At 70.8% G+C, this 95,176-nt stretch carries 88 protein-coding genes and 1 tRNA gene (1 of these 89 only partly in view); 57 read left to right on the top strand and 32 right to left on the bottom strand.

What is annotated here, in order from left to right:
• Positions 1–134: 134 nt before the first annotated feature.
• Positions 135–1,199 (top strand): glycosyltransferase, encoded by a 1,065-nt coding sequence (locus R4P08_RS05245; protein ID WP_317812695.1) that lies wholly within the window; start codon positions 135–137, stop codon positions 1,197–1,199.
• A 20-nt stretch (positions 1,200–1,219) separates the two neighbouring features.
• On the opposite strand, the gene R4P08_RS05240 is transcribed toward R4P08_RS05245, so the two are convergent.
• On the bottom strand, positions 1,220–1,414 hold the full coding sequence (locus R4P08_RS05240) for a hypothetical protein (RefSeq protein ID WP_317812694.1): 195 nt from the start codon (positions 1,412–1,414) through the stop codon (positions 1,220–1,222).
• 7 nt (positions 1,415–1,421) lie between these two features.
• Here R4P08_RS05240 and R4P08_RS05235 point away from each other — a divergent pair, with 7 nt between their 5' ends.
• Both R4P08_RS05235 and ilvD read left to right on the top strand, forming a co-directional pair.
• On the top strand, positions 1,422–1,829 hold the full coding sequence (locus R4P08_RS05235; protein WP_317812693.1) for a hypothetical protein: 408 nt from the start codon (positions 1,422–1,424) through the stop codon (positions 1,827–1,829).
• Positions 1,830–1,839: 10 nt separating this feature from the next.
• Positions 1,840–3,579, top strand: a complete 1,740-nt coding sequence (ilvD, locus tag R4P08_RS05230; protein WP_317812692.1) for a dihydroxy-acid dehydratase — start codon at positions 1,840–1,842, stop codon at positions 3,577–3,579.
• Between the two features lie 165 nt (positions 3,580–3,744).
• Here the strand turns inward: ilvD and R4P08_RS05225 are convergent, their stop codons facing one another.
• Positions 3,745–4,431 carry a phosphate signaling complex PhoU family protein gene (locus R4P08_RS05225; protein ID WP_317812691.1) on the bottom strand — a complete coding sequence of 229 codons (687 nt, stop codon included), beginning with the start codon at positions 4,429–4,431 and terminating at the stop codon, positions 3,745–3,747.
• A gap of 160 nt (positions 4,432–4,591) precedes the next feature.
• Here R4P08_RS05225 and R4P08_RS05220 point away from each other — a divergent pair, with 160 nt between their 5' ends.
• The 5 genes from R4P08_RS05220 (at position 4,592) to R4P08_RS05200 (ending at position 9,066) form a co-directional block, all read left to right on the top strand.
• A complete protein-coding gene (locus R4P08_RS05220) occupies positions 4,592–5,134 on the top strand; it encodes a DUF4242 domain-containing protein (RefSeq protein WP_317812690.1) in 543 nt (180 codons plus the stop codon).
• Entirely contained in the window at positions 5,131–6,249 is a 1,119-nt protein-coding gene (locus R4P08_RS05215; RefSeq protein ID WP_317812689.1) for an acyl-CoA dehydrogenase family protein, read from the top strand. Before R4P08_RS05220 ends, R4P08_RS05215 begins: the two co-directional genes overlap by 4 nt.
• A gap of 74 nt (positions 6,250–6,323) precedes the next feature.
• On the top strand, positions 6,324–6,995 hold the full coding sequence (locus R4P08_RS05210; RefSeq protein ID WP_411741166.1) for an ABC transporter ATP-binding protein: 672 nt from the start codon (positions 6,324–6,326) through the stop codon (positions 6,993–6,995).
• A 10-nt stretch (positions 6,996–7,005) separates the two neighbouring features.
• A complete protein-coding gene (locus R4P08_RS05205) occupies positions 7,006–8,193 on the top strand; it encodes an ABC transporter substrate-binding protein (protein ID WP_317812687.1) in 1,188 nt (395 codons plus the stop codon).
• Positions 8,194–9,066, top strand: coding sequence for an ABC transporter permease (locus tag R4P08_RS05200; protein WP_317812686.1), 873 nt, complete (start codon positions 8,194–8,196; stop codon positions 9,064–9,066).
• A 48-nt stretch (positions 9,067–9,114) separates the two neighbouring features.
• On the opposite strand, the gene R4P08_RS05195 is transcribed toward R4P08_RS05200, so the two are convergent.
• From R4P08_RS05195 to R4P08_RS05175, 5 genes are all read right to left on the bottom strand, one after another.
• Positions 9,115–9,390: a Rho termination factor N-terminal domain-containing protein gene (locus R4P08_RS05195; RefSeq protein WP_317812685.1), complete on the bottom strand. Its 276-nt coding sequence runs from the start codon at positions 9,388–9,390 to the stop codon at positions 9,115–9,117.
• A 77-nt stretch (positions 9,391–9,467) separates the two neighbouring features.
• Positions 9,468–9,980, bottom strand: coding sequence for an FABP family protein (locus R4P08_RS05190; protein ID WP_317812684.1), 513 nt, complete (start codon positions 9,978–9,980; stop codon positions 9,468–9,470).
• 10 nt (positions 9,981–9,990) lie between these two features.
• Positions 9,991–10,527: a DUF488 domain-containing protein gene (locus R4P08_RS05185; RefSeq protein ID WP_317812683.1), complete on the bottom strand. Its 537-nt coding sequence runs from the start codon at positions 10,525–10,527 to the stop codon at positions 9,991–9,993.
• A gap of 17 nt (positions 10,528–10,544) precedes the next feature.
• Positions 10,545–11,609 (bottom strand): DUF808 domain-containing protein, encoded by a 1,065-nt coding sequence (locus tag R4P08_RS05180; RefSeq protein WP_317812682.1) that lies wholly within the window; start codon positions 11,607–11,609, stop codon positions 10,545–10,547.
• An 86-nt stretch (positions 11,610–11,695) separates the two neighbouring features.
• The gene (locus R4P08_RS05175; RefSeq protein ID WP_317812681.1) at positions 11,696–12,577 is read right to left on the bottom strand and encodes an oxygenase MpaB family protein; all 882 of its coding nucleotides are present in this window, start codon (positions 12,575–12,577) and stop codon (positions 11,696–11,698) included.
• Between the two features lie 27 nt (positions 12,578–12,604).
• Between R4P08_RS05175 and R4P08_RS05170 the strand changes: the two genes are divergently transcribed.
• Positions 12,605–13,393 (top strand): CPBP family intramembrane glutamic endopeptidase, encoded by a 789-nt coding sequence (locus R4P08_RS05170; RefSeq protein ID WP_317812680.1) that lies wholly within the window; start codon positions 12,605–12,607, stop codon positions 13,391–13,393.
• Here R4P08_RS05170 and R4P08_RS05165 read toward each other — a convergent pair.
• Genes R4P08_RS05165 through R4P08_RS05155 form a run of 3 tightly spaced genes read right to left on the bottom strand, consistent with a single transcriptional unit; the run spans position 13,368 to position 16,844 of the window.
• Positions 13,368–14,687 carry a multidrug effflux MFS transporter gene (locus R4P08_RS05165; protein WP_317812679.1) on the bottom strand — a complete coding sequence of 440 codons (1,320 nt, stop codon included), beginning with the start codon at positions 14,685–14,687 and terminating at the stop codon, positions 13,368–13,370. The two genes, R4P08_RS05170 and R4P08_RS05165, sit on opposite strands and share 26 nt — an antisense overlap.
• Complete coding sequence (locus R4P08_RS05160) at positions 14,684–16,267, bottom strand: cation:proton antiporter family protein (RefSeq protein ID WP_317812678.1); 1,584 nt, start codon at positions 16,265–16,267, stop codon at positions 14,684–14,686. The genes R4P08_RS05165 and R4P08_RS05160 overlap by 4 nt, the downstream gene beginning before the upstream one ends.
• A 25-nt stretch (positions 16,268–16,292) precedes the next feature.
• Positions 16,293–16,844 (bottom strand): hypothetical protein, encoded by a 552-nt coding sequence (locus R4P08_RS05155; protein WP_317812677.1) that lies wholly within the window; start codon positions 16,842–16,844, stop codon positions 16,293–16,295.
• A 133-nt stretch (positions 16,845–16,977) separates the two neighbouring features.
• Here R4P08_RS05155 and R4P08_RS05150 point away from each other — a divergent pair, with 133 nt between their 5' ends.
• Positions 16,978–17,457, top strand: coding sequence for a VOC family protein (locus R4P08_RS05150; RefSeq protein WP_317812676.1), 480 nt, complete (start codon positions 16,978–16,980; stop codon positions 17,455–17,457).
• 107 nt (positions 17,458–17,564) lie between these two features.
• On the opposite strand, the gene R4P08_RS05145 is transcribed toward R4P08_RS05150, so the two are convergent.
• The 3 genes from R4P08_RS05145 to R4P08_RS05135 form a co-directional block, all read right to left on the bottom strand.
• Entirely contained in the window at positions 17,565–19,262 is a 1,698-nt protein-coding gene (locus R4P08_RS05145; RefSeq protein WP_317812675.1) for a fumarate hydratase, read from the bottom strand.
• 65 nt (positions 19,263–19,327) lie between these two features.
• On the bottom strand, positions 19,328–19,894 hold the full coding sequence (locus R4P08_RS05140; protein WP_317812674.1) for a protein-L-isoaspartate O-methyltransferase: 567 nt from the start codon (positions 19,892–19,894) through the stop codon (positions 19,328–19,330).
• A gap of 69 nt (positions 19,895–19,963) precedes the next feature.
• Entirely contained in the window at positions 19,964–20,329 is a 366-nt protein-coding gene (locus tag R4P08_RS05135) for a hypothetical protein (protein ID WP_317812673.1), read from the bottom strand.
• Between the two features lie 87 nt (positions 20,330–20,416).
• Here R4P08_RS05135 and R4P08_RS05130 point away from each other — a divergent pair, with 87 nt between their 5' ends.
• The 8 genes from R4P08_RS05130 to R4P08_RS05095 all read left to right on the top strand — a co-directional run bounded on the left by R4P08_RS05130 (position 20,417) and on the right by R4P08_RS05095 (position 28,835).
• On the top strand, positions 20,417–21,328 hold the full coding sequence (locus tag R4P08_RS05130) for a siderophore ABC transporter substrate-binding protein (RefSeq protein ID WP_317812672.1): 912 nt from the start codon (positions 20,417–20,419) through the stop codon (positions 21,326–21,328).
• 19 nt (positions 21,329–21,347) lie between these two features.
• Entirely contained in the window at positions 21,348–22,370 is a 1,023-nt protein-coding gene (locus tag R4P08_RS05125; protein WP_317812671.1) for an ABC transporter permease, read from the top strand.
• On the top strand, positions 22,363–23,412 hold the full coding sequence (locus R4P08_RS05120) for an iron chelate uptake ABC transporter family permease subunit (protein ID WP_317812670.1): 1,050 nt from the start codon (positions 22,363–22,365) through the stop codon (positions 23,410–23,412). Before R4P08_RS05125 ends, R4P08_RS05120 begins: the two co-directional genes overlap by 8 nt.
• 14 nt (positions 23,413–23,426) lie before the next feature.
• Entirely contained in the window at positions 23,427–24,314 is an 888-nt protein-coding gene (locus R4P08_RS05115) for an ABC transporter ATP-binding protein (protein ID WP_317812669.1), read from the top strand.
• A 22-nt stretch (positions 24,315–24,336) separates the two neighbouring features.
• Entirely contained in the window at positions 24,337–25,575 is a 1,239-nt protein-coding gene (locus tag R4P08_RS05110) for a glucose-1-phosphate adenylyltransferase family protein (protein WP_317812668.1), read from the top strand.
• Between the two features lie 90 nt (positions 25,576–25,665).
• Complete coding sequence (locus R4P08_RS05105; protein ID WP_317812667.1) at positions 25,666–26,658, top strand: LLM class F420-dependent oxidoreductase; 993 nt, start codon at positions 25,666–25,668, stop codon at positions 26,656–26,658.
• Positions 26,659–26,663: 5 nt separating this feature from the next.
• A complete protein-coding gene (locus R4P08_RS05100; RefSeq protein ID WP_317812666.1) occupies positions 26,664–27,953 on the top strand; it encodes an acetyl-CoA hydrolase/transferase family protein in 1,290 nt (429 codons plus the stop codon).
• A 111-nt stretch (positions 27,954–28,064) separates the two neighbouring features.
• Positions 28,065–28,835 (top strand): hypothetical protein, encoded by a 771-nt coding sequence (locus tag R4P08_RS05095; RefSeq protein ID WP_317812665.1) that lies wholly within the window; start codon positions 28,065–28,067, stop codon positions 28,833–28,835.
• Positions 28,836–28,904: 69 nt separating this feature from the next.
• Here R4P08_RS05095 and aqpZ read toward each other — a convergent pair whose 3' ends face one another.
• The 3 genes from aqpZ to R4P08_RS05080 form a co-directional block, all read right to left on the bottom strand.
• Positions 28,905–29,726 carry an aquaporin Z gene (aqpZ, locus tag R4P08_RS05090; RefSeq protein ID WP_317812664.1) on the bottom strand — a complete coding sequence of 274 codons (822 nt, stop codon included), beginning with the start codon at positions 29,724–29,726 and terminating at the stop codon, positions 28,905–28,907.
• Between the two features lie 138 nt (positions 29,727–29,864).
• Positions 29,865–30,593 carry an NAD-dependent protein deacylase gene (locus R4P08_RS05085; protein WP_317812663.1) on the bottom strand — a complete coding sequence of 243 codons (729 nt, stop codon included), beginning with the start codon at positions 30,591–30,593 and terminating at the stop codon, positions 29,865–29,867.
• A gap of 38 nt (positions 30,594–30,631) precedes the next feature.
• On the bottom strand, positions 30,632–31,312 hold the full coding sequence (locus R4P08_RS05080; protein WP_317812730.1) for a hypothetical protein: 681 nt from the start codon (positions 31,310–31,312) through the stop codon (positions 30,632–30,634).
• A gap of 351 nt (positions 31,313–31,663) precedes the next feature.
• On the opposite strand from R4P08_RS05080, the gene typA reads away from it, so the two are divergent.
• From typA to R4P08_RS05060, 4 genes are read left to right on the top strand one after another with little or no spacing between them, the layout of a single operon-like run.
• Positions 31,664–33,586: a translational GTPase TypA gene (gene typA, locus R4P08_RS05075; RefSeq protein ID WP_317812662.1), complete on the top strand. Its 1,923-nt coding sequence runs from the start codon at positions 31,664–31,666 to the stop codon at positions 33,584–33,586.
• A gap of 11 nt (positions 33,587–33,597) precedes the next feature.
• On the top strand, positions 33,598–35,466 hold the full coding sequence (locus R4P08_RS05070; RefSeq protein ID WP_317812661.1) for an ABC transporter family substrate-binding protein: 1,869 nt from the start codon (positions 33,598–33,600) through the stop codon (positions 35,464–35,466).
• Positions 35,463–36,359 (top strand): N-acetyl-1-D-myo-inositol-2-amino-2-deoxy-alpha-D-glucopyranoside deacetylase, encoded by an 897-nt coding sequence (gene mshB / locus R4P08_RS05065; protein ID WP_317812660.1) that lies wholly within the window; start codon positions 35,463–35,465, stop codon positions 36,357–36,359. Before R4P08_RS05070 ends, mshB begins: the two co-directional genes overlap by 4 nt.
• Positions 36,356–36,787, top strand: a complete 432-nt coding sequence (locus R4P08_RS05060) for a hypothetical protein (RefSeq protein WP_317812659.1) — start codon at positions 36,356–36,358, stop codon at positions 36,785–36,787. Before mshB ends, R4P08_RS05060 begins: the two co-directional genes overlap by 4 nt.
• Here R4P08_RS05060 and R4P08_RS05055 read toward each other — a convergent pair.
• Both R4P08_RS05055 and R4P08_RS05050 read right to left on the bottom strand, forming a co-directional pair.
• Positions 36,758–38,506 (bottom strand): PH domain-containing protein, encoded by a 1,749-nt coding sequence (locus R4P08_RS05055; RefSeq protein WP_317812658.1) that lies wholly within the window; start codon positions 38,504–38,506, stop codon positions 36,758–36,760. The two genes, R4P08_RS05060 and R4P08_RS05055, sit on opposite strands and share 30 nt — an antisense overlap.
• The gene (locus R4P08_RS05050) at positions 38,503–39,147 is read right to left on the bottom strand and encodes a PH domain-containing protein (protein WP_317812657.1); all 645 of its coding nucleotides are present in this window, start codon (positions 39,145–39,147) and stop codon (positions 38,503–38,505) included. Before R4P08_RS05050 ends, R4P08_RS05055 begins: the two co-directional genes overlap by 4 nt.
• 99 nt (positions 39,148–39,246) lie before the next feature.
• Here R4P08_RS05050 and R4P08_RS05045 point away from each other — a divergent pair, with 99 nt between their 5' ends.
• The 3 genes from R4P08_RS05045 to dapC all read left to right on the top strand — a co-directional run bounded on the left by R4P08_RS05045 (position 39,247) and on the right by dapC (position 43,352).
• Entirely contained in the window at positions 39,247–41,826 is a 2,580-nt protein-coding gene (locus tag R4P08_RS05045; RefSeq protein WP_317812656.1) for a bifunctional FO biosynthesis protein CofGH, read from the top strand.
• 84 nt (positions 41,827–41,910) lie between these two features.
• Positions 41,911–42,234: a ferredoxin gene (fdxA, locus tag R4P08_RS05040; protein ID WP_317812655.1), complete on the top strand. Its 324-nt coding sequence runs from the start codon at positions 41,911–41,913 to the stop codon at positions 42,232–42,234.
• A gap of 5 nt (positions 42,235–42,239) precedes the next feature.
• Positions 42,240–43,352 (top strand): succinyldiaminopimelate transaminase, encoded by a 1,113-nt coding sequence (gene dapC / locus R4P08_RS05035; RefSeq protein ID WP_317812654.1) that lies wholly within the window; start codon positions 42,240–42,242, stop codon positions 43,350–43,352.
• A 123-nt stretch (positions 43,353–43,475) separates the two neighbouring features.
• Here the strand turns inward: dapC and dapD are convergent, their stop codons facing one another.
• Entirely contained in the window at positions 43,476–44,453 is a 978-nt protein-coding gene (gene dapD, locus R4P08_RS05030; protein ID WP_317812653.1) for a 2,3,4,5-tetrahydropyridine-2,6-dicarboxylate N-succinyltransferase, read from the bottom strand.
• 69 nt (positions 44,454–44,522) lie between these two features.
• Here dapD and dapE point away from each other — a divergent pair, with 69 nt between their 5' ends.
• The 8 genes from dapE (at position 44,523) to R4P08_RS04990 (ending at position 51,118) form a co-directional block, all read left to right on the top strand.
• Entirely contained in the window at positions 44,523–45,692 is a 1,170-nt protein-coding gene (gene dapE / locus R4P08_RS05025) for a succinyl-diaminopimelate desuccinylase (protein ID WP_317812729.1), read from the top strand.
• 38 nt (positions 45,693–45,730) lie between these two features.
• Positions 45,731–46,531 (top strand): TIGR00730 family Rossman fold protein, encoded by an 801-nt coding sequence (locus tag R4P08_RS05020; protein ID WP_317812652.1) that lies wholly within the window; start codon positions 45,731–45,733, stop codon positions 46,529–46,531.
• Entirely contained in the window at positions 46,531–47,085 is a 555-nt protein-coding gene (locus R4P08_RS05015) for a TIGR00730 family Rossman fold protein (RefSeq protein ID WP_317812651.1), read from the top strand. The genes R4P08_RS05020 and R4P08_RS05015 overlap by 1 nt, the downstream gene beginning before the upstream one ends.
• Positions 47,082–47,969, top strand: coding sequence for a dihydropteroate synthase (folP, locus tag R4P08_RS05010; protein ID WP_317812650.1), 888 nt, complete (start codon positions 47,082–47,084; stop codon positions 47,967–47,969). The genes R4P08_RS05015 and folP overlap by 4 nt, the downstream gene beginning before the upstream one ends.
• 78 nt (positions 47,970–48,047) lie before the next feature.
• The gene (locus tag R4P08_RS05005) at positions 48,048–48,359 is read left to right on the top strand and encodes a DivIVA domain-containing protein (RefSeq protein ID WP_317812649.1); all 312 of its coding nucleotides are present in this window, start codon (positions 48,048–48,050) and stop codon (positions 48,357–48,359) included.
• 130 nt (positions 48,360–48,489) lie between these two features.
• Entirely contained in the window at positions 48,490–48,657 is a 168-nt protein-coding gene (locus R4P08_RS05000; protein ID WP_317812648.1) for a DUF3117 domain-containing protein, read from the top strand.
• A gap of 77 nt (positions 48,658–48,734) precedes the next feature.
• Positions 48,735–50,258 carry a M17 family metallopeptidase gene (locus tag R4P08_RS04995; RefSeq protein WP_317812647.1) on the top strand — a complete coding sequence of 508 codons (1,524 nt, stop codon included), beginning with the start codon at positions 48,735–48,737 and terminating at the stop codon, positions 50,256–50,258.
• Complete coding sequence (locus R4P08_RS04990) at positions 50,255–51,118, top strand: putative RNA methyltransferase (protein WP_317812646.1); 864 nt, start codon at positions 50,255–50,257, stop codon at positions 51,116–51,118. Before R4P08_RS04995 ends, R4P08_RS04990 begins: the two co-directional genes overlap by 4 nt.
• 48 nt (positions 51,119–51,166) lie before the next feature.
• Here R4P08_RS04990 and glgA read toward each other — a convergent pair whose 3' ends face one another.
• Complete coding sequence (gene glgA / locus R4P08_RS04985; RefSeq protein ID WP_317812645.1) at positions 51,167–52,333, bottom strand: glycogen synthase; 1,167 nt, start codon at positions 52,331–52,333, stop codon at positions 51,167–51,169.
• A 143-nt stretch (positions 52,334–52,476) separates the two neighbouring features.
• On the opposite strand from glgA, the gene glgC reads away from it, so the two are divergent.
• Positions 52,477–53,703, top strand: a complete 1,227-nt coding sequence (glgC, locus tag R4P08_RS04980) for a glucose-1-phosphate adenylyltransferase (protein ID WP_317812644.1) — start codon at positions 52,477–52,479, stop codon at positions 53,701–53,703.
• 40 nt (positions 53,704–53,743) lie between these two features.
• On the opposite strand, the gene R4P08_RS04975 is transcribed toward glgC, so the two are convergent.
• Positions 53,744–54,349 carry a hypothetical protein gene (locus R4P08_RS04975; RefSeq protein WP_317812643.1) on the bottom strand — a complete coding sequence of 202 codons (606 nt, stop codon included), beginning with the start codon at positions 54,347–54,349 and terminating at the stop codon, positions 53,744–53,746.
• A gap of 206 nt (positions 54,350–54,555) precedes the next feature.
• Here R4P08_RS04975 and sigE point away from each other — a divergent pair, with 206 nt between their 5' ends.
• The 4 genes from sigE (at position 54,556) to tatB (ending at position 57,777) form a co-directional block, all read left to right on the top strand.
• A complete protein-coding gene (sigE, locus tag R4P08_RS04970; RefSeq protein ID WP_317812642.1) occupies positions 54,556–55,179 on the top strand; it encodes an RNA polymerase sigma factor SigE in 624 nt (207 codons plus the stop codon).
• A gap of 126 nt (positions 55,180–55,305) precedes the next feature.
• Positions 55,306–55,725, top strand: coding sequence for an anti-sigma factor family protein (locus R4P08_RS04965; RefSeq protein WP_317812641.1), 420 nt, complete (start codon positions 55,306–55,308; stop codon positions 55,723–55,725).
• Between the two features lie 10 nt (positions 55,726–55,735).
• Positions 55,736–57,256 carry a S1C family serine protease gene (locus R4P08_RS04960; protein ID WP_317812640.1) on the top strand — a complete coding sequence of 507 codons (1,521 nt, stop codon included), beginning with the start codon at positions 55,736–55,738 and terminating at the stop codon, positions 57,254–57,256.
• A 62-nt stretch (positions 57,257–57,318) separates the two neighbouring features.
• Positions 57,319–57,777, top strand: a complete 459-nt coding sequence (gene tatB / locus R4P08_RS04955; protein WP_317812639.1) for a Sec-independent protein translocase protein TatB — start codon at positions 57,319–57,321, stop codon at positions 57,775–57,777.
• Positions 57,778–57,798: 21 nt separating this feature from the next.
• Here the strand turns inward: tatB and R4P08_RS04950 are convergent, their stop codons facing one another.
• The 5 genes from R4P08_RS04950 to R4P08_RS04930 all read right to left on the bottom strand — a co-directional run bounded on the left by R4P08_RS04950 (position 57,799) and on the right by R4P08_RS04930 (position 62,620).
• On the bottom strand, positions 57,799–58,368 hold the full coding sequence (locus R4P08_RS04950; protein ID WP_411741159.1) for a VanZ family protein: 570 nt from the start codon (positions 58,366–58,368) through the stop codon (positions 57,799–57,801).
• Positions 58,369–58,381: 13 nt separating this feature from the next.
• On the bottom strand, positions 58,382–59,521 hold the full coding sequence (locus R4P08_RS04945; RefSeq protein ID WP_317812638.1) for an Mrp/NBP35 family ATP-binding protein: 1,140 nt from the start codon (positions 59,519–59,521) through the stop codon (positions 58,382–58,384).
• A 39-nt stretch (positions 59,522–59,560) separates the two neighbouring features.
• The gene (locus R4P08_RS04940; RefSeq protein ID WP_317812637.1) at positions 59,561–60,685 is read right to left on the bottom strand and encodes a hypothetical protein; all 1,125 of its coding nucleotides are present in this window, start codon (positions 60,683–60,685) and stop codon (positions 59,561–59,563) included.
• Positions 60,686–60,773: 88 nt separating this feature from the next.
• Positions 60,774–61,310, bottom strand: a complete 537-nt coding sequence (locus R4P08_RS04935) for a DUF1003 domain-containing protein (protein ID WP_411741158.1) — start codon at positions 61,308–61,310, stop codon at positions 60,774–60,776.
• Entirely contained in the window at positions 61,307–62,620 is a 1,314-nt protein-coding gene (locus R4P08_RS04930; RefSeq protein ID WP_317812636.1) for a magnesium transporter MgtE N-terminal domain-containing protein, read from the bottom strand. The genes R4P08_RS04935 and R4P08_RS04930 overlap by 4 nt, the downstream gene beginning before the upstream one ends.
• Before the next feature lie 68 nt (positions 62,621–62,688).
• Between R4P08_RS04930 and R4P08_RS04925 the strand changes: the two genes are divergently transcribed.
• From R4P08_RS04925 to R4P08_RS04915, 3 genes are read left to right on the top strand one after another with little or no spacing between them, the layout of a single operon-like run.
• The gene (locus tag R4P08_RS04925; protein WP_317812635.1) at positions 62,689–63,702 is read left to right on the top strand and encodes a CoA ester lyase; all 1,014 of its coding nucleotides are present in this window, start codon (positions 62,689–62,691) and stop codon (positions 63,700–63,702) included.
• On the top strand, positions 63,699–64,205 hold the full coding sequence (locus R4P08_RS04920) for a general stress protein (protein ID WP_317812634.1): 507 nt from the start codon (positions 63,699–63,701) through the stop codon (positions 64,203–64,205). The genes R4P08_RS04925 and R4P08_RS04920 overlap by 4 nt, the downstream gene beginning before the upstream one ends.
• A complete protein-coding gene (locus R4P08_RS04915) occupies positions 64,205–64,810 on the top strand; it encodes a suppressor of fused domain protein (protein WP_317812726.1) in 606 nt (201 codons plus the stop codon). The genes R4P08_RS04920 and R4P08_RS04915 overlap by 1 nt, the downstream gene beginning before the upstream one ends.
• Here R4P08_RS04915 and R4P08_RS04910 read toward each other — a convergent pair whose 3' ends face one another.
• Positions 64,811–65,884 (bottom strand): magnesium and cobalt transport protein CorA, encoded by a 1,074-nt coding sequence (locus R4P08_RS04910; RefSeq protein WP_411741157.1) that lies wholly within the window; start codon positions 65,882–65,884, stop codon positions 64,811–64,813. It abuts the gene before it with no gap.
• 163 nt (positions 65,885–66,047) lie between these two features.
• Here R4P08_RS04910 and R4P08_RS04905 point away from each other — a divergent pair, with 163 nt between their 5' ends.
• Entirely contained in the window at positions 66,048–66,947 is a 900-nt protein-coding gene (locus tag R4P08_RS04905) for a glycine betaine ABC transporter substrate-binding protein (RefSeq protein WP_317812632.1), read from the top strand.
• Positions 66,948–67,081: 134 nt separating this feature from the next.
• Here R4P08_RS04905 and R4P08_RS04900 read toward each other — a convergent pair whose 3' ends face one another.
• From R4P08_RS04900 to R4P08_RS04890, 3 genes are all read right to left on the bottom strand, one after another.
• On the bottom strand, positions 67,082–70,951 hold the full coding sequence (locus tag R4P08_RS04900) for a multifunctional oxoglutarate decarboxylase/oxoglutarate dehydrogenase thiamine pyrophosphate-binding subunit/dihydrolipoyllysine-residue succinyltransferase subunit (protein ID WP_317812631.1): 3,870 nt from the start codon (positions 70,949–70,951) through the stop codon (positions 67,082–67,084).
• A 130-nt stretch (positions 70,952–71,081) separates the two neighbouring features.
• Positions 71,082–71,777: a hypothetical protein gene (locus tag R4P08_RS04895; protein WP_317812630.1), complete on the bottom strand. Its 696-nt coding sequence runs from the start codon at positions 71,775–71,777 to the stop codon at positions 71,082–71,084.
• Positions 71,778–71,870: 93 nt separating this feature from the next.
• The gene (locus tag R4P08_RS04890) at positions 71,871–73,205 is read right to left on the bottom strand and encodes a D-arabinono-1,4-lactone oxidase (RefSeq protein ID WP_317812629.1); all 1,335 of its coding nucleotides are present in this window, start codon (positions 73,203–73,205) and stop codon (positions 71,871–71,873) included.
• Positions 73,206–73,348: 143 nt separating this feature from the next.
• Between R4P08_RS04890 and R4P08_RS04885 the strand changes: the two genes are divergently transcribed.
• From R4P08_RS04885 to R4P08_RS04865, 5 genes are read left to right on the top strand one after another with little or no spacing between them, the layout of a single operon-like run.
• Positions 73,349–73,987 carry a TetR/AcrR family transcriptional regulator gene (locus tag R4P08_RS04885; protein WP_317812628.1) on the top strand — a complete coding sequence of 213 codons (639 nt, stop codon included), beginning with the start codon at positions 73,349–73,351 and terminating at the stop codon, positions 73,985–73,987.
• A gap of 16 nt (positions 73,988–74,003) precedes the next feature.
• Positions 74,004–75,176 (top strand): amino acid deaminase/aldolase, encoded by a 1,173-nt coding sequence (locus R4P08_RS04880; RefSeq protein WP_317812627.1) that lies wholly within the window; start codon positions 74,004–74,006, stop codon positions 75,174–75,176.
• Positions 75,173–76,507 carry a M20/M25/M40 family metallo-hydrolase gene (locus tag R4P08_RS04875; protein WP_317812626.1) on the top strand — a complete coding sequence of 445 codons (1,335 nt, stop codon included), beginning with the start codon at positions 75,173–75,175 and terminating at the stop codon, positions 76,505–76,507. Before R4P08_RS04880 ends, R4P08_RS04875 begins: the two co-directional genes overlap by 4 nt.
• Positions 76,504–77,739, top strand: coding sequence for an MFS transporter (locus R4P08_RS04870; protein ID WP_317812625.1), 1,236 nt, complete (start codon positions 76,504–76,506; stop codon positions 77,737–77,739). Before R4P08_RS04875 ends, R4P08_RS04870 begins: the two co-directional genes overlap by 4 nt.
• Before the next feature lie 54 nt (positions 77,740–77,793).
• Positions 77,794–79,932, top strand: a complete 2,139-nt coding sequence (locus R4P08_RS04865; RefSeq protein ID WP_411741156.1) for a DEAD/DEAH box helicase — start codon at positions 77,794–77,796, stop codon at positions 79,930–79,932.
• A gap of 40 nt (positions 79,933–79,972) precedes the next feature.
• Here the strand turns inward: R4P08_RS04865 and R4P08_RS04860 are convergent, their stop codons facing one another.
• Positions 79,973–80,734: an HNH endonuclease family protein gene (locus R4P08_RS04860; protein ID WP_317812624.1), complete on the bottom strand. Its 762-nt coding sequence runs from the start codon at positions 80,732–80,734 to the stop codon at positions 79,973–79,975.
• A gap of 156 nt (positions 80,735–80,890) precedes the next feature.
• Between R4P08_RS04860 and R4P08_RS04855 the strand changes: the two genes are divergently transcribed.
• The 5 genes from R4P08_RS04855 to R4P08_RS04835 all read left to right on the top strand — a co-directional run bounded on the left by R4P08_RS04855 (position 80,891) and on the right by R4P08_RS04835 (position 89,006).
• Positions 80,891–83,794 carry a DEAD/DEAH box helicase gene (locus R4P08_RS04855; protein WP_317812623.1) on the top strand — a complete coding sequence of 968 codons (2,904 nt, stop codon included), beginning with the start codon at positions 80,891–80,893 and terminating at the stop codon, positions 83,792–83,794.
• Positions 83,791–84,552, top strand: a complete 762-nt coding sequence (locus tag R4P08_RS04850) for a hypothetical protein (RefSeq protein ID WP_317812622.1) — start codon at positions 83,791–83,793, stop codon at positions 84,550–84,552. The genes R4P08_RS04855 and R4P08_RS04850 overlap by 4 nt, the downstream gene beginning before the upstream one ends.
• A 61-nt stretch (positions 84,553–84,613) precedes the next feature.
• Positions 84,614–85,801, top strand: a complete 1,188-nt coding sequence (locus tag R4P08_RS04845) for an exonuclease SbcCD subunit D (protein WP_317812621.1) — start codon at positions 84,614–84,616, stop codon at positions 85,799–85,801.
• A complete protein-coding gene (locus R4P08_RS04840; protein WP_317812620.1) occupies positions 85,798–88,452 on the top strand; it encodes an AAA family ATPase in 2,655 nt (884 codons plus the stop codon). Before R4P08_RS04845 ends, R4P08_RS04840 begins: the two co-directional genes overlap by 4 nt.
• Before the next feature lie 74 nt (positions 88,453–88,526).
• On the top strand, positions 88,527–89,006 hold the full coding sequence (locus R4P08_RS04835) for a MarR family winged helix-turn-helix transcriptional regulator (protein WP_317812619.1): 480 nt from the start codon (positions 88,527–88,529) through the stop codon (positions 89,004–89,006).
• Between the two features lie 89 nt (positions 89,007–89,095).
• On the opposite strand, the gene R4P08_RS04830 is transcribed toward R4P08_RS04835, so the two are convergent.
• Positions 89,096–89,171, bottom strand: a tRNA-Arg gene (locus R4P08_RS04830).
• Between the two features lie 194 nt (positions 89,172–89,365).
• Here R4P08_RS04830 and argS point away from each other — a divergent pair.
• The 5 genes in view from argS to thrB are tightly spaced (each overlapping or abutting the next) and all read left to right on the top strand, a layout consistent with a single transcriptional unit that may run on beyond the window.
• On the top strand, positions 89,366–91,018 hold the full coding sequence (gene argS / locus R4P08_RS04825) for an arginine--tRNA ligase (RefSeq protein WP_317812618.1): 1,653 nt from the start codon (positions 89,366–89,368) through the stop codon (positions 91,016–91,018).
• Positions 91,015–92,433, top strand: coding sequence for a diaminopimelate decarboxylase (lysA, locus tag R4P08_RS04820; RefSeq protein WP_317812617.1), 1,419 nt, complete (start codon positions 91,015–91,017; stop codon positions 92,431–92,433). The genes argS and lysA overlap by 4 nt, the downstream gene beginning before the upstream one ends.
• Positions 92,430–93,782 (top strand): homoserine dehydrogenase, encoded by a 1,353-nt coding sequence (locus R4P08_RS04815; protein ID WP_317812616.1) that lies wholly within the window; start codon positions 92,430–92,432, stop codon positions 93,780–93,782. The genes lysA and R4P08_RS04815 overlap by 4 nt, the downstream gene beginning before the upstream one ends.
• Positions 93,779–94,861, top strand: a complete 1,083-nt coding sequence (thrC, locus tag R4P08_RS04810; protein WP_317812615.1) for a threonine synthase — start codon at positions 93,779–93,781, stop codon at positions 94,859–94,861. The genes R4P08_RS04815 and thrC overlap by 4 nt, the downstream gene beginning before the upstream one ends.
• On the top strand, positions 94,858–95,176 hold the start of the coding sequence (thrB, locus tag R4P08_RS04805) for a homoserine kinase (protein WP_317812614.1). It continues 644 nt past the right edge of the window; the window shows 319 of its 963 coding nt (coding positions 1–319); the start codon lies at positions 94,858–94,860; its stop codon lies off the right edge, out of view. The genes thrC and thrB overlap by 4 nt, the downstream gene beginning before the upstream one ends.

The following is a 95,176-nucleotide window of genomic DNA, read 5'->3' as shown; positions in this document are numbered from 1 at the left end:
ACGATCAATCACGACTCGTTGATCACTGCGCCTGACCAGACGCCGATCCGAATCCCACCACCCCACGGGGCACTATCCCGGAGGAGCGTCCGTGGGTCGACCGCTCCGCAGCCCGGCCCTGAAAGGAGCCCCCGATGGTTGACCATCCGCCTCCGGCCCCGGTTCGCTCCCGATCCCGGGTCTCGATAGTCATTCCGTGCTTCAACTACGCGCGGTATCTCGATGCGGCGATCAACAGCGCCCTGGCGCAGCCCGATGTCGACCTGGAGGTCATCGTGGCGGACAACTGCTCGACGGACGGCAGCCTCGACCTCGCCCGGCGGCGCGCCGCGGCAGACTCCCGTATCCGCGTGACCACCCAGCCCTACAACAAGCCGTACCTGGAGAACTACAACGAGGCGTTGGCAGCGGCCACCAGCGAATTCGTCACCGTTCTCGACGCGGACGACCTGCTCACACCGGGCTCGATCACCCGGTCCGTCGCCCTCCTGCAAGCACACCCGGACGTCGCTTTCACCTACGGATACTGCAGACCGTTCGAGGATTCGCCACCCGAGCCGAAGATCGGCCGGACCCGCTGGGTCGTCTGGAACGGACCGGAATGGCTGGACCGCTTCATGCGGATGGGGCGCAACGTCATCCTCAGCCCGGAGGTCCTGGTGCGTCGATCCGTCCTCGAGGCCGCGGGGTGGTTCGACACCGACTTCCCGTCGGGAGCCGACATGCTGCTGTGGCTGCGCTGCGCGACGCTCGGCGGGGTGGGTCGAGTCGACGGTCCGGACCAGGCGTTATACCGAATCCATGGTTCGAACATGCACTACGAGGAGAGCACGGGCCAACTCCTCGAGGACCTGCGGTCGCGTGCTCGGGTGTTCGAACACTTCCTCGACCACGATGCTCCGCGCCTGCCCGAGATCGACAGGTGGCGTAGTGAGTACCGACGTGCCGTCGCTGACTACGCGATCCGCAATGCATTCGTCGCATTCGATTCCGGATCCGAACAAGGGAGAACTGTCGGCACGGGGTCGGCCGCCCTCGCGGAGGAACTCCTGCCGGAGATAGTGGGGGAGCGGAGGTGGAAGCAACTCATGAGACGACGTGACGGCGCGTATCCGCTATGGCGGCGGCGCCTGGACGTCGCGGCTCGAGTGGTCCGCCACCGAAGCGCGACACTGCTGCGGAGACGACTGGAGCGATAGACGGCCAGCCCGCCTGCCAGTCAGTCCTCGCCGAGCCGGAACTCGTAGAACCGGTCGATCCCCAGTGCCGCGGCGGCCGACGTGCCGTCCGACTCGATGTAGCCGACGTACTCGGCGTAGGCCTGCCACTGCCCCCTCGAGTTGGGCGACCTTGCGCGGGTGGGCTGCATCACGCCCATCCCGGCCTGGTGGTTGTCGCAGCCGGAGAGCAACATCGCCCGCGTGGGCGCGCACAGGGAGCTGGTTTGGAAACCGCAGGCGGCGGCTCGGTGGATTCTGGGCGCGGACGGCATCGGTTGCGCCGTCGCGGGAGTCGCCCCGGCGATCCGCACTCCGGTCGGCGCGGTGGTCGAGTCCGAAGTGGGGTCGAAATGGCCGATCGTCTGTGCACTGGCCGCGACCAGCGTGCTCCTGGGAACCGGGGCGCAGGAGCACGTTCCGTCGGAACGGGCCCTGAGGCGGGCCGCGCTGGTCAACGCCGGATGGGTGGCGATGTGTGTGGCAGCTCGCGCGCAGAGGCCGCGCCGTGCCGCCGTCGCGGTGTTCGCGGCCACTGCCGTCTCGGACGCCGTCGTGGGCGCGGCCCAGTGGACCCTGGGGTCAGGACGCCCGGCCCACGTCGTCGCCTAGGCTGGTAGGCATGACCGAACGCACCGGATCCACTGACCCTGCCGGCCCCACCTCAGTCGAGGGGGTCGACATCAAGCCCCGTAGCCGCGACGTGACCGACGGCCTGGAGAAGACGGCTGCGCGCGGGATGCTGCGTGCGGTGGGGATGGGCGACGACGACTGGGTCAAGCCCCAGATCGGCGTGGCCTCGTCGTGGAACGAGATCACCCCCTGCAACCTGTCGCTCGACCGTCTGGCCAAGGTGGTCAAGGAGGGCGTCCACTCCGGCGGCGGTTTCCCGATGGAGTTCGGCACCATCTCCGTCTCCGACGGCATCTCCATGGGCCACGAGGGGATGCACTTCTCGCTGGTGTCCCGCGAGGTGATCGCCGACAGCGTCGAGACGGTGATGAGCGCCGAGCGTCTGGACGGCTCGGTCCTGCTCGCCGGCTGTGACAAGTCGCTCCCGGGCATGCTCATGGCCGCGGCACGCCTCGACCTGGCCAGCGTGTTCCTCTACGCCGGATCCACCCTGCCGGGCTTTGCCAAGCTCTCCGACGGCACGGAGAAGCAGGTCACCATCATCGACGCGTTCGAAGCGGTCGGCGCGTGCTCCCGCGGGCTCATGAGTCGTGAGGACGTCGACACGATCGAGCGGGCCATCTGCCCCGGCGAGGGCGCGTGCGGGGGCATGTACACCGCCAACACGATGGCCAGCGCCGCGGAGGCACTGGGGATGTCGCTCCCCGGTAGCGCGTCCCCGCCGGCTCCGGACCGTCGGCGCGACGACTACGCCAAGGCGAGCGGCGAGGCCGTGGTCGAGCTGCTGCGCCGCGGGATCACCGCACGCGACATCATGACCAAGGAGGCGTTCGAGAACGCGATCGCCGTGGTCATGGCCTTCGGTGGCTCGACCAACGCGGTGCTGCACCTGCTGGCCATCGCCAGCGAGGCCGAGGTCGACCTGAGCCTGGACGACTTCGCCCGGATCGGCGCCAAGGTGCCGCACCTGGCGGACGTCAAGCCGTTCGGCGCGCACGTGATGACGGACGTCGACCGGATCGGTGGGGTGCCCGTGGTCATGAGGGCCCTGCTCGACGCGGGACTGCTGCACGGGGACTGCCTCACCGTCACCGGCCGGACCGTCGCGGAGAACCTCGCCGACATCAACCCGCCGGACCCGGACGGGCTGGTGCTGCGGGCGATGAGCGAGCCGATCCACCCGACCGGCGGCATCACGATCCTGCACGGATCGCTGGCACCGGAGGGCGCCGTGGTCAAGTCCGCCGGCTTCGACTCCGACGTCTTCGAGGGCACCGCACGCGTCTTCGAGCGGGAGCGCTCCGCGATGGACGCGCTGGAGGACGGCACGATCACCGCGGGCGACGTCGTGGTGATCCGCTACGAGGGTCCCAAGGGTGGCCCGGGGATGCGGGAGATGCTCGCGATCACCGGTGCCATCAAGGGCGCGGGCCTGGGCAAGGACGTTCTCCTGATGACCGACGGGCGGTTCTCCGGCGGCACCACCGGCCTATGTGTCGGCCACATCGCCCCCGAGGCGGTGGACGGTGGCCCCATCGCCGTCGTCCGCGACGGTGACCGCATCCGGCTGGACGTCTCCACCGGGACCCTGGATCTCCTGGTCGACGAGGCGGAACTGGACTCCCGGCGTGCCGAGTGGGAGCCGCTCCCGGCCCGCTACACCCGCGGAGTCCTGGCCAAGTACGCCAAGCTCGTGCAGTCCGCCTCGGGCGGCGCGATCTGCCGGTGACGGCCTGAGGGGCTCAGCGCCCCAGGGTCGGGTGAAACCAGAACAGCCGGGCTCCTCGCGTACTCAGCGAGGGGCCCGGCTGTCTCATGGGACCCGACCGCCGTGATCGACGACGGCACGGTGTCGGTCGAGAACCGTGCCGTCGTCGATCACGGCGGGACAGGATCAGTCGACGACGGTGCCGTCGTCCATGTGGGACAGCGAGCCACCCTCGGGCTTCGCGCCGGTGGCGAGGTAGATCACGCGGTTGGCGATGCTGACGGTGTGGTCGGCGAATCGTTCGTAGTAGCGGGCCAGCAGAGCCAGGTCCACCGCGGCGACGGATCCGTGGGGCCAGTCCACCGCGGAGATCTCCCTCATCAGGCCGGCATGGAGAGCGTCGACCGCGTCATCCTCCGAATCGAGGGATAACGCCAGCTCGACGTCCTTGGTGGTGAGCAACTCGTGCAGACGCGTGGCCATCGCCGCGTCCCGCCGGGCGAGTTCGCGGATCACCGGGATGACGGGCTCCGGGACGACGGGCTCCGGGTGGCGGCGGCGAGCGACCCTGGCGATGTGTCCGGCCAGTGCGGCCATCCGGGTGAAGTGCTCGACGATGTAGATCCCCGAGACCACCTGGCGGAGATCGCGGGCGACCGGGGACTGGAGCAGCAGGAGATCGAACGCGTGCTGCTCGCTGACCTCGCGCAGCTCCTCGAGCTCGGCCGCGCCGTCGATCACCTCGGTGGCGGCGACCTCGTCTCCGTCGAGCAGCGCGACGGTGGCGCGATCGAGCAGTCGGGTGTTGGTCTCGCAGAACCGGATGAGCTGATCCGAGAATTCGTCGAGCTTGGAGTGGAAGACGGTGCGCATGACCCGACTGTAGTGAGGCGCCGCGCACATCGCGCTCCCGTTTCCCCAGTGTTCACCGGTGAGTGCCCGGAAAGGGGGTGACGGCGGCGGGAATTATTAGACAGACCGGTCTGTTCTGACCTACCGTACGCACATCGACACGTCCCGGAAAGGACCCTCCATGACCCTCTTCCTGTATGAGATCACCCCGTCACCCGAGCAGCAGGCCGATCCCGCCGACCTCGTCGACGCCATCGCCGCCTCCCTCACCGCGTCCGGCGCGGAGGTCATCGAGACCCAGGTCACCAAGGGCGCGGCGCGCCTCTTCACCATCGTCGAGCTCCCCGACGGGCCGGACGGCGCCTGTTCCATCGAGACCCCCGCCCTGGACGCGGCCGCGATCGGTGCGGTCGACGTCACCGAGCCCGCACAGGTCCGCCTGGTGGGTACCGACCTCGAGACCATCAAGGCCGCCCGCCCCGAGGCCGGGTACCTGGTCGAGTGGGACATCCCCGCCGAGGTCGACATGGAGACCTACCTCTCGCGCAAGAAGGAGAAGTCCCCCAAGTACGCCGAGATCCCGGAGGTGTCGTTCCTGCGCACCTACGTCCGTGAGGACACGGACAAGTGCCTGTGCTTCTACAACGCCCCGGACACGGACGCCGTCGTCAGGGCGCGGGAGATCGTCTCCACCCCCATCTCGCGTCTGCACGAGCTGGCATGAGCTCGTCCACGGCCACCACTCTCACCCCTGACCTCGGAGCCCCGCGGGCCCGGCTCACCGCCGGAGACCTCGGCGGCGTCGATGCCGCGGACCTGATCGCGGTGATCGACTCGGTCGCCGCTCGGGCGTCCGCCCTGGACCGCGGAGACGCGGACCTTCGGCAGGACATCTCCGCGCTCGCCGGTCTCGGTCTCTTCGATGTCGACCGCACTCCGGTCGCCGTCGCCGCCACGATCATCGAAGCCGTGGCGACCGAGAGTCTGGCCGTGGCCTTCGGGGCGTGGGCACAGCGCATGACCGCCGCCTACCTCCGGCACGCAGCAGATCGGTCGGATGCGGCCGAGCGCACCTACCGAGCCGTGGCCGACGGCAGCAACCCCGGCGTCACGGGCATGGCCGCCGCACAGCGACAGGCGGTCGGTCTGGGCAAGGTCCCGATCACGGCGACGCCGGTCGACGGCGGCTTCCGGATCGACGGCCCCATCGCGTGGGCGTCCAACGTCTATGCGGACAGCACGATCGTGCTCGCGGCCAACACCGAGGACGGGCGCAGCCTCGTCCTGACCTTCGAGGCGTCGGCGCCCGGCGTGGAGATCCGGAACGCACCGGAACTGCTGGCGCTCAACGCCACCGCCTCCACCATGATCGGGTTGGACGGCGTCTTCGTCCCCGACGAGCAGGTGCTGGGTGAGGATCTACTGGACTTCCTGTCCGGCGTGCGTCCGCAGTTCCTCCTGCTGCAGGCCGCCTTCTGCTCGGGTGTCGCGGCGCGCTCCGTCACCGACGCCGTGGGCCGCCTCGAGGGACTGGGCGCCTTCTACGCCGACGAGCACTCCGCCCTGGCGGTCCGCCACGAGCACATGCACTCGGAGCTCCACCGTCTCGCCGCGTCGCCGGGAGACGCGGCGCTCGCCGACCTCCTCCTGCTGCGACTGGACGGGGCCGAGATCGCTCCCGCCGCGACCCGGCTCGAGGCCATCCTCTGCGGTGGCATGGGATACGCGCACGGTGCCCCCGCCAATCGCCGTATGCGTGAGGCCGCGTTCCTCCCCGTTCAGTCCCCGTCGCAGTCCCAGCTGCGGTGGGAGCTCGAGCGGCTCGGGATCGTCGCGTGACCGCCGGCGTGCTCGAGCAGCCCGTCGCCGTCAGCGTCACCGGCCTGCACTACAGACTTCCCGGTGGGAGGGCCCTGTTCGACGACCTCGAACTCTCGGTCCTCGCCGGAGAGTCCCTGGTCCTGCTCGGCCCGTCCGGGGTGGGCAAGTCCACGCTCCTGCGGCTCCTCGCGGGACTGGAGGAGCCGGCCGGTGGCGAGCTCCGTGTCGGGTCGAAGTCCGGCACCGGCGCTCACGGGCACTCCTACGGGGTCGTCTTCCAGAAGCCGCTGCTCTTCCCGTGGCTCTCGGTGCGCGAGAACGTCGCGCTGGGCGGAAGGTTCCGCGCTCTGCGCGGCCGGGTCGACACCGCCCACGTGGACGAATTGCTCGAGCACTTCGGTATCGCGGAACTCGCGGACTCCCGGCCGGATCAGATCTCCGGCGGCCAGGCGCAGCGGGTCGCGGTGGTCCGTGCGGCCGCGACCCGTCCGGAGATCCTGCTGCTCGACGAGCCGTTCAGTGCCCTCGATCCCGTCACCCGTGCGGATTCGCAGCGCTGGCTCGTCGGTGTGACCGCCGACCTCGGCGTGACCACGGTGATGGTGACTCACGACGTCGACGAGGCGCTCGTCGTCGGGTCCCGTATCGCGTTGCTAGGCTCCACCGGACGGGTCCAGGACCAGTGGGTCAACCCGTCGCACGGCAGCACCGACTCCGATCCGGACCTGCGCGCGAGCATCCTCGCCGCCTACCGGACAGCCTGACCCGCCGGCGATGGCAGACCACTCCGGAGCGGCAGGCCTCAGCCTCGACCGGCGTTCGCTCCTGCGCGCCGGAGGCGCCCTCGCCGTCGGAGCCGGGGCGCTGGGCGGTGCCGCGGCGCTCGGTTCCCTGGTGACGGCCGCGACCGCAACGCGCGGCGCGGTCACCGACGAGCTGCGGATCGGGTACCTGCCCATCACCGACGCGGCGCCCTTGCTCGTGGCGCACGGTGACGGGCTCTACGAACAGCAGAAACTGCTCGTGGGCCGCCCCGTGCTGTTCCGCTCCTGGTCCTCGCTCATGGAGGCGTTCCTCACCCGTCAGGTGGACCTCATCCACCTGCTCATGCCGTCGGCGGTTCAGCTGCGGCACGTCATCGGGGCGGACGTCAGAGTGGTGAGCTGGAACCACACCGGGGGCGGCGCGATCACGGTCGCCCCGCACATCACGGAGGTCGGCCAACTCGCCGGCACCCAGGTGGCGATCCCCGGCTGGTGGTCCATCCACAACATCCTCCTGCAGCGGGTCCTGCGCGCCAACGGGCTCACCCCGGTCGCCCGGACCTCTCCGAGCCGATCCGCCCGGACCGTCGAGCTGGTGGTCATGGGGCCCTCCGACATGATCCCCGCGCTGGCCACGGGTTCGATCTCGGCGTTCACCGTCGCTGACCCCTTCAACGCGGGAGCGGTGGCCCAGGGCGTCGGAAAACTCCACATGCTGCTCGATCAGGTGTGGCGCGACCACGCCTGCTGCGTCACCGTGGTGCACCAGGACCTGATCGACACGCGGCCCGACACGGTCCAGGCGTTGATCGACGCCGCCGTGGCAGCGCAGTTGGGTATCCGCGCCGACCGCTCGGCCGCGGCGGCGATCCTGTCCGGGAAGGGTTATCTGCCGCAGCCACCCAAGGCCGTCGAGGTGGCCATGACCGGCACGGTCCCGGACCCCGAGGGCGGACCCGACAGACCGCGGATCGACTTCCACCCGTACCCGTTCCCCAGCTTCACCTCCGAACTGGTCCGCCAGATGCGGCAGACGGTCGTCGACGGCGAGACCCGCTTCCTCGACGGACTGGACCCCTCCGGAGTGCATGCCGACCTCGTGGACGACCGGTTCGTCCGTGCGGCCATCGCCCGGCACGGTGGCCCGGCCGCCCTCGGCCTGCCAGCATCACTCACCCGACACGAACGGCTGATCTAGATGACGCGCACCCACCAGACCCCCGACCCGGAGACGGGTTCGACGACCACTGACGGCGTGGTCGCGATCCACCCGGACGCCAGTCGTCGCAGGTCGCCCCGGGCTCAGCGCGCTGGCGGGTCGGGTCTGCTCGCCCGATGGGGCGCCGGACTGGTCGGGCTCCTGCTCGGCCTGGCGGTCTGGGCCCTCCTCACGTCGGGGCTGGTCACCGACGACCCGGTGATCGGCGGCATGTCGCCCGCCCAGACCTGGTCCGGGTTCGGCGAACTCCTCGATCGCGGTGTCCTTCTCGACGACGCCGCGGTGAGCCTCTACCGGCTGGTCGCCGGGCTCGCGGTGGCCGCGCTCCTCGGTGTCCCACTCGGGCTCTGGCTGGGGCTGCGACGTCGGGCCGAGGCGGTCGCAGGGCCGCTCGTGCAGTTCCTGCGGATGATCTCGCCGCTGTCGTGGGCGCCCGTCGCGATCGCGGTCTTCGGTATCGGTCATGAGCCGGTGATCTTCCTGGTGGCCGCCGCCGCGATCTGGCCGATCATGCTCTCCACCTCGGCCGGCGTGCACGCCATGGACCCCGGATACCTGGACGTCGCGCGGACCATGGGCGCCAGCGGGTGGGAGCGGCTGACCCGGGTCGTCATCCCCGCGGTGCGCCCGTCCATCCTGGGGGGCATCCGTCTCGCGCTGGGGACCGCGTGGATCGTGCTCGTCCCCGCCGAGATGCTCGGCGTCCGTTCGGGGCTGGGGTACCAGATCCTCAACGCCCGCGACCAGCTCGCTTACGACCAGGTGATGGCGGTGATCCTGGTGATCGGCGTCCTGGGCTTCGCGCTCGATTCGATCTCCCGGCTGGTGTTCCGGAGCGGGGCCGCGCGCTGAGGGTTCCGGTACGAGGCCAGTACGCGACGAGCCGGCCTCGCGACGAGTTCAGTGCTCGCGCAGCGCCGTGATGAGCTCGTCCTTGTTCATGGACGAGCGTCCCTCGATCCCGATCTCACGGGCGCGCTCCTTCAGCTCATCGACGGTCCAGTCCTCGTACGAACCGGCTTTACCGCCCTTGTGGCCGACCTCGGACCGGGACTTCTTGGCGGACGCGTTCGCGATCCGGGCGGCCTTCTCCTTGCTGGCCCCGTCCTCGCGTAGCGCCGTGTAGACCTTCTCGTCCTTGATGTTCGCCGACTGCTGGCTCTTCCTCTCGGCCACCGTGACCTCCTCGGGTGTCGTCTGTGGGCAGGCGTGCGACCCATGGTGGAGGTCATCGTCCGACCGGGCCACCGGTCTCACACCCGATGCATCTCCGAGCTCAGGTGGTGGGTCATCGGTTGCCCGACAGCCGCCATGGCGAACCTGCTGGTCAACCTGTCTCCGGTGAGCTCGTACCGGCGCCTGGTGGAGGCGACGTCCTTGGCACTGGCGCTGCTCGCGACGCGGGCCTCGAATTCCAGGACGATCGTGTCCGCCTCGGCGGTGATGGTGCCCTCGGCCAGTTCGGTCTGTCCCATCGGCTGGGCCAGGATCAGCTCGGCGACCCCGGGGGCCGGGAGGCGCAGGTACCCGGTCTCGGTGTGCATGGGGGCCCCGGCCGGGCTCCACGACCGCTGGACGTAGTGCAGGAACGGCTTGCCGACGTCGGTGAAGACCACCTCGTCGGTGTACGAGAAGTCCTCGATGGTGGGATACGACCCCGCGCCGTCGCCCCTCCAGGTACCGATCAGGGCAGCGACGGGGGAGAGGGCGGGGGCGAGAGCGGGTGCGGGAGCCGTGCGGTCGGGGCCCGGGTTGTCGAGATCCATGCCCCCGAGACTAGGCGACGTCCCGGTCCCACACCGGATGGCCGTCGTCGCCTATCCGCAGGCCGTCGCTCGGGGAGTGCTCGGTGATCTTCCCGGTGTGCATGAGGTGCCCCACTGCGAGCCCGTGGACGGCCACGGTCACGTCGGCCACGACTCGGCGGTGGCAGCGCCACCACACGGATTCCGAACACATCACCGCGGTTCGACGGACACGCGCGTCCTCGACGACCCTGTCCAGCGCGGACTGGAACTCCGGAGTGCGGGTCCATGCGCTGTAGGCGCGGAACGCCTCGACCCGCCACCACGTGTCGGGAGAGTCACGTCGTTCGTCCGCGGACAGGGAGCGGCGGCCGCCGAGCTGCTCCTCCCAGCGGTAGTCGATCCCCACCTCGCGAGTGAGGTCGGGGACGGCGCCCCTGGCCGCGGCGGAGTTGGCGCGGCTGCCGGGGAAGCGACGGATGTCCACCAGGAGTTCGACCCCGGCGGACGTGAGCAGCGTGCCGAGCTCGTCCCGCTCGAGCCGCCCGTGCCCCACGGTGAGCAGCATCGGTTCCCTCAGTTCGCTCAGTGCTCCGGGCGGCGCCCGGAGCCGGCAGCATCCGCGGTCCCGGTCCCGGTCCCGGTGCCGGTGGCGCCGGCGGTCGGAGCTCCGGAACCCGCCCCGTCCGACCCCGCCCCGTCCAACCCCGCCGTGTCCGATCCCCGCTTGCCGTGACCGCGCGGGATCACGTGGGCGATGGCCACCACGACGGCGCCCACGGTGAGCCCGAAGATCAGCGAGCACCCGGTGTTGACCAGCCAGCCGAGCACGGTTCCGACGCCGGCCACCGCCGCGGCGGGCTCCTCCAGAAGGTGCACCAGGTGGTACGGGGCGGTCACGCCGAGTTCGTCCAGTCCCACCAGCAGGATGTGTCCGCCGACCCACAGCATCGCGAGCATGCCGACGAACGAGATGACCTCGAGCACGGTAGGCATGGCTTTGACCATGCCGAGGCCGAAGCGCTGGGCGCGGGGGGAGTCCTTCCCGGCCAGGTGCAGACCGACGTCGTCCATCTTGACGATCACCGCGACCACGCCGTAGACGAGCGCGGTGATGAGCAACCCCACCACCACGAGGATCGCCGCCCGCGACCAGAACGGCTCGTCGGCCACCTCGTTTAGCGCGATCACCATGATCTCGGCACTGAGGATGAAGTCGGTGGTCACCGCGCCGCGGACCATCCGCTTCTCCGCGTCCGGGCCCTTCTCCACGACGGGGGCTGCCTCCTCGTGGTGGCCGGAGACCCGCTCCCACACCTTCTCCGCGCCCTCGTAACAGAGGTAGAGGCCGCCGCACATGAGGATCGGGGTGAGGATCCACGGCAGGAACTGACTGAGCAGCAACGCGGCGACGATGATGACGGCTTTGTTGCCCAACGACCCCATGGCGATCTTGCGGATGATGGGCAGTTCCCGCGACGGGTCGGCGTCCCGGACGTACTGGGGTGTCACTGCGGTGTCGTCGACCACCACGCCGGCGGCCTTGACGCTGGCCCGACCCGCGGCGGCCGCGATGTCGTCCGTGCTGGCAGCGGCCATCCGGGCGAGAACGGCGACGTCGTCGAGCAGGGCGGCGAGACCACCGGCCATGTGCACCTCATCGGGGGAAGGCGGGAGGGGCCCGCGTGGGGATGACCTACCCGTGTCGGGTCGGATTTCTAACAGCGTAGCGTCGCTCAGCCCTCGACCGCGTCGAGGACCCACCGCAGGGTCGCCACCCCGGTCCGCCCCAGGTGCTCGGCGAGCAACCGTGAGCCCAGGGGCCCGTCGGGAAGCTCCAGTGTGTGCCGCGCCCAGGCTGGTAGCGCCGCCACGGCGCCTTCGCGGAGCAGGGAGTACGCGGGTTTGTCGGTCCATTCGAGCGGCGGTCCGCCCAGTAGGAAGCGGCGGGCGTCGAGCGCGGCCGGGGAGGCCTCCAGTTCGGGTCGGTACGCCTCGAGGGCCTCGCGGAGTTCGGCCACGGTCACCGGCACGTCCTTCGCTCCCAGCATGAGGCCGGTCCGTGACGCCTGCCGTACGTACTCGTCCCGCCGCTCCGGTGACAACGTCGTGCGCCCGTAGAGGCGGTGGCACTCCAGGAAGCTCCAGATCTCGGCGACGTGCACCCACCGCAGCAGGTGCGGGTCGCGGGCGTCATACGGCCGACCGCGGTGGTCGTGACCCACGACGGTGCGGTGCACCCCGTTGATGGCGCGGATGAGTTCGGAGGCGTCGGCGACGGTCCCGAACGTGGTGGTGGCGATGAACTGCGAGGTCCGCTGCAGCCGGCCCCACGGGTCGCTGCGGTAGTCGCTGTGGTCGGCCACGCCGGCCATGGCCAGCGGGTGCAGGGACTGCAGGAGCAGGGCGGTCAGACCGGCGGCGAACATCGATGCGTCGCCGTGGACCACGCAGATCGCGCTGTCGGGGGCGTTCCAGCGCTGCCCTGGCGAGTGCCAGATCTGCTGGTGGCGCTCGGCGGCGTCGTCACCCGCGATCCGGGATCGCACGAGGAGACCCGCTCGGCGCCGGGCGCCGGTCAGCGCGCGGGACGCGGTCGTCGTCAACACCTGGGTCATCGGCGGACACCACCTAGGGTCGGTCGTGTGCGTCACGATACCCGCGGCGGGGCCGACCTGGCCGGTATCGTCGGGCTGATGTCGTCGCAGTCGCCCCTGCAGTCCGGCGGCCACCGGATCCGCGGGATGGTGGGGGTCGTCGGGGTCCTGGCCGTGCTGGTGGGGATCAACCTCACCGCCAATCTCGCGGGCCTTCCCCATCGCGAATGGATCGTGCCGCTGGCGGTGGTCGCGCTGGTCGTGGTGGTCAAGCTGCGCGGGATGCGGTGGTCGGAACTGGGACTCTCCGCCTGCGACATGCCCCGCGGGCTGGCGTACGGCCTCGCCGCGACGGTCACGGTGGCCACCGTGGTGACCGCCGGGTGCCTGATCCCCGCGACCAGCCCGTTCTTCCTCTCCGACCGTTACTCCGACCTCCGCCTGACGCTGTTTTCGGCGCTGGTGCTGATCCCGCTGATGACCGTGCTCCCCGAGGAGCTCGCGTTCCGCGGGGTCCTGCAGGGGGCGCTCGAGCGGGTCGTCGGCCCCACCGGCGTCTTCTGGGTGGGGTCGCTCGCGTTCGGGCTGTGGCACGTCACCTCCTCGTTCGGGCTGACGGCCGGCAACGCCGGTCTGGCGGACCTGCTGGGCACGGGAACCCGCGGTCAGCTCGCCGGGATCGCCCTGGCCGTCGCGGCGACCTCGGTGGCGGGCGCCGGGTTCATCTGGATCCGCCGCCACAGCCGCAGCCTGCTGGCGCCGATCGGACTGCACTGGGCGTTCAACGCTGTCGGTGCGCTGGCCGCCGCTCTCACGTGGCGCGCCCTGGCCGGCTGACCACTCGCTCCCTGGTGACGGGCCGGCTGAACACCGCCCACACCGCCACCACGACCAGCGTGGCGCTGACGCTCATCACCACGAGCATCGGCACGGCGGACCGGGGGCCGGCGAGTCCGGTCAGCGGAGAGACCAGCGCGGCCAGGCTGAACTGCGCGGCGCCGAGCAGCGCCGAGCCGGACCCCGAATGGCCCCGGGTCGCCTGCATGGACAACGCCGCCGCGCATGGCAGGACCAGACCGATTGACAGGGTCAACAGGATGAACCCGACGGTGACCGGCGCCAGGCTCAGGGTGCCGGTGGGGGACAGGACCACGACGACGACGAGGTAGCCGATCGCGGTGACCATTCCCGCGACCCCGGTGCGCAGGATCTTCTCCGGGGCGAACCTGCCCACCAGGCGGGCGCCGGCGAGATTCGAGACGAGGATGCCGAGGGCGTTGACGGTGAACGCCACCGAGAACGCGGTGGGCGAGAGCCCGATCATGTCCTGGTAGATGAACGGGCTGGCCGAGATGTAGGCGAAGAGCACCCCGAAGGTGAACACGAACGCCGAGACCCGGGCGACAAACGGTCCGTGGGTGGCCACGACCCGCATGTCGGCCAGGCTCGACAGGATCCCGCCGGTCCGACGGGAGTCGGTCTGCAGTGACTCGGGCACCGCGGCGACGATCCCGATGGCGGTGAGCACCGACAGTCCGGCCAGCAGCCAGAACACGCCGCGCCACCCGCCGAACGGAACCACGGCGCCGCCGATGAGCGGGGCGAGCACCGGCGCCACGGACTGGATGGCCATGAGGGTCGCGAACGCCTTGGCGACCCCGGCCCCGCGGCCGACGTCCACCACCACCGCCTTGCTGATCACGATCCCGGCGGCCCCGAAGAACCCCTGGGCCACCCGGCCGATCACGAGGACCCAGATCGACGGGGCCAGCGCGCACACCACGGCCGCGAGCGCGGTCCCGACCGAGCCGAGGATGAGCAGGGTGCGCCGACCCATCCGGTCCGAGAGGGGACCGATCACGAGCTGACCCGCCGCCAGCGCCACCATGAACGCGGTCAGCGTGAGCTGGGCGGCCGAGGCGGAGACCCCGAACTCGCCGGTGATCAGCGGGAGCGCCGGCAGGTAGGTGTCGGTGGCGAACGGCCCGATCGCCCCGGCGAGGGCCAGGGCCGTGAGCATGGTCGCGGGCACAGTGCCCGTCGGGTGCCCGGGATCCGGTGCGCGCCCGGTGCCCGTCGGGTGCCCCGTGCCCTCGACGTCGCGGTGCAACGGCTCGCCCGGTCCGGTCACCGCCCGACCCCGGCGGCCTCGGCGGCGCTGTCCGCCAGTCCGACCCCGGTGCCCTCATAGATGTGGAACGCCACGTCCGCGCCCAGGCGGATGAGTTCGTCCCGCTCGTCGTCGTACTGGGCGACCACCGCGATCGTCCCCTCGAAGTCGCGCTCGTCCACCTGTTCGAGTGCGATCAGGTTCGAGCCGTGGAACGGCATGGCCAGCACGATGATCTCCACCTCGTCGTCGTTGGTGCAGCGGTCCCAGAAGTCGGCATCGGTCGCGTCGCCCTCGAGCACCCGGACCCCCTGCGCGCGGAGAGCGCTGACCTTGAGCGGATCGTTCTCCACCCCGATGACCGACAAACCGTACTCGTCGACCAGGCGATCGCGCACCGCCCGGCCCACCCTCCCCACCCCCAGCACCAACACCCGGGCGTGCTCGAGGTCGATCGGGGCGTCCTCGGGATGGGTCCGTCTCTCGCCCAGGGTCGGGACGAATCCCGACAGTCGCGTGACGAGCCCGGACCCGCGGCGGTTGACCAGGGTCGACACCACGAAACTCGCGGCCACCGCGACGGAGACCACCACCAGCCAGTCCTCGCTGACTAGGTCCGCCTCGACTCCGGCCGCGATCACGATCAACCCGAACTCGGAGAAGTTGGCCAACGCCAGGCCCGCGAGGATCGACGTGCGTTTGCGGAGCCCGAACGCCGCCAGGGCCAGCGTGAACAGCGCACCCTCGAGGGGGAGCAGCGCCACCAGGAGCAGGCCGAGCAGGACGGTCTCGAAGGTCGGGGTGACGTGCAGACCGATCGAGACGAAGAACCCCACCAGGAGCAGTTCCCGGAGCCCGAACAGGGTGCGGGAGAGCTCGACCGCACGCGGGTGGGAGGCGAGGAGGATCCCCACCACCATCGCCCCGAAGTCACCCTTGATCCCCACCGCCTCGAACAGCCAGTACCCGGGCACGAGGGCCATCATGATCCCGAAGAGGGTCTGCAGTTCGCCGTGTCCCAGCCGGTGCCACAACCGGCGTATCAGCCACACGCCGGGCAGGAGCAGGGGCAGGGCCAGCGCCCACGGGCTGGGGGGAACCCCCTTGATCGCGGTGAGGAACGCCACCGCCACGACGTCCTGCAGCACCAGGACGCCGATCGCCACCCGGCCGTAGAGGGTGCTGGCGTCCGACCGCTCGTCGAGCACCTGGATGACGAAGACGGTGCTGGAGAACGAGAGCGCGAATCCCAGGAGGGCCAGGACCTGCCAGTCCGCGTCGGCGAGCAACCGCACCCCGACGGTTGCGAGCACACCGAGGAAACCGGCGGTCAGACCCACCAGCGCGACCAGGTTGGCCGCCGTGGTCACCAGGACCTCGCGGCGGAGGAGCATCCGGAGGTCGAGCTTGAGCCCGATGGTGAACAACAGGATGGTCACGCCGAGGTCGGCGAGCGTGTCGACCACGGGTAGGGACTCGATACCGGGGGTGTGCAGGATGAACCCGGCGGTGAGGTACCCGATCAGGGTGGGCAGGCGCAGCAGGCGGGCCATGAACCCGCAGGCGAACACCACGACGAGGTAGATGGCGACGGTATCCATCAGATCTCCCGGTCGGCGCGGCGGGTCAGCCGACCTCGACGACCGGGCGACCGTCGAGGAACGTGATGGTCCCGCCCTCGAAGGTGGAGATCCAGCCCCCGTCGGTGGTGGCCTCGTCCGCGGTGGGGAAGCCCAGCTCACCCGCTGGTCCGCCGGCCTCCCGGTACGCCGCGAGGATCTCGCCCTGCACCACCAGGGCCCGCCCCGCCGGGGTGAGGACGATCGACCCGCGCTCGAAATCGGTGATCGAGCCGCCCGCTACCTCCCGGGCGGGGCCCGTCGCCCGGCCGATTTCACCCTCCTCGCCTCCGAGTTCGGCCCAGCGGTCGGCGACCGGCGCCGGGATGTCGACCGAGGTGTCGGCCGGCCCGGGGACGGGTGCCGACCTCGTCGTCGTCATCATCTCGGACGTCATCATCTCGGACGTCATCACCTCCGACGTCGGGGCCTGCGCCGCGCCGCCGCCGTCGGTGTCCTCGCCACCCGGGGAACAGGCGGTGAGGCCGATGCCGACGACGGCGGTGACGGCGACGACAGTGACCGGGGCGGCGGAGCGCAGACGTGAGATCGGGTGCATGATCCCGGATCCTAGTCGCGGACGACGTCGGCATAACCTGTCGCCGAATCGCAACATACGACCCCTTCCTGACCTGCTGCCGCGGGTGAACACTGGATCCAGGCGCCGACAGGCGGCCAGAGGAGGCAGCACCGTGTCCAGATTCGTCACCTGCCTGTGGTTCAACCGGGAGGCGGAGGAGGCCGCCGAGTTCTACTGCTCGGTGTTCCCCGACTCCCGCGTCCTCTCCGTCGACACCACCCCGGTCGACACCCCGGGCCCCAAGGCGGGCGACGTGGTGACCGTGGAGTTCGAACTCGACGGGCGGACGTTCATCGCCCTCAACGGCGGGTCGGATCCCGAGTACACCGACGCTCTCTCGCTGGAGATCCGGTGCAGGGACCAGGCCGAGATCGACCACTACTGGAACGGCCTGCTGGCGGGCGGGGGACAGGAGGTCCAGTGCGGCTGGTTGATCGACCGGTACGGGGTGCGCTGGCAGGTCGCGCCGGAGTCACTGTACGAGCTGTGGCGGGGCGACGACGAGGAGGCGGCCGCCCGGTCGTTCGCCGCGATGATGGACATGGTCAAGCTCGACATCGCGGCGCTGGAAGCGGCCGCCCGGGGAGACTGAGGCCCCCGGCCCCCGGCCGCCGCCCGGACCCCCGACCCCCGCCCAAACCCCCGACCCCCGGCGGCGACCGGTGGCGCCGGCTACGGGCCGGGTTCACAGCCAGCGGTCTACAGGCCGGGGCGCTTGCCGATCGTCAGCGTGACCTCGCTGGTGTGGGCGAAGAAGTCCTCGCCCTTGTCGTCGACGACGATGAACGCAGGGAAGTCCTCGACGTCGATCTTCCAGACCGCCTCCATGCCGAGTTCCTCGTACTCGATCACCTCGACGTGCTTGATGCAGTCCTGGGCCAGGCGCGCCGCCGGGCCGCCGATGGAGCCCAGGTAGAAACCACCGTGGGTGGCGCAGGCGTCGGTGACCTGCTTGGAGCGGTTGCCCTTGGCGAGCATCACCATGGAGCCGCCCGCCGCCTGGAACTGCTCGACGTAGGAGTCCATGCGGCCGGCGGTGGTGGGGCCGAAGGAACCCGACGGCATGCCCTCGGGGGTCTTGGCCGGGCCGGCGTAGTAGACGGGGTGGTCCTTGAGGTACTGCGGCATCTCCTCGCCGGCGTCGAGCCGCTCCTTGATCTTGGAGTGCGCGATGTCTCGGGCCACGACCAGCGGCCCGGTCAGCGACAGGCGGGTCTTGACCGGGTGCCTGCCCAGCTCGGCCAGGATCTCCGGCATCGGCTTGTTGAGGTCGATCTTCACCGCGGCGCCCTTCCCGGTCCCGGACACGCCGTGGGTCGCGGCGTCGAGCTCGGCGTCGGTGGTGGCGGGCAGGAACCGGCCCGGGTTGAACTCGAGCTGCTCGAGGAACACCCCCTCCGGGGTGATCTTGGCCTTGGCCTGGCGGTCGGCCGAGCAGGAGACGGCGATGGCCACGGGCAGCGAGGCGCCGTGGCGGGGCAGGCGCACCACGCGGACGTCGTGGCAGAAGTACTTGCCGCCGAACTGGGCGCCGATCCCGATCTTCTGGGTCAGCTCGAAGACCTTCTCCTCCAGCTCCACGTCGCGGAAGCCGCGGCCCGTCATGGCCCCCTCGCGGGGGAGTTCATCGAGGTAGTGCGCCGAGGCGAGCTTGGCGGTCTTGACCGCGAACTCGGCTGAGGTGCCGCCCACGACGATCGCCAGGTGGTACGGCGGGCACGCGGCGGTGCCGATGGAGCGGATCTTCTCCTCGATGAACTGCATCATCCGATCGGGATTGAGGATCGCCTTGGTCTCCTGGTACAGGAAGGACTTGTTGGCGGACCCGCCGCCCTTGGCCATGAAGAGGAACTTGTAGGTGTTCTCGTGGCCGGGGGTGGTGTCCGCCCCGATCTCGATCTGCGCCGGGAGGTTGTTCCCGGTGTTGCGCTCGTCCCACATGGTGAGGGGAGCGTTCTGGGAGTAACGCAGGTTGAGGCGCGTGAAAGCGTCATAGACGCCGTGGGCGACGGCCTCCTCGTCGGGCCCGGGGGTCAGGACGTGCTGGCCGCGCTCGCCCTTGACGATGGCCGTACCCGTGTCCTGGCACATCGGCAGTACCCCGCCGGCGGCGATGTTGGCGTTCTTGAGCAGATCCAGCGCCACGAACTTGTCGTTGTCGCTGGCCTCGAGGTCGTCGAGGATCTTGGCGACCTGCGCGAGGTGGTCACTACGGAGGTAGTGGGAGATGTCGTGCATCGCGGTCTCGGTGAGCAGGCGGATCGCATGGGGCTCCACCCGCAGGAAGGACGTGCCGTCCGGCCCCTCGACCGTGGAGACGCCCTCGGTGGTCAGCAGACGGTACTGGGTGGTGTCCGCACCGACCGGGAGGAGATCCTCATAGACGAACTCGGGCATGGAACGCTCCTGGATCGAGAAGGCGGGCAAAACTTCCGTCCAGGATAATCGCCTGATTGCGCAGGTCAGAATCGGGTGTCGCGTAGGGGGACAAAGCGGTAGCCCCCGTGTTCGGTGATCTCCATCGCCCCGTCGGTGATCCGGACCCGGTGCATCACGTCCCGCCAGGGCGCGACCATCACCCCGCCGTCGCCGAGCTGGTCGATGAGGTCTCCTGGCAACTCGCGGGCCATCGCCGAGACGAGGATCCGGTCGAAGGGCCCGAGCTCGGGCAGTCCGAGCACGCCGGGTCGAGCGTGGTGGACCTGCACCCAGGGCTGGGTGAGGGCGGCTCGTGCTCGCTCCACCAGCTCCGGCACCAACTCGACCGCATGGACGCTCGACTCCGGTCCGCCGAGTTCGCCGAGGAGGGCCGACGTCCAGCCGCTCCCGGAACCCACGTCGAGGACCCGCATCCCGGGGAAGGTCTCCAGGAGGGTCAGCATCGCCGCGACCGTGGAGGGTTGGGAGTTGGTCTGCCCGAATCCGATGGGCAGGGGCGCATCCCTGTGGTGCTCGCCGGCGACCTCGGGCGGGAGGAAGCGGCGACGATCCTGCGCGCGCATCGCGGCGAGGACGGTGGCGGCGAACATCGGCACCCCTCCTCTCGCCGTCCGCTCCCGCCGCGCGAGGAACCTCTCCCGCCGGGTGGGAGGGTTTCGCTAGGCCTCGCCCAGGACGCGGGTCCCGCCCTCCGGGTCGAGATCGTCGATCTGATCATGGCGCTCGACGCGCTCGTCGCCGGGCTCCAGCACGCCCTCGGCTCCGGTGTCCGGTCGCTCGGCGTCGAGTTTGGAGTCGAGGGAATGGTGTTCCTCGGCCGACTTCCAGCTCTCGGGTGGGTCGACGGTGAGATCCTCCCCGTCGGTGGAGATGACGTCGGCGTCGAGCCCCTCGCTGCCGTCGAGGGTGTTCTCGTCGTAGTCGCCGACGGTGTCCTGGTCGTATTCGCGCTCGGAGTCCATGCCCTCGAGTGTGTGCCGGATGCGATCGTGCCGCATCCGGTCGGCGGGTGTGGGTCCGGCCATGTGAGCCCGGTCGCACCCCGATTTTGCTCGAGGGCATTCTCTGCCGTTAAGGTGAGGCTTACCTACCGACCAAGCTCTGGAGAGATTGTGAACCGATTCCCCAAGATCGTCGCCGCGGCAGCCGCCCTGGCTCTGGCCGGCGGCGCGCTCACGGCGTGCGGCAGCTCCGACGCGGAGTCCACCGGCGCGGCGGCGGAAGGCCCCACCCGGGTCGTCCTCACGAGCCACGCGGCAGCCGACACGCTCGACGAACTTGATCTCGAGGACCGGGTCGTGGGCCTGCCCAAGACGGGGACGTTCCCGGACGCGCTCGACACCTACGCGGGCGACCAGTACACCGACGTCGGCAGCCTCAAGGAGCCGAAGATGGACGTCATCGCCGAGCTCGGGCCCGACCTCATCCTGTTCGGCGGCCGCACGCGGGCGATGGAGCCGGAGTTCGCCAAGGTCTCCGACCAGGTGATCGCCGGTGACCCCGACACCGCTGACACGGTCGCCTCCAACCGCGCCAAGGTCGAGGAGATCGCCGCGCTGTTCGGTGCGCAGGACAAGGCGACGGAAGAGCTCGCCGAGATCGACGAGAAGGTGGCCGCGACCCGCGCCAAGGCCGAGGGTGCCGGTACGGCCCTCGTCCTGATGACCTCCGGTGGCAAGGTCACCGCCTACGGCCCCGGCACCCGTTTCGACATCATCTTCAACGAGCTCGGCATGAAGTCCGCCGGCGACGTCGAGGCAGAGGGCAGCCACGGCGCGCCGCTGAGCTGGGAGCAGATCGCCGAGCTCAACCCCGATCACGTCTTCGTGATCGACCGCGACGCCGCGATCGGCGCCGAGGGCGAGGCGGCCACCGCGCTGCTGGACAACCCCGTCTTCAACCGCACCGCCGCCGCCACCAACGGCAAGGTCCACCTGCTCAACGGGCAGAACTGGTACCTGATCGGCGGCGGCCTCGGGGTCCTGGACTCCATGATCGACGAGATCGACTCAGCCGTCTCCTGACGGCTACGGGTATCCGGTCATGGTGACCACCACGTTGGACAGCCGGCCACGGCGCATCGCGCCCTGGCCGGCTTTCGGCGTGGCCGCGCTCGTGGTGGCGCTGTTCGCGAGCGTCTTCGTGGGAGCTGCCGACATCACGGTGTGGGACGTCGTGACGGGCGGCCTCACCGAGGCGCACCGCGTCTACCTCGTCGAGGTGCGCCTGCCCCGGACCGCGGCGGCCGCGCTCGCCGGGGCCTCCCTGGCGATCGCGGGTCTGCTCATGCAGTTGCTCACCCGCAACCGCTTCGTCGAACCCTCCACCGCCGGAACGGTCGAGTCCGCGGGGCTGGGCCTGGTGGTGGTGGCGATCCTCGCGCCGGGAGCGCCGATCGTCATGAAGATGCTCGTCGCGATGGCGTTCGCCCTCGCCGGCACGGCGCTGTTCCTCGCGTGCATCCGGCGTGTGGCGGTGTCGGACTCCTTCGTCGTCCCGCTCATCGGGATCATGCTCGGCTCCGTGGTGGGGGCGGTGGCGACGTTCCTGGCGTTGTCCCGCGACCTGCTCCAGATGCTCAACACGTGGATGCTCGCCGACTTCTCGGCGGTCCTCGCCGGGCGGTACGAGATGCTCTGGTTGGTCGCCGTGCTCGGGGTGCTCGCCTACATCACGGCGGACCGGTTCACCGTGGCCGGGCTGGGGGAGGACGTGGCCACCGGGCTCGGACTGGATCACCGCACGGTGGTCGCCCTGGGCATGACCATCGTGGCCGCTGTGGCGGCCGTCGTCGTCGTCACCGTGGGCGCACTCCCGCTGCTCGGGCTCGTGGTCCCCAACGTGGTCTCCCGGCTGGTCGGCGACGACGCGCGGCGCGGCCTGCCCCTGGTGGCGCTCCTCGGCGCGGTCACCGTCCTGGTCTGCGACATGATCGGGCGGTCCCTGCCGAGCCTCCTGGCCGGCGGCTCGCCGGGCGCGGGGGAGATCCCCGTGGGAACCCTGGTGGGGATCATCGGCGGCGCCGTCTTCCTGGCCATGATGCTGCGGGGGGTGCGCAATGGGTGAGACCGCGATTCTCGTCGCCCCGCCGAAGAGGCTCTCGCGGGCTCGGACCCGCGTGGAATCCGACCGCAGACGCCGCTGGTTGGTGACCCTGGTGTGCGCGGCTGTCGCGGTCGCGTCGCTGGCCGCACTCGTACTGGCAGGTCTTCCCGATACCGTCGGCTCCAAGGCGTGGGCCTACTCGCTCGACCGGCTGTCCCGGCATGCCGTCGCGATCGTCGTGGTGTCGGTGGCGGTGGGCGTGTCGACGGTCCTGTTCCAGACCGTCACCGGGAACCGGATCCTCACGCCGGCGCTCATGGGCTTCGATTCCCTGTACCTGCTCATCCAGACGATGCTCGTGTTCTTCATGGTCCCCCGACCCGACGCGATCGCTGGTGGCCTCATCAGCGGCGGGCTCTCCGGGTTCCTCGGGCAGACCGCGATCATGGTGGTGGCGTCGACCGCCCTCTACCTCTGGCTGCTCGGTGGACGCCGGACGGACATCCACCTGCTGCTGCTGGTGGGCGTGGTGTTCGGCGTGTTCTTCCGCTCGATCTCGTCGTTCTTCCAACGGCTCCTCGACCCGGCTGCCTACCTGCGGGTCCAGGACGCCATGTTCGCCAGCTTCCGAGGTGTCCAGCTGGACGTGCTCGTGGCGTGCGGGCTGATCGTGGCCGTCTGTCTGGGCGTGGTCGTGATGCTCGGTCGCAGGCTGGACGTGATGCTGCTGGGCCGTGACCCGGCGGTCGCACTGGGCGTGAACCACCGGCGGGTGACGATCGTCGTCCTGGTGGTGGTCTCGTTCCTCGTCTCGGCCTCGACGGCCCTGATCGGGCCGGTGATGTTCTTCGGGCTGATCGTCGCGAACGCGGCGTATGCGCTGCTCGGCACCACCCTCCACCGCTTCACGCTGCCCGTCGCCTCACTGCTGGGCGTGATCGCCCTCGCCGGTGGAGAGATGGTCCTCGGCGCCCTCGGCGTCGAGTCCGCGCTGAGTATCGTCATCGAGTTCGTCGGTGGCCTGCTGTTCCTGTTCCTGCTCCTGACCAACCGCGCTCGCTGAAGAAAGAGGCACTCATGTCCCTTCTCCCGTTCCGCCGCCGTGGCGACCGAACCAGCGCGCTCGAATGGTCGACCGGGTGCGGTATCGAGGCGGAGGCCGTGTGCTCGTCCTACGGAGACACCCGCGTCCTCCACGACGTCACGGCGTGCTTCGCCCAGGGCGGCGTGACGTCCCTGATCGGTCCCAACGGCGCCGGGAAGTCGACGCTCCTCGGGGTGATGAGCCGACTCCAGCAGGCGGATTCGGGTCAGGTCCGGGTGGACGGGGTCGACGTGTCCGTCAATGGTGGTCGCGAGTTGGCCCGACGGCTCGCCGTTCTCCGGCAGGAGAACGCGGTCTCCATCCGGTTGACGGTTCGCGAGCTCGTGGCGTTCGGCAGGTTCCCGCACAACGGCGGGCGACCGACCGCCGGGGACGCCGAGCACATCGACTACGCGATGGCGGCGATGGAGCTGGAGGGCTTTGCCGACCGGTATCTCGACGAGCTCTCCGGCGGTCAGCGCCAGCGCGCGCACATCGCCATGGTCCTGGCGCAGGACACGGACTACGTCCTGCTCGACGAGCCGCTCAACAACCTCGACCTCCGGCACGCCACCTCGATCATGCGGCTGCTGCGCCGGACCGCCGCGGAGCGGGGCAAGACCATCGTGCTGGTGATCCACGACATCAACATCGCCGCCGCCTACTCCGACCGGATCATCGCCATGAAGGACGGCGTGATCGTGGCCGACGGCACCCCGGGCGAGATCATGCGGACCGAGGTCCTGCGGCTGGTCTACGACATGGAGATGCAGGTCGCTGAGGTCGCCGGCCGGTACGTGGCGCTGTACTTTGACGGCGAGGACGAGTTGACCGACCACCAGACGGTCAGCGACCGCCGGACGGTCCTCTTCACGGCCTGACCCCGAGGGGAGTCTGAAGGAGATGGCACCACTCTCCGTCGTCACGGTGGTCCTGGCGGGCGGCGCGGGCTCGAGACTCAGCGCCCTGACCCGCGAGCGCGCGAAGCCGGCCGTCCCGTACGGGGCGGGATACAAGCTGATCGACTTCGTGTTGAGCAACGCCGCCAACTCCGGTCTGCGGGACGTCTGGGTGGTCCAGCAGTTCCACCCGGTCTCGCTGGGGGCCCATCTGCGGAGCGGCCGACCCTGGGATCTGGACCGACTGGACGGCGGGCTGCTGGTCCTCCACCCCTCGCAGGGGACCGACCGGGACGGGTTCCACACGGGCACCGCCGACGCACTGTGGAAGCAGGTCGAGTCCCTCCGGGAGGCCGCGCCGCAGGTCACCGTGGTGCTGAGCGCCGACGCCGTCTACCGGCTCGACTACGACGAGGTGATCCGCGACCACCTGGCGTCATTCGCCGAGGTCACGATGGTCACCACCCGGGTCGCCCCGGAGGACGCCGGCCGCTACGGGGTGGTCCGCGTGGCGGAGGACGGCTCGGTCGTCGACTACCGGTACAAGCCGGACGAGCCGGAGAGCGACCTGATCTGCGCGGAGATCTTCGTGTTCAACACCGCCGCGCTCATCCGTCACCTGGAGGCGGCCGCGGACGACGTGGCGTCCGCCGGCGGGCCCGGCGACCTCGGCGACATCGGGGACAACATCCTGCCCGCGATGGTCGGCGCCGGGCACGCCCGGGAGTGGCGGCACGAGGGGTACTGGCGCGACGTCGGGACCATCGCCTCGTTCTGGGCCGGACACATGGATCTCCTCGGTGACGATCCGGTCCATCGCCTCGACGTGGACGGATGGCCACTACGCACCGCATCGTCCTACACCGGGCCGGCCAGAACCGGCTCCGCGGCCGTCGTGTCCGGCTCGCTGGTCGGGCGCGGCGCAGTGATCCACGGGGAGATCCGGCACTCCGTGGTCGGCCCCGGCGCCGTGATCGAACAGGGGGCACTGGTCCGGGACAGCGTGATACTGCCCGGCGCGGTGGTGCGGTCGGGGGCGAGGGTCGAGACCGCTGTCGTCGACTCCGGAGTCGTCGTCCCGGCCGAGGCCAGTATCGGCGAGCCCCGGGCCGGCGCCACGGAGACCACCGCGCGGGTGGCGCTGTTGGGGCGGGACGAGGAGTCGTCGGGGGAACGACCGTCGGGCTTCACCCTGGCCGCGGGAGAGATCCACCCGGGCGACGACGAGGACCCGCGCGTCTGAGCCGCGCACGTCCGAACAGCCCGCGGGGCCGCGGTAACGCAGCGCTGGCACCGTCCTCACACCGGGCGGGACGGCGCTAGGCTCGGCCCCATGCGCTTCGGACTCTTCCTGCCCCAGGGATGGCGACTCGATCTGGTCGACGTCCCCCCAGCCCGCCACTGGCCGGTCATCTCCGACCTGGCCACCCGCGCCGACGCCGGGCCCTGGGAGTCGGTGTGGGTGTACGACCACATGCACACCTCGCCGCTCACCACGACCGAGGCCACCCACGAGGCATGGAGCCTGATGTCCGCGCTCGGCGCGGTGACCTCCCGCGTCCGCCTGGGTCAGATGTGCACCTGCCTGGGCTACCGCAACCCCGCCCTGCTGGCCAAGATGGCCTCGACCATCGACCACATCTCGGGCGGCCGCGTGGAGATGGGGATCGGCGCCGGCTGGTACGAGCACGAGTGGCGCGCCTACGGCTACGGGTTCCCCCCGGCGGGCGACCGGCTGGCCATGCTCGACGAGGGCGTGCGGATCATGCTCGAGGCGTGGGCGGACGGCATCGTCTCGCTGAAGGGTGAGCACTACGACGTGGACGGCGCGATCGCCCAGCCGCGCCCGTTGCAGGAGGGGGGCATCCCGCTGTGGATCGCCGGGGGCGGGGAACGCAAGACCCTGAGGATCGCCGCCCGCCATGCCGACTACACCAACTTCGACGGCAGCCCCGAGGGCTTTGCCCACAAGTCCGAGGTCCTCGCCGGTCACTGCGCCGACGTGGGCCGGGACCCGTCCGAGATCACCCGGACGGCGAACTACAACGTGGCGATCGGGGAGAACCAGAAGGAGGTCGCCGACCGGCTGGCGTTCCTCCGGGACCGTATGGCCCGCCATGTCGGGGCGGACGAGGCCGACCGCCAGCTCGGCGCGTACCGCGGGCTGCCCGCGGTGGGCACGCCCGAGCAGATCGTGGAGAAGCTCACCGAGCTCGAGGGGCTGGGCATGGGGTACGGGATCTTCTACTTCCCCGAGATCGCCACCGACACCTCCGGGCTCGACCTCTTCGAGCGCGAGGTCATCCCCGCACTGGCAGGGGCGTAGGCGCGATGAGGAACACCGAGTACCGGGAACTGCCCGCGGAGGCGGTCCTCGAGCACATCACCCCGGGGATGCACGTCATCTCGCCCATCCAGAATGCCGCGCCCCCGGCGCTACTGCGAGCACTGGACGCCGGGGCCGAGGGACTCCACGATGTCACGATCCACCACATGGACCCCTGGGAGTCGCTGCCCTTCATGGAGGGCGCGTACCCGGGCAAGCTGCGGCACGTCGACTACTTCCTGGGCCCCGGCTCGCGCAAGAACTTCCACGACGGCCACTGCGACCTCGTCCCCGTCGACTTCGCCCAGGTCCCGGCGACCCTGCGTGAGTTCACCCCGCCCGGTCTGGCGATCACGACGGTGTCGGAGATCGACGAGCACGGGTTCTTCTCGATGGGCACCAACGCCGACTACGTTGCGTCCTTCATCGGACAGGTGCCGTTCTTCGTGGAGGTCAACGCACACATGCCGCGGACCTTCGGGCGTAACCACATCCACATCTCCCAGGTGGCCGGCGTGACCCGGAATGACACCCCGATGATCACGGTCGACCCGCCGGTGCCGGGGGCGACCGAGAACGCGATCGCCGACGTCATCGCCGAGCGGATCCCCGACGGCGCCTGCCTGCAACTGGGCGTGGGCAAGCTCCCCGATGCCTTCCTCTCGCGTCTGACCGGTCACAAGAACCTCGGGATCCACACCGAAGCACTGTCGGACGGGGTGATGAACCTGGTCGATGCGGGCGTCATCGACGGCTCACGCAAGACCGGCCGGCCGTTCAAGCACGTGACCACCTTCGCGGTGGGGTCGCAGAAGCTCATGGACTGGCTGCACAACAACCCGTCGGTCGCCATGCTCCCGGTGGACATCGTCAACGACCCCAGGGTGATCGGCCAGGAGCACAACCTCTATTCCGTCAACGCGACCAGCGAGGTCGATCTCTACGGCCAGGCCGCCTCGGAGACCATCGCGGGCAGATACTGGTCGGGAGCCGGTGGCCAGGCGGACTTCGCGCGGGGCTGCACCTTCTCGCCCGGTGGCCACGGCTTCATCGTCACGCCATCCCAGACGTCCAAGGGCATCAGCCGGATCACGCTCTCGCTGACGCCCGGCAGCCCCGTGACCACGCACAAGAACATCATCGAGAACGTGGTCACCGAGTTCGGCATCGCCGCCCTCAGGGGCAGGTCGGTCTCCCAGCGGGCCGCGGCCCTCATCGACGTCGCCCACCCCGACCACCGCGAGCGCCTGAGCAGGCAGGCCCGCGACGCGGGCCTGTTGAAGCGGTCCGTATAGCGGGGCCGGGGCGGCGTGACTGCGCCCTCGATCCGTCGCCGACCGGTGGCAGGGTGTGAACAGGGGGGTTACGTTCCCGGTGGTATGTGAACCCCGACCTTGGAGGCAGCTGTGGACCCCATCATCTGGATCATCATCGGGGTGATCGCGGTGATCGTGATCATCGCACTCATCGCGCTGGCCGCCAGGAACAGCAACAGGAAGAAGCTGACCGCGGCATCCGAGCTCCGGCGCGACGCCCGTGAGCGGGAGCAGCAGTTGGAGAAGCAGCACTCCGTCGCCCGCGAGCAGGAACACCGCGCCGGTGCTGCCGAGCACGAGGCCAAGGCCAAGGCCGCGGAGGCCGAGCGGATGCGCGCCGAGGCGGACCAGCACCGCGCAGCGGTCGACGAGCAGCGCCGCGACGTACGGGAGATGGAGCAGCACGCGGAGAAGCTCGACCCCAAGCACCGGGCTGACGACCTCGGCCGCGACGACCATCGCGGCGCGTCCGCGGATGACCACCGGGTTGAGGGGCGCGGTGGCGCGGGGCGCGGTGGCGCGGGGCACGAAGGCGCGGGGCGCGGCGGCAGCGCTGTGGCCGGCGGCGTGGGTGGCCGCCATTCGGTCCCCGAGGGAGGTCGCGAGGCGGGTGCAGGCGCGGTCGGGGATCACGCGGGCCACGACCGTTCCGCGGGCGACGACCGGCGCACGTCCGGCGGCGGCCTCACCGGTGACCAGAGCCACTCGGGCCCGGACCGCGGGATCGGCGGCTCGACAGTGGGAGACAGCCCGACGGGGCGTCATGCTGATGACGCCGGGTCGGCCGGGCACCCGGACGGCGAGCCGGGCATCGTCGACAAGATGCTGGGCCGAGAGCACCGCGACGAGCCCCGGCAGTAGAAACGACGGTTCAACACCGGCGGGCCCGTGGGAGATGATCCCACGGGCCCGCCGTCTTCCCACGGGGCGTCACGCGGCTGTGGCCCTGGTTCGCTCGCCGAACAGGGGGCCGTACAGAGCGCCGGCGATGAGCGCACCGACGATCGGCGCCACCCAGAACAGCCACAGCTGGCCGGGTGCCCCGGCGCCGTTGAAGAACGCCACGGCGGTCGACCGGGCCGGGTTCACCGAGGTGTTGGTGATCGGGATGGAGATGAGGTGGATGAGCGTCAGGGTGAGGCCGATGGCGGCGGGTGCGAAACCGGCCGGCGCTCGGTGGTCGGTGGCCCCGAGGATCACCCAGACGAATATCGCGGTGAGGACCACCTCGATGATCAGCGCCGACAGCAGTCCGTACCCGTCGGGGGAGTTGGCCCCGAATCCGTTCGCGGCCATCCCGCCGGTGGCCTCGAAGCCGTCCTTACCGCTGGCCACGACGAGGATGAGGGCGCCCGCGACCAGCCCGCCGACCACCTGACTGACGATGTACACGGGCGCCTTGGCCCAGGGGAGGCGGCCGGCGATCGCCGCGCCGACGGTGACGGCGGGGTTGAAGTGCCCACCGGAGATGTGGCCGAACGCGTACGCACCCGTGAGCACGGTCAGGCCGAAGGCCAGGGAGACTCCGAGGTACCCGACGCCCACCGCGACGTCGCCGGTATCGGCGGTGGCCACCTGGACCGCGGCGAACACGGCCGTGCCGCAACCGCCGAGGACCAGCCAGAACGTGCCGATGACCTCGGCGGCGACGACCGCCGTCCAGGACGGTGCGCGGGAGGACGGAGTGGCGGCAGTCTGTGTGGCGGAGGTCGGTGTACTGGTGGGTGGTGTGCTGGTGGGTGGTTCGGACATGGGACGGCCTCCCGGTGGTGAACTCCCCGGAGCGGGGAGGTGGGGACGTCCCGGTGACGGCCCGGTGCCCAGGACGCTAGTACCCCGGTCGGCCGCCTGCACCGGATTGGCGACCTCGCCGGCAGCACGAGTCGAGCGTCAGGGCGCGAGGAGTGCCGGGAGCGCCTGCGCCGCGGTCGCGCGGAGGTGGAGGGTCACCTCTGACCCGAGGCCGGACGGGCCCGGGTTGACCTCGATCACGGGGGTGCCGCAGTCGGCCGCGAGGGCGGGGAGTGAGGCGGCGGGATAGACCAGACCGGAGGTCCCGACGACGAGGACCGCGGATGCCGCGGAGATCGCGTCAACGGCGGATTCCCACGGCTGCACGGGGAGCGACTCCCCGAACCAGACGACCCCGGGCCTGGCCCGACCCGGGCACCGGGGGCACTCCGGCGGGGCGAGCCGACTCACGGGTTCCGCGGCGGGCTCCTCCACCTCGATCGGGGTCCCGCACGCGTCGCACCGGTGGTCGAAGAGGCTTCCGTGGAGGTGGTGGACCTGCTCGGACCCCGCCCGTTCGTGGAGGTCGTCGACGTTCTGGGTCACCACCACCACGGGGCGCCCGGCGGCGGCCCGGGCGATCGCGAGGTGGCCGGCGTTGGGTCGGGCGGCGCCGACCAGGTGCTCCCGCCAGCGGTACCAGGCCCACACGGTGTCGCGGTCCCGCTCCCAGGCCTCCGGGGTAGCCAGGGCGGTGGGGTCGTAGCGCTCCCACAGGCCCGTCCGGGCGTCCCGGAACGTGGGCACTCCGCTCTCGGCGCTCATGCCGGCACCGGTGAGAACGACGAGAGGCCCGCCGCCGGTGAGGGCGAGACGGGCCTTGCTCATGTCGGGGTGGGGCCGATCGCGCCCCGCACCGCCGGCGGTCACGGGACGAACGCGGTCCCCACGGTCGGGAACGCGACGCAGTTGGAGGTCCCGCCGTCGGCGAGGTTGGTGGTGACGCCGCCCTGGAGGAGCATCAACACCTGGCCCGGACCGGTCTGGGCGGTGCCGTTCACGGTGGCCGGGCCGCCCTCGTTGATCCCGTTGTAGCTCAGGACGGTGGTGCCGCGGCGACCGTTGTTGACGTTCACCCAGTCGACCGTCATGGGCTGGGCCTGCGCGGCGGCCACACCCTCGGTGCCGAGCGCGGTGAAGATGAAGCCGAGCTCGCCGGCGGGGATGCCGGGGAGGGGCAGGTCGGCCTTGCCCGGCACCGCGGTGGCGGCGCCGACGGCGGTCTGCTCCCCGTCGATGCAGCCCTGCATGATCGTCGGGTACGCGAACTGCGCGATGCGCGGGCCGTTCTCGGGGAGCGGGGTACCGGGCTCGCCGGTGCCGCGGAAGAAGCCGACCGCGCGCGCGATGGTGCCGCGGGTGGACTCGGGGATCCACTGCTGCTCGGAGAGGTTCTCGATGGCCTGGAGGACCGGCTCGGTGGGGCGGCCCAGCGCGTCGAGCGACTGAGCGCTGGCGGTGGCGGGTACGGCCAAGGAGACAGCCACGGCGGCTGTAGCACCAACGGCTAGGGTCCTGAACGAGGTCCTGAGCGAGTCGCGGATCACTGGCGAGTCCATTCTTCGGATGAGGCGGGCGGACCGGGCGGCGGGCCGACCAGTCGACCGCTAGATGTTCTCACAGCGCTCAGAGGTGCGGGCGCCCGAGGTGCGTAAACGGTTCTATATGGGTCGAGTGTTACAGATGTTGCTAGTGATGTAAACAACACCGGGCGCTCCGAGTGTGACCTTGATTGCTCGCGATAACGACTCAGCGGCCGTTGCGGGTAATGTGGGTACGCACGCGCGCTCCACCGGACGCGCATGTGGATCACGCGGACCATCCGCAGATTCCCACCACGCGCCCGGCGGTAGAGAGCCGCCCCCGGCGCAGAACGCCCCCGAGGGAGAACCCACCGTATGGCCCTGACCGAGTTCCGCAACGTCGCAATCGTCGCCCACGTCGACCACGGAAAGACGACGCTCGTCGACGCTATGCTGCGCCAGTCCGGCGCGTTCGACGAACGCGCGGAACTCGTGGATCGGGTCATGGACTCGGGCGACCTCGAGCGCGAGAAGGGCATCACGATCCTCGCCAAGAACACGTCCGTGCGGCGGCTCGGCGCGGGGTCGAACGGCGCCGACCTGGTCTTCAACATCATCGACACCCCGGGTCACGCGGACTTCGGCGGAGAGGTCGAGCGCGGCCTCAACATGGTCGACGGCGTCGTGCTGCTCATCGACTCCTCGGAGGGCCCGCTGCCGCAGACCCGCTTCGTCCTGCGCAAGGCGCTCGCGGCGTCGCTTCCGGTCATCATCGTGGTCAACAAGACCGACCGCCCGGACGCCCGCATCGACGAGGTCGTCGAGGACGCCCAGGACCTCCTGATCGGCCTCGCCTCCGACCTCGAGGACCCGGCCGCCCAGGCCGCGGCCGAGCACGCACTCGAGCTGCCCGTCGTCTTCGCCTCCGGGCGGGCCGGCAAGGCGTCCACCACCCAGCCGGAGAACGGCCAGGAGCCGGAGGGGGAGAACCTCGACGAGCTCTTCACCCTCCTCTACAACGTCATCCCCGCCCCGCGTGGAGACGCCGACGCCCCGCTGCAGGCGCACGTGACCAACCTGGACGCGTCCAATTTCCTCGGTCGCATCGGGCTCGTCCGCATCCACAACGGCCGTCTCCGCAAGGGGCAGACGGTCGCGTGGATCCACAACCTGCCGGATGGCCAGCAGGAGACCAAGTCGGTCCGGATCTCCGAACTCCTCGCGACCAAGGGTGTCACCCGGGTGCCCACCGAGGAGGCCGTCGCCGGCGACATCGTCGCGGTGGCCGGCATCGGCGACATCATGATCGGTGACACCCTCGCCGACCCGGAGAACCCGGTCGCGCTTCCCGCGATCACCGTCGACCAGCCGGCGATCTCCATGACCATCGGTGTCAACACCTCCCCGCTCGCCGGCCGCAACGGCGGCAAGAAGCTCACCGCGCGGATGGTCAAGGCCCGCCTCGACCAGGAGCTCGTCGGCAACGTCTCGCTCAAGGTCCTCGACACCGAGCGACCCGACGACTGGGAGGTCCAGGGCCGAGGCGAGATGGCGCTGTCGATCCTCGTCGAGACCATGCGCCGCGAGGGCTTCGAGCTCACCGTGGGCAAGCCGCAGGTCGTCACCAAGGTCGTTGACGGCAAGGTCCACGAGCCGATGGAGCACATGACCATCGACGTGCCCGAGGAGTACCTCGGCGCCGTCACCCAGCTCATGGCCGCGCGCAAGGGCCGCATGGAGCAGATGGGCAACCACGGTTCGGGCTGGGTCCGGATGGAGTTCACCGTCCCGGCCCGCGGCCTCATCGGCTTCCGGACCACCTTCATGACCGAGACGCGCGGCGCCGGGATCGCCAACTCCGAGTCCGCCGGGTACGAGCCCTGGGTCGGGGAGATCCGCTCGCGGCACACCGGTTCGCTGGTGGCCGACCGGGCCGGCAAGGCCACCGCGTTCGCGCTGCTCAGCCTGGCCGACCGCGGCGACTTCTTCATCGAGCCCACCTCCGAGGTGTACGAGGGCGTGGTGGTGGGTGAGAACCCCCGCTCGGAGGACATGGACGTCAACATCACCAAGGAGAAGAAGCTCACCAACATGCGTGCGGCGGCCTCTGACACGACCGAGACCCTGCAGCGGGCCCGCAACCTCACGCTGGAGGAGGCCATGGAGTTCTGTGCCGGCGACGAGTGCGTCGAGGTCGGCCCGGACGCGATCCGCGTGCGCAAGGTCCTGCTGACGGCCAACGAGCGGGCCAAGAACCGCAGCAAGGGCAAGTCCCGCGAGCAGCAGTCGGCCAACTGACGAGACACCTGGTGACCACGATCGGGGCGCCGGGGCGGCGGCGGGGTACTGCCGTACTCGCCGCCGCGCTCGCCCTCGTCGTCGTCACCGGGTGTGTGGCCGATCCTCCCCCACCCACGGTGGTGGGGGAGGAGCGCTCCGACGGCGAGGCGGTCAGCCTCTCCGCCGGGGGCGTCCTGTTGGCGCTCGACCGCGTCGACGGGGGTTTCAACCCCCACCTCCTCGCGGACCAGGGAGTCGACACCGACCTGGTGGCCTCCCTGCTCCTGCCCAGCGCGTTCGGACCCGGGCCCGGCGGAGCCCCCGTTATCAACCGCGACCTCCTGGTGTCCGCGGAGCCGCTGGGCGGTGACGGGCGGATCGTGCGCTACACCATCGACCACCAGGCCCAGTGGTCGGACGGCGTCCCCGTTGCCGCTGAGGACTTCGAGTACCTGTGGCGCCAGATGACCACGCAGCCCGGGGTGGTCGACCCGGCCGGGTACGAGCGGATCGTGGCGGTCCGCGCGGGCGCCGGGGGCAAGGTCGTCGACGTGGAGTTCGACTCCCCGCCGGAACACTGGCAGACCCTGTTCTCCCACCTGCTCCCGGGCCACATCCTCAAGGACGCACCCGACGGATTCCAGGGCGCGATGGCCAGTCTGCCGGTGATGAGCGCCGGGCCGTTCATGATCCGCGTCGCCGACATCGGCCGGGGCGAGATCGAGTTCGTCCGCAACGACCGGTACTGGGCGGGGGTGCCCGGGCCGGACCAGATCATCGTCAGACGCGCGACGGGCACCGGGCAACTCGGTGCGGCGTTGCGGGGCCCGGGATCGCTCTCGATGGTCGCCGCCACCCCCGTGGCGGGCGACGTCGCCCGCACCGTCCCCGGGGTCCGGTCCCTCTCCGTCGACGCCGCGATCCAGCTCGAGCTGGGGTTCAACACGGTCGCGCCCGCCGTCGACGACCCGGCGGTCCGCCGAGGAGTCGCCGCGGCGGTGGACCCCGAGGTGGTCGCCCGGATCGTCACCGGGGAGGCGGACCCGTCCGTCACCCCGTTCCCGTTCCCGCAGGCGTCCGAGACCACCACGACCGGCGACGCCGCCGCCGTCCAACGCGCGCTCACCGGCGCCGGGTTCACCCGCGTCGGCACCCGGTGGGAGCGCGACGGCACCCCCCTGAGCGTGACCCTCGGGGTGGAGGCCGAGGACGATCGCGCACTCAACGCCGCGTACACCGTGGCCGACCAGCTACGCGGCGCCGGGATCGGCGCCAGGGTCTGGGAACTCGACCCGCTCGCCCTGTACGGCGACGCCCTCCCGCACGGGCTGGTCGACGCGGTCGTGGGGTGGCAGCGGGTCGACGGACGGGCCGCGGTCGCGGCGGTGTCCCGGTTCGCCTGCGCGCCGGCCACGAGCGCCGACGAGAGCACCGACGCGCGCGACCGCACCACGCCGAGCCGCTCGCCCACCACGGTGACCACCCTCGCCCCGCCCGAGCCCGACACCGGTGTCACCACCACACCGGAGTCGACGGGGACCACGAGCCCCACCACCACCACCAGCGCGCCGCCCCGGACGATCGGGACCTCCGCTCCGGCCCGGGCCAGCGGGGTGTCCGGAGTGTGCGATCCGGCGCTGGACCGTGCACTGGGCAGCTCAGCCGACAGTGCGATCCGGCCGGGCGACAGTCCCGCCGAGCCCGACCTGACCGCCGCCGGTGACCTGGTCGCGAACCTGGCACTCCGGGTCCCGCTCGTCCGACCCGGGCTGCTCTTCTCCGGCGTCGGAGTCGACGGGATCGGCACGGGGGGACCGCGTCCCGGGGGGATCGACCCCGCACCGCCGATGGTCACCGAGGTGTTCGACACCGCACCCAACTGGAGGAGGACCGGATGACCCAGTCCGCTGCCTCGCCGTCGGCCGACGGCGTACGGGCGCTGTTCGTGCACGCCCACCCCGACGACGAGGCGATCACCACCGGTGGCTCCATCGCCGCCCTCGTCGCGGCCGGAGTCGAGGTGCGCGTGGTGACGTGCACCCTCGGGGAGGAGGGGGAGGTCCTGGGTGAGGAGTACGCGGAGCTCGTGGCCGACCGGGCCGACCAGCTCGGCGGGTACCGGATCGGGGAGCTGAAGACCGCACTCCGGGCGCTCGGCGTGGACCGCCCACGGTTCCTCGGCGGCGCCGGCCGGTGGCGGGACTCGGGGATGGCCGGGACACCCTCCGCAGAGCACCCGCGCGCGTTCGTCGGCTCCGGGCGTGCGGCGGTCGACCAGATGGTGGCGCTCCTCGACGGGTGGCAGCCCCACCTCGTCGTCACCTACGACCCACAGGGGGGGTACGGACACCCGGACCACATCCGTGCCCACGAGGTGGTCCACGCCGCGGTCGATCAGGCCACCCACCGACCCCGGCGGGTGGCGTGGACCGTCACCGCGCAGTCCGACATCACCCGGCGGCACCCCGCCCCGCCCGACCGGCTGCGGCACGCGGAGCCGGACGAGCTGCCGTCGGTGTCCGACTCCCGGCTCACCCACCGCGTCCCGCTCGACGACACGACCTACGCGGCGAAGCTGGAGGCGCTCACCCGCCACCGCACCCAACTCGAGCTGGCCCCGGGAGGCGAGGGCGAACCGTGGTTCCTGGCGTTGACCAACGGCGTGCTCCAACCGGTACCGCAGGTCGAGTGGTACATCGCGCGGGATATCGGGGTCACCGACGGCCCCTATGTCAGGTGCGAACCCGGCACGACGCATCTGCTCGACGGGCTGGGGGAGGAGCGCTCGTGAACAGGACCCTCGCGACCAGCACGCTGGTGAAGAGCACCGGGACGACGCCGCGAACGACCTCCCCGGGCGAGTTGGGCGTGGCGTTGGTCCTGCTCGCGGCGGGAGCGGCCACCAGCTGCGTGCTCGCGGCGGCCTGGCTGACCATGTACGTGGGGCTGGTCCCGTTCCCCGTCAGCATCCTCGCGGCGGGTGCGTGGTCGCTGTTCCTGGTCCGCGTGGCGTCCACCTGGTCGGAACGCCGAGCCGTGGCGGCGTTCCCGGCACTGGTCTGGATCCTCACGCTCGTGGCGCTGGACCTGGGACCGGGCGGCGACATGCCGGTCCCGGTCGGGCTGCGGGGTCTGGCGTTGCTGGTGGTCGGCGGCCTCATCCCGCTGTGGGTGGCCACCTTCGGCCGATCACCGTCGCCGGACGCCCATCGAGGGTGAGGCCGGAGTGTCGGTGTCGGGGTCCCCGTCGTGGTTCCACACGTCCGTGATCCCGGGGGTCAGCGCCTCGGCCAGCGCCCACGCCTCGTCGGCGGCCATGTCCATGACCGAGTAGACGCCGTTGCCGGCCGGGGTGGCGGCCGAGACGGTGGCGACGCGGGCGGAACGCTGGAAGACGGACTGCGTGACGGTCCAGCCGATGATCCCGTCCGCCTCGAGCACCGTCCGCTTGGCGGACCACGAACCGTGCGAGCTCACCAGCATGCCGGGTAGGAGCGCGTGCCCCAACATCCGGATCCGGTCGACGGACAGGGCCAGGAAGATCACCAGGGCGGCCGGGATGCCCCACCGGACCCAGATGTCCGCGGACGGCCCGGAGTCGATCCGGACCAGGACGATGAGCCCGGCGACGATCCAGAACGGCAACAGGCCGCGGGTGATCCGCCGGCGGGCGGCCTTCCAGGGGTGACGCCTCAGGGGCACGGTCACCGGGGTCTCATCCCCGAGGATCCGGATCGCGACCCGGCGGACATCCTTGATGGGTGCCTGGGGGAGCAGGGTCGACGCGGCGGCCCCCTTCTTGGTCCCGGTCATGATGGGTTCGAGCCGGCCACCGCCGAGCATCCGGAGATAGACGGGGAGCCGGATCTCCACGCCGCGGAGCCTGGCCTTGTCCAGGGCCTGGTGCTTGCGGCGCAGGATGCCGTTCTGGACGTACAGCAGCGAGCCGTGGTCGGTGAGCGCGTACTTGCCGTAGCGGATGGCGTAGGTGATCACGGCGAGCACGCCGGCCACCAGCCAGATCCCGATGCCCTTGCCCACGAACGCCCAGGGCTGCCCGAGCGAGTCGAGCCACGAGGTCGTCGCGTCGACCATCCGGAGGTCCATGATCCGGCCGTGCATGTCGCCCATCTGCCAGGTGATGAGCCACAGGGAGAAGAGCACGCCGAACCCGATGAAGGAGAACGGGGCGAACCGCGCCCACGTGATACGCCAGCGGGCGATGTCCTCGCCGTACTTCGATCCCCACTGCTCCTCGTCCTCCTCGCTGAGCGACGGGTCGAGTGCGCGGCGGTGCGCCAGCAGTTCATCGCGGAGCGGCTCCACCTTGGTGGTGTCGATGGCGTTGAGGCGGAAACGCTCGGCGTCGGACTTCCCGGCGTCGGAGCGGCCGGTCCCCACCTCCACGATCGACACGCGCATGACCCGGTGGAACAGGTCGGACTCGGTGTCCACGCTCCGGATGCGCCTGCGGGCGACCGTCACGACCTGCCGGCTGAAGAAGCCCTTCTTGAGGATGATGTGGGTGCGACCCACCTGGTAGCTGGTCGAGACCCAGCGCAGGAACCCGCCGACCACCACGAGCGAGATGACGATGATCTCGAACCAGTAGTTGCTGCGATTGGATCCCAACCACAGCGAGATGAGGAACAGGGGCAGGAGCCGGGTGAGGGAGCCGAGCGGGTCGACGAGCAGCATCCGCCACGACAGGCGTTCCCAGGGGGCTTCCGGGTCGACCGCCTCCTCGATCGTCTCCTCGACCTCGTCGACAGTCTCGTCAACCGTCTCGTCAGCAGTCTCGTCAAGCGTTGAGTCGGCGACGAGGATCTCCTCCGCCCCGTCCGCACCCGGGGCGACCGCGGTGTCGACGGTGGAGCCGCCCTCGTCGTCGTCGTTCCCTCGAACCTCCGCCCCGGTCACGGATCCCGGCCCGCTCACGTCCCGTCCCCGGTGTCCAGGTTGGCGATCGCGATGAGGTGCTGGGCCAGCGCCTCGGCGTCCGCCAGGGCCAGCCCGCGGATCTCGACGGTCCCCTGGGCGGAGGCGGTGGAGGCGTGGACGGTGGCCAGGCCGAACCAGCGCTCGAACAGGTTGCGTGTGGTGTAGACGGTCTGGAGCCGGGACAGCGGGGCGATGCGGAACTGCGTGGTCCACCAGCCCTTGCGGGAACACACGGCGGTGTCGGACACGTCCCAGCGGGCCACGATGTAGCGCCACCACGGCGCCACCACGATGGACATGAACGCGAACGGGATGGTCGCGCCCAGGGCCACCCAGTTCCAGAACCCCATCACGTTCTCGTCCCAGTAGAACCAGGCCACCTGGAGTCCGGCCAGGATCGCCCACGACCAGATGCCCTCGATCACCCACAGGAACGGGGTGCGCTTCTCGATCCGGTGCCGCGGCGCCGTGACCAGCACGCGGTTGGTGGTGAGCAGACCCTCCCCGGAGTCGGATACGACCCCGGCCGTCGCCGACGGATCCGGCTCGCGCAGGGCGTGGGCACCCCCGGCGCCCGGGGCCGGCGCGGACACGAGTGTGTCCCCGTTGCTGCGGAGGGGAACGGCGGGTTCGGGCATGTCGCACAGCTTAGTGGGCGGGCGCACCGGCGACCCTCCTGACCACTCGCGAACCACCGGCCGCCCGCCACCCGGCCCGGGTGGGGCATCATCGCGGTCATGGATCTCGCCCTGACGCCCGTCGACCCCGAGCCCACGCCCTCGGCCACGCGGCGCGCGCTGCGCCGCGCGCGGGACGGCCTCACCCTCGACGCCACGGAGGCGGCGGTGCTGCTGGCCGCGCGGGGCGAGGATCTGGGCGTCCTCACGTCGCTGGCCGCCGCCCGCCGGGACGCCCGGCTCGCGGACGAGGGCAGGCCCGGCGTGGTCACCTACTCGCGCAAGGTCTTCGTCCCGCTCACCCGCCTGTGCCGGGACAAGTGCCACTACTGCACCTTCGTCACGGTGCCGAGCAAGCTCCGCGCGGCGGGCGAGGGTATGTTCCTCGACCCCGACGAGGTCGTCGAACTGTGCCGCCGCGGCGCGGAGGCCGGCTGCAAGGAGGCGCTGTTCACGCTGGGCGACCGGCCGGAGGACAGGTGGCCGGAGGCGAAGGAGTGGCTCGAGTCCCGGGGGTTCTCCTCGACGCTGGAGTACGTCCGCGCCATGGCGATCCGGGTACTGGAGGAGACCGGCCTCCTGCCGCACCTGAACCCGGGGGTGATGTCCTGGTCCGAGCTCTCGACCCTCAAGCCGGTGGCGCCCTCGATGGGGATGATGCTCGAGACCACCGCGACCCGGCTGTTCACCACGCCCGGGGAGTGCCATCACGGGAGCCCGGACAAGGACCCGGCGGTCCGGCTGCGCACCCTGACCGACGCGGGCCGGCTCGCGGTGCCGTTCACCTCGGGGATCCTGGTGGGCATCGGGGAGAACCGGACCGAGCGGGCCGAGAGCCTGCTCGCCCTGGCCGCTCTGGCCCGGGAGTTCGGTCACCTCCAGGAGGTGATCGTCCAGAATTTCCGGGCCAAGCCGGATACCGCGATGCGCGCTGTGGCAGACGCAGGGCGGGACGAGTTCCTCGCCGCGATCGCCGTCGCGCGCCTGGTCCTGGACCCCCGGGTCGCGGTGCAGGCGCCGCCCAACCTGGTGGAACGCGGCGACGTGCTGGCCCTGCTGGACGCGGGCGTGGACGACCTCGGCGGGATCTCGCCCCTGACGCCGGACCACGTCAACCCCGAGAGGCCGTGGCCCCACCTCGACGAGCTCACCGCGGACCTGGCGGCGGCCGGGTGGACGCTGACCGAACGCCTCACCGCGCATCCGCGCTACGTGGGCGCGGGGGACGCCTGGATCGACCCGAGGGTGGCCGGCCACGTCCGCGCGTTGGCGGACCCGGTGAGCGGGTTGGCGGCGATCGGCGACGACGACGAGGTGGTCCGCCCCGCCGGACGACCCTGGCAGGAGCCGGACGACGACTGGGACTCGAGCGGACGAACCGATCTGCACACGGCGATCGACTCCGAGGGCCGCAATACCGAGACCCGGTCGGACATCGGCGAGGCTTTTGGCAACTGGGATGTCATCCGTGCCCGCGCGGCCGAGCTCGGCGCGGCCGCACTGACCCCCGAGCGGGCGGATGCCGACGTGGTGGCGGCGCTCCGGGCCGCCGAGGCGGACCCGGCCGGGCTCACCGACGAGCAGTACCTCACGCTGGCCACCGCCTCGGGCGACGGTCTGGCGGCCGTCGCCGGGTTGGCGGACCGGATCCGCGCGGACGTGGTGGGGGAGACGGTGACCTACGTGGTCAACCGGAACATCAACTTCTCCAACATCTGCTACACCGGATGCCGCTTCTGCGCCTTCGCCCAGCGCAAGGGCGACGCCGACGCGTTCTCGCTCTCCGCGAACGAGGTGGCCGACCGCGCCTACGAGGCGTACGTCTCCGGCGCGTCCGAGGTCTGCATGCAGGGCGGCATCGACCCGGACCTCCCGGTCTCCGGTTACGCCGACCTCGTCCGGGCGGTCAAGGCGCGCGTGCCGTCCATGCACGTCCACGCCTTCAGTCCCATGGAGATCGCCAACGGCGCGGCCCGCTCGGGTGTCGGGGTGCGGGAGTGGCTCACCGAGCTTCGCGCGGCCGGGCTCGACACGATCCCGGGGACGGCCGCGGAGATCCTCGACGACGACGTCCGCTGGGTGCTGACCAAGGGCAAGCTCCCGGCCAGCGAGTGGATCGACATCGTCACCACGGCCCACGAGGTGGGGCTGCGGTCGAGCTCGACGATGATGTACGGGCACGTGGACACCCCTCGGCACTGGGTGGCGCACCTGCGCACGCTCCGGGGTATCCAGGACCGGACCGGCGGGTTCACCGAGTTTGTCCCGCTGCCCTTCGTGCACCGCAGCGCGCCGCTGTACCTGGCCGGCGCCTCCCGTCCGGGTCCCACCCGCGAGGAGAACGTCGCCGTCCACGCACTGGCCCGGATCATGCTGCACGGGTCCATCGACCACGTGCAGACCAGTTGGGTCAAGCTCGGCGTGGCGGGGACGCGGACCATGCTGCGGTCCGGCGCCGACGACCTGGGCGGCACGCTCATGGAGGAGACGATCTCGCGCATGGCCGGAGCGGAGAACGGCTCGGCCAAGACGCCCGAGGAGATCGCGGAGATCGCCACCGGGATCGGGCGGCCGGCCCGGCGCCGCGACACGGTTTACGGCCCGGCCCCCAGCCCGATCCTGGTGACCGTCGTCACATAGGCTGACGACCTGCGGGGCGGCGTCGTCGCCCACGTGACCAGTGACATACGATACCGCCATACCGTTACGAGAAAGGTGGCCGACGTGACCTACACGATCGCAGAGCCGTGCGTCGATGTGATGGACAAGTCCTGCGTCGAGGAGTGTCCCGTCGACTGCATCTACGAGGGTGGCCGGATGCTGTACATCCACCCCGATGAGTGTGTCGACTGTGGAGCATGTGAGCCGGTCTGTCCCGTGGAGGCCATCTTCTACGAGGACGACACCCCGGACGAGTGGACCGAGTACAACAACACCAACGCCGACTTCTTTGTCGAGCTGGGTTCGCCGGGCGGCGCCGCCAAGGTCGGCAAGGTCGACTACGACACGCCGTTCGTCAAGGCGCTCCCGCCCATGAACCAGGAGTGAACCCGGTGGTGTCCCGCCCGGAGCGTCGTCCGCCGGGTCGCGCACTGCCGGTGTTCCCCTGGGACACGCTCGCCGAGGCCAGGGCCCGCGCCGCCGCCCACCCCGGCGGGCTGGTCGACCTCACCGTCGGCACGCCCGTCGACCCGGTGGCGCCGGTCATCCGGGACGCCCTCGCCGCGGACTCCGCCGTGCCCGGCTACCCCACCACGGTGGGGACGCCCGCGCTGCGTGAGGCCGTCGTCGACTCCCTGGCCAGGCGCTACGGCATCACCGGGCTGACACCCGGTGCGGTCCTGCCGGCGATCGGCACCAAGGAGCTCATCGCGGCGTTGCCCACCCAGCTCGGGCTCGGCCCGGGTCACACGGTCGTGGTGCCGGAGGTGGCGTACCCGACCTACGAGGTGGGGGCGCTGCTCGCGGGGGCGGCAGTGGTGCGCGCGGACTCCCTCATGCAGCTCGGGCCGTCGTCACCCGCCCTGCTCTACCTCAACTCGCCGTCGAACCCCAGCGGCAAGGTCCTCGGCGTCGAGCACCTCCGCAAGGTGGTCGACTGGGCCCGTGAGCGCGGCGTGATCGTGGCGTCCGACGAGTGCTACCTCGGACTGGTGTGGGAGGGCGAGGCACCCTCGATCCTCGACCCGCGCGTCTCCGGCGGCGACCACACCGGGCTCCTGGCCCTGCACTCGCTGTCCAAGACCTCCAACCTGGCCTCGTACCGGGCCGGGTTCGTCGCGGGCGATCCCGCCCTGGTGGCGGAGCTGTTGGAGGTGCGCAAGCACGCGGGCCTGATGATGCCGCTGCCCGTCCAGTCGGCCATGGTCGCGGCGCTGCGGGACGACGCCCACGAGGCCGAGCAGCGCGAGCGGTACCGGGCCCGGCGGGCGCTGCTGTACCCGGCGGTCGAGGAGGCCGGGTTCCGCATCGACTACTCGGAGGCGGGCCTGTACCTCTGGGCCACCCGGGACGAGCAGGGCCGGGACACGGTGGACTGGTTTGCCGAGCGCGGGATCCTCGTGGCGCCGGGCGAGTTCTACGGTCCGGCCGGGGCGCGGCACGTCCGCATCGCTCTCACGGCCACCGACGAGACGGTGTCCGAGGCGGTCCGCCGGCTGGCGTGAGCCGGGCCGCCGGCCTGCCCCCTCATCGATAAGAGCGTTCCGCGCACATCTACTCGGCAGTTGTGCGCGGAACGCTCTTCTCGTCGACGTCGGCTCGACGTCGGCTCGAGGGCCCGGGCGGGGTCAGTCGTTGGCGTGCAGGTCCGCGTTGAGCGCGACGCCCCCGGAGCCCTCGCGCTTCCACGGCACGGCCTCGACCGCGCCGGAGACCGAGTTGCGGCGGAAGAGCAGGTTGTCCATCCCGGAGAGCTGACCGGCCTTGACGGGCTCGCGCTCGGCCCATGCGCCCGCCTTGACGTCGACCTTGGTGCCCGCGGTGACGTAGAGACCGGCCTCGATCACGCAGTCGTCACCGAGCGAGATCCCGACGCCGGAATTGGCGCCGAGCAGGCAGCGCTCGCCGATCGAGATGGTCTCCTTGCCGCCGCCGGAGAGCGTGCCCATGATGGAGGCGCCGCCGCCGACGTCGGAGTCCGCGCCCACCACCACGCCGGCCGAGACGCGTCCCTCGACCATCGACGGGCCGAGCGTGCCGGCGTTGAAGTTGACGAAGCCCTCGTGCATGACCGTCGTCCCCTCGGCGAGGTGCGCACCCAGGCGGACGCGGTCGGCGTCGGCGATCCGGACGCCGGACGGGACCACGTAGTCCACCATCCGGGGGAACTTGTCCACGCCGTAGACCGTGACCGGGCCCCGGGCACGGAGCTTGGCGCGCACCAGCTCGAAGCCCTGGACGGCGCAGGGCCCGAAGTTGGTCCACACCACGTTGGCCAGGGTGCCGAACAGGCCGTCCATGTTGGCGAAGTGCGGCTTGATGAGCCGATGGGAGATGAGGTGCAGCCGGAGATAGGCGTCGTAGGCGTCGGCCGGGGCCCGGGTGAGGTCCTCTATCTCCACCCGCACCGCGACCCGCTCGACCCCGCGGTCCGAGTCGGGTCCGGTCAGGGGAGCGAGCTCCGGGGGGACCTCGTCCCCCGACAGGACACGATGGCCCCCGTCGGCGGCGGCCCCGAGCTCCGGCGCGGGATACCACACGTCGAGGACGGTGTGATCGGACGTCAGGGTGGCGATTCCGGTGGCCACGGCTCCTTGTGCACTCATGCCCCGATGCTAGCGGGCGGTGACCGCACGTACGGGCCACGGGCATCTATGGTGGACGCCGTGACCGCCGTGACCGCCGTTCCCGACCTGACCGCAGACCCGGTCGCCCTCACCCGCGCCCTCGTCGACATCGCCAGTCCCTCACGGGAGGAGGGCGCCATCGCCGCGGTCGTCCACGCCGCGCTCGAGTCCACCGTGGCCGGCTTCAGCGGGCCCGCGGCGGGACGGACGGACGTCATCCGTGACGGCAACCGGGTCCTCGCCCGCACCCGGCGGGGCCTGCCGACGCGGGTCGTCCTGGCCGGGCACCTCGACACCGTCCCCATAGCGGACAACGTGCCCTGCCGGCTCACCGGCGAGGGCGCCGACCTGGTGCTCCACGGGTGCGGGACCGTGGACATGAAGTCCGGCGACGCCGTGTTCCTCCACCTGTTCGCCACCCTGGCGGACTCGGAGGACCTGGCCCACGATCTCACCCTGGTGCTGTACGACTGCGAGGAGATCGAGGCCACCGCCAACGGCCTGGGCGTGCTCGAGCGCACCCACCGGGACTGGCTCAGCGGGGACGTGGCGATCCTCGGCGAACCCACCGGGGGGCTGATCGAGGCCGGGTGTCAGGGGACGCTGCGGATCCGGGTCCACGCCCGCGGCGTCCGCGCCCATTCGGCGCGCAGTTGGTTGGGCGACAACGCCGTGCACCGCCTCGCCCCGGTCCTCGCGGCGCTCGCCGCGTACGAGCCCCGGTCGGTGGACATCGACGGCTGCGTCTACCGGGAGGGCCTGCAGGCCGTGCGGATGTCGGCGGGCGTGGCCGGCAACACCGTCCCGGACGAGGCCTGGCTCGACGTCAACTTCCGGTCCGCCCCCGACCGGGACACCGGCGTCGCGCTCGCGCATGCTCTGGGTGCGCTCGGCCTGACGGACCTGCCCCGGGTACCCGCCGGGGAGGAGGCGCCGAACGGGGTGGGCCTGTACTGGGAACTCACCGACCTCTCCCCGGGCGCGCTGCCCGGCCTCGCCGCCCCGGCCGCGGCGGACCTGGTGCGCGCGGCCGGCGGGCGGGTGCGGGCCAAGTACGGGTGGACCGACGTCTCGCGGTTCGCCGCCCTGGGCATCCCCGCCGTCAACCTCGGTCCCGGAGACCCGGGCCTGGCGCACAAACGGGACGAACAATGTCCCGCCGCGCAGATCACCGAGGTGGCCGACGTTCTGCGCCGGTACCTCACCACCTCCGGCTGAGCCCGGTATCGAGCCACCCGACCAAAGGATTCGCCCTCATGGCACCGAACGATCCCGTACACCTGCGCGGACCGGTCCTCGTCCGTCGTGACAAGGGCGGCTCACGGACCACCACCGACCAGCGCCTGCTGGACAAGAACCAGGACACCGACTGGCTGCACACCGACCCCTGGCGGGTCCTGCGGATCCAGAGCGAGTTCGTCAACGGATTCGGCGCGCTCGCGGAACTGCCCGACGCGGTGAGCGTCTTCGGCTCCGCGCGGACCCGGCCCGGCGACCCGGCCTACGAGCAGGCGGTGGAGCTCGGGCGCGCTCTGGCGGAGGCGGGATACGCCGTGGTCACCGGTGGCGGGCCCGGTCAGATGGAGGCCGCCAACAAGGGGGCCTGGGAGTCCGACGGGCACTCGGTCGGCCTGGGCATCGAGCTGCCCATGGAGCAGGGGTTGAACCGCTGGGTGGACCTCGGGCTGCACTTCCGCTACTTCTTCGTCCGCAAGACCATGTTCGTCAAGTACACCCAGGCCTTCGTCTGCACCCCGGGCGGCTTCGGCACCCTGGACGAGTTCTTCGAGGCCATCACCCTGGTCCAGACGGACAAGATCACCAGGTTCCCGATAGTCCTGCTGGGTGTGGAGTTCTGGACCCCGCTGGTCGACTGGATCCGCGGAACCCTGGCCGAGCAGGGCATGATCTCCGTCGCGGATCTGGAGCTGTTTCTGGTCACGGACTCCGTGCCCGAGGCGGTGGAGTACATCCAGGATGCCCACCACCGCGCGGCGTCGACCTCCGAGCAGCGGGAGGACCTCCTGGGTGAGGACCACCGCGGGGTCGAACGCTGATGGCGACCCAGGCCGGGTGGAGGGTGTGCGTCTACTGCGCGTCCTCGACGTCCGACCCCGAACTGCTCGCCATCGCCTCGGAGGTGGGTGCGGGCATCGCCCGCCGCGGCTGGTCCCTGGTCTCGGGTGGCGGCAACGTGTCCATGATGGGCGCCCTCGCCGAGGCGGCCCGGGACGGCGGGGCACGGACGGTCGGCGTCATCCCGGAGGGGTTGCGGGTACTGGAGGTCGCCGACACGGCGGCCGACGACCTGGTGGTGGTCACCACCATGCGCGAACGCAAGCGCGAGATGGAGGAGCGCTCCGATGCGTTCCTCACCCTGCCCGGCGGGATCGGGACGATGGAGGAGATGTTCGAGGTGTGGACGGCCGCCTCGCTGGGCTTCCACCACAAGCCGGTCGTGCTCTACGACCCGATCGGCTTCTACCGTCCACTGCTGGACTGGATCCGCGGGCTGGCGGATTCGGGTCTGGTCAAATCCCACGCCCTCGAATGCCTGGTCGTGTGCGACACCCTGGACGCGGCGCTCGACGCCTGTGGGGGGCGGCGATGACCCGGCGGTCGGCCGCGGCGCCCCGGCCCACGCTGTGCGGCCGCCCGGTCCCGGTCGACCGGCCCCTGGTGATGGCGATCGTCAACCGCACGCCGGACTCGTTCTTCGACCGCGGCGCCACGTTCTCCGACGAGGCCGCGATGCGCCGCGTCGAGCAGTCGGTGGCGGACGGTGCCGACATCCTCGACATCGGCGGGGTCAAGGCCGGCCCGGGTGATCTCGTGGACGCCCGCGAGGAGACCCGGCGGGTCGTCCCCTTTGTCGAGGCGGTCCGGTCCAGGTACCCCGGCGTCCTGATCTCGGTGGACACGTGGCGGGGCGAGGTCGCGCGACGGGCGCTGGCCGCAGGGGCGGACCTGGTCAACGACACCTGGGCCGGACACGACCCGGGCGTGCTGACCGCGGCGGGCGAGGCGGGGGCGGGGTTCGTCTGCTCCCACACCGGCGGCGCCGTGCCGCGGACCCGCCCGTTCCGCGTGGGCTATCAGGACGTGGTCCGCGACGTGGTCTCGGAGCTGGCCGCTGCCGCCGATCGCGCGATCGCCGCGGGCGTCCCGGCCGACGCCGTCCTGGTGGACCCGACCCACGACTTCGGCAAGAACACCTTCCACGGACTGGAGCTCCTGCGGCGGATGGAGGAGATCGTCGCGCTCGGCCATCCCGTCCTCATGGCGCTGAGCAACAAGGACTTCATCGGGGAGACCCTGGATGCCGGGGTCGACGACCGCGCCGAGGGCACGATCGCGGCCACGTCGGTCGCGGCGCTCAAGGGCGCGCGGGTGTTCCGCACCCACGACGTCCCGGGAACGCTGCGGTCGCTGGAGATGGTCGCCTCGATCATCGGGACCCGCCCACCTGCACGGACCGTCCGCGGTCTCGCCTGACGCACCGATCCTCCGGCCCCGGGTCGTGTGCCAGACTGGAACGCCAAGCTAGTCGCGGGAGAAAGAGAGAGGGCGCTCATGCTCACCATCGTCATCTACGTGGTGGCCACGCTGATCGTCGCGGCAGCGCTCTTCGCCCTGTCCGTCGTGGTCTTCGGCCGCGCTGAGCTGCTCCCGGAAGTCGCCCGGGGGCACACGGTCACGCAGTTGCCCGAGGGGCCGATCACCGGTTCCGACCTGCGTGCGGTGCAGTTCGGGATGTCCGCGCGGGGCTACACCATGGCGGAGGTCGACTGGGCCCTGGAGCAGGCGGCGGCCGAAATCGATCGACTCCGCGCGGCGATGGATGTGGAGCAAACCGACGTCGGGCGATCCCACGGGGTGGTCTGAAGTCGTGCTCCGGCGTCCAGGCCCCGTGTGACGCGCTAGAATCAGGTGTATCCACTCAGCAATATCGCACGTGGGCCCGGCCGTCCTCATCGGACGCCGCCCGCGGCCAAGGACGAAGGGAATCGACCCGATGGCGGCTATGAAGCCCAGGACCGGTGACGGACCGATGGAAGCGGCCAAGGAGGGCCGTGGGATCGTCATGCGCGTCCCTCTCGAGGGTGGCGGACGCCTCGTCGTCGAGCTGACCCCAGATGAGGCGAAGTCGCTCGGCGCGGAGCTCACGCAGGCCACTTCCTGACCGAGCACTGCACTGAACTCGACGCACCCGGCCATCGCGGCGGGTGCGTCGTTTCGTCGTCACGGAAGGCTCTCCCGATGTCCGAGATACCCTCGCGCCCGCTCCCCGGCGTCCGTGTCGCCTCCGGCCGCACCACGACCTCCGACCACACCACGCCTCCTGGCCACGCCCCTGCCGCCGGGTCGTTCCTGGTCACCCGATCCCCGGAACCCGGTAGGGCACCGCGGGGACACGCCGTCGAGGCGCGGGCCAGCACCCGGGGCGGCCGTTCGGTGGTCGAGGTAGAGGTCGACGCGACTGCGCCCCGTCCGGGCTGGGCGGGCGCGGTGGACGTGGGAATCGGCTACCGCCGGGCCGGTGCCGCGGTGGCCCGCCACCTGAGGGACGCGCGGCACGCCGATGAGCTCGTGGTGTCCGTGCCCGGGCAGGTCCCGGTCGGGCGGGTGGGTGACCTCGTCCTGGGGTACCTGCTCGGTGCGCGGGGCCAGGACGTCTTTGCCGCACGGCCGGAACCGGTGGCGCCCGACCTGGTCGTGGAGGTGTCGCCCGGGGCCGACGGTGGGTCCGAGAGTCGCGACGACGACGAGGCCGTCGTCTCCGCCGCCGTCGCAGCGGCCGTGGATGCCGCCCGCGCCACGGCCCTGGCCCGCGACCTCGCGGGCGCACCCGCGGATCTCAAGACCCCGGAGTGGCTGGTGTCGCGGATGTCCGAGGCGCTGACCGCGGCGGGCATGCAGGCCCACGTGATCGAGGGGGAGGAGCTGGAGGAGTCGGGCTTCGGCGGGGTGCTCGCGGTCGGCGGCGGCAGTGCAGCCGCACCTCGCGTCCTGGTGGCGCGCCGCCCCGGGACGGGCCCGCGCGTGCTCCTGGTGGGCAAGGGCATCACGTTCGACACCGGCGGGATCTCGGTCAAGCCGGCCGAGGGGATGCACCTCATGCGCACGGACATGGGGGGTTCTGCCGCCGTGGTCGCCGCGGCGGCGGCGTTCTGCGCCGATGACCGGGACGGGTACGCCGGGCTCGACCTGACGGTCGTGGTCCCGTCGGCGGAGAACATGCTCTCCGGGTCCGCCTACCGGCCCGGTGACGTGGTCACCCACGTCGGCGGCACGACCTCGGAGGTCACCAACACCGACGCCGAGGGCCGGATGGTCCTGGCCGACGCGCTGGCCCACGGGATCGCCGAGTGCGACCCCGACGTCGTGGTGGACGTCGCCACCCTCACCGGGGCGATGAAGGTCGCCCTGGGGATGCGCACCGGCGCGGTCATGGCGACCGACGACGACCTCGCCGACCGGGTGTCGCAAGCGGGCGCCGGGGCGGGGGAGAGGTGGTGGCGGCTGCCCCTGCCCGACAATCTGCGTGGCGCGGTCAGTTCCACCATCGCGGACCGCCGTCAGGCACCCAAGGGGCCGGGCGCCATCACCGCGGCGCTCTTCCTCGAGGGGTTTGTCGACGGCCGCCCGTGGGCGCACCTCGACATCGCCGGCCCCGCCCGGTCTCCCGAGGAGATCGACGAGGTCGGCCCGGTGGCCACCGGATTCGCCACGCGCACCCTGCTGGGATTGCTCCGGGGGCTCGTGGACCGGCCACGGGCGTGAGAGCCGCGCCGGCCGCCCTGGAGCGGGTCGTCCCACTGCTGCGCTGTCCCCTCTGCGGGTCTGGGGTGGAGTCCGGCGAGTCCGGTGTGCGGTGCGGACGGGGTCACTCGTTCGACCGTGCACGGCACGGTTACCTGACGCTGCTGGGGGCCCGGGGTCGCCGGTTCCCGGGGGATTCCGCCGAGCAGGTCGCCGCCCGGGAGCGGGTCCTCGGGTCAGGGTTGTTCGACGCGGTGGCCGACGCCCTGGCTGCTGCGGCCCGGGACGCGCTCCTAGACAGGCCTCGCCCGGTAGTCCTCGACGCCGGCGCCGGAACCGGGTTCTACCTCGACCGCGTCGCGGGCGACCTCGTCGACGTCTCCGGAATCGGAACAGAGATCTCCGTGGCGGCGGCCCGGCGACTGGCCCGCGTGAACCCGCACGTCGCGGCGCTCGTGGTGGACACGTGGGACGGGCTGCCCCTGACGGACGGGTGCGTCGACCTCGTCCAGGTGGTCTTTGCCCCCAGGAACCCCGCCGAGTTCGCCCGCGTACTGCGGCCGGGCGGGACCCTCGTCGTCGCGATCCCGGGGCCGGGTCATCTCGAGCCACTCCGGACCGAATCCGGGATGCTCACCCCGGCGGCGGACAAGGCCGAGAAACTGGCGGCGGACCTGGCGGGGGCGTTCGAGCCCGGCCCGGTCCGGGTGGTCGATGCGACCGCCCCCGTTGCGGCGGCGGTCGCGGTGGATCTCGCGCTCATGGGCCCCAGCGGCGTGCACCTCGACCGGGCCCGGGTGGAGCAGGATATCGGCAGCGAGCCACGGCCGGTGCGCGTGCACGTGGAGGTGCGGTCCTACCGCCGGTCTCTGCAGCAGTGAGCTCTACAGCAGTAAGCTCTCCTGCAGTGAGCTCTACAGCAGTGATCTCTACAGCAGTGAGGCGTACATGGCGTGGGTCTGCTCCGCGATCTTCTCCCAAGAGAACCGCGTCCGGGCCCGCTCCTGACCCGCGGAGGCGAAACGGGCGGCCTTCTCCGGATCGGCCACCAGGTCGTTGACGGCGGCCGCGATCCCGGCCTCGAACGCGTCGGTCGCGGATTCGTCGTAGTGGACGAGGGTGCCCGTCTCGCCGTCGACGACGACCTCCGGAATCCCCCCGACGTCGGAGGCCACCACGGCGGTGTGGCACGCCATGGCCTCGAGGTTGACGATGCCCAGGGGCTCGTACACCGACGGGCAGGCGAAGACCGTGGCGGCGGAGAGGATCTCGATGACCTCCTCGCGCGGCAGCATGTCGCGGAGCCAGAAGACGCCGTCGCGGGTGGCCTGGAGCTCGGCGACCAGGCCCTCCATCTCGGCGGCGATCTCCGGGGTGTCGGGGGCGCCGGCGCACAGCACGAGCTGGGCGTCGGGGTGGAAGTCGCGGGCGGCGCGCACCAGGTGGGGCACGCCCTTCTGCCGGGTGATGCGGCCGACAAAGGCCACGATCGGCCGTTCCGGGTCGACCCCGTGCCGGCGGAGCACCGAGTCCTCGCCGCCGAACGGCTCGACCGGCGACCACACCGCGGTGTCGACACCGTTGAGGATCACGTGGATCCTCGCCGGGTCGATCTCCGGATAGACGCGCAGGATCTCGTCCTTCATCCGCGCACTCACCGCGACCACGGCGTCGGCGTTTGCGAAGGCGTTGCGCTCGGACCACGAGGAGACGCGGTAACCGCCCCCGAGCTGCTCGGCCTTCCAGGGTCGGCTGGGCTCGAGGGAGTGCGCGGACACCACGTGGGGGATCCCGTGGAGCTGCCCGGCCAGGTGACCGGCCAGACCCGTGTACCAGGTGTGGGAGTGGACGATGTCCGCTCCCTCCGCCGCCACGCACATGCGCAGGCCGGCCGACAGGGTCTGGATCGCGGGGTTCGCATCCGCGCCCAGTTCCGGATCCGGTCGGAACGCCCGGGCGGTATCCCGGTCGGCGCCCATGCACAGGACATCGACCTCGCACAGCGGCCGCAGGGTGGCCACCAGTTCGGTCACATGGACCCCCGCCCCGCCGTAGACCTCCGGCGGGTATTCCCTCGTCATCATCGCTACTCGCACACGAGTCAACCTAGTCCCCGGACGGTGTCGGCGGAGGCGGAGCGGGTGAACACCACCCGACCGCGAGGTGGCGAACCACGCCGGGCGGGGGCAAAGCCCGCGATGACCGGCATCGATCCCCCGGAAGTCGTTACGGTGGGGGGGTGAGGAAACAGCCGCACGTCCTAGCAATCGTTCTCGCCGGTGGCGAAGGCAAGCGCCTCTTCCCGCTGACGGCGGACCGCGCCAAACCCGCGGTGCCGTTCGGGGGGTCGTATCGGCTCATCGACTTCGTCCTGAGCAACCTGGTCAACGCCGGGTTCCACCGGATCTGCGTGCTCACGCAGTACAAGTCGCACTCCCTCGATCGGCACATCTCCCAGGTGTGGCACATGAGCGGGATGGGCGGCGAGTACATCACCCCCGTCCCGGCGCAGCAGCGTCTCGGGCCCCGCTGGTACACGGGCTCGGCCGACGCCATCCTGCAGTCGCTGAACCTGGTCTACGACGAGAAGCCGGACCACATCGTCGTCTTCGGTGCCGACCATGTGTACCGGATGGACCCGCGGCAGATGCTGGACCACCACATCGAGACGGGCGCCGCGGTCACGGTGGCCGGGATCCGCGTCCCGCGCAGCGAGGCGTTCGCCTTCGGTTGCATCGACGCGGGTGAGGACGACCTGATCCGCGACTGGGTCGAGAAGCCCTCCGACCCGCCCGGGACGCCCGACGACCCGGACGCGACGTTCGCCTCGATGGGCAACTACATCTTCAGGACCGACGCTCTCATCGAGGCGCTCAAGGCGGACGCGGAGAAGCCGGACTCTACCCACGACATGGGCGGGGACATCATCCCTGCACTGGTGGAGAAGGAGAGTGCCTACGTCTACGACTTCGCCAGGAACAACGTTCCGGGGGAGACGGAGCGCGACCGCGGGTACTGGCGGGACGTGGGGACCATCGACGCGTTCTACGACGCGCACGTGGACCTGATCTCCGTACACCCGGTCTTCAACCTGTACAACAACCTGTGGCCCATCCGGACCCAGCAGGACAACCTGCCACCCGCCAAGTTCGTCCGCGGCGGAATGTCCCAGGAGTCCATGGTCGGGGCCGGGACTATCATCTCGGCGGCGACCGTCCGCAACTCGGTGTTGTTCAACAACGTGGTCGTCGAGGACGGCGCGGTGGTCGAGGGCAGCGTCCTGATGCCCGGCGTGCGGATCGGCCGGGGTGCGGTGGTGCGCAAGGCGATCGTCGACAAGAACAGCCACGTCGGCGCCGGCGATGTGATCGGCGTGGACCACGAGCGGGATCGCCAACGGTTCCCCATCAGCGCGGGCGGAGTGGTGAGCGTGGCAAAGAACTCCGTCACGTCCCTGCCCGGCTGACCAGCGCCGTCCGACAGACCTGGTTCGGGCCCCGGGCGGCTCAGAGGGTGACGATGGTGAGCCCGGCGCCCACCGGCAGGACTGTGACATGCGCGTGGTCGGGCAGGTCCGCGTCTTCGGGCAGAGGCGCGTGCTCCCCGATCAGGACCAGTGCGCCGCCGGAGCGGAGCAGGTGGTGGGCCCGGGAGACCACTCGGGAGACCGAGTGGTCGGGCACGTCGGCCACCAGCAGGTCGTAGGCGCCGTCGGCGAGTTTGTCGGCGACCTCGAGCGGTCGCGCGGCAATATACCGTGCCGAGGACGACGGGTGGCCGGCCGCGCGCAGCGCGGAACGGGCGGCCTCCAGGTGATGGGGATCGTCGGTGATGCAGGTGACCACTGCGCCCGACCCGGGTCCGGCCGCCGCGAGGATCGCCAGCGCGGGGACGCCGGGGGCGGGGGAGATACACACCGCCGCGCGGGCGCCGGTGAGGCTGGCGACCAGGCGGATCGACTCAGCGGTCAGCGCATCCGGGGAGGCGGCCCCCAGTTCGGCCGCTTCCGCTCGGGCGGATGCATAGAGGGAGTCGTCGACCAGGCCCGCGCTGCGGCGGGCGAGGTCGAGCCCGGAACGGTCGGTGGCGGGGACGTCAGGCGATTCGGACACCCGAGCAGCGTATCGTCGTATGTGCGCGCATGCGACCAACGCGCGGTGATCGGATCGGTATGAGACTCTCAGGGGGATCTCAGTACGGGTATACCGTGAGGACAGCCCGATGGGGCAAGGTGTGTCACAGCGCTCCACGAGGGAGCGACGGTAAGCACTGCGCGGGCAACGTCTCGAGAATCCGCGCCGGAAGGCGGCGGCAGCGCATGTACTCGCAGACTGTGCACGGTTCGAGAGCCGTTCCCGGGAGCGATGACGGCGAGGTCGTGGGAACCGCACGGTTCGACTCCAGTGGCGACGCCGCCGATATGCCCTCCTGGTCGCAGCTCGTCACCCAGCACGGGGACAGGGTCTACCGACTCGCCTTCCGGCTCTGCGGCAACGCACACGACGCCGAGGACATCACCCAGGAGGCGTTCATCCGGGTGTTCCGGTCCCTGGACAAGTACAAGCCGGGCACGTTCGAGGGGTGGATGCACCGCATCGTCACCAACCTCTTCCTGGACATGGCGCGCCGCCGGTCGCGTATCCGCTTCGAGGCTCTCCCCGAGGACGCCGAGCGGGTCCCCGGTCGGGAGCGCAGCCCGGAGCAGGTGCTGTCGGAGGAGACGTTCGACCCGATCCTGCAGACCGCTCTGGCCAACCTCTCGCCGGAGTTCCGCGCGGCTGTGGTCCTGTGCGACATCGAAGATCTCAGTTACGAGGAGGTCGGGAGGATCCTCGGGGTCAAGATGGGGACGGTCCGCAGCCGCATCCACCGTGGACGCTCCGCGCTGCGCGCCGAACTCGAGTCAGCGGGCGTGACCGGGGTGCACAGCAGCGTCTACTGACCCCTGGGGTGGATCGCCGGAGTTGTTCAGGGCGCGGTCACGGGAACCACCGGCGCTGTTCGCGCGTTGTCCACCAGGACGGGGATGGCGCCGCCCGGCGGGTGGATACGGCGAGGAGGTGTGCGGGTGAACCGAGATCACTCCGGGGACGGGTTCATGCCCGAGTACCGGCTGTCACACCTCGCGGCCCGGACGGTGGCCGAACGGACGCCTCCGCCCCGCGTCGAGCACCGTTTCCTCTCCACCGACCACCTCTCCACGGAGGCCGCGGCCGCCTTCGTCGACGGCCGCCTCCCGGCTGCGGGGCAGGTCCGCGCGGACGCACACCTCGAGCGTTGTCCGCAATGTCGGCGCGAGGTGTCCGACCAGCGCGACGCCCGCCGCGCCCTCCGCGGCTCCGGGCCCATCCACATGCCGGGGGACCTCCGGGAGCGACTCAGCCTCCTCGGGGACGGGTTCGTACCGGAGCGCGCGCAGGCACCACGGTCCGGTACCGGATCCCCGTGGTCGAGGCTCCTGCGCCGACTGCGCGGGCTCGGCCATTAGGGTGGGCCGGGTGGAGGACCAGATTGACGTGTCGAGACCGGCCGAGCGGGCGGGAGAACCGGATCGGCCCCTCCGCGAGCCGGCGCCGATCCACCGGCCTGTCGTCGACAGTTCCGCAGCGGCCCGGTTCTCCCGTCCGGACGGGGTCTCCGGCGGGCTCGATCCCCGGCACCGCACCGGGTCGGATGATGCCGCCCCCTCGCTGACCCCCGGTGATCCCGACCCCGCGCTGGCCCAGGCGTTCGGCCCGTCGCCGGGCGCCGAGCACGGTATCGAACGACACCCGTCGTGGCAGGACGAGGCCGAGTTGCCGCCGCCCCCGCCGCCGGACCCCTGGCGTGACCCCTACGCCCCGGTGGGCTTCGGGGCGCCCGCGGTGTCCCCGACCTCCGAAACCCCGCCCGAGGACCTCTCCGGTGCGGGCGTGCCGGCCGCGAGCAGGCTCTCGCTCTCCGAGGTGCTGTTCGAGCGGCGGCTGAGCAGGCGGGCACTGGCCGCGGCGGCCGCTGCCGTCGCCGTCGTCGCCCTGGTCGGCGGGGGCATCGGCGCGGTCGTGGCGGATACGGCTCACGTGCTCACCACGTCGACGGTCCGGATCGCGGACGCCCCCGAGGACGTGATCCGGCCCGACAACCCGGTCGGGGAGGTCGCCCGGCGGGTCCAGCCCGCGGTGGTCAACATCCGGGTCTCGACGCCGTCGGCGCGGGGCGAGGGTTCGGGCATCGTGATCGACCCGAAGGGCTACATCGTCACCAACAACCACGTCGTCACCATGGACGGCGCCGCCGACCGCGCGGACATCGACGTGGTGTTCCCCGACGGCTCCAGGGTCTCGGCCGAACTGGTGGGCCGTGACCCGGCCACCGACCTCGCGGTACTCAAGGTCGAGGACGTCGCGAACCTGACCGTGGCGACCCTCGGCGACTCCGATCGGGTGGAGGTGGGGGAGCGGGTCGTGGCCATCGGCTCGCCGCTGGGCCTCGCCCGGACGGTCACCGAGGGCATCGTGTCAGCCACCGGGCGGCCGATCGCCCTGGGCGAGTCGACCTCCGACGGCGACGTGGTGATCGACGCGATCCAGACGGACGCGGCCATCAACCCCGGCAACTCGGGCGGCCCGCTCATCGATGCCAGCGGGGCGGTCATCGGGATCAACACCTCGATCTTCACCCAGTCCGGCGGTTCGATCGGGCTGGGGTTCGCGATCCCCGTCAACGACGTGCGCGCCATCGCCACCTCGCTCATGACCGAGGGCTCGGTGAGACACGCCACCATCGGCGTGAACGCCCGCAAAGCCGACAACGGCAACGTCGAGGGCGCCGAGCTCGTCAACGTTCGCGAGGGGTCTCCCGCGCAGGCTGCCGGGCTCCGCGAGGGCGACGTCGTGACGCAGGTCGGGGAGCGCCGCGTGCGGTCCTCCGACGAGCTCATCGTGGCCGTCCGACGAGCGGGCGCGGACGCGGACGTACCGGTCGAGGTCATCCGCAACGGTGCACAGATCGACCTGACCGTCCGGCCCACGCTGGGGTGACGTAGGGACCCCCACCGGGGCGTGGGCCCGCCCGGGTCCACGACGACGTATCCTCGACAGCGATGTTCACTAACGTGGGTTGGTCCGAGATCCTGGTGCTCGGTGTGATCGCGCTGGTGGTCCTGGGACCCGAGCGACTACCCGAGGCCGCCCGCTGGCTGGCGTCCGCGATCCGCAAGGTCAAGGACTTCGCGGGGTCCGCCCAACAGCAGCTCCGCGATGACTACGGCGCGGACTTCGACGAGTTCCGGGAGCCGCTCAAGCAGCTCAACGACCTCCGGGGCCTGAGCCCCCGCGCGATGGTGACCAAGCACCTCCTCGACGGTGACGACTCCCTGTTCTCGGGAGACTTCGGCGCCGCCGCACCGGTGGGCGGGGCCGCGGTCACCGGAACGCCGTCCACCGGCCCGCGACCGCACGCGGCCGGGCCGGCCGCCGCGCCCGGCCCCGCATCCGCCCCCGCCCCCGCGTCGACGACGGGCGGCGCCGGCGGCCCGGTCTGGGACACCGACGCCACCTAGGTGTGGTGTCCGGGGACGCGCTCATCCCCGGGCTCCCCGGGCCGGCCCGGCTACCCCGAGCTCGACCACCTCGCCCGGGTCGCCCAGCCGGGGTCCCAGGATCGCCAGGACCGCGAACACGACGCTCAGCGCGAGCGCGAGCCCGATCCAGACCGGGTAGAGCCCGCGGCCACCCAGCCTGGCGAGCCAGGCGCCGAGCAGGGCGCCGGTGGTGTTGAACAGGACGTCGGTGACGTCCGAATGTCCGAGCGCGAAGACGTACTGCAGTACCTCCACCGAGGCGCTCGTCACCGCTCCCGAGGCGACGACGACGAGGACCGGCCGACTCCGACGTTCCAGCAAGAGGTAGAGAAGCACTCCGAGGGGCACGAAGAAGGCCAGATTGCCGAGGGCGTCGAACAGCGGACCGAACCAGGACTGTGCGGACCGGAACTGCGCGAACGGTACCAACTCCACCGCGCGCCCGCGCTGGGCCTCGGGTCGCCACAGCATCCCAATCACGAAGAACGCCTTGAGCATGGTCAGCGCGATCATCACGGCGCCGTACCCGAGCAGCGCGAGCAGCGCCCAACCTCTACCCCGTGGAGTCACCAGTGGCCGGTGATCACAGGTGGCGCGTCGTGTCGATCCCGAGGTTCATGCCCGCCAGGCCGCGCGGCCGCACGGCGAGACCGTCCGCGATCTCGCGGAACGCCCGGCCGGACGGCGAATCCGGCGCCGCGAGCACGATCGGGGTTCCGTCGTCGCCGTGCTCCCGGACCGCCTGCTCGAGCGGCACCTGGCCGAGTAGCCGCACCGGAGCACCCACCGAGCGCGAGAGGTTCGCCGCGACCTCGGCGCCGCCGCCGGTGCCGAAGACGTCCATCCGGGTGCCGTCGGGGAGCTCGAGCCACGACATGTTCTCGATGACCCCCGCGATCCGCTGACGGGTCTGCAGGGCGATCGAACCGGCCCGCTCGGCCACCTCGGCGGCGGCCTGCTGGGGAGTGGTCACCACGAGGATCTCCGCCGACGGGATGAGCTGGGCGATGGAGATGGCGACGTCGCCGGTCCCGGGCGGCAGATCCATGAGCAGGACGTCGAGGTCGCCCCAGTACACGTCGGCGAGGAACTGCTGGAGTGCGCGGTGCAGCATGGGGCCGCGCCACACCACCGGGGTGTTGCCCTTGGTGAACTGCGCGATCGAGATGACCTTCACGTCATGCGCGACCGGTGGGAGGATCATCTGCTCGACCTGGGTGGGTCGGGCGTCGGTCCCGAGCATCCGCGGGATGGAGTGCCCGTAGATGTCCGCGTCGAGGACGCCCACGGACAGGCCGCGCGACGCCAGCGACACGGCGAGGTTGACCGTGGCGGTGGACTTGCCCACGCCACCCTTGCCCGAGGCGACCGCGTACACCCGGGTTAGGTTCCCGGGCTGAGCGAACGGGATGACGGGCTCGGCCGAGTCGCCCCGCAGGCTCTTGCGCAGCTCCGTGCGTTGCGCATCGTCCATCACGTCGAGTTCGACGGCGACCTCACCCACCCCGGGGACGTCGGACACCGCGGAGCGGACGCGGTCGGTGATCGTGTCCCGCATCGGGCACGTGGCGACGGTCAGATAGATGCCCACGTTGACGCGGCCGGTCGCGGCGTCGATGTCGACTCCCTTGACCATGCCGAGCTCGGTGAGCGGCTTGCGGATCTCCGGATCGTCGACCTTGGCCAGAGCAGCGCGGATCAATTCTTCACTGGGTGCACTCATGATGAACCGAGTCTAGGCGTCACCCGGCGGGCGGCGGATTCAGGCCGGGGGCGGTACGCAGAACGGCGGGATACAGGGGAGTTCGAACACCGGGAGGACGAGCGGACCGGGAGCGACCGGAGCGGGGGCTGCGGGCACCTGGTGGACCGCGGCGTCCCCGGGCGTCGGCGTCGGCGACGGCGCGGGGGTCGGCGGGGCCGGGGGCGTCGGCGGCGGCGGCACCTCGGTGCACCCGGGGACCGGGGGAGCGGGTTCCCCGGGCACAGCGGACGCGGGTGCTGCGGTGGGTTCGCCCTCCCAGCCCTCGGGGCAGCTCTCCGGTGGCTCGACGGTCGGCTCGGGCCGGTGGATCTCCGGCAGGTCCGCCGGCAGCGGGTAGGCGTCGACCGCGTAACCATGGGCCCAGGCATTGACGTTGGCCACGTACGCGAGCGAATTGTTGTAGGCCAGGATCGCCCTCGTGCGGGCTGCCGGATCGCCCATCGACCCGCCCTGGTCGCACAGCAGCGTGGCGGCGGCGAGCGCGCCGTCGTAGATGTTGTTGGGATCGGCGACGTCGTCGTCGTTGCCGTCGCGTCCCAGCAGCGCCCAGGTGGACGGGATGAACTGCACGGGGCCGACCGCACGGTCGAACTCCGCGTCCCCGTCGAACCGGCCGCCGTCGGTGTCCGTGATGACGGCGGTGCCGGGCAGGGAACCGTCGAGACGCGGGCCGAGGATGCGGCCGACGGTGTTGCCGTGCACGTCGAACAGGCCGCGGCCCTGGTTCGACTCGACCTGACCGATTCCCGCGAGGACGGTCCAGTCCATCTCGCACGCGGGCTTCTGGGCGGTCAACCGGTCGGTGGCCCGGTGATAGGCGTCGAGCGCGATCCCGGGGATCCCCAGGGGGCCGTCCGGGATGGTCGCCGGCTCGATGTGCGCGGCACCGGGGTCCTGCGTCGCGGGCGGCGGTGGCGTCTCCGACGAGGCCTCGGTCGTGGGGGTACCGGTCACCGTCGGGGCGGGGGAGGAGGTCTCCGCGACCTGGTTGATGTCGGGTGCCCCGGTGGGCCGGGAGGTGTCCACCGACAGTCCCACGGCGGTGAGAACGGCGATCGCACTGGCGGTCACGGCAGCACTGGTCAGTACCCGGCGATCGGTGTCGCGCGCGAAAAGGCGCAAGATCTCCCCCTACAGATTCAAGAATGAGTCGGCGGCGGGGTGTCCCACGACGTCGCTGCCGTACCCCGCGACGCTACCCGCGGCCATCTCAGTCTGAATCGGTTTTGCGGCGGAAGGTGTTACCGCGGTCACCGTCCAGGCCGACGAGCAGCGTCTCGATCCGTTCGACCGAACCCCGCAGGTCCTCGAGTTCCCGGCGGAGGTAGTCCCTGGTGACGTTCTCGCCCACGGAGAGCCGGACGGACGCCAGTTCGCGGGCGAGGAACTCCGTGTCCGCCTTGGTCTGGGTGGCACGCAACCGGTCCTCCTGGACGGAGTCCTTGTCCCGGTCCTCCTGACGGTTCTGCGCGAGCAGGATGAGCGGAGCGGCGTAGGCGGCCTGGGTGGAGAACGCCAGGTTGAGCAGGATGAAGGGATACGGATCGAAGCGCAGGGCGACCACCGCCACGTTGATGATGATCCAGATGATCACGATGACCGTCTGGATCAACAGGTACGTGCCGGTGCCGAAGAAGCGGGCGATCGCCTCGCTGTACCGACCCACGGCGTCGGCGTCGAAGTTGAACCGGGGCCGACGCGAGATGAGGGGGGTCGAGAGCGACGAGCGCATGCCGGGATCGGTCACGGTCGCGCCTCCCTGTCGTCGTGTAGGTCCATGTCGCGCCAGTCCTCGGGGAGGAGGTGGTCGAGGAGGTCATCGACCGCGACCGCGCCGAGGAGGTGCCCCTCGTCGTCGACCACCGGCCCGCACACGAGGTTATAGGTGGCGAAGAAGCGGGTGACGGAGTCCACCGAGTCCGTGGGGCGCAGCGTGGACAGACTGGTGTCCACGGTCTCGGCGACCATCGTCGACGGCAACTCCCGCAGGAGTGCCTGGATGTGCACGCACCCCAGGTACTTGCCGGTCGGGGTGGCGGTGGGCGGACGCACCACGAAGACCAGGCTGGCGAGCGCCGGGCTCAGGTCGGGGTTCCGGCAGTGGGCCAGGGCCTCGGCGACGGTCGTCTGTGGTGCCAGGATGATCGGCTCCGGGGTCATGAGTCCGCCGGCGGTGTCGGCGTCGAATGACAGAAGGCGTCGGACGGGCGCAGAATCCTCCGGGTTCATCCGCTCGAGGTACGACTCGGCGTCCTTGGCCGGCATCTCGCCGAGCAGGTCCGCCACGTCGTCGGGGTCCATCGCCTCGAGGACGTCCGCCGCACGCTCGAGCTCCAGGCGGGTGACGATCTCTGTCTGCTCGTCGTGGGGGAGCTCCTGGAGGATGTCCGCCAGCCGCTCGTCGTCGAGGGTCCGGGCCACTTCGAGGCGCCTGACCTCCGGCAGTCCGCGGAGCGCGTTGGCGACGTCCGCTGGGCGGAGGTCGGCGTACCGCTCGACGAGGCTCTCGGCACCGTGCTCGGGAGTGCCGATCGCGTCGTCGTCCAACCCCCTGATCCGACTCCAGGGGTGGATCGACACCGGACCCCGCCGGCCCAGGGGACCACGTCCGCGCCGCTCCCGCACCGCGAGTCGGGAGACCAGCCAGTCGCGGGTGCGCTGCCGCTCGATCTCCACGTCGACCACCTGGTAGCGCGTCGACGCCCCCGGGCGCCCCGTCCCGTCTGGAGCAGCGCGGTCCTGCTCGACGTCGATGATCGAGTCCACGAGGGCGCCGAGCACGGGGTTCTCGCCGGGCCGGGACGTGAACCGGTGGAGGTTGATGGTGCCCGAGATGAGGGTGACGGAGCGCGGTTCGATCGACGCGACCCGGAGCATGGGGACGAAGATCCGCCGCCGGGTCGGGAGCTCCACCACGAGTCCGGTCACGCGGGGTTGTTTGTGCCGGGACCGCATCGTCACCACGACGTCGCGAATCCGCCCGATGTCGTCCCCGTCAGGGCCGATCACCGCGAGTCCGGCTAGCCTGGCGACGAAGGCCTTGTTGAGGTTCGCCATACGGACCAGGCTAGTCACCGCGGTGCGGACCGTGTCCGCCCGCACCGGACATGAGGGAGCGCCCGCAGATGACCCACGCCCAGCCCACGGCGACCGCGCCGTCGGACGCCGCGTCAGCAGCGATCGCCGGACTCCGGACCCGGCCACGACGGACGGTCCTGGCCGTTCCCGGCAGCAGCGTCAAGATGATCGACAAGGCGCGCGGTCTCCCCGTGGACGAGGTGTTCCTGGACCTCGAGGACGCGGTGGCCGGACCGGCCAAGGAGCAGGCGCGTGGCAACGTCGTCGACGCCCTCACGGCGGGCGGTTTCGCGGCGCCGACGGTGGTCGTCCGGGTGAACGCCTGGGACACCGAGTACACCGTCCGGGACGTCACCGAGGTCGTCGGCCGTGCGGGGGCCCACGTCGACGCCCTGTTGTTGCCCAAGGTGCGGACGGGAGCGGAGGTCGTGGCGCTCGACCTCGTGCTGACCCAGGTGGAGAAGGCGGCGGGGCTGCCGGTCGGGCACATCGGGATCGAGCCGCAGATCGAGGACGCGCTCGGACTCACCAACATCCACGACATCGCGACCGCGAGCGCACGCGTCCTCACGCTGGTCTTCGGTCCGGCGGACTTTATGGCGTCGATCGGCATGCGGACGCTCACCGTGGGGGAGCAACCGGAGGGATACACCCCCGGCGACGCCTACCATCACGTGCTGATGACCATCCTCGTCGCCGCCCGGGCGCACGGCCTGCAGGCGATCGACGGACCGTTCCTCAAGGTGCGCGACGAGGAGGGCTTCCGCCGAGCGGCCGGCCGCACCGCGGCGCTGGGCTTCGACGGCAAGTGGGTCCTGCACCCCGGCCAGGTGGACGCCGGGAACGAGGTGTTCAGCCCTCGCCAGGACGAGTTCGACAAGGCCGAGGGCATCCTCGCCGCGTACGCACATTCGACATCCGAGGAGGGCGGGGCCCGCGGCGCCGTCATGTACGGGGACGAGATGCTCGACGAGGCCAGTCGCAAGATGGCACTCGTGGTGTCCGCCCGTGGCCGCGCGGCCGGGATGCAGGTCTCGCCTACAGAAGGACAGAACCGATGACGACTCCGGTCAGCCCCTCCCCGGGTCGGCGTGGCGGCGGTAAGACGCCCGGATTGCCGACCCCGCCCACCGGCTGGGTGGTCGGGTCCTACCCCACCTACGCCCAGGCCCAGGCCGCGGTCGATCACCTCGCCGACGAGGATCTCCCGGTGCACGAGGTCACCATCGTGGGCGTGGATCTCATGCAGGTGGAGCGGGTCACGGGTCGGTTGACCTGGCCCAAGGTCCTCCTGGGCGGGCTGGCCACCGGGGCATGGCTCGGCCTCTTCGTGGGCCTGCTCCTGGGCATGTTCACCCAGCCGATGTGGGGCGTCGTCCTCACCGGTCTGATCGGCGGGTCAGTGTTCGGCGTGGTCTCGGCCTCGCTCTCCTACGCGGCGACCCGGGGCAAGCGCGATTTCGCGTCCACCTCGCAGCTGGTGGCCGGGCGCTACGACATCCTGTGTGAGCCCGCGAACGCCGAGCGGGTCCGCGACGAGCTCGCACGCCTCGGGCTCAAGTGATGCTCCCGGGTGGCCCGTCCGGTTCATCGTCGGTTCTGGGTGCTGTCCGCGACCACCTGGTGGCGCACCTCGGTGCGGAGCCGCAGGAGGCGTCGGTGACGTTCCTCGGCGCTCCGCCGATCCGGGTCCTGCGCTTCGTGGAGAACGAGACCGGTCTGGTGCGGTATGCCTCCCTCGGTTGCTCTGCCGAGCCGATGGGCGACCCCTCCGCGCTGGTCCCCGATCCGACGGCGCCCCGGGCCGAGCTGTTGATGGTGCTGCGCCAGGGGGTGGACGGGCTCGTCCGCGCACTCGCCGTCCTCGCGGCGGCGCCCGCGGTAGAGGGGTTGGTCCTGGTGGAGGGGGCGCTCATCGACCTCGGTGAACCGTTGTGGCCGGGCGCCGCGTTCACCGCCGTGGTCCTCAGGGCGCCGGAGATCCCCGATGTCGAGCTGGGCGGGGACGCCGCGCCGGTCCAGGTGTTCCGTGCGGTTCCGGTGACCCACACGGAGGCCGCCTGGGTCCGGCTCAAGGGCGCGGCAGAGCTCGAGGAGGCGTGGGCCGAGGCGGGCATCGACGTGGCCGACCCGGCGCGCCGGGCAGTGAACCCGGGACTGACCCGCTGACTACAGCCAGCGGTTCTTCCGGAAGAGCAGGAACAGGCCCACGCATACGGTGACCATGAGCCCCAGTACGAGGAAGTACCCGTACTCGGACTCGAGCTCGGGCATGTGCGCGAAGTTCATCCCGTAGATGCCGGCGATCATCGTGGGAACCGCGGCGATCGCCACCCACGCGGAGATCCGGCGCATGTCGATGTTCTGCTGGACCCCGACGATCGCCACTGCGGCGCTGACCAGCGACGAGATCCTCTCGTCGAGAGTGGTCACCTCCGCAGTCACACGCGAGTGATGGTCCTGTACGTCGCGGAAGTAGTGACGGATCTCCCGGGGGATCAGCCCCAGATGTTCGACCGACAGGCGCCGGAGCGGCAGCGCGAGGGGGGCGATGTCGTGCTTGAGTTCGAGCAGTTCGCGTTTGAGGAAGTAGATCAGCTCGATGTCGACCTGGGTGCGAGGAGCGAAGACCACCGACTCCAGCTCGTCGACGTCCCGGCTCATCCCCTCGGCGACCTCGAGGTAGCTGTCCACCACGCGGTCGGCCACGGCGTGCATGACCGTCGCTGGTCCGTGTACCAGCCTCTCGGGTGCGCGCTCGAGTTCCTCGCGGATGCCCGCGAGGCCGGTGAAGTCGCCGTGGCGGACGGTCACCACGAAGTCCCGGCCCAGGACCACCAGGACCTCACCGGTGGACACGATGTCGCTGACCTCGGTCATCGACTCGTGTGGGAGGTAGCTGACCGTCGACATGTTCAGGACCAGGGAGTCGTCGTAGGCCTCCAGCTTGGGCCGCTGCCGCCCGTTGGTCGCGTCCTCGGTGATGAGTTCGTGCAGCCCGAACTCCGTCGAGAGCGACTCCATCTGGTGCGGGTCCGGTGCGTGGAGGCCTATCCACACGAAACCCCGCCCGGTCTCCCGCACCCGTCGGATCGCCGCCTGATGGGTGAACCGTCCCGGCTCGCGCACGCCGTCGACGTAGACGCCGCAGTCGACCACCGCGCGTTCTGTGGGGACGGTCAACCGGGAGTGCAGAGTGCTGGACGCGGCTGTCTCAGCTCGTCGTCGTCGGATACTGGGCACCGTCGCCTCCCTTCGCTCGTCTGGTCGACAGTATCCGGGGACGGGCCCAGGTGTGACGCCGGTACGGTTCTGCTGGGAGACTTGGTCGTCAGGTGTCGCGCAGGCGGTTGCGCGGGGTGAGAGAGGGCGTGGTCGGATGCGGCGGTCGGGAGAGCGGACCGGGGTGCCAGCCGGGGTGCGAGCCCTGGCGATCGCCGGGGCGGCCGCCGTGGGACTTAGCGGGTGCCAGGCGCAGTCGTCGATCGTCCCCGCCCACGTGTCCGATCCGGTCGTGGTGATCGAGACAGCCTCCTTCGGCGAGGCGGAGATCGTCGGCCACATCTACAGCAATGCGCTTCTTCGATCGGGTTCCCGGGTGACGGATCGACCGCAGTCGGGGACGCAGGCCGAGGTCGTGGACTCCGTGACCGCCGGGGACGCCACCTTCACCATCGGGTTCACGGGCGAACTGCTCCGGATGTTCGATCCGGGTTCCACGGTCGTCGAGGCGGACGAGGTGTACGCCGCGATGATGGCCGCGTTACCCGAGGGTGTGACCGCCGCCGATCCCGCACCGGCCGAGGACGCCCCCGTCTACGTGGTGACCCGGCACACTGCGCAGTCGAGCGGTCTGCGGACGATGTCGGACCTGGCCGGGCGGTGCGGAGAGTTCGCGCTCGGGGCACGCCAGGAGGCACTGGCCGACCGCGAACTCGCCACCGCGGTGGGGGGGACCTACGACTGTGGATTCGGGCGGCGGGTGGCGCTCGGGTCCGATCCACGCGCGGTGTTCGAGGCGCTGCGCGCGGGTGAGATCGGGGTGGGACTGGTCCAGTCGTCCGACCCGGTCCTCGCCCCCGAAGACATGGTGCCGTTGGACGACGACGAGGACGCCATCCTCGCCCAGCACCTCGTCCCGGTGTTCGCGAAGGGCTCACTCTCGGAGGACCAGCTCTCGCTGGTCAACCGGGTCAGCGGCGAGCTGACCACCGAGGACGTACGGGAACTGCTGCTGGGCGTGGAGTTCGGGACCTCGACTCCGGTGGACCTGGCCAACTACTGGCTCGACTCGCACGGGTACTGACCGGTCCGACCCCTGCTGACCGGTCCGACCCCTGGTTTCAGACGAGTGAGGGCCCGTCCGCGCTGTGGCGGACGGGCCCTTCCCCCGTGGTGCCCCCGGTACGGGCGGTGCGAGCTCCTAGCCCGGGGCTGCGGTCACGCGAAAGCCTCGTCGACGAGGGCCTTCTGCTCGACGGCGTGCACCTTGCTCAGGCCGGTCGAGGTGGCGGCCATGGCCCGGCGTGAGACCCGCTTGAGCCGCGGGAACTCCGGCATGACCTCCGGCAGGTTGAGCGCCAGGAAGCTCCAGGCGCCCTGGTTGGCCGGCTCTTCCTGGACCCAGCGGACCTCCTCGACGTTGGGGTAGTGCCCGAGGGCCTCGCGCAGGCGACGGAACGGGATCGGGTGGATCTGCTCCAGCCGCACGATCGCGACGTCGTCGCGTCCGTCCTTCTCCTGCCGTGCGGCGAGCTCGTAGTAGAGCTTGCCCGACACCAACAGCATGGTCCTGACCTTCTCGGGGTCCTTGGAATCGTCCGCGAAGGTCGGGTCGTCGATCACCGAGCGGAACTTGCCGCTGGTGAACTCCGCGACCGGGCTCACGGCCTTCTTGTTGCGCAGCATCGACTTGGGCGAGAACACCACCTGGGGGCGCTTGATGCCGTCGGTGGCATGTCGGCGCATGAGGTGGAAGTAGTTCGCCGGCGTCGAGGGCTGGGCGACGGTCATCGAACCCTCCGCACAGAGCTGGAGGAAGCGCTCGATCCGGCCGGACGTGTGGTCCGGCCCCATCCCCTCGTGACCGTGCGGCAGCAGCAGGGTCACGGAGGACTTCTGACCCCACTTGGCCTCACCGGAGGAGATGTACTCGTCGATGATGGTCTGCGCACCGTTGACGAAGTCGCCGAACTGCGCCTCCCAGATGACCAGGGCCTCGGGGTCGCCGACCGAGTAGCCGTATTCGAAGCCGACCCCGGCGTACTCGGTGAGCGCTGAGTTCCAGACCTCCAACCGACCCTGGGCGTCCTCGAGGTTCTGGAGCGGCGAGTAGTGCTCGGAGGTGGTCTTGTCGACCACCACCACATGCCGCTGCGTGAACGTGCCGCGCTGGGAGTCCTGGCCGGTGAACCGCACCGTGCGGCCCTCCTGCACCAGCGAACCGATGGCCAGCAGTTCGGCGAACGCCCAGTCGACGTTGCCGTTGTAGGCCATCTTCTGGCGGGCCTCGTAGACCGGCTTGACGCGCGGGTGGATGTGGAAGTCGTCCGGGAGGTTGCCGAAGGCGTCGCCGATGGCGTGGATGACCGACTCGTCCACGGCCGTGACCAGACGCTTGGGCAGCGGCTGGTCCGGCTCGATGGACTTCGAGGCCTTGACCGGATGCTTCTCCAGCTCGCGGACCTCGTTGAAGACCCGCTCGAGCTGACCCTGGAAGTCACGGAGGGCGTTCTCAGCCTCCTTCTCCGTGATGTCACCACGACCGACCAGGTCCACGGTGTACGACTCGCGGACGCTCTTCTTGCGGTCGATCGCCTCGTACATCCGCGGCTGCGTCATCGACGGGTCGTCGGCCTCGTTGTGGCCCCGGCGGCGGTAGCAGACGAGGTCGATGACGACGTCCTTCTTGAACTGCTGGCGGAAGTCCATGGCCAGGCGCGCCACGCGGACGCAGGCCTCCGGGTCGTCTCCGTTGACGTGGAAGATCGGCGCCCCCACCATCTTGGCGACGTCGGTGCAGTACTGGCTCGACCGGCCCGCCTCGGGCGCGGTAGTGAACCCGATCTGGTTGTTGACGACGATGTGGATGGTGCCACCGGTGCGGTAGCCGTCGATGAGCGACAGGTTGAGCGTTTCCGCCACGACCCCCTGGCCCGCGAACGCCGCGTCACCGTGGAGCATGAGCGGGACGACCGGGTACTCCGCACGCCACTCGGGATCCTCGATGAGGTCCTGCTTGGCGCGCACGATCCCCTCGAGGACCGGGTCGACGGCCTCGAGGTGGGACGGGTTGGCCGTGAGCGAGACCTTGATCTCGTTCTCGCCGAACATCTGGTACTGGATTCCCTCGGCACCGAGGTGGTACTTGACGTCGCCGGATCCGTGCGCGGCCGAGGGGTCCATGTTGCCCTCGAACTCGGTGAAGATTTGGCGGTACGGCTTGCCCACGATGTTGGCCAGGACGTTGAGCCGGCCGCGGTGCGGCATGCCGATCACGACCTCGTCGAGCGCGAACTCGGCGGCCTCGTCGATGACGGCGTCCATCATCGGGATGACGGACTCGGCGCCCTCGAGCGAGAAGCGCTTCTGCCCGACGTACTTGGTCTGCAGGAAGGTCTCGAACGCCTCGGCGGCGTTGACCTTGGACAGGATGTACTTCTGCTCGGCGACGGTCGGCTTGTCGTCGACGCCCTCGATCCGTTCCTGGATCCACTGGCGCTGTTCGTTCTCGAGGATGTGGGTGTACTCGATACCGATCTTGCGGCAGTACGCGGCGCGCAGGGCGGACAGGACGTCGCGCAGGCGCAGCTTGTCCTTGCCCACGAAGCCGCCGACGGAGAACTTGCGGTCCAGGTCCCACAGCGTCAGCTCGTGCGAGTTGACGTCGAGGTCGGGGTGGAAGGTCCGCCGCCGCATGGCGTGCATGCCGTCGAGCGGGTCGATGTCGGCCATGAGGTGGCCGCGATCGCGGTAGGCCGCGATGAGCTCGAGGACACGGGCGTCCTTGTCCACGCGCGGGTCGGTGATGTCCTGACGCCACCGGACCGGCTCGTACGGGATGCCCAGGACGTCGAAGATCTCGTCGTAGAACTCGTCGGCGATCAGGAGGCGGTGGATCTCGCGCAGGAACTCGCCCGACTCGGCCCCCTGGATGATCCGGTGGTCGTAGGTCGAGGTGAGCGTGGTGATCTTGCCGATCGCGTTCTTGGCCAGCAGTTCCTCGCTCGCGCCCTGGAACTCGGCCGGGTATTCGATGGAGCCGACACCGAGGATGGCGCCCTGACCCACGGTGAGGCGCGGCACGGAGTGCACGGTGCCGATGCCGCCGGGGTTGGTCAGGGAGATGGAGACGTCCGAGAAGTCATCCATCGTGAGCTTGCCGGCGCCGGCGCGGGACACGATGTCCTCGTAGGCGTCGAGGAACCCTCGGAAGTCCAGCGATTCGCAGTCCTTGATGGCCGCCACGACGAGGGTGCGGCCGGCCTTGACCTTCATGTCGATTGCCAGACCCAGGTTGATCCCGGTCGGGGTCACGGCGTTCGGCTTGCCGTCGATCTCCTCGTAGTGGTTGTTCATGTTGGGATAGGCCTTGATGGCCTGCACCATGGCGAACCCGATGAGGTGCGTGAAGGAGATCTTGCCGCCGCGCGTGCGCTTGAGGTGGTTGTTGATGACCACACGGTTGTCGATCATCAGCTTGGCCGGCACCGCGCGGACGGACGTCGCCGTGGGCAATGCCAACGAGGCGTTCATGTTCTTGACGATGGCGTTGGCGGCGCCGCGCAGGACCTTCTTCTCGACCTCCTCCGGAGGCGCGTAGTCGGGGCGCGTCGTCCGCTTGGCGGCGGGCGCGTCCGGCTTGTTGCGCGTCTCGGGCGTCCGCACGGGGGCGGGGACGCCCTCGCCGCGGGCCTTGCGCTTCGGCGACGCGTCGGAGGCCGGCTTCTCGGCCACGTCCTTGGCCGATGCCTCCGGCGTGAAATCCGCGACGGTCAACTCCGAGGTCTTCTGGGTGTTGGCGTCCGGAGTGGCGTTGTCGCCACGGCCCTTGTCGCCACCGCGATCGTCGCCGCTGCGCTTGTCTCGGCTGCTCTTGCCGTCGCCGTTCTTGTCACCCCCGTCCGAGGACGAACGGCGCGGAGCCGTTCCGTTGGACGAGCTCCCACCAGAGGCGGAGGCGGCCCCGGGGTTCGCGTCAAAGAACTCGTGCCAGGTCTTGTCCACGGAGGACGGATCCTTGGCAAAGCGCTCGTACATCTCGTCCACGAGCCACTGATTTTGTCCGAACTGTGAGACGTTGTTGCTCACGATGCTGTGGTGCCTCTCTTTTTCTGTGGTGGGTTTCACACGTCAATGAACCCAGGCTAGACCTTCTGCGTGTTCTCGGCCTTGGGATCTCACCTGACAGGGGTATGTGCAGCCCTCGTCGTCCGGCCGGTCACGCCGCGGGCCAGTGCTCCGGAGGTGCTCCGAAGGTGGCGTCGGCCGTGTCGACGACGGTCCGCCCGAGCCTGCGGTTGCCCCAGCCGCCCACCGCCGCGCCGATCCCCGCGGGGGCCAACTTGCCCAGGGCGAGGGTGGCCCGTTTGACTGCGAACTTCCGGGCGAACCGGGACACCATCCGGCGGTTGATCGCCTTGAGGCCGGGAAGTCGCAGGGCGTTGCCGGCGAGCGAGCCGCTACCGGAGGTTCCGCTGGCACTGATCGCGTTGGACAGGATCGCTGTCCCGGAGGCGCCGAGCATGATCGTCATGACCAGCAGTTCCTCGTGCTCACCGTGGCGTACGTCGACGCCGTGGACCTCCGCGACGGCGAGTGTGTAGAACGCGGCGGCCTCGAGGAACACCAGCGACTCCGCGCCGATCGCCCCGAAGGCCACGACCGTGCCCACCCCGGGGACCGCACTGGACGCTCCGACCGCGACACCAGACGCGGTGACCATCGCGAGGAACCGGGAGTCGAGCCGCTTGCGGAGCTGGGCGGGACTCTCGTCGGGGTGCGTCGAGCGGAGCTTGCGCACATACCCCTGCGCCGCGCCGGTCTGGCTCCGGATCGCCCGGCGCAGGGCGGCGGTGACCATCCCGGCGAGAGGGCCGGAGACGTGGGCGTCGGCGGGGGCGGCGCGGTCTGACACAGGGGGACTCCTCGATCGTGGTCGCGGGCTGGACCGGTGCTGGCGGTCCGAGTCGGTCCCCCCACGGTACGGAGGATCAGTGCGTAGCGCTCCTCACGGCAGAACCCGCTCGGTGTACTCGTTGCCGAACACGCGGTCCGGGTCGAGACGGTCGCGCACGGAGACGAAATCGTCGAAGCCCGGCACCATGGTCGCCAGGTCGGTGGCGGTCCGCGTGTGCATCTTGCCCCAGTGGGGTCGGCCGCCGGCAGCGAGGAAGATCTCCTCGGCGAAGCGGAAGTACTCGGTGTGGTCCATCAGGTGGAACTGGTGGACTGCGATGTAGCAGACGTCGCGGTGGTACGCGGTCGACAACCAGACGTCGTCGGCGGCGGCGAACCTCACCTCGACGGGGAACGGGGTGACGATGCCGGACCGGTTGATCGCATCGCGGAGGTCGCCCAGCACCCCGGCGGCGGCGGCGACCGGCACCGCGTACTCCATCTCGCGGAAGCGGACCCGGCGCGGAGAGGCGAACACCTTGTAGCTGCGGTCGGTGTACGTACGGGCGGTCAACGCCGCGGAGGCGAAGCGGTTGAGCCGGGGGGTCAGCGACGGTCGTCGGGCGGCGGCTCGGCACATCGCGCCGTAGACCTCGTTGGAGAGGAACTCGTCGTCGATGAGCTCACGGACACGGCCGACCGGCTGGAGGTCGGCGTCGCCGGGCAGGCGGGTGTTGCGCTTGACGTTGATCGCGTCGGTGTGGGGGAACCAGAAGAACTCCGCGTGATCGGCCGAGCGTGCGAAACCCCCGAGATCGGCCAGCGCCGCGGTCAGCGTCCACGGATGCTCCTCGGCCCGCAGGGCGAAGGCGGGGACACAGTGGATCGTCATCTTGGTGATGATCCCGAGCGCTCCGATCCCGAGACGTGCCGCCTGGAACACCTCCGGGTGGGACTCCCGTGAACAGGTGAGCACCGAACCATCGGCGGTGACGATCTGCAGGCCGACGACGGTGTCCGGCAGGCCCGAGGTGGCGTATCCGGTGCCGTGGGTGCCCGTGGAGACCGCACCGGCCAGCGACTGCTCGGCGAAGTCCCCGAGATTGGGCTGGGCGAGGCCCAGTTGCCACAGCAGTGGGCCCAGACGGTGCAGACGGGTTCCCGCCCAGACCGTCACGTCGGCGCCGTCGACGATCCCGGAAGCGTCGCGGGTGGGGACGATCGATTCGATCCCGGTGAGGTCGTCCAGGGAGATCATCACCCCGTCGGTCGCGGCGGCGGGGGTGAAGGAGTGCCCCGCCCCCACGCACTTGACCCTGGTGCCGCTGCTGGCGGCCACCGACACCACCTCGGCCACCTCGGCGACCGTCGTGGGAACCGGCCGGCCGGTGGGGGAGCACAGGACGTTCCCGGCCCAGTTCTGCCACGCCGTACTCGAGGTCGTCATATGGGCCGAGATTACCCGCCGGGGACGCAGCGGGGGACTTACTGGACGATTGACCTGTCGAGCGGGCGGGGGGCGCGACGCACCCGGGGGAGTGCGCGTGGTTATCGCTGTCCACACGGGCTCGGCCGTCGTACAGTGAGCGGGTGACCAGACGACTTCCTGCCGACCAGCGCCGAGCCCAGCTCCTCAGGGCCGCGCTGGAAATAGCGGAGCACGACGGTCTGGGCGCGGTGACCATCCGTGGCGTGGCCGAGCGGGCCGGTGTCTCGCTCGGCGTCGTCCACTATTGCTACACGGATAAAGAAGAGCTCCTCCGCGAGTTGATCGGCGCGGTGAACTCCGAGGTGCACAAGGCGGCCAAGGCGTTCGTCAGTGTCAACTTCGACTCGGGCGCCCGTGGGACGGAGGGTCTGCGCCGGCGGCTCTACGAGGCCGTCGACCTCATCTGGGCGGTGATCTCGGCCTCGCCCGACCGGCAGCTGCTCACCTACGAGATCGTGTCGTACTCCATCCGTACCCACGGTCTGCCCGAGGTGGGCCTGGCCCGTGACCAGCAGACGTCCAACGAGGAGATCGTCCGGTCCGTGCTCGAGCGCACCGCGCATTCCGCGGGGATGGACTGGAACATGGGGCTCGACAACATGGTGCACGTGGTCGACTCGGTGATCGCCGGCATCGGGCTGCGCTGGCAGATCTCGCGCGACGACGACGAGGCCAACACACTGCTCCACCGGGCCGTCGACCTGGTTGTCGCGGACGCGCGTCCCACTGAAGGTGCCTAGCCGCGGGGGTGGCCGGGTGCCGAGCGCGCTGGACAGCGTCGAGGCCGCCACCGCCGAACTCGACGCACCGCTGGCGGCGCTCCACCTGCCGACGCTACGAGCGAATCTCGCCGACCTCAGGCGCCGAGCCGGGGGGACCCGGATCCGGGTCGCCAGCAAGTCGGTCCGCGCACGAGGCGTGCTGGAGGAGGTGCTGGGTCCGGGGCTCCGTGGCGACGACTCGGTACGCGGGATCATGGCCTATTCCCTCGCCGAGGCCCTGTGGCTGGTGGGCCGGGGCTGCCAGGACGTCCTCATGGGATATCCCACGGTCGACCGCGGAGCCCTGTCCGAGCTCGGCGCGGATCCGGTGGCGCTCGCCGCGGTGACCCTGATGGTCGACGACGTCCGGCAGCTGGAGATCGCCCGCGCCGCGGGTGCGGGCGGCGCCCGGGTGTGCGTTGACGTCGATGCCTCGTTGAAGCTCGGGCCCCTCCACCTGGGGGTGCGACGCTCGCCCCTGCGTGGCCCCGCCGATGTCGAACCCCTGGTCCGGAGGGCCGTCGGAATGGGGTTCCGGGTGGTCGGGGCGATGTTCTACGAGGCGCAGGTCGCCGGTGTGCCCGACGACGTCCGGGGGATCGGACTGGTCAAGAAACTGTCGATGCGTCGCCTCCTCGGGTTGCGCGAGGCCGTCGCCTCGACCATCGCCGACCTCACCGGGGAGCAGCCGGAGATCGTCAATTCGGGCGGTAGCGGGTCGGTCGCCGAGAGCGCGGCCGATCCCGCCGTCACCGAGGTCACGGCCGGGTCGGGGTTGTACGTTCCGGGGTTGTTCGACCACTACCGGTCCTTCACGCCGCGGCCGTCGCTGTTCTTCGCGCTCCCGGCGGTACGGACCCCCGCCCGGGGTCACACCACCTTCCTCTACGGCGGTTACGTGGCATCCGGGGTGCCCGGGCCGGACCGGTTGCCGGTGCCCGCCAGGCCTCCGGAGCTGCGCTACCTGGGGAGGGAGGGTGCGGGCGAGGTCCAGACGCCAATACGCGGGGAGGTCCCCATCGGCGGCCGCGCATGGTGGCGGCACGCCAAGGCCGGGGAGCTGTGCGAGCGGTTCGACACGCTCCACGTGGTGGACGAGACTGCAGAGGGGCCCGCCGTGGTGGATCGTTGGCCCACCTACCGTGGGGAAGGGAAGTGCTTCGGATGACGGATGCCACTGCGATGACCGATGACGTGCGGGACCTCCTGCACGAGGAGGCCGTCTCGATCACTGCCGACCTGGTGTCCATCGACTCGACCAACACCGGGGACCCGGCGACGATCGGCGACGGTGAGACCCGCGTGTGCCGGCGGATCGCCGAATACCTCGACGAGGTGGGGATCAGCAGTCAACTGGTCGAGTCCGTACCCGGCCGCGGCAGCCTCTTCGCCCGGGTCGACGGGCTCGATCCGGGGGCCGGTGGGCTGGTGGTCCACGGCCACGTGGACGTGGTGCCCGCGGTGGCCGAGGACTGGACGGTCCCGCCGTTCGCCGGCGAGATCCGCGACGGTTGGCTCTACGGCCGCGGAACCGTGGACATGAAGAACATGATCGGCATGATGCTCGCCGTGGTGCGGCACTACCGACGGGAGGGGATCACGCCGCGCAGACCCCTCCTGCTCGCCTTCTTCGCCGACGAGGAGGCCGCGGGCCTCATGGGCGCCAAGTGGGTGGTGCGGGAGCGTCCCGAGATCTTCGACGGGATGACCCACGCACTGAGCGAGGTCGGGGGCTGGTCCGTCCCCGTCGCCGGGCGTCGCCTCTATCCGATCGCGATCGCCGAGAAGGGCGTCGCCTGGGCGCGGGTGAGCGCACACGGCACGGCCGCCCACGCCTCACGGCCCACCGGGGACAACGCTGTCGCGTCGATCGCCGGCGCCGTCCACCGCGTCGCGAGCCTCGACTTCCCGGTGGCGCCGACGGAGGCCAACACCGCCCTCGCCGCGGCGGTCGGCGAGATCGCGGGGGTCAGCGGGGATGTGGCCGATCTGCCCACCCACCTGGGCGTCCTCGGACACTTCGGGCCGCTCGTCGGTGCATCCCTCTCGCACACCGCCTCCCCGACGATCCTCTCCGCCGGGTACAAGACCAACGTCATCCCCACCGAGGCGTTCGCAGAGATCGACTGCCGGGTCCTGCCCGGCGGCGAAGACACGTTCCGCGCGGAGATCGAGGAGGAGCTCGGCCCCGACGTGTCAGTGGAGTGGGTCTGGGAGCCGCCGATCGCCGCCCCCGCAGACGACCCGCTGGTCGGCGTCATCCGCGAGGCCGTCGTCGCATCCGACCCGGACGCGCTGGTCGTGCCCTACCTGCTGCCGGCGAGTACGGACAACAAGCACCTGGCGCCGCTCGGCATCGACGGCTACGGCTTCGTGCCGTTGCGCGTCCCCGACGACTTCGACGTGTTCGGTCACTTCCACGCCGTCGACGAGCGGGTTCCCGTCGACGCTCTCCACTTCGGTGCGGACGTGCTGGCCCGCGTGCTCCGATCGGCGTGACGGGCCTGCTCTCGGGTCGCCCACGGGCGACCCCGCGCGAACGCCTGCCCGCAGACGTCTGGGTCCTGGTCGCCGCGGCATTCGCGGTCGCGATCGGCTACGGGATCGTCGCGCCGGTGCTACCGCAGTTCGCCCGGAGCTTCGACGTCTCGGTGACCGCCGCGTCGGTGGTGGTGAGCGTCTTCGCCTTCTTCCGTCTCGTCTTTGCCCCCGCCGGCGGGTTCCTGGTGGACCGGCTGGGGGAGCGGTGGGTCTATATGACCGGGCTGCTCATCGTGGTGGCCTCGACCCTGGCCACTGGTCTCGCGCAGGGATATTGGCAACTGCTGGTGTTCCGAGGGCTCGGTGGGCTCGGCTCCACCATGTTCACGATCTCCGCGATGGCGTTGCTCACCCGACTCTCACCGCCGGGCGCACGGGGGCGGATCGCCGGCCTGTACGCCACCGCGTTCCTGCTCGGGAACATCGGCGGCCCGGTCCTGGGCGGGCTGCTCGCCGGGTTCGGGATGCGCATCCCGTTCTTCGTCTACGCGGGCACGCTGCTGGTGGCGACGGGAGTGGTCGCCGTGTTCCTCAGGGGTGGTCGCCGACCGTCGGGGGACGACGGCACCCCGGTGCAGGAGCCCCTGTTGGTGGGCGAGGCGCTGCGCGACAGCGTGTACCGCGCGGCCCTCGTCTCCAGCTTCGTCAACGGGTGGAGTTCCTTCGGTGTGCGGGTGGCCATCGTCCCGTTGTTCGCGGCGGCCAATTTCGATGCCGGCGCCGGGGTCGCCGGAACAGCACTCGCCTCTTTCGCGGTGGGCACCGCGGCCGTCATCTCGGTGGCGGGCTGGCTGTCCGACCGCTACGGGCGTCGCCCCCTGGTGATCGGGGGGTTGCTGGTGTCGGGGGTCACCACCCTTGTTCTGGGCTGGTGCGACACGGTTCCGCTCCTCGTCGCGGCCTCGGTCGTGGCCGGGATGGGGGCAGGGGTGCTCAACCCGGCCCAGCAGGCGGCGGTCGCGGACGTGATCGGCGCTGATCGTGCAGGTGGGAAGGTACTCGCGACGTTCCAGATGGCCAGCGACTCGGGGGCGATCCTGGGTCCGGTCATGGTCGGGCTGGTGGTGGACAGGTTCGGTTACACCCCCGGATTCGTGCTCTCGGGCACCCTGCTGCTGGCCGGCGTCGTGCCGTGGTTGTTCGCCAGGGAGGTCCGCGAACACCCCGGCCGGGCCATGCCGGGGGAATGACCAGCGCTGTCGTGTCGCGTGGGAGGCCTCCGACGCCGTACCATGGAGTTCCTAATGAACAACGACAACGAGGACCGTACCGCCGCTGCCGGCGACGAGGTCAATACCGCCGCCAGCGCCCCTGAGACCACCGCCCCCGCTACTGAGGGGGTCGAGGAGCAGGGTGACGTCGCTCCCGCTCCCATCGCCACAGAGCCCGAGAAGTCGGCTGAGGCCGCTTCCGCGCCCGTGGCCGCCGAGCCCGAGAAGCCGGCTGAGGCCGCTCCCGCACCCGTGACCGCCGAGCCCGAGAAGCCGGCTGAGGCCGCACCCGCCGCTGAGAAGAAGGCCGAGGTGGATCCCGCCGCCGCCACCTTCGCCGACATGGGCCTCGCACCGGCCGTCGCCCAGGCTGTGAAGGATGTCGGCTACGAGGCCCCCTCCGCCATCCAGGCGGCCATCATCCCGCTCGTGCTCGCCGGCCGCGACGTCGTGGGCCTGGCTCAGACGGGTACCGGTAAGACCGCGGCCTTCGCGCTGCCGATCCTCTCGCTCATCGACCCGTCGGTGAAGAGCCCGCAGGCGCTGATCCTGGCGCCCACCCGCGAACTCGCGCTCCAGGTCGCCGAGGCGTGCATCACCTACTCGGCCAACATGCCGCAGGTCAACGTGCTGCCCATCTACGGCGGCCAGGCCTACGGGATCCAGCTGGCGGGGCTGCGCCGTGGCGCGCAGATCATCGTCGGCACGCCCGGTCGCGTGATCGACCACCTCAAGAAGGGCACTCTCGACCTGTCGGGACTGCGCCACCTCGTGCTAGATGAGGCCGACGAGATGCTCGCGATGGGTTTCCAGGAGGACGTCGAGCGGATCCTCTCCGACACCCCCAAGACCACCCAGGTCGCGCTCTTCTCGGCCACCATGCCGTCGGCGATCCGTCGGATCTCGCAGAAGTACCTCACCGACCCGCTCGAGGTGAAGGTGGCGTCCAAGACGGCGACGGCACCGACGATCCAGCAGCGCTACGTCCTGGTCAACCACCGGGACAAGCTCGACGCCCTGACGCGGATCTTCGAGGTCGAGTCCTTCGACGCGATGATCCTGTTCGTCCGCACGAAGTCGGCCACCGAGGAACTCGCCGAGAAGCTACGGGCGCGCGGGTTCTCCGCCGCGCCGATCAACGGCGACATCCCGCAGAACCTCCGCGAGCGGACCATCGAAGCACTCAAGGACGGCCGGACCGACATCCTCGTGGCCACGGACGTGGCCGCCCGCGGCCTCGACGTGCCGCGGATCAGCCACGTGGTCAACTACGACATCCCGCACGACACCGAGTCCTACGTGCACCGGATCGGCCGTACGGGCCGCGCCGGCCGCAGCGGCCAGGCGTTGTTGTTCGTCACCCCGCGTGAGCGTCGCATGCTCTCGCAGATCGAGCGGGCCACGCGTCAGCCGCTGACCGAGATCCAGCTCCCGAGCGTCGACGACGTCAACGAGATGCGGATGGCCAAGTTCGGGCAGTCGATCACCCAGAGCCTGGACAACCCCCACCTGGCCCTCTTCCGCCGACTGGTGGGGGAGTACGCCAACGAGCACTCCGTGTCGATGGAGGACATCGCCGCAGCGCTGGCCACCCAGTCGCGCAACTCGGACGAGTTCCTCATGCGGGAGCCCGAGCGTTCGGTGCAACGGCCGACCGAACGTCGGGATGACCGCCGCGACGACCGCCGCGAGCCGCGGAGGGACGACCGGCGCGAGCGTCCGGCTCGCGACTCCTCCGCAGGCCCGAGGCCGTCGCGGGCGGGCAAGGACATGTCCGAGTACCGGATCGCCGTGGGTAAGAAGAACAACGTCAAGCCCGGTTCGATCATGGGCGCCCTGGCCAACGAGGCCGGGCTCAGCGGAGGGGACATCGGCCGCATCTCCATCCGGTTCGACCACTCCATCGTCGAGCTCCCGGCCAATCTCTCCCACGATCAGATCGAGTCGATGCGCGGGATCCGCGTGGCCGGGGCCGAGATCGACATCCGTCCGGATTCGGGAGCTCCGGCAGGCCGACCGTCGTCCTTCCGTGACGAGCGCGGCGCCGGTCGTCCCCGCGGCGGTGACCGTGGCGATCGCGGCGGTGACCGGAGGAACGAGCGGAGTGGTGAGCGGAGCTCGGAGCGCGGCGGCGGGTTCCGCGGTCGCTCCGGAGGCGGCTCGGACCGCTAAGCAGATCTCAGGACCGCGGTGACCGCCGCTGCCCCCGCCGCTACCCGCCGCGGGGGCAGCGGCGTATCGCCGTGTCCAGGACGGCGTGGTCGGCGGCGGTGACCGGCAGGTCGTACGCGGCCGCGGCGGTGAGGTATCTGGCCGCGTAGAAACAGTGCCGCGTGGGGTCGGGCGGTAGCCACTCCGCGGGTGTCGAGTCGCTCTTGGTGGTGTTCACGGAGCCGGTGACGGCGACGAGGTTCCGGTCGACGTCGTTGGCGAACGCGGCGCGCCGCTGCGGGGGCCAACGCCACGCCCCGAGGTCCCACGCCGCGGAGAGCGGAAAGACGTGGTCGACATGGATCCCCCGGATCCCCGAGCGGCCGGCGTCCACCACCCGGCCGGTGTACGGGTCAGTGAGGATCCCGCCGTGCACGGTGCACGGGGTGTCGGGATCCACCGTGGTGCCGATGAGATCCCGGGCCAGGACGTCGTGACGAGTAGGGCACCCGTTCCCCGAACCCGGTGCACCCGTCGTATCGCTCCAGGCCGGACCGAACACACACGCCGAGGACCCCGAACAATCCCGTTCGTACCCGGGAACCGGGACGCGGTCCGGCACCACCTCGACCACCGCCAGCAGCGGAGCGACGCGGTCGCGTGCCGGGCTCCCCGGTGCAGAGGTGCGCGGCTCACCAAGCTCCACGACCAGGCAGAGCACCAGCGTCGCCGCGACGGCCAAGCCGAGCGCGCGAGGCGCTGTCGGCGGCACGATCCGGCCGGGCCCGAGGTCACCGAACCCCGTCCGTGGTTGAGGCGTCACAGGGGGAGTATGGGTGCAGCCCTGTCCCGGACAGCAGCTCCGAGGGAGCGAGGCCGCGGTGCCTGTGGAGACGCCCGGGCCTGTGGACGGACCGGTGACGCCGCTGCTGGGCCCTGCGGGGGAGGGGATGTCTGATGGCCGTGCTTTCATGAGGTCGTGACCCCGACCGCCGATCCCCGCCTCCACGCCGTGTGGCAGGCAGGGGTCGTGGGCCTGTGGTGCGAGACCGGGCTGCGCAGGCCGCAGTCCGTCGCTCCGGCCGCCACCGTCACCGCCGTGGCCCGGGCTGGCGCACCGGCCCCTGTGGTCGAGTTCCTCGAGCGCTACAAGCTCACCCACCGGATCAGCGTTCGCGCTGTCGTGGAGGGGCAGGTCAGGCCCGCCACGGTGCCCGGGGTCCGGATCTCGGTCGGTGCCGCGATGGACCTCTGTCAGCTCCTCGCGGTCGATGAGCAGACCGATGCGCAGTGGGTGGGGCCGGGCCTGCGCGCTTTCTCGGCGTTGTCCGAGGGGGTCGCGGCCTTCATCTCCGCGGGGCATGCGGTGCCCGCGTTGAGCAGGTCAGATGGTGAGTGGGACGCCTCGTGGGAGCTGGTGTCGTCGCCGGTGGTCTCGGCCTGGGCGGCCGAGAGCCTCACCCGCGCCCACGGGTTGGTCGCCACCCGTGACGAACTCGACAGTCTCCTGTCGTCTCTGACGGGCCACCACGCGCGGGCGGCACTGGCGCTGCTCGCGGCGGATCACCACAGTGCGCTCGGGGACGCACTGGTGAGCGGCGGGGAGGTGACGTCCGGCGGGCAGTCGCTCGCCGATGCGATCAGGGAGTTCGGTCGTGCGGCCGCGGCCAAGGACGTGGAGGTGGTGTTCCGCCTCATGGAGCCATCGGGTGACGACGACTCCCCTGACGACTCTCCGGAGCGCCCTGTCGGCGAGTCGTCGTCGGGCGCAGGAGTGTTCTGGAGACTGGAAGTGCTCGTCCGGACGGGCGCCGACTCGTTGCGGCCCCTGAGCGAGCTACCCGATACGTCGTCGGTGACCCAACCGGTCCGCGACGTGGTGGACAGGGCGGTCCGCTACTGGCCCCCGCTGAACCGTGCCACCCGGGTGGCCGACAGTCCCGACCTGCTCCTGCCCACCGACCTCGTCGTGGATCTGGTGGACGAGGGCGTGGAGGCACTGCGCGGCCGGGGAGTGGAGGTCCTCCTTCCCCGGGCCTGGACCAGGGTCAGGACCGCGGTCAGGGTGGCGGTCAAGGAGCCGGGCACCGAGGCGGTCGACTCGGGGCATCGACTGGGGCTCGAGCAGCTGGCGGACGTGAACTGGGAGATGGTGGTCGACGACTCCCCGTTGGACGCCACCGAGGCCCGGATGCTGCTCGACGCGGCGTCCGACCTGGTGAAGCTCCGTGGTCAGTGGGTCCGCGCCGACTCGGGTGCGTTGCGGAGGGCGGCCAGGTTCCTCGCCGCGCGGCGGGGCGTGCGGGTCACCGCTACCGCGCTCGTCGCGGCGTTGATGTCCGAGGAGGCCGAGGAGGTCGAGATCGAGGCGCCCACCACCCTCGACTGGATCCCCTCGTCGTCGTCGGTCCCGGTCGTCCTTCCAGAGTGGTTCCGGGCGACGCTACGCCCGTACCAACGGGACGGCCTGCGCTGGCTCTCGGCGTTGTCGCGAGCCGGAACCGGAGCGGTGCTGGCCGACGACATGGGCCTGGGGAAGACGATGCAGGTCCTCGCGCTCACGTCCGCCGAATACGCCGACGGCCGGACCGGCCCGACCCTGGTGGTGGCGCCCCTGACCCTGGTGGCCACCTGGGCACGAGAGGCCTCGACGTTCGCACCGGAGTTGCGGGTGCACGTCCACCACGGGCCGGGGCGGGAGCGGGGAACGGACGCGGTCCAGCGGATGACGAGCGCGGATCTGGTCCTGACCTCGTACGGCACGGCCGCCCGCGATGCGGAGCTGCTCACGGAGGTGCCGTGGCGGCGCCTGGTCGCGGACGAGGCGCAGACGGTGAAGAACCCGTCCACGGCGGTCTCGCGAGCCATCAGGTCGATTCCCGCGGAGCACCGGATCGCGCTCACCGGTACCCCGGTGGAGAACCGCTTGGATGAACTGCGCGCGGTGCTCGACTTCGCCAACCCGGGGCTGCTCGGTTCGGCGAGCAGCTTCCGCGCGCGGTTCGCGGTTCCCATCGAGACCCATCGGGACGAGGCGGCGGCCTCAAGGTTGCGGGCGCTCGCCGCGCCCTTCGTGTTGCGCCGCCTCAAGTCCGACCCGCGGGTGGCCGCCGACCTGCCCGCCAAGCAGCACATCCGCGTCGACTCACCACTGACGCGCGAGCAGGCCACGCTCTACCAGGCGGTGGTCGAGGACATGATGGAGCAGGTCAAGGAATCCGAGGGCGCGGCTCGCAAGGGGGCGATCCTGTCCGGACTCACGGCGCTCAAACAGGTGTGTAACCATCCGGCCCACTACCTCGGCGACGGGTCGGCACTGCTGCGCGGGGGTCGTCACCGGTCGGGGAAACTGGCGGCGCTGGACGAGGTCCTCACCGAGATCCTGGACGCGGGGGAGAAGGTCCTGTTGTTCACGCAGTACCGGGCCTTCGGGGATCTCATCATGCCGCTGCTGGAACGGCGGGCCGCGACCGAGGTGCCGTTCCTCCACGGTGGCGTCACTGCGGCAGGTCGGGCCGCGATGGTGGAGGCGTTCCAGCGCCCGGGCGGCCCGCCGGTGATGCTCGCGTCCCTCCGGGCCGGTGGAACCGGGCTCACCCTGACGCAGGCGAACCACGTCGTGCACATCGATCGCTGGTGGAACCCGGCGGTGGAGAACCAGGCGACGGACCGTGTGCACCGGATCGGGCAGACGCGGGTGGTGCAGGTCCGCACCCTCGTGGCGCCGGGAACGGTGGAGGATCGCATCGACGAGTTGTTGGAGTCCAAGCGCGCACTCGCCGAACTGACCCTGGGCCCGCTCGCGGGGGCGCTGACAGAACTGGACGACGTCGACCTGGCCGCGCTGGTGGCACTGACCGACGAGGGGCAGGACGAGCCATGAGCGAGTGGAAAGGGATCCCCGCGAGGTCCCGGGCGGGGGAGTTCGGCACCCACATGTGGAGTCGGCGGTGGTCGAAGGACTTCGAGTCCGGGGTGGATCGTACCGAGGTGTACCTGGCCCGCAGTGCGGCACGCGATGGGAAAGTCCTGTCGCTGAAGCACTCCGGTCGGAGAATCCGCTGCGACGTCAGGGGCAGTTGGCCTGAGCCGTTCACGGTGGAGTTCGAGTTCGCCCCGCTCGACGGGACCGATTCCGACGCCCTCCGCGTCGCGCTCCGGCAGGAGGAGGGGGGAGTGCTCGGCGCCCTGTCCGGGGGGTACTCCGACACCGTCGGGTTCCTCCTCCTGCCGGCGGTGCACGGGTCCACGTCGTACTCATGTCCGTGCCCGGTACGGCCAGGCCCCTGCAGACACGTGCTCGCCGCGGCCTATGTCCTGGTCGAGTGGTGGGATGCCACACCCGAGGTGATGTTCGCGCTGCGGGGGTTGCGGGCCGAGGAGCTCGGCGCGGTCCTGGGTGGCGCGGCGGGTGGGAACGACGGGGGCGTGGCGTATGACGTCGAGGAGAGCCTCTGGGGCCGGGACCCGCTTCTGCCGACCGTCCCGGACCCCGACCCGGCGGGGATGGAGGATCTCCTGGACGCCCCGGTGACCAGGAGACTCGCCGCAGCCGCCACCGGTGATCCCCTCGAGCAGCTGCGTGTGGTGGCCGATCTCGAGGACTTCCTCGACGCGTTCACCAGGTACCGGCCCCGGTGACGGGCCCCTCCTCGGGGCCGCCCGTCGCAGCGGTGTCGGACCCTCGACCTACGATGCGGCCATGAACAAGCCACGGGACGTCGGCACCGTCAGGTTCCTCCACTCAGCGGACTGGCAACTCGGGATGACCCGGCGATTCCTCGGGGCCGAATCGCAGGCCGTCTACACGGCGGACCGGTTGGCGGCGGTCGCTGCACTGGGAACCCTGGCCTCCCAGCACGGGGCGGAGTTCGTCGTGGTGGCGGGAGACGCCTTCGAGGACAACGCTGTCCCCAGATCCGTGGTTCTCCGCGCCGCCGAGGCCCTGGCCGCGTTCCCGGTACCCGTCCTCATCCTCCCCGGCAACCACGACCCCCTGGACGTCTCGTCGGTGTTCCGCTGCCGGGACTTCTCGTCGGCTGTGGAGGGCGGGTCCGTGATCATCCTCGACGGTTCGGGGCCGGTCGACGTGGTCTCCGGAGTCGAGGTGGTCGGCGTCCCGTGGACCTCCAAGCGCCCGGACCCCGCGCGCCTACCGGCGCTGCTGTCCGATCTGGAACCGACGCAGGGAGTGCGGATCGTCGTCGCACACGGCGGGACCGATGAGATCTACGTCGGGGACTCGCCCTCCGTGGAGGCGATCCGCGTCGCGGCCCTGGACGAGGCGATAGAGGCGGGGCTCGTGGACTACGTGGCGCTGGGCGATCGACACTCCGTCACCCGGGTGGGGTCCGGGAACAGGATCTGGTTCTCCGGCAGCCCCGAGACGACGGCCTTCGACGACGTGGAGAGAGACTCCGGCCACGCCCTGCTCGTCGAACTCGGGAAGCGGTCCCCGGCCGGGGAACGGGGCGACTGCACCGTCACCCCGCTCCGCACCGGGCGGTGGTCGTTCCTCGCGGTCAGCGCCGAGATCGACACCGAGGAGGATCTCGATGCGCTCGCCGAGCACGTCGATGCGGTGGAGGACAAACAGCGAACCGTCCTCAAGCTGGGCCTGACGGGGACCGTCGGGGTGGCGCTGCGGGCCCGGATCGATGACCTGCTGGAGACGTGGTCGGCGCTGTTCGCCTCCGCCTACCTGAGGGAGAGGCTCACCCACCTCGTGGTCCGTGCGGAGGATTCCGACTTCACCGACCTGGTCGACGGCTACGCCCGACATGCGGTCCAGGACCTGGTGGCGGCTGCCGGGGCGGGTGGTCCCGAGTCCGAGGACGCCGGCCACGCGCTCAGCCTGCTGTTCCGGCTCGTGGACGGAGCAGTGCGTTGATCCTGCACCGGCTGTGCATCGAGGACTTCCGAGGCGTCGCCCGGGAAGAGGTTCACCTCCCCCCGCGCGGGGTTTTTGTGATCGAGGGCCCCAACGAGTCGGGGAAGACCAGCCTCATGGATGCGTTGGAGATGCTCCTGGAACACAAGGCATCGTCGGGGCGGGCGGAGATCAAGGCCGCGAGCCCCTTGGGCCGGGACGTCTCCGTGGTGGTGGAAGCGGAGTTCACCATCGATGGTGAGCGGATGCGGTACCGGAAGGAGTTCGTCCGCGGCAAGAAGACCTCGCTCGAGTTTACGGACACCGCGAGGGTCGCTCTATCGGGAGATGACGCCCACGACTATGTCCGCGACCTCCTCGATCGCCGGGTCGACCGCTCCCTGTGGAGGGCCCTGCGTATCGCCCAGGACGAGCCGATCGGTCAGGTCGAGGCGGGCAAGGGCATGGACTCGCTGCGGCGCGCTCTGGATGCGGCTGCCGGCGGAGAGAGCCCCACCGGTGACGACACCCTTGTCACACGCGTGGCGGAGGAGCGGAACCGCTATCTGACGGCGCGCCGGGGCGAACCCACCGGCGAACTGGCACGCTCCGGGATGCGGCTCGCGGAGGCACAGAACGCACTCGCCGCCTCCAGGGCGCGACTCGCGGAGCTCGACACCGCGGTGGCAGATCACTCTGGGCAGACGGCTGTTCACCAGACCCGTGAATCCTCGCTCACCGCCGTGGTGGCCGAGGTCGCGCGCCTGGAGGAGGCCGGCCGTCACGTAGCCGAGCTCCGCGACACGTGCAGGTCCGCCGAGAGGAAGGTCGACCGCACCGCGGTAGCTCACGAGGCCTCCAGCCGCGAGCTCAGGGAACGCACCGAGCTCATCAACCGGCGCGATGACGAACAGCTCAGGACCGCCGGCCTCCGCGATGCGGTCGCGCTGGCAGCGCAGAGGCTGGAACCCGCTGAGCGGAGGGCGCGGGAGGCCCGGACCGCTCTGGAGGTAGCCGAGGGACGGGTCACCCAGGTCCGGTCGCAACTCGATGCCGAGCGCGCCGCGCGGGAGCGAGACCGCCGACGCTCGGACCTCACCGCCCTGGACGCGACCCTCGAGACCCTGTTGTCGGTGGGGGAGGAACTCGCGGAGCGGGAGACCGAGCTGGCGGACGCGGAACTGCCCGAGGAGTCCGTCGAGCGGTTACGTGCTGCCGACGTGTCCCTCCGCGAGGCCGTGGTCCGCAGCGCCGCCAGCGCCCCGCGGGTGGAGGTGACCGGAAGCGATCCGATCCGGGTCGGAGGAGACACCGTCGACGCCTCCCGGGGGTGGGCGCGGGAGATCGTCGAGGACACCGTCTTCGAGGTGGGCGCGACCTCCCTGACAGTCTTTCCCGCCGGGGACACCGACGCGGTCCGCCGCGCGGAGGCTGCAGCGCGCTCCCGCATGACAGCCCTGCTGGACGATATCGGGGTCGGATCGCTGGCCGCGGCCGAGCAGCGGGCACGGCGCGCCGATGGTCTTCGCGCCGATATCGTCGCGCTCCGGCGACGGAGGGCGGATCTCCTCGGCGCAGACACCCCGGATGACCTCACCCGTAGGCGGGCATCGCTCGCGATCGCGCTGGAGTCCGAGCCGGAGACGGGCACGACCACGGCCACTTGCCCGGTGAAGCGCGATGACGGTTCGGACGAACCCGGGGCCGAATCACTCTCGGACCTGACCGCAGCGTTCGCCGCGGCCGAGGACCAGCTGTCCCGGTGCCGCGCGGAGGAGCGGGCGGTGGCGGCGGAGGCAGAGACCCTGCGGACCGATCTCGCCACCCGGGCCGCGCTGGAGGCGGAAGCGTCGGGCCGGCTACGGGAATGCGAGGACGCACTCGACGCGGCGAGGGCGACGACCTCCGACCACGAACTCGCGGCGGCGGTGGATCACACCAAGCAGGTAGCGGACTCCACCCGTGAGGCGGCCGAGCACGCACGGGCTCGGTTGGATGACGCCCTGGCCGACGCCCCGCCGGAACTCCTCGACAACGCGCGGGCGTCTCTGTCCGCGCTCGTCGCCGAGGAGCGGGAGAGCGCTGCCGCGGTGGCCACGGCCCTCGGCCGGGTCAACGCGATCGGCGACCAGGGGCGGCTGGAGGAGGTCGCCGTCGCGGACCGGGAGGCCGAGGCGGCGCAGAGGGAGAACGACGCGCGGTGGCGGCGGGCCCGCGCGGCGGACCTTCTCCACCGCACCCTCGAACGACGCCGCTCCGAGGCACTGTTGGCCTACCAGGCGCCCTTTCACCGCGCTGTGGTGGAACTGGGATCCCTGGTCTACGGGCGCGAGTTCGATGTGCGACTGGGAGAGGACCTGACGATCCTCAGCCGGAGGATCGGCGAGGTGACGGTCGACTACGAGTCGTTGTCCGGCGGTGCGCGCGAGCAACTCGCCGTGATCGTCCGGATAGCCTGCGCGAGGCTGGTCGGGGACAACGGCGTCCCTGTTTTCCTGGACGACACGATGGGATACACCGATCCCTCTCGCCGGTTGACGATGGGAGCGGTCATCGCCGCGGCAGCAGCGACGTCGCAGGTGGTCGTGCTCACGTGCGACCGGGCCCGTTTCGCGGGGATCGGGGGCGCGCGTACCCACGTCATGCAGAGGGGGAGTGCGAGCTCAGATTGATCGGGGAGAACGTCGTGGAAAAACGACCGGTGGCTAACAGATCGCGTCGTACGACCCCGTGTTCTAATAACCCCATGAGCGAAACACGCTGGTTGAGCGATGATGAACAGCGCATGTGGCGCCGGTACAGGGATGTCAACCAACTGCTCGACCTGGCGATCGAGCGCCAGCTCCAGCGGGACGCATCGATGTCGCAGTCGGATTACTCCGTCCTGGTGAGCCTCAGCGAGGCCGACGGCCGGGGCTTGCGTGCCCGCGACCTGGGTTCGGTCCTGGGTTGGGACCGTAGCCGCGTGTCGCATCAGGTCAGGCGCATGGAGGGTCGTGGCCTGGTTGCCAAGGCGCAGTGCGCGGAGGACGGCCGGGGCACCATCGTCACCCTCACCGAGGAAGGTGCAGAAGCGATCTCCCGGGTGGCTCCCAAGCACGTGGAGAAGGTGCGGGAGCTGTTCATCGATGTCGTGACCGAGGACGAGATCAGCACACTCACCGACATCTACGAGCGGGTGGCGAGCCGCATCGGTGAGGTCGACGGGATCACCCTGCCCAATTGAGCGACCGCCTTCTGCGAGCGACCGCGCGCCCGGGCGGAGCCGGAAACGAGAGCAGGGCCCGGGCGAAATGCCCGGGCCCTGCTCTTATGTGGTGCCCCCGAAGGGAATCGAACCCCTGACCTTTGGTACCGGAAACCAACGCTCTATCCCCTGAGCTACGAGGGCGGGATACCGACCCCCTCGGGGGTCGGAGGCTGCCCCGGCAAGTGACCTCCTGAGATCACCCTGCTGAACAGCGAGACTGATCGTAGCACCGGCTGGCGGGCGAACCCGCATCGGGTCCGGGCAGGCGCGGGCGGCGGGAACGCCGGTGGCATCCGATTCTCCTGCCGACGGACCGACACCTAGAATAGGAAGACGTGACCCCCGCTGACCTCGCCGCCGTCATCCGCGCCGCACTCATCGCCGTTCTCGCCGAACGCGGAGCCGACATCTCGGTGGTGCCGGAGGCGGTGACCGTCGAGCGACCCCGCAACCCGGAGCACGGCGACTATGCGACCAACATCGCGCTGCAGCTGGCCAAGAAGGTCGGTGTGGCCCCACGCGATCTGGCGCAGGAACTCGCCACCGCGCTCGTCAAGGATCCCGGTGTGGCCTCGGCGGACATCGCCGGCCCCGGCTTCCTCAACATCCGGCTCGACTCCGGAGCGCAGGGTTCCCTGGTGGCCAGCGTCATCGAGCAGGGCGAGGCGTACGGAACCGGTGCCGCGATGGCCGGCCGACGGGTGAACCTCGAGTTCGTCTCGGCCAACCCGACCGGCCCCATCCACCTGGGTGGCACCCGATGGGCGGCGGTCGGTGACGCACTCGGTCGGGTTCTCGAGGCCTCGGGCGCGGCAGTGACCCGGGAGTACTACTTCAACGACCACGGCGCCCAGATCGATCGGTTCAGCCGATCGCTCGCCGCCGCGGCCCGCGGAGAGGCGACCCCGGAGGACGGCTACGCGGGGGCGTACATCGAGGACATCGCGGCCCAGGTCGTCGCGGCCCGCCCCGATGTGCTCGCGCTGCCCGAGGCCGACGGGCTCGAGACCTTCCGCGCTGTGGGCGTCGACCTGATGTTCACCCACATCAAGAAGTCCCTCGCCGAGTTCGGGACGGTCTTCGACGTCTACACCCACGAGAACTCGATGTTCACTTCCGGTGCCGTGGACCGCGCGATCGAGACCCTCAAGGGCAACGGCAACCTCTACGAGTCCGAGGGCGCGTGGTGGCTCCGCTCGACGGATTTCGGCGACGACAAGGACCGGGTGGTCCTCAAGTCCGACGGCAACGCCGCCTACATCGCCGGCGACATCGCCTACTTCCTGGACAAGCGGGAACGCGGCTTCGACCTGTGCATCTACATGCTCGGAGCGGACCACCACGGCTACATCGCCCGTCTCAAGGCGGCGGCGGCAGCGCTCGGCGACGATCCCGCGACGATCGAGGTGCTCATCGGTCAGATGGTCAGCCTCGTTCGCGACGGCGTCCCGCTCAAGATGAGCAAGCGTGCCGGGACGGTCATCACCCTGGATGATCTGGTGGACGCGATCGGCGTCGACGCCGCCCGCTACGCGCTCATCCGCTCCTCGGTGGATCAGACCATGGACATCGATCTCCAACTGTGGACGTCGGCCACCAACGACAACCCCGTCTTCTACGTCCAGTACGCCCACGCCCGGTTGTGCTCATTGGCCCGCAATGCCGCCGACCTGGGGGTCACCACCGAGGCAGCCGACCTCGCGCTGCTGGTTGAGGATCGCGAGGGCGCGCTCATCCGGACCATCGGGGAGTTCCCGCGGGTGGTGGCCAGTGCAGCCGACCTGCGAGAACCGCACCGGGTGGCCAGGTATCTGGAGGAGCTCGCCGGCACGTACCACCGTTTCTACGACACGTGCCGGGTGCTGCCGATGGGTGATGAGGAAGCAGGGCCGCTCCATGCCGCACGCCTGGCCCTCAGCACCGCCACCCGGCAGACGCTGGCGAACGGCCTGCGTCTGATCGGCGTCACCGCCCCGGAGAGAATGTGAGCGCGCACCCGGCCGGGGCCCGGCACGAGTACCCCCACGCACCGGGGATCTCCGAACGGCCCGTCGACCCGGACGGCGTCATGGCCCTGGATCCGGCCGTGTGGCCGCGGGGAGCGGGCCGACGCGTCGACGGCGTGGTGGAGTTCGCCGGAGTCGCGGCGGATGAGCTGGCGGCAGAGTTCGGCACCCCGCTGTTCGTCATCGACGAGGACGACTTCCGCTCCCGCTGCCGCGACATGGCGGAGGCCTTCGGGGGCGTCGACCGGGTGCACTACGCCTCCAAGGCGTTCCTGTGCACCGAGGTGGCGCGCTGGGTGGCGGAGGAGGGGCTGAGCCTCGACGTCGCCTCGGGCGGCGAGCTCGCGGTGGCCCTCCGCGCCGACTTCCCGCCCGCCCGGATCACCTTCCACGGGAACAACAAGTCCGCCGACGAACTCCGTCTGGCCACGCAGAGCGGTGTCGGTCACGTGGTGCTCGACGCGATGTCCGAGATCGCGCTCCTCGACCGCATCGCTGCCGAGGAGGGTGTGGTCCAGGACGTCTTCATCCGGGTCACGGTGGGAGTCGAGGCCCACACCCACGAGTTCATCGCCACCGCCCACGAGGATCAGAAGTTCGGGTTCTCGCTGGCTGGAGGGGCGGCCATGGAGGCCGTCCGGGCCGTGTTCGACGCGCAGCACATCCGGCTGACCGGTCTGCACAGCCACATCGGCTCGCAGATCTTCGACGTCGACGGCTTCGAGCTCGCGGCGCGCCGGGTGATCGGGCTCCTGCGCGACATCGTCGACGAGTTCGGCGTGGAACGCACTGCCCAGCTGGACCACCTGGACCTCGGCGGCGGCCTGGGCATCAGCTACGTCCCGTCCGACGACCCCCCGCCGGTGGCGCAACTCGCCGCCGCGTTGACGAAGATCGTCGACGGGTTCTCCGAGGACGTGGGGCTCACCCCCCCGACGCTGGTCGTGGAACCGGGTCGCGCGATCGCCGGCCCCGGTACGGTCACCCTCTACGAGGTGGGCGTGGTCAAGGACGTCCAACTCGCGGGCGGGGAGAGCCGTCGCTACATCAGCGTCGACGGCGGGATGAGCGACAACATCCGGACGGCGCTGTACGACGCCGCCTACGACGCCCGTCTCGTCGGCCGTGCCTCGGCCGAGGAGCCGGTGGTCGCGAGGCTGGTGGGCAAGCACTGCGAGAGTGGTGACGTGGTGGTGCGCGATCTCTGGATGCCGGAGGACGTGGGTGCCGGCGACCTGGTCGCAGTGGCGGCCACGGGCGCGTACTGCTACTCGATGTCGAGTCGGTACAACCTCATCGGGCGGCCGGCGGTGGTGGCGGTCCGCGACGGCCGCGCACGCCTGGTCCTGCGACGTGAAACCCTGGACGATCTGACGAGCTTGGAGGTGGGACAGTGAGCGACGCAACGGCGTCTGGCGTGCGACCCGTGGGGGTGGCGGTGCTCGGCATGGGCACCGTCGGAACCGAGGTCATCCGTTACATGACGGAGAACGCGGAGGCGCTCGCCTCGCGCATCGGCGCCCCTCTGGCCCTGCGAGGCGTGGCGGTCCGTGACCTGACCAGGGACCGCGGACTGGACCCGGAGCTCCTCACCGCGGACCCGGCCTCGCTGGTGTCCCGGGACGACGTCGACGTCGTCGTCGAACTCATGGGCGGCATCGACGTCCCCCGTCCCCTCCTCCTCGACGCGCTGCGTCACGGCAAGGCCGTGGTAACCGCCAACAAGGCCCTGCTCGCCGAGTACACCGACGAGCTTGCGGAGGCGGCGGAATCCACCCGCACCGACCTGTACTTCGAGGCGGCCGTGGCGGGAGCGATCCCGGTGATCGGCCCGCTGCGTCGCTCCATGGCCGGTGACCAGGTCGAGCGTGTCCTGGGCATCGTCAACGGCACCACCAACTACATCCTCTCCGAGATGGGGAATACGGGCGCCGACTACTCGGAGACGCTGGCGGAGGCCTCCCGGCTCGGGTACGCGGAGGCCGACCCGACGGCCGACGTGGAGGGATACGACGCGGCGGCCAAGGCCGCGATCCTCGCCTCGATCGCGTTCCACAGCCGCGTGACCGCCGGCGACGTGTACCGCGAGGGGATCTCCCGCATCTCGCCCGACGACTTCGCCTCGGCCCGCGACATGGACTGCACCATCAAGCTCCTCGCCATCTGCGAGAAGCTGCAGCGGGCGGACGGCACCGAGGCGGTCTCCGCGCGCGTGTACCCCGCGCTGCTGCCCAACACCCACCCTCTCGCGACGGTCAACGGCGCGTTCAACGCCGTGGTCGTGGAGGCCCAGGCGGCCGGCCAGCTCATGTTCTACGGCCAGGGTGCGGGCGGGGCGCCGACCGCGTCCGCCGTCCTGGGCGACATGGTCGCCGCGGCCCGTAACAAGGTGGACTCGGGCCGGGCGCCCGGGGAGTCGACGTACGCGGCCCTGCCGGTGGCCTCCATGGACGAGGTCTCCACCCGCTACCACGTGCGCATGCGCGTGGCCGACAAGCCCGGCGTGCTCGCGCTGGTCGCCGCCGAGTTCTCGCGTCACGGCGTCTCGATCGCCCAGGTCCGCCAGACCGAGGTCGAGGTGCCCGAGGCCGAGGGCGACGACTCGCAGCCCACCGCAGAGCTGACCGTTCTGACCCACCGGGCCTCCGAGCGCGCACTCGCCGACACCGTCGCCGCGCTCTCGGACCAGGACGCCGTCTCGGTCATCACCAGCGTCATCCGTCTCGAGGGAGTGGACACCGAATGAGCACCACCTACCAGCCCGTGCACAGCCGCTGGCCCGGCCTCATCGAGGCCTACCGCGACCGTCTCCCGATCGGGGACGACTGGGAGACGGTGACCCTCTTCGAGGGCGCCACCCCCCTCCTCCCGGCGACGTACCTCTCCGCGCTCACCGGCTGCGAGGTGTACCTGAAGGTCGAGGGGCTGAACCCGACCGGGTCCTTCAAGGACCGCGGGATGACCATGGCCGTCACCGACGCCAAGGCCCGCGGCCAGAAGGCCGTGCTGTGTGCCTCGACGGGCAACACCTCCGCCTCGGCCGCGGCCTACGCCACCCGCGCCGGCATGGGGTGTGCGGTGCTAATCCCGCAGGGCAAGATCGCCGCCGGGAAACTGGCGCAGGCGGTCATGCACGGCGCCACGATCATCCAGGTCGACGGCAACTTTGACGACTGCCTGGAGTTGGCGCGCAAGACCACCGCGACCTACGGCGAGATCGGGTTGGTCAACTCGGTCAACCCGGTCCGGATCGAGGGCCAGAAGACGGCGGCGTTCGAGATCGTCGACGTCCTCGGACGGGCTCCCGACCTGCACTTCCTCCCCGTCGGCAACGCGGGCAACATCACCGCGTACTGGAAGGGGTACAGCGAGTACCACGCCGACGGGATCATCTCGGCCCGCCCGCGGATGATGGGTGTGCAGGCCGCCGGTGCGGCCCCGCTCGTCGACGGCGCGCCGGTCAAGAACCCGGAGACCATCGCCACCGCGATCCGCATCGGCGCCCCGGCCTCCTGGGACGGTGCGGTGACCGCCCGCGACGAGTCGGGCGGGACGTTCCGCAAGCGGACCGACGAGCAGATCCTCGAGGCGTACCGCACGGTCGCGGGCAAGGACGGCGTGTACGTCGAACCCGCGTCGGCGGCGTCGGTCGCCGGTCTGCTGGACGCCTTTGCCAACGGCGAGCTCGAAGCCGGACAGACCATCGTCTGCACGGTCACGGGCAACGGACTCAAGGACCCGGACACCGCGCTGCTGGGCATGCCCGAGGTGGAGGCCATCCCGGTGGACCCGACCGCGGTCGCCGGCGCGCTCGGCCTGGAATGAGCGCCGTGATCGGAACGGGGCCCGAGGTCTTCGGCAGCTCCGGCGGACGGATTCTGCCGGTCGGGCGGACGGTCACCGTGGAGGTGCCCGCGTCCAGCGCGAACCTCGGGCCGGGCTTCGACGCCCTCGGGGTCGCTCTCGGCCTCTACGACTCCATCACGGTGACGACCATCGCGTCGGGGCTCGAACTCGAGGTGTCGGGCGAGGGCGCCGGGGAGGTCCCGGCCGACGCCTCTCACCTCGTGGCCAAGGCCGTGGAAGCGGGTCTCCGGGCCGGCGGCATGGGTGCCCCGGGGGTCCGGATCGTCTGTTCCA

The organism is Rhodococcus sp. IEGM 1408 (genome assembly GCF_033142235.1).
Taxonomy (GTDB): Bacteria; Actinomycetota; Actinomycetes; order Mycobacteriales; family Mycobacteriaceae; genus Dietzia.
This window is presented reverse-complemented; position numbering and strand designations above follow the sequence as displayed.

Excerpts from the sequence above, each read along its gene's own strand:
- R4P08_RS05100 (WP_317812666.1), top strand. The coding sequence starts at position 26,664 with ATGAGGAACACCGAGTACCGGGAACTGCCCGCGGAGGCGGTCCTCGAG.
- R4P08_RS04915 (WP_317812726.1), top strand. The coding sequence starts at position 64,205 with ATGCTCCCGGGTGGCCCGTCCGGTTCATCGTCGGTTCTGGGTGCTGTC.
- R4P08_RS04845 (WP_317812621.1), top strand. The coding sequence starts at position 84,614 with ATGAACAAGCCACGGGACGTCGGCACCGTCAGGTTCCTCCACTCAGCG.
- R4P08_RS05190 (WP_317812684.1), bottom strand. The coding sequence starts at position 9,980 with ATGGATCTCGACAACCCGGGCCCCGACCGCACGGCTCCCGCACCCGCT.
- R4P08_RS05215 (WP_317812689.1), top strand. The coding sequence starts at position 5,131 with ATGAGCTCGTCCACGGCCACCACTCTCACCCCTGACCTCGGAGCCCCG.
- mshB (WP_317812660.1), top strand. The coding sequence starts at position 35,463 with ATGACCCAGTCCGCTGCCTCGCCGTCGGCCGACGGCGTACGGGCGCTG.
- R4P08_RS05005 (WP_317812649.1), top strand. The coding sequence starts at position 48,048 with ATGCTCACCATCGTCATCTACGTGGTGGCCACGCTGATCGTCGCGGCA.
- R4P08_RS05245 (WP_317812695.1), top strand. The coding sequence starts at position 135 with ATGGTTGACCATCCGCCTCCGGCCCCGGTTCGCTCCCGATCCCGGGTC.
- R4P08_RS05160 (WP_317812678.1), bottom strand. The coding sequence starts at position 16,267 with ATGGATACCGTCGCCATCTACCTCGTCGTGGTGTTCGCCTGCGGGTTC.
- R4P08_RS04835 (WP_317812619.1), top strand. The coding sequence starts at position 88,527 with ATGAGCGAAACACGCTGGTTGAGCGATGATGAACAGCGCATGTGGCGC.
- R4P08_RS04930 (WP_317812636.1), bottom strand. The coding sequence starts at position 62,620 with ATGGCGAACCTCAACAAGGCCTTCGTCGCCAGGCTAGCCGGACTCGCG.
- dapD (WP_317812653.1), bottom strand. The coding sequence starts at position 44,453 with ATGAGTGCACAAGGAGCCGTGGCCACCGGAATCGCCACCCTGACGTCC.
- R4P08_RS05020 (WP_317812652.1), top strand. The coding sequence starts at position 45,731 with ATGGCACCGAACGATCCCGTACACCTGCGCGGACCGGTCCTCGTCCGT.
- R4P08_RS04875 (WP_317812626.1), top strand. The coding sequence starts at position 75,173 with ATGACGGATGCCACTGCGATGACCGATGACGTGCGGGACCTCCTGCAC.
- R4P08_RS05220 (WP_317812690.1), top strand. The coding sequence starts at position 4,592 with ATGACCCTCTTCCTGTATGAGATCACCCCGTCACCCGAGCAGCAGGCC.
- R4P08_RS04925 (WP_317812635.1), top strand. The coding sequence starts at position 62,689 with ATGACCCACGCCCAGCCCACGGCGACCGCGCCGTCGGACGCCGCGTCA.
- sigE (WP_317812642.1), top strand. The coding sequence starts at position 54,556 with ATGTACTCGCAGACTGTGCACGGTTCGAGAGCCGTTCCCGGGAGCGAT.
- R4P08_RS04890 (WP_317812629.1), bottom strand. The coding sequence starts at position 73,205 with ATGACGACCTCGAGTACGGCGTGGCAGAACTGGGCCGGGAACGTCCTG.
- R4P08_RS05125 (WP_317812671.1), top strand. The coding sequence starts at position 21,348 with ATGGTGACCACCACGTTGGACAGCCGGCCACGGCGCATCGCGCCCTGG.
- aqpZ (WP_317812664.1), bottom strand. The coding sequence starts at position 29,726 with ATGTCCGAACCACCCACCAGCACACCACCCACCAGTACACCGACCTCC.
- R4P08_RS05175 (WP_317812681.1), bottom strand. The coding sequence starts at position 12,577 with ATGACCCAGGTGTTGACGACGACCGCGTCCCGCGCGCTGACCGGCGCC.
- folP (WP_317812650.1), top strand. The coding sequence starts at position 47,082 with ATGACCCGGCGGTCGGCCGCGGCGCCCCGGCCCACGCTGTGCGGCCGC.
- typA (WP_317812662.1), top strand. The coding sequence starts at position 31,664 with ATGGCCCTGACCGAGTTCCGCAACGTCGCAATCGTCGCCCACGTCGAC.
- R4P08_RS04920 (WP_317812634.1), top strand. The coding sequence starts at position 63,699 with ATGACGACTCCGGTCAGCCCCTCCCCGGGTCGGCGTGGCGGCGGTAAG.
- R4P08_RS04850 (WP_317812622.1), top strand. The coding sequence starts at position 83,791 with ATGAGCGAGTGGAAAGGGATCCCCGCGAGGTCCCGGGCGGGGGAGTTC.
- R4P08_RS05140 (WP_317812674.1), bottom strand. The coding sequence starts at position 19,894 with ATGTTCGCCGCCACCGTCCTCGCCGCGATGCGCGCGCAGGATCGTCGC.
- ilvD (WP_317812692.1), top strand. The coding sequence starts at position 1,840 with ATGACCGAACGCACCGGATCCACTGACCCTGCCGGCCCCACCTCAGTC.
- R4P08_RS05145 (WP_317812675.1), bottom strand. The coding sequence starts at position 19,262 with ATGCCCGAGTTCGTCTATGAGGATCTCCTCCCGGTCGGTGCGGACACC.
- R4P08_RS05045 (WP_317812656.1), top strand. The coding sequence starts at position 39,247 with ATGGATCTCGCCCTGACGCCCGTCGACCCCGAGCCCACGCCCTCGGCC.
- R4P08_RS05200 (WP_317812686.1), top strand. The coding sequence starts at position 8,194 with ATGACGCGCACCCACCAGACCCCCGACCCGGAGACGGGTTCGACGACC.
- R4P08_RS04995 (WP_317812647.1), top strand. The coding sequence starts at position 48,735 with ATGTCCGAGATACCCTCGCGCCCGCTCCCCGGCGTCCGTGTCGCCTCC.
- R4P08_RS05180 (WP_317812682.1), bottom strand. The coding sequence starts at position 11,609 with ATGGCCGGTGGTCTCGCCGCCCTGCTCGACGACGTCGCCGTTCTCGCC.
- R4P08_RS05225 (WP_317812691.1), bottom strand. The coding sequence starts at position 4,431 with ATGCGCACCGTCTTCCACTCCAAGCTCGACGAATTCTCGGATCAGCTC.
- R4P08_RS05105 (WP_317812667.1), top strand. The coding sequence starts at position 25,666 with ATGCGCTTCGGACTCTTCCTGCCCCAGGGATGGCGACTCGATCTGGTC.
- R4P08_RS05015 (WP_317812651.1), top strand. The coding sequence starts at position 46,531 with ATGGCGACCCAGGCCGGGTGGAGGGTGTGCGTCTACTGCGCGTCCTCG.
- R4P08_RS05115 (WP_317812669.1), top strand. The coding sequence starts at position 23,427 with ATGTCCCTTCTCCCGTTCCGCCGCCGTGGCGACCGAACCAGCGCGCTC.
- R4P08_RS05110 (WP_317812668.1), top strand. The coding sequence starts at position 24,337 with ATGGCACCACTCTCCGTCGTCACGGTGGTCCTGGCGGGCGGCGCGGGC.
- R4P08_RS05085 (WP_317812663.1), bottom strand. The coding sequence starts at position 30,593 with ATGAGCAAGGCCCGTCTCGCCCTCACCGGCGGCGGGCCTCTCGTCGTT.
- R4P08_RS05240 (WP_317812694.1), bottom strand. The coding sequence starts at position 1,414 with ATGTTGCTCTCCGGCTGCGACAACCACCAGGCCGGGATGGGCGTGATG.
- R4P08_RS05205 (WP_317812687.1), top strand. The coding sequence starts at position 7,006 with ATGGCAGACCACTCCGGAGCGGCAGGCCTCAGCCTCGACCGGCGTTCG.
- R4P08_RS04945 (WP_317812638.1), bottom strand. The coding sequence starts at position 59,521 with ATGAGTGCACCCAGTGAAGAATTGATCCGCGCTGCTCTGGCCAAGGTC.
- R4P08_RS05120 (WP_317812670.1), top strand. The coding sequence starts at position 22,363 with ATGGGTGAGACCGCGATTCTCGTCGCCCCGCCGAAGAGGCTCTCGCGG.
- R4P08_RS05185 (WP_317812683.1), bottom strand. The coding sequence starts at position 10,527 with ATGCTGCTCACCGTGGGGCACGGGCGGCTCGAGCGGGACGAGCTCGGC.
- tatB (WP_317812639.1), top strand. The coding sequence starts at position 57,319 with ATGTTCACTAACGTGGGTTGGTCCGAGATCCTGGTGCTCGGTGTGATC.
- R4P08_RS05050 (WP_317812657.1), bottom strand. The coding sequence starts at position 39,147 with ATGCCCGAACCCGCCGTTCCCCTCCGCAGCAACGGGGACACACTCGTG.
- R4P08_RS05135 (WP_317812673.1), bottom strand. The coding sequence starts at position 20,329 with ATGGCCGGACCCACACCCGCCGACCGGATGCGGCACGATCGCATCCGG.
- R4P08_RS05000 (WP_317812648.1), top strand. The coding sequence starts at position 48,490 with ATGGCGGCTATGAAGCCCAGGACCGGTGACGGACCGATGGAAGCGGCC.
- R4P08_RS04865 (WP_411741156.1), top strand. The coding sequence starts at position 77,794 with ATGAACAACGACAACGAGGACCGTACCGCCGCTGCCGGCGACGAGGTC.
- thrC (WP_317812615.1), top strand. The coding sequence starts at position 93,779 with ATGAGCACCACCTACCAGCCCGTGCACAGCCGCTGGCCCGGCCTCATC.
- R4P08_RS05155 (WP_317812677.1), bottom strand. The coding sequence starts at position 16,844 with ATGCACCCGATCTCACGTCTGCGCTCCGCCGCCCCGGTCACTGTCGTC.